Origin of the sequence: Dendronalium sp. ChiSLP03b (assembly GCF_034531165.2) — a bacterium.
GTDB lineage: Bacteria > Cyanobacteriota > Cyanobacteriia > Cyanobacteriales > Nostocaceae > Dendronalium > Dendronalium minutum.
Window position 1 is genome coordinate 1 of record NZ_JAVRBR020000061.1, and the last position, 115,343, is coordinate 115,343.

At 42.5% G+C, this 115,343-nt stretch carries 101 protein-coding genes and 2 pseudogenes (1 of these 103 running past the window's edge); 53 read left to right on the plus strand and 50 right to left on the minus strand.

Annotated features, from left to right (window positions below; all coding sequences use genetic code 11):
- Positions 1–173 precede the first annotated feature (173 nt).
- From aspS to RMY31_RS15340, 6 genes are all read right to left on the minus strand, one after another.
- Positions 174–1,961, minus strand: coding sequence for an aspartate--tRNA ligase (gene aspS, locus RMY31_RS15315; protein WP_322658982.1), 1,788 nt, complete (start codon positions 1,959–1,961; stop codon positions 174–176).
- Between the two features lie 442 nt (positions 1,962–2,403).
- On the minus strand, positions 2,404–2,715 hold the full coding sequence (locus tag RMY31_RS15320; protein WP_322658983.1) for a hypothetical protein: 312 nt from the start codon (positions 2,713–2,715) through the stop codon (positions 2,404–2,406).
- 428 nt (positions 2,716–3,143) lie between these two features.
- Positions 3,144–4,547, minus strand: coding sequence for a ferredoxin:protochlorophyllide reductase (ATP-dependent) subunit N (locus RMY31_RS15325; protein ID WP_322658984.1), 1,404 nt, complete (start codon positions 4,545–4,547; stop codon positions 3,144–3,146).
- Between the two features lie 132 nt (positions 4,548–4,679).
- A complete protein-coding gene (locus RMY31_RS15330) occupies positions 4,680–5,420 on the minus strand; it encodes a DUF5331 domain-containing protein (RefSeq protein ID WP_322658985.1) in 741 nt (246 codons plus the stop codon).
- Between the two features lie 30 nt (positions 5,421–5,450).
- Positions 5,451–6,317, minus strand: a complete 867-nt coding sequence (gene bchL / locus RMY31_RS15335) for a ferredoxin:protochlorophyllide reductase (ATP-dependent) iron-sulfur ATP-binding protein (protein WP_322658986.1) — start codon at positions 6,315–6,317, stop codon at positions 5,451–5,453.
- Positions 6,318–6,868: 551 nt separating this feature from the next.
- The gene (locus RMY31_RS15340; RefSeq protein ID WP_322658987.1) at positions 6,869–7,108 is read right to left on the minus strand and encodes a TIGR02450 family Trp-rich protein; all 240 of its coding nucleotides are present in this window, start codon (positions 7,106–7,108) and stop codon (positions 6,869–6,871) included.
- A gap of 218 nt (positions 7,109–7,326) precedes the next feature.
- Here RMY31_RS15340 and clpB point away from each other — a divergent pair, with 218 nt between their 5' ends.
- The 5 genes from clpB (at position 7,327) to RMY31_RS15365 (ending at position 14,557) form a co-directional block, all read left to right on the plus strand.
- On the plus strand, positions 7,327–9,945 hold the full coding sequence (gene clpB, locus RMY31_RS15345) for an ATP-dependent chaperone ClpB (protein ID WP_322658988.1): 2,619 nt from the start codon (positions 7,327–7,329) through the stop codon (positions 9,943–9,945).
- A 114-nt stretch (positions 9,946–10,059) separates the two neighbouring features.
- Complete coding sequence (locus RMY31_RS15350) at positions 10,060–10,545, plus strand: molybdenum cofactor biosynthesis protein MoaE (RefSeq protein ID WP_322658989.1); 486 nt, start codon at positions 10,060–10,062, stop codon at positions 10,543–10,545.
- Between the two features lie 404 nt (positions 10,546–10,949).
- Positions 10,950–11,117: a hypothetical protein gene (locus RMY31_RS15355; RefSeq protein ID WP_409877977.1), complete on the plus strand. Its 168-nt coding sequence runs from the start codon at positions 10,950–10,952 to the stop codon at positions 11,115–11,117.
- A 177-nt stretch (positions 11,118–11,294) separates the two neighbouring features.
- Positions 11,295–12,779 (plus strand): glycerol kinase GlpK, encoded by a 1,485-nt coding sequence (glpK, locus tag RMY31_RS15360; protein ID WP_322658991.1) that lies wholly within the window; start codon positions 11,295–11,297, stop codon positions 12,777–12,779.
- A 170-nt stretch (positions 12,780–12,949) separates the two neighbouring features.
- The gene (locus RMY31_RS15365) at positions 12,950–14,557 is read left to right on the plus strand and encodes a glycerol-3-phosphate dehydrogenase/oxidase (protein ID WP_322658992.1); all 1,608 of its coding nucleotides are present in this window, start codon (positions 12,950–12,952) and stop codon (positions 14,555–14,557) included.
- A gap of 92 nt (positions 14,558–14,649) precedes the next feature.
- On the opposite strand, the gene RMY31_RS15370 is transcribed toward RMY31_RS15365, so the two are convergent.
- From RMY31_RS15370 to RMY31_RS15380, 3 genes are all read right to left on the minus strand, one after another.
- Positions 14,650–15,564: a TauD/TfdA dioxygenase family protein gene (locus tag RMY31_RS15370; RefSeq protein ID WP_322658993.1), complete on the minus strand. Its 915-nt coding sequence runs from the start codon at positions 15,562–15,564 to the stop codon at positions 14,650–14,652.
- Positions 15,565–15,638: 74 nt separating this feature from the next.
- A complete protein-coding gene (locus RMY31_RS15375; RefSeq protein ID WP_322658994.1) occupies positions 15,639–16,505 on the minus strand; it encodes a CmcJ/NvfI family oxidoreductase in 867 nt (288 codons plus the stop codon).
- 94 nt (positions 16,506–16,599) lie between these two features.
- A complete protein-coding gene (locus tag RMY31_RS15380; protein WP_322658995.1) occupies positions 16,600–17,280 on the minus strand; it encodes a glutathione S-transferase family protein in 681 nt (226 codons plus the stop codon).
- 265 nt (positions 17,281–17,545) lie between these two features.
- On the opposite strand from RMY31_RS15380, the gene RMY31_RS15385 reads away from it, so the two are divergent.
- On the plus strand, positions 17,546–18,286 hold the full coding sequence (locus RMY31_RS15385; RefSeq protein ID WP_322658996.1) for an aspartate/glutamate racemase family protein: 741 nt from the start codon (positions 17,546–17,548) through the stop codon (positions 18,284–18,286).
- A gap of 44 nt (positions 18,287–18,330) precedes the next feature.
- A complete protein-coding gene (locus RMY31_RS15390; protein ID WP_322658997.1) occupies positions 18,331–18,591 on the plus strand; it encodes a hypothetical protein in 261 nt (86 codons plus the stop codon).
- 91 nt (positions 18,592–18,682) lie between these two features.
- On the opposite strand, the gene RMY31_RS15395 is transcribed toward RMY31_RS15390, so the two are convergent.
- The 5 genes from RMY31_RS15395 to RMY31_RS15415 all read right to left on the minus strand — a co-directional run bounded on the left by RMY31_RS15395 (position 18,683) and on the right by RMY31_RS15415 (position 24,875).
- On the minus strand, positions 18,683–19,951 hold the full coding sequence (locus tag RMY31_RS15395) for an MFS transporter (protein WP_322658998.1): 1,269 nt from the start codon (positions 19,949–19,951) through the stop codon (positions 18,683–18,685).
- Positions 19,952–20,053: 102 nt separating this feature from the next.
- Positions 20,054–21,670 carry an FAD-dependent oxidoreductase gene (locus tag RMY31_RS15400; RefSeq protein WP_409878011.1) on the minus strand — a complete coding sequence of 539 codons (1,617 nt, stop codon included), beginning with the start codon at positions 21,668–21,670 and terminating at the stop codon, positions 20,054–20,056.
- A gap of 79 nt (positions 21,671–21,749) precedes the next feature.
- Positions 21,750–22,796, minus strand: a complete 1,047-nt coding sequence (locus tag RMY31_RS15405; RefSeq protein ID WP_322659000.1) for an ABC transporter substrate-binding protein — start codon at positions 22,794–22,796, stop codon at positions 21,750–21,752.
- Between the two features lie 52 nt (positions 22,797–22,848).
- The gene (locus tag RMY31_RS15410; RefSeq protein ID WP_322659001.1) at positions 22,849–23,250 is read right to left on the minus strand and encodes a 4Fe-4S binding protein; all 402 of its coding nucleotides are present in this window, start codon (positions 23,248–23,250) and stop codon (positions 22,849–22,851) included.
- Positions 23,247–24,875 (minus strand): FAD-binding protein, encoded by a 1,629-nt coding sequence (locus RMY31_RS15415; protein WP_322659002.1) that lies wholly within the window; start codon positions 24,873–24,875, stop codon positions 23,247–23,249. The genes RMY31_RS15410 and RMY31_RS15415 overlap by 4 nt, the downstream gene beginning before the upstream one ends.
- A gap of 623 nt (positions 24,876–25,498) precedes the next feature.
- Here RMY31_RS15415 and RMY31_RS15420 point away from each other — a divergent pair.
- The gene (locus RMY31_RS15420; RefSeq protein WP_322659003.1) at positions 25,499–26,287 is read left to right on the plus strand and encodes an ABC transporter permease; all 789 of its coding nucleotides are present in this window, start codon (positions 25,499–25,501) and stop codon (positions 26,285–26,287) included.
- A gap of 437 nt (positions 26,288–26,724) precedes the next feature.
- On the opposite strand, the gene glgB is transcribed toward RMY31_RS15420, so the two are convergent.
- Positions 26,725–29,019 (minus strand): 1,4-alpha-glucan branching enzyme, encoded by a 2,295-nt coding sequence (gene glgB, locus RMY31_RS15425; protein WP_322659004.1) that lies wholly within the window; start codon positions 29,017–29,019, stop codon positions 26,725–26,727.
- A gap of 311 nt (positions 29,020–29,330) precedes the next feature.
- Between glgB and psb32 the strand changes: the two genes are divergently transcribed.
- On the plus strand, positions 29,331–30,068 hold the full coding sequence (psb32, locus tag RMY31_RS15430) for a photosystem II repair protein Psb32 (protein ID WP_322659005.1): 738 nt from the start codon (positions 29,331–29,333) through the stop codon (positions 30,066–30,068).
- Between the two features lie 113 nt (positions 30,069–30,181).
- On the opposite strand, the gene RMY31_RS15435 is transcribed toward psb32, so the two are convergent.
- From RMY31_RS15435 to RMY31_RS15450, 4 genes are all read right to left on the minus strand, one after another.
- The gene (locus RMY31_RS15435) at positions 30,182–30,565 is read right to left on the minus strand and encodes a DUF4346 domain-containing protein (protein ID WP_322659006.1); all 384 of its coding nucleotides are present in this window, start codon (positions 30,563–30,565) and stop codon (positions 30,182–30,184) included.
- Between the two features lie 77 nt (positions 30,566–30,642).
- Positions 30,643–30,831, minus strand: coding sequence for a hypothetical protein (locus tag RMY31_RS15440; RefSeq protein ID WP_322659007.1), 189 nt, complete (start codon positions 30,829–30,831; stop codon positions 30,643–30,645).
- 206 nt (positions 30,832–31,037) lie between these two features.
- Entirely contained in the window at positions 31,038–32,060 is a 1,023-nt protein-coding gene (locus tag RMY31_RS15445; RefSeq protein WP_322659008.1) for a tetratricopeptide repeat protein, read from the minus strand.
- Between the two features lie 289 nt (positions 32,061–32,349).
- On the minus strand, positions 32,350–32,475 hold the full coding sequence (locus RMY31_RS15450; RefSeq protein ID WP_409877978.1) for a hypothetical protein: 126 nt from the start codon (positions 32,473–32,475) through the stop codon (positions 32,350–32,352).
- Positions 32,476–32,875: 400 nt separating this feature from the next.
- Here RMY31_RS15450 and RMY31_RS15455 point away from each other — a divergent pair, with 400 nt between their 5' ends.
- Genes RMY31_RS15455 through RMY31_RS15465 form a run of 3 tightly spaced genes read left to right on the plus strand, consistent with a single transcriptional unit; the run spans position 32,876 to position 34,875 of the window.
- Complete coding sequence (locus tag RMY31_RS15455) at positions 32,876–33,844, plus strand: sodium-dependent bicarbonate transport family permease (protein ID WP_322659009.1); 969 nt, start codon at positions 32,876–32,878, stop codon at positions 33,842–33,844.
- A gap of 4 nt (positions 33,845–33,848) precedes the next feature.
- Positions 33,849–34,160: a P-II family nitrogen regulator gene (locus RMY31_RS15460; protein ID WP_214432737.1), complete on the plus strand. Its 312-nt coding sequence runs from the start codon at positions 33,849–33,851 to the stop codon at positions 34,158–34,160.
- A 25-nt stretch (positions 34,161–34,185) separates the two neighbouring features.
- Complete coding sequence (locus RMY31_RS15465; RefSeq protein WP_322659055.1) at positions 34,186–34,875, plus strand: carbonic anhydrase; 690 nt, start codon at positions 34,186–34,188, stop codon at positions 34,873–34,875.
- A 166-nt stretch (positions 34,876–35,041) separates the two neighbouring features.
- Here RMY31_RS15465 and RMY31_RS15470 read toward each other — a convergent pair whose 3' ends face one another.
- Positions 35,042–39,739, minus strand: a complete 4,698-nt coding sequence (locus tag RMY31_RS15470; protein WP_409877979.1) for a PAS domain S-box protein — start codon at positions 39,737–39,739, stop codon at positions 35,042–35,044.
- A gap of 999 nt (positions 39,740–40,738) precedes the next feature.
- Between RMY31_RS15470 and RMY31_RS15475 the strand changes: the two genes are divergently transcribed.
- Positions 40,739–41,062 (plus strand): antibiotic biosynthesis monooxygenase, encoded by a 324-nt coding sequence (locus tag RMY31_RS15475; protein WP_322659056.1) that lies wholly within the window; start codon positions 40,739–40,741, stop codon positions 41,060–41,062.
- Positions 41,063–41,438: 376 nt separating this feature from the next.
- Positions 41,439–41,681, plus strand: coding sequence for a DUF3134 family protein (locus RMY31_RS15480; protein ID WP_322659011.1), 243 nt, complete (start codon positions 41,439–41,441; stop codon positions 41,679–41,681).
- Between the two features lie 337 nt (positions 41,682–42,018).
- On the opposite strand, the gene RMY31_RS15485 is transcribed toward RMY31_RS15480, so the two are convergent.
- Complete coding sequence (locus tag RMY31_RS15485; protein WP_322659012.1) at positions 42,019–43,632, minus strand: NB-ARC domain-containing protein; 1,614 nt, start codon at positions 43,630–43,632, stop codon at positions 42,019–42,021.
- A 214-nt stretch (positions 43,633–43,846) separates the two neighbouring features.
- Here RMY31_RS15485 and RMY31_RS15490 point away from each other — a divergent pair, with 214 nt between their 5' ends.
- The 4 genes from RMY31_RS15490 (at position 43,847) to RMY31_RS15505 (ending at position 48,434) form a co-directional block, all read left to right on the plus strand.
- Complete coding sequence (locus RMY31_RS15490) at positions 43,847–44,527, plus strand: hypothetical protein (RefSeq protein WP_322659013.1); 681 nt, start codon at positions 43,847–43,849, stop codon at positions 44,525–44,527.
- Positions 44,528–44,905: 378 nt separating this feature from the next.
- A complete protein-coding gene (locus tag RMY31_RS15495) occupies positions 44,906–45,211 on the plus strand; it encodes a glutaredoxin family protein (RefSeq protein ID WP_322659014.1) in 306 nt (101 codons plus the stop codon).
- A gap of 32 nt (positions 45,212–45,243) precedes the next feature.
- Positions 45,244–46,746 carry a UDP-N-acetylmuramoyl-L-alanyl-D-glutamate--2,6-diaminopimelate ligase gene (locus RMY31_RS15500; RefSeq protein ID WP_322659015.1) on the plus strand — a complete coding sequence of 501 codons (1,503 nt, stop codon included), beginning with the start codon at positions 45,244–45,246 and terminating at the stop codon, positions 46,744–46,746.
- A 191-nt stretch (positions 46,747–46,937) separates the two neighbouring features.
- The gene (locus RMY31_RS15505) at positions 46,938–48,434 is read left to right on the plus strand and encodes a DICT sensory domain-containing protein (protein WP_322659016.1); all 1,497 of its coding nucleotides are present in this window, start codon (positions 46,938–46,940) and stop codon (positions 48,432–48,434) included.
- Between the two features lie 241 nt (positions 48,435–48,675).
- On the opposite strand, the gene RMY31_RS15510 is transcribed toward RMY31_RS15505, so the two are convergent.
- From RMY31_RS15510 to RMY31_RS15520, 3 genes are all read right to left on the minus strand, one after another.
- Positions 48,676–50,280 (minus strand): HAMP domain-containing sensor histidine kinase, encoded by a 1,605-nt coding sequence (locus tag RMY31_RS15510; protein WP_322659017.1) that lies wholly within the window; start codon positions 50,278–50,280, stop codon positions 48,676–48,678.
- A gap of 643 nt (positions 50,281–50,923) precedes the next feature.
- Complete coding sequence (locus RMY31_RS15515) at positions 50,924–53,179, minus strand: glycoside hydrolase family 65 protein (RefSeq protein ID WP_322659018.1); 2,256 nt, start codon at positions 53,177–53,179, stop codon at positions 50,924–50,926.
- A 673-nt stretch (positions 53,180–53,852) separates the two neighbouring features.
- Positions 53,853–54,098, minus strand: a complete 246-nt coding sequence (locus tag RMY31_RS15520) for a hypothetical protein (RefSeq protein ID WP_409877981.1) — start codon at positions 54,096–54,098, stop codon at positions 53,853–53,855.
- A gap of 46 nt (positions 54,099–54,144) precedes the next feature.
- Here RMY31_RS15520 and RMY31_RS15525 point away from each other — a divergent pair, with 46 nt between their 5' ends.
- The 3 genes from RMY31_RS15525 (at position 54,145) to RMY31_RS15535 (ending at position 57,616) form a co-directional block, all read left to right on the plus strand.
- Entirely contained in the window at positions 54,145–55,647 is a 1,503-nt protein-coding gene (locus RMY31_RS15525; protein ID WP_322659019.1) for a glycoside hydrolase family 10 protein, read from the plus strand.
- Positions 55,648–55,940: 293 nt separating this feature from the next.
- Positions 55,941–56,894 (plus strand): ABC transporter permease, encoded by a 954-nt coding sequence (locus tag RMY31_RS15530; RefSeq protein WP_322659020.1) that lies wholly within the window; start codon positions 55,941–55,943, stop codon positions 56,892–56,894.
- 326 nt (positions 56,895–57,220) lie between these two features.
- Positions 57,221–57,616, plus strand: a complete 396-nt coding sequence (locus RMY31_RS15535) for a PleD family two-component system response regulator (protein ID WP_322659021.1) — start codon at positions 57,221–57,223, stop codon at positions 57,614–57,616.
- On the opposite strand, the gene RMY31_RS15540 is transcribed toward RMY31_RS15535, so the two are convergent.
- The gene (locus tag RMY31_RS15540; RefSeq protein ID WP_322659022.1) at positions 57,585–57,989 is read right to left on the minus strand and encodes a DUF2294 domain-containing protein; all 405 of its coding nucleotides are present in this window, start codon (positions 57,987–57,989) and stop codon (positions 57,585–57,587) included. The genes RMY31_RS15535 and RMY31_RS15540 overlap by 32 nt on opposite strands.
- On the opposite strand from RMY31_RS15540, the gene RMY31_RS15545 reads away from it, so the two are divergent.
- The gene (locus tag RMY31_RS15545) at positions 57,990–58,118 is read left to right on the plus strand and encodes a hypothetical protein (RefSeq protein WP_409877982.1); all 129 of its coding nucleotides are present in this window, start codon (positions 57,990–57,992) and stop codon (positions 58,116–58,118) included.
- 44 nt (positions 58,119–58,162) lie between these two features.
- On the opposite strand, the gene upp is transcribed toward RMY31_RS15545, so the two are convergent.
- From upp to RMY31_RS15560, 3 genes are all read right to left on the minus strand, one after another.
- On the minus strand, positions 58,163–58,798 hold the full coding sequence (gene upp / locus RMY31_RS15550) for a uracil phosphoribosyltransferase (RefSeq protein WP_322659057.1): 636 nt from the start codon (positions 58,796–58,798) through the stop codon (positions 58,163–58,165).
- A gap of 98 nt (positions 58,799–58,896) precedes the next feature.
- On the minus strand, positions 58,897–60,162 hold the full coding sequence (locus tag RMY31_RS15555) for a URC4/urg3 family protein (protein WP_322659023.1): 1,266 nt from the start codon (positions 60,160–60,162) through the stop codon (positions 58,897–58,899).
- A 161-nt stretch (positions 60,163–60,323) separates the two neighbouring features.
- A complete protein-coding gene (locus RMY31_RS15560) occupies positions 60,324–61,583 on the minus strand; it encodes a GTP cyclohydrolase II (protein ID WP_322659024.1) in 1,260 nt (419 codons plus the stop codon).
- Between the two features lie 292 nt (positions 61,584–61,875).
- On the opposite strand from RMY31_RS15560, the gene RMY31_RS15565 reads away from it, so the two are divergent.
- From RMY31_RS15565 to RMY31_RS15590, 6 genes are all read left to right on the plus strand, one after another.
- On the plus strand, positions 61,876–62,346 hold the full coding sequence (locus RMY31_RS15565) for a tetratricopeptide repeat protein (protein ID WP_322659025.1): 471 nt from the start codon (positions 61,876–61,878) through the stop codon (positions 62,344–62,346).
- A 671-nt stretch (positions 62,347–63,017) separates the two neighbouring features.
- A complete protein-coding gene (locus RMY31_RS15570; protein ID WP_322659026.1) occupies positions 63,018–64,421 on the plus strand; it encodes a hypothetical protein in 1,404 nt (467 codons plus the stop codon).
- Positions 64,422–64,651: 230 nt separating this feature from the next.
- Positions 64,652–66,211 carry an ABC transporter substrate-binding protein gene (locus RMY31_RS15575; protein ID WP_322659027.1) on the plus strand — a complete coding sequence of 520 codons (1,560 nt, stop codon included), beginning with the start codon at positions 64,652–64,654 and terminating at the stop codon, positions 66,209–66,211.
- 10 nt (positions 66,212–66,221) lie between these two features.
- A complete protein-coding gene (locus RMY31_RS15580; protein WP_322659028.1) occupies positions 66,222–66,413 on the plus strand; it encodes a hypothetical protein in 192 nt (63 codons plus the stop codon).
- Positions 66,406–66,555: a type II toxin-antitoxin system PemK/MazF family toxin gene (locus tag RMY31_RS15585; RefSeq protein ID WP_322659029.1), complete on the plus strand. Its 150-nt coding sequence runs from the start codon at positions 66,406–66,408 to the stop codon at positions 66,553–66,555. Before RMY31_RS15580 ends, RMY31_RS15585 begins: the two co-directional genes overlap by 8 nt.
- Positions 66,556–66,564: 9 nt before the next feature.
- A complete protein-coding gene (locus RMY31_RS15590; protein ID WP_322659030.1) occupies positions 66,565–66,744 on the plus strand; it encodes a hypothetical protein in 180 nt (59 codons plus the stop codon).
- Between the two features lie 43 nt (positions 66,745–66,787).
- On the opposite strand, the gene RMY31_RS15595 is transcribed toward RMY31_RS15590, so the two are convergent.
- Positions 66,788–68,233: an MFS transporter gene (locus tag RMY31_RS15595; RefSeq protein ID WP_322659031.1), complete on the minus strand. Its 1,446-nt coding sequence runs from the start codon at positions 68,231–68,233 to the stop codon at positions 66,788–66,790.
- Positions 68,234–68,311: 78 nt separating this feature from the next.
- Between RMY31_RS15595 and RMY31_RS15600 the strand changes: the two genes are divergently transcribed.
- The 3 genes from RMY31_RS15600 to RMY31_RS15610 all read left to right on the plus strand — a co-directional run bounded on the left by RMY31_RS15600 (position 68,312) and on the right by RMY31_RS15610 (position 70,606).
- Positions 68,312–68,830 carry a phosphoribosyltransferase gene (locus tag RMY31_RS15600; protein WP_322659032.1) on the plus strand — a complete coding sequence of 173 codons (519 nt, stop codon included), beginning with the start codon at positions 68,312–68,314 and terminating at the stop codon, positions 68,828–68,830.
- Between the two features lie 198 nt (positions 68,831–69,028).
- Entirely contained in the window at positions 69,029–69,742 is a 714-nt protein-coding gene (locus tag RMY31_RS15605; protein ID WP_322659033.1) for a Crp/Fnr family transcriptional regulator, read from the plus strand.
- Positions 69,743–70,408: 666 nt separating this feature from the next.
- The gene (locus tag RMY31_RS15610; RefSeq protein ID WP_322659034.1) at positions 70,409–70,606 is read left to right on the plus strand and encodes a hypothetical protein; all 198 of its coding nucleotides are present in this window, start codon (positions 70,409–70,411) and stop codon (positions 70,604–70,606) included.
- A gap of 772 nt (positions 70,607–71,378) precedes the next feature.
- Here RMY31_RS15610 and RMY31_RS15615 read toward each other — a convergent pair.
- Both RMY31_RS15615 and RMY31_RS15620 read right to left on the minus strand, forming a co-directional pair.
- Positions 71,379–71,645: a type II toxin-antitoxin system ParD family antitoxin gene (locus RMY31_RS15615; protein WP_322659035.1), complete on the minus strand. Its 267-nt coding sequence runs from the start codon at positions 71,643–71,645 to the stop codon at positions 71,379–71,381.
- Between the two features lie 262 nt (positions 71,646–71,907).
- A complete protein-coding gene (locus RMY31_RS15620; RefSeq protein ID WP_322659036.1) occupies positions 71,908–72,825 on the minus strand; it encodes an AEC family transporter in 918 nt (305 codons plus the stop codon).
- Between the two features lie 102 nt (positions 72,826–72,927).
- On the opposite strand from RMY31_RS15620, the gene RMY31_RS15625 reads away from it, so the two are divergent.
- Together RMY31_RS15625 and RMY31_RS15630 are read left to right on the plus strand one after the other, a co-directional pair.
- Positions 72,928–73,749, plus strand: a complete 822-nt coding sequence (locus RMY31_RS15625) for a D-alanyl-D-alanine carboxypeptidase family protein (RefSeq protein ID WP_322659037.1) — start codon at positions 72,928–72,930, stop codon at positions 73,747–73,749.
- A gap of 156 nt (positions 73,750–73,905) precedes the next feature.
- Entirely contained in the window at positions 73,906–74,481 is a 576-nt protein-coding gene (locus RMY31_RS15630; RefSeq protein WP_322659038.1) for a TMEM175 family protein, read from the plus strand.
- Between the two features lie 260 nt (positions 74,482–74,741).
- Here the strand turns inward: RMY31_RS15630 and RMY31_RS15635 are convergent, their stop codons facing one another.
- Positions 74,742–75,656, minus strand: coding sequence for a hypothetical protein (locus tag RMY31_RS15635; protein ID WP_322659039.1), 915 nt, complete (start codon positions 75,654–75,656; stop codon positions 74,742–74,744).
- Positions 75,657–76,235: 579 nt separating this feature from the next.
- Between RMY31_RS15635 and RMY31_RS15640 the strand changes: the two genes are divergently transcribed.
- Genes RMY31_RS15640 through RMY31_RS15650 form a run of 3 tightly spaced genes read left to right on the plus strand, consistent with a single transcriptional unit; the run spans position 76,236 to position 78,175 of the window.
- Positions 76,236–77,351 (plus strand): glutamate--cysteine ligase, encoded by a 1,116-nt coding sequence (locus tag RMY31_RS15640; protein WP_322659040.1) that lies wholly within the window; start codon positions 76,236–76,238, stop codon positions 77,349–77,351.
- Between the two features lie 39 nt (positions 77,352–77,390).
- Positions 77,391–77,522, plus strand: a complete 132-nt coding sequence (locus RMY31_RS15645) for a hypothetical protein (RefSeq protein WP_409877983.1) — start codon at positions 77,391–77,393, stop codon at positions 77,520–77,522.
- A 35-nt stretch (positions 77,523–77,557) separates the two neighbouring features.
- Positions 77,558–78,175: a hypothetical protein gene (locus tag RMY31_RS15650; protein ID WP_322659041.1), complete on the plus strand. Its 618-nt coding sequence runs from the start codon at positions 77,558–77,560 to the stop codon at positions 78,173–78,175.
- A gap of 87 nt (positions 78,176–78,262) precedes the next feature.
- Here the strand turns inward: RMY31_RS15650 and RMY31_RS15655 are convergent, their stop codons facing one another.
- Positions 78,263–79,243, minus strand: a complete 981-nt coding sequence (locus tag RMY31_RS15655) for an SGNH/GDSL hydrolase family protein (RefSeq protein ID WP_322659042.1) — start codon at positions 79,241–79,243, stop codon at positions 78,263–78,265.
- A 428-nt stretch (positions 79,244–79,671) separates the two neighbouring features.
- Between RMY31_RS15655 and RMY31_RS15660 the strand changes: the two genes are divergently transcribed.
- The 3 genes from RMY31_RS15660 to RMY31_RS15670 all read left to right on the plus strand — a co-directional run bounded on the left by RMY31_RS15660 (position 79,672) and on the right by RMY31_RS15670 (position 83,307).
- Positions 79,672–79,812: a hypothetical protein gene (locus tag RMY31_RS15660; protein WP_017652995.1), complete on the plus strand. Its 141-nt coding sequence runs from the start codon at positions 79,672–79,674 to the stop codon at positions 79,810–79,812.
- Between the two features lie 221 nt (positions 79,813–80,033).
- On the plus strand, positions 80,034–82,931 hold the full coding sequence (locus RMY31_RS15665) for a glycerol-3-phosphate acyltransferase (RefSeq protein ID WP_322659058.1): 2,898 nt from the start codon (positions 80,034–80,036) through the stop codon (positions 82,929–82,931).
- Positions 82,932–82,965: 34 nt separating this feature from the next.
- Positions 82,966–83,307 (plus strand): cupin domain-containing protein, encoded by a 342-nt coding sequence (locus tag RMY31_RS15670; protein WP_322659043.1) that lies wholly within the window; start codon positions 82,966–82,968, stop codon positions 83,305–83,307.
- 76 nt (positions 83,308–83,383) lie between these two features.
- Here the strand turns inward: RMY31_RS15670 and rimJ are convergent, their stop codons facing one another.
- Positions 83,384–83,962 (minus strand): ribosomal protein S5-alanine N-acetyltransferase, encoded by a 579-nt coding sequence (rimJ, locus tag RMY31_RS15675; RefSeq protein WP_322659044.1) that lies wholly within the window; start codon positions 83,960–83,962, stop codon positions 83,384–83,386.
- Positions 83,963–83,991: 29 nt separating this feature from the next.
- Entirely contained in the window at positions 83,992–84,714 is a 723-nt protein-coding gene (locus RMY31_RS15680) for a pentapeptide repeat-containing protein (RefSeq protein WP_322659045.1), read from the minus strand.
- Between the two features lie 362 nt (positions 84,715–85,076).
- On the opposite strand from RMY31_RS15680, the gene bioB reads away from it, so the two are divergent.
- Both bioB and RMY31_RS15690 read left to right on the plus strand, forming a co-directional pair.
- Positions 85,077–86,087 (plus strand): biotin synthase BioB, encoded by a 1,011-nt coding sequence (bioB, locus tag RMY31_RS15685; RefSeq protein ID WP_409877984.1) that lies wholly within the window; start codon positions 85,077–85,079, stop codon positions 86,085–86,087.
- A 329-nt stretch (positions 86,088–86,416) separates the two neighbouring features.
- Positions 86,417–87,268, plus strand: coding sequence for a Uma2 family endonuclease (locus tag RMY31_RS15690; RefSeq protein WP_322659047.1), 852 nt, complete (start codon positions 86,417–86,419; stop codon positions 87,266–87,268).
- Positions 87,269–87,272: 4 nt separating this feature from the next.
- Here the strand turns inward: RMY31_RS15690 and RMY31_RS15695 are convergent, their stop codons facing one another.
- Positions 87,273–88,460: an MFS transporter gene (locus RMY31_RS15695; RefSeq protein WP_322659048.1), complete on the minus strand. Its 1,188-nt coding sequence runs from the start codon at positions 88,458–88,460 to the stop codon at positions 87,273–87,275.
- Positions 88,461–90,025: 1,565 nt separating this feature from the next.
- On the opposite strand from RMY31_RS15695, the gene RMY31_RS15700 reads away from it, so the two are divergent.
- A complete protein-coding gene (locus tag RMY31_RS15700) occupies positions 90,026–90,391 on the plus strand; it encodes a Mo-dependent nitrogenase C-terminal domain-containing protein (protein WP_322659049.1) in 366 nt (121 codons plus the stop codon).
- Between the two features lie 70 nt (positions 90,392–90,461).
- Positions 90,462–90,686: pseudogene (locus tag RMY31_RS15705) on the plus strand (cupin domain-containing protein).
- A 338-nt stretch (positions 90,687–91,024) separates the two neighbouring features.
- Here RMY31_RS15705 and RMY31_RS15710 read toward each other — a convergent pair.
- Positions 91,025–91,582: a hypothetical protein gene (locus tag RMY31_RS15710; RefSeq protein WP_322659050.1), complete on the minus strand. Its 558-nt coding sequence runs from the start codon at positions 91,580–91,582 to the stop codon at positions 91,025–91,027.
- A 125-nt stretch (positions 91,583–91,707) separates the two neighbouring features.
- Between RMY31_RS15710 and RMY31_RS15715 the strand changes: the two genes are divergently transcribed.
- Complete coding sequence (locus tag RMY31_RS15715; RefSeq protein ID WP_322659051.1) at positions 91,708–92,454, plus strand: creatininase family protein; 747 nt, start codon at positions 91,708–91,710, stop codon at positions 92,452–92,454.
- A gap of 73 nt (positions 92,455–92,527) precedes the next feature.
- Positions 92,528–93,208 carry a Uma2 family endonuclease gene (locus tag RMY31_RS15720; protein ID WP_322659052.1) on the plus strand — a complete coding sequence of 227 codons (681 nt, stop codon included), beginning with the start codon at positions 92,528–92,530 and terminating at the stop codon, positions 93,206–93,208.
- A 34-nt stretch (positions 93,209–93,242) separates the two neighbouring features.
- On the opposite strand, the gene RMY31_RS15725 is transcribed toward RMY31_RS15720, so the two are convergent.
- Positions 93,243–94,634: a malic enzyme-like NAD(P)-binding protein gene (locus tag RMY31_RS15725; protein ID WP_322659053.1), complete on the minus strand. Its 1,392-nt coding sequence runs from the start codon at positions 94,632–94,634 to the stop codon at positions 93,243–93,245.
- A gap of 342 nt (positions 94,635–94,976) precedes the next feature.
- Here RMY31_RS15725 and RMY31_RS15730 point away from each other — a divergent pair, with 342 nt between their 5' ends.
- Positions 94,977–96,398, plus strand: coding sequence for a protein kinase domain-containing protein (locus RMY31_RS15730; RefSeq protein WP_409877985.1), 1,422 nt, complete (start codon positions 94,977–94,979; stop codon positions 96,396–96,398).
- A gap of 76 nt (positions 96,399–96,474) precedes the next feature.
- Here RMY31_RS15730 and RMY31_RS15735 read toward each other — a convergent pair whose 3' ends face one another.
- The 4 genes from RMY31_RS15735 to psbA all read right to left on the minus strand — a co-directional run bounded on the left by RMY31_RS15735 (position 96,475) and on the right by psbA (position 101,895).
- On the minus strand, positions 96,475–99,135 hold the full coding sequence (locus tag RMY31_RS15735) for a tetratricopeptide repeat protein (RefSeq protein WP_409877986.1): 2,661 nt from the start codon (positions 99,133–99,135) through the stop codon (positions 96,475–96,477).
- Positions 99,132–99,959 (minus strand): serine protease, encoded by an 828-nt coding sequence (locus RMY31_RS15740; protein ID WP_409877987.1) that lies wholly within the window; start codon positions 99,957–99,959, stop codon positions 99,132–99,134. Before RMY31_RS15740 ends, RMY31_RS15735 begins: the two co-directional genes overlap by 4 nt.
- A 22-nt stretch (positions 99,960–99,981) precedes the next feature.
- Positions 99,982–100,569, minus strand: coding sequence for a COP23 domain-containing protein (locus RMY31_RS15745; protein WP_409877988.1), 588 nt, complete (start codon positions 100,567–100,569; stop codon positions 99,982–99,984).
- 243 nt (positions 100,570–100,812) lie between these two features.
- Positions 100,813–101,895, minus strand: coding sequence for a photosystem II q(b) protein (gene psbA / locus RMY31_RS15750; protein ID WP_322665220.1), 1,083 nt, complete (start codon positions 101,893–101,895; stop codon positions 100,813–100,815).
- A gap of 859 nt (positions 101,896–102,754) precedes the next feature.
- On the opposite strand from psbA, the gene RMY31_RS15755 reads away from it, so the two are divergent.
- A complete protein-coding gene (locus RMY31_RS15755) occupies positions 102,755–103,201 on the plus strand; it encodes an EamA family transporter (RefSeq protein WP_322665216.1) in 447 nt (148 codons plus the stop codon).
- Positions 103,202–103,443: 242 nt separating this feature from the next.
- Here the strand turns inward: RMY31_RS15755 and RMY31_RS15760 are convergent, their stop codons facing one another.
- From RMY31_RS15760 to RMY31_RS15770, 3 genes are all read right to left on the minus strand, one after another.
- The gene (locus RMY31_RS15760) at positions 103,444–103,794 is read right to left on the minus strand and encodes a hypothetical protein (RefSeq protein WP_322665210.1); all 351 of its coding nucleotides are present in this window, start codon (positions 103,792–103,794) and stop codon (positions 103,444–103,446) included.
- A gap of 250 nt (positions 103,795–104,044) precedes the next feature.
- Complete coding sequence (locus RMY31_RS15765; RefSeq protein WP_322665208.1) at positions 104,045–104,785, minus strand: dienelactone hydrolase family protein; 741 nt, start codon at positions 104,783–104,785, stop codon at positions 104,045–104,047.
- A 296-nt stretch (positions 104,786–105,081) separates the two neighbouring features.
- A complete protein-coding gene (locus tag RMY31_RS15770) occupies positions 105,082–105,240 on the minus strand; it encodes a hypothetical protein (protein WP_322665206.1) in 159 nt (52 codons plus the stop codon).
- Positions 105,241–105,474: 234 nt separating this feature from the next.
- On the opposite strand from RMY31_RS15770, the gene RMY31_RS15775 reads away from it, so the two are divergent.
- Positions 105,475–106,314 (plus strand): hypothetical protein, encoded by an 840-nt coding sequence (locus tag RMY31_RS15775; protein WP_322665205.1) that lies wholly within the window; start codon positions 105,475–105,477, stop codon positions 106,312–106,314.
- Positions 106,315–106,365: 51 nt separating this feature from the next.
- On the opposite strand, the gene RMY31_RS15780 is transcribed toward RMY31_RS15775, so the two are convergent.
- Positions 106,366–106,839, minus strand: a complete 474-nt coding sequence (locus tag RMY31_RS15780; protein ID WP_322665203.1) for a hypothetical protein — start codon at positions 106,837–106,839, stop codon at positions 106,366–106,368.
- 181 nt (positions 106,840–107,020) lie between these two features.
- On the opposite strand from RMY31_RS15780, the pseudogene RMY31_RS15785 reads away from it, so the two are divergent.
- A pseudogene (locus RMY31_RS15785) lies at positions 107,021–107,362 on the plus strand (ARMT1-like domain-containing protein); the annotation flags it as partial.
- Here RMY31_RS15785 and RMY31_RS15790 read toward each other — a convergent pair.
- Complete coding sequence (locus RMY31_RS15790; protein ID WP_322665202.1) at positions 107,351–107,548, minus strand: hypothetical protein; 198 nt, start codon at positions 107,546–107,548, stop codon at positions 107,351–107,353. The pseudogene RMY31_RS15785 and the gene RMY31_RS15790 overlap by 12 nt on opposite strands.
- Complete coding sequence (gene rpiA, locus RMY31_RS15795) at positions 107,545–108,255, minus strand: ribose-5-phosphate isomerase RpiA (protein WP_322665201.1); 711 nt, start codon at positions 108,253–108,255, stop codon at positions 107,545–107,547. Before rpiA ends, RMY31_RS15790 begins: the two co-directional genes overlap by 4 nt.
- A gap of 601 nt (positions 108,256–108,856) precedes the next feature.
- On the opposite strand from rpiA, the gene RMY31_RS15800 reads away from it, so the two are divergent.
- Positions 108,857–109,540 (plus strand): S-layer homology domain-containing protein, encoded by a 684-nt coding sequence (locus RMY31_RS15800; RefSeq protein ID WP_322665199.1) that lies wholly within the window; start codon positions 108,857–108,859, stop codon positions 109,538–109,540.
- A gap of 218 nt (positions 109,541–109,758) precedes the next feature.
- Complete coding sequence (gene dxs / locus RMY31_RS15805; RefSeq protein WP_322665198.1) at positions 109,759–111,666, plus strand: 1-deoxy-D-xylulose-5-phosphate synthase; 1,908 nt, start codon at positions 109,759–109,761, stop codon at positions 111,664–111,666.
- A 296-nt stretch (positions 111,667–111,962) separates the two neighbouring features.
- Here dxs and RMY31_RS15810 read toward each other — a convergent pair whose 3' ends face one another.
- Complete coding sequence (locus tag RMY31_RS15810; RefSeq protein ID WP_322665196.1) at positions 111,963–113,603, minus strand: hypothetical protein; 1,641 nt, start codon at positions 113,601–113,603, stop codon at positions 111,963–111,965.
- A 100-nt stretch (positions 113,604–113,703) separates the two neighbouring features.
- Here RMY31_RS15810 and RMY31_RS15815 point away from each other — a divergent pair, with 100 nt between their 5' ends.
- Both RMY31_RS15815 and RMY31_RS15820 read left to right on the plus strand, forming a co-directional pair.
- Positions 113,704–113,826 carry a hypothetical protein gene (locus tag RMY31_RS15815; RefSeq protein ID WP_322665194.1) on the plus strand — a complete coding sequence of 41 codons (123 nt, stop codon included), beginning with the start codon at positions 113,704–113,706 and terminating at the stop codon, positions 113,824–113,826.
- Positions 113,827–113,877: 51 nt separating this feature from the next.
- Positions 113,878–114,606, plus strand: coding sequence for an SIR2 family NAD-dependent protein deacylase (locus RMY31_RS15820; protein ID WP_322665192.1), 729 nt, complete (start codon positions 113,878–113,880; stop codon positions 114,604–114,606).
- 95 nt (positions 114,607–114,701) lie between these two features.
- On the opposite strand, the gene RMY31_RS15825 is transcribed toward RMY31_RS15820, so the two are convergent.
- Positions 114,702–115,343, minus strand: partial view of a hypothetical protein gene (locus RMY31_RS15825; RefSeq protein WP_322665190.1) — the 3' portion only. 117 nt of this gene lie beyond the right edge of the window; the window shows 642 of its 759 coding nt (coding positions 118–759); the start codon falls outside the window, past its right edge — the gene reads right to left on this strand; its stop codon occupies positions 114,702–114,704.

A 115,343-nucleotide genomic window follows, 5' to 3' on the forward strand; every position in this document is an offset into this window, starting at 1 on the left:
TATTGCACTATTTTAGCCTTGCCATGCCAGTAGTGGCATGGCAAGGCTAAAATGTTGCATTAAAAATCTCTGAAAAATTGAAGTTTAGACACATAATCGAATTTTTCTATTGCACTACTTTAGCCTTGACACGCCACTACGACTACCACTTTCTGTATTTTCCTTGATACTTACTAAGGCTTTGGCTTCTGAGTCGAAGTGACGTGCAACTCTTTGAGTTGTTTGGCATCTACTTCTGAAGGTGCATCCGTCAACAAACAACGCGCTTGTTGCGTCTTCGGAAAAGCAATGACATCCCGAATGGATTCTTCCCCAGCTAGCAACATCACCAAACGATCTAAACCGTAGGCAATGCCACCATGGGGTGGTGTACCATATTCAAACGCTTCTAAGAGAAAGCCAAATTTACTTTGTGCTTCTTCAGAAGACAAACCTATGGCTTCAAACACCTGCTGTTGAATTTCCCGTTGATAAATCCGCAGACTGCCACCGCCAACTTCTAAGCCGTTGAATACCAAATCGTAAGCTTGGGCACGTGCAGTTTTTAAGTCGCTCAAATCATCAGGGTGCGGTGCAGTAAAGGGATGGTGCAGTGCTTCTAAGCGCTTTTCGCCGGCATTCCACTCAAACATGGGGAATTCTGTAATCCAAAGCAAGTTGATTTTTTCTGGATCGATTAATCCAAACTCTCTAGCAATAACTTGCCGGAGTCTGTCTAAAGTTTTATTAACAGTCGCAGCCTCACCAGCCCCAAATAGTAACAAATGACCGGCTTTTGCACCTGTACGCCGTAAAATTTCTTGTTTTTGTTCTTCGCTGAGATTGTCTTTAATCGCGCCAATGGTGTCGATTTCACCATCATCCCTGACACGGATGTAAGCTAAACCTTTAGCACCAGCTTCACTAGCTTCTTTGAATAAGTCACCGCCTGGTTTAATCCGCACATTAGAAATGGCATCATTGCCGTTAGGAATGGGCAAAATTTTGACAATGCCACCATTGGCAACAGCATCTCGAAAGACTTTGAAACCAGAGTCTTTTAAGATATCTGAGACGTTGACTAGTTCCAAACCATAGCGAGTATCGGGTTTATCGCTACCGTAGCGTTCCATTGCCTCGGCATAAGTAAGACGAGGGAAGGGATGATATAACTCAATGCCTTTAACAGTTTTAAAGATATGAGATACTAATTTCTCGTTGAGTTCGATGATTTCTTCTTCAGACATGAAACTCATTTCCATGTCCAACTGAGTAAATTCCGGTTGTCTGTCGGCGCGTAAATCTTCATCCCGAAAGCAACGAGCAATCTGATAATATCTGTCCATACCTGATACCATCAGCAGCTGTTTGAAGAGCTGCGGTGATTGCGGCAAGGCAAACCACTCACCAGGATTGACACGACTGGGTAAGATATAATCCCTAGCACCTTCTGGGGTAGAACGGGTGAGAATTGGGGTTTCGACTTCGATAAAACCTTCGACATCTTCCAAGTAGCGACGCATGGCTTTGACGATTTGATGACGTAGTTGTAAGTTACGTGCCATCCGTTCTCGCCGCAAATCCAAATAACGATATTTCAGCCGCACGTCTTCTCTGACTGTCTCAGTATCAGCGGTAGAAACTTGGAAAGGTAATTGTTTGCGGACAGCGTTGAGCAATGCAATTTTATCGGCGTAAATTTCAACTTCCCCTGTGGGGATGCGGGAATTTAGGGATTCGTCAGGGCGTTGTGTAACTCTGCCAGTGATTTCGACAACGTATTCATTACGTAGGGCGTTTGCCTGCTCGTAGGAGTCTGGGGTGCGTTGCGGATCGCTGACAATTTGGACAATGCCAGAGCGATCGCGTAAATCTAAAAATATCACGCCCCCATGATCGCGGCGACGGTCTACCCATCCGTATAAGGTAACAGTTTCTCCAATATGTTCTTTTCGGAGTTCGCCGCAATAGTGAGTTCGCATAGGTATTAATCGTGTTCTTCCGAGCTAGATGGGCAAGAAAATGTCAAAGCTTTCCCATTATCTAGCATCAATAGTATCCAATTGCAGAGAACATAGCATAATCTCCAGCCAAGAAATCTCAAGTTTGCTCATGCTGGACAGAAGTTAAGGTACTGTCTTTTCATCCTCGGCGGTAACGGGCACGGGACGATCGCATTCGTGCCAATCTGGCTGTACGGTTAACTGAGAAAGCTATATCATCCTTGCTATGCGAGCGATCGCATTAGCAACTTTACCGATTTGTCTATACACAGCTATAAAACCTCATTTAAACAATGAGGTTCTTTTGTTGCAAGACTAAGTGTTCGCTAACGAAGAAGTTAGGTTATGTAGCGGGTTTGTAATTTGAGTATAAATACTTGCACAGTCTAGGACTGGGTACTTGAACTAGGGATTGGATGCCTTAGTTTGGGAAGCAATACTGACATTTATTGAGAGTAAAGCTTCCAATAGAATCGCCTGTATTTAGATCAAATATTGGAATCAGAGTTCCAGGCGGTACAGTATGAATTGCTAAGACTCCCCAGTTTACAATTCCGATAAAATTCTCTAGGTTGGAGTCTTTGAGAAGATGAGAACCTGAAAACCGCTCAGGGTTAACGCCATGTAATTCACCACTGACTGGGTTAATAATGTAGTCGAAGCCAATTTCTTGTGCTTCCTGGTAAAGTTGAAGATTCTTAAGTACTTTACCGTAAAGTTTCTGAGTAATCATGATTGAACATAAGCTAAAGAACACCAACTATATAATTTCCACTAAAATGAATTAATCGTAAAAATACGTAAAATTGCTTCTACTGATTCATAAATCTCAGTATTTCCCATCTAAGTAATTCTCAGTTGATGCTTGTTATTTAGACATAATTACACTTATTTATAGCTGTCGCTACTTAGAATAGTTTTTATCTCCAAGCTCCGCCACATATCCCAACAGGCAATAGAGCGTCTCTTCGAGACGCTTCGCCAACGCCAAGGGCAAACGCACCATCATTTGCGGTGGCGCGATCGCTTTTGAATTAGATGAGAATTTAGCATTATTTTCATCATATCCTTTGCGCCTCTGCGGTTTGTAAAAAAAGGCGAACTTTTGGGTTCGCCTCTACTCACATGATGTTATGGTGTTGCTCGACTTAAATCCAAATTCTAAATCTTCGCTTCTTCCTTCACCAACTTATCCCAACCTAAATCTTTCAAATTATTATTCCGACGTAGCGGACGTGTCACCAGCTCTAGAATGTCACGCGCATTAGTAAAACCGTGAATTTGAGCAAAAGTGAACTCTACAGACCACTTAGTATTAATACCGCGTGCTTCCAGAGGGTTGGCATGAGCCATACCAGTGATTACTAAGTCTGGTTTTAGCTCATAAATCCGCTGAAGTTGGTTGTAATTATCAGGTTTTTCGACAATCCTGGGTATAGGTGCGCCCATTTCCTGACAAGTCTTCTCCAGCAGTGCTAACTCAGCAGCTTGATAACGCTTATCCATGTATGGAATGCCGATTTCGTGAACGGTCATACCACAGCGTATCAAGAACCTGGCTTGGGAGATTTCTAGCAAGTTATCGCCCATGAAGAATACAGACTTGCCGCGAATCAGTTTAACGTAGTCTTCCAAACTTTCCCAGATTTGGGCTTCGCGCTCATCCAAACCTTTGGGAGTAATGCCGAATACCGAGCAGATTTTCTCAATCCAAGCACGTGTACCATCTGGCCCGATGGGGAAGGGTGCGCCAATCAGTTTGCATTTGCGACGACGCATCAAGGTCGTAGCAGTGCGGCTGAGGAAAGGGTTGACACCAGCAACATAATACCCCTCTTCAATAACTGGCAGTTCAGTGAAGCGCTTGGCAGGTAGCCAACCAGAAACTTTGATGCCTTGTTTCTTCAATTCCAAGGTTAACTGTGTCACAACGGGATCGGGAAGGGAACCGAAGAGAACCAGGGGAGGATGATCTACGTACTCAGATTCTTCTTGGACAACATCTTCTTTCTTCTTACCGAAGTTGAGCAGCTTTTGAATGGCGTTGCGTTCGTTCTTGTCTGTTTCCGTTACGGGAGATTTATCAGGACAACGATTAGCCATTGCTGCTAAAACGGTGTCTTCTCCTTGGGTAAAGGCGTAATCTAGACCGTTGGCACGAGCGACGACGATGGGAATGCCAATTTCGGATTCGAGTTTCGGTGCTAAGCCTTCTAAGTCAGTTTTGATGATTTCGGTAGTGCAAGTGCCAATCCACACAATAACACTAGGATTGCGATCGCGCTTAATTTGTAAACACAAGCGCTTTAACTCTTCGTAATCATTCAGTTGTGCCGAAATATCCCCTTCTTCCAACTCTGCCATTGCATAGCGGGGTTCAGCAAAAATCATTACCCCCATGGCGTTTTGTAGGAAGTAGCCACAAGTCTTAGTCCCAATCACCAAAAAGAAGCTATCTTCAATTTTTTGGTATAACCACGCCACACAGCTGATTGGGCAAAAGGTGTGGTAATTCCCAGTTTCACATTCAAAGCTTAAAGCTTCTGGTTGTTGAGCGACAGTCATTTTAACTTTTTCTCCCCTTGATTTTTCAAGTTAGGAGTGATGAGTCATAAGTTATGAGTTTTGATTACCAACTCCTAACTCTTGCACAGACGCGATTAATCGCGTCTCTACTCCTGACTCCTAACTTAGTAATTAAGCGTTGGGGAAGAGACGGGCAATCTCCGATTCATCAAAAACGCCAGCTGGTAGTTCTTCCCCTAAAAAATCGTTATTTTCTTCACCTTTTTGCAAAGATGTTTCATCACCCCAGACATCTGACAACACTTCACTAAAGGCATTCTCATCTGTTGTATTCAACTCGCCGAGAATTTGCTCATCTTGCTTTTCTTCCGGTGCATCAAAGGAAATATCGCCAAAATCATCTGCTGAGATATTGGATGCTTGCTGAGACTCATCTTCTAATTTGTGTCCGTTGGATGAGGAAATATCACTCAGCCCATTTTGGCTTTCCTTGGCTACAAACTCTTGAGCTATCGATCCTTCCCCAAAGCCATTTGTATGGGAAACTGCTAAAGTTTCATCTTCGGAGATATCATCCCCAGCAATGGCTGACTCATATTGCCCCATCTCCGGTTCTGCTTGAGGAATAAAACGGTTGCCAAGAGCGATGTCTGGGTCAAAATGCAAATCCAGCACCTCAATTAGGGTATCGGCATCAGGATTCAATCGAGAAAAAGGCAACATTAATTGCGCTAACTTCGGTTCCAGCGCGTTGACAACGCCCAGGATGAGGTAAGAAGATGGTCGCTTCCCGCCATCAGGGGTGTACACCGATTCCGCCTTCATGTGCAGGGTAATCCAGTCACGATTTACCTGGAAAAATTGCAACCACTTTTGTCTTATTGAGTCTGTAAAGCTATTAAAGAAAGCCATATGTCCCCTCATCCTGAGAACTAGATGATGTTATACAATCATCAAGTCTAGTTCCTCTTCTGAATTAGGAACCTGGGGTTTACCCGGATTTAGATAAAAATCGGACAACAAAGAGAACAATTCACGATCTGGGGAGTCGTTTGGCACAACTCCTTCGGGACGCGCCAAAATCTGGTCGGCGATATTGAGGTAGTAATCGCAAACGTAGTTCAAAGATGGGTCAGATTCTGCCATTTCAAACAAAGTTTTACCCTTGACGCGGGAAACACGGATGTCTTCAATTAAAGGCAGAACTTCTAAAACTGGCATGGGTACGGCTTCTACGTATTTCTCGATCAAGTCGCGTTTGGAGGTACGGTTGCCAATTAGACCAGCTAGACGTAGGGGGTGAGTCCGGGCTTTTTCTCTGACCGAAGCTGCAATTCGATTGGCAGCAAATAAAGCATCGAAACCATTATCAGTAACAATCAAGCAGTAATCTGCATAGTTGAGTGGCGCTGCAAAACCACCGCAAACAACGTCACCTAGTACGTCAAATAAAATAACATCATACTCATCAAAGGCATTGAGTTCTTTGAGTAATTTTACGGTTTCGCCAACTACATAGCCGCCACATCCAGCACCCGCAGGCGGGCCACCAGCTTCTACGCAATCAACACCACCATACCCTTTGTAGATCACATCTTCCGGCCAGACATCTTCGTAATGATAGTCCTTTTCTTGGAGGGTGTCGATAATGGTGGGAATCAAAAACCCAGTCAGGGTGAAGGTGCTGTCATGTTTGGGGTCGCAACCAATTTGCAGGACTTTCTTGCCGCGTTTGGCTAGGGCGACTGATATGTTACAGCTAGTTGTGGATTTACCGATACCACCTTTTCCGTAAACTGCTAGTTTCACTTTTGTTTGCCTCTTATAGTTTTTTGTCAAACTCGTGGCTTCAACATTTGCCTTCACCTAGCCGCAGACGGCGATGTGTGAGGTATGTGAGTGTCATTATTGTCGAGATTAGATTGAAAATAAAGGGGGCTGGAATCTCAAAAATAAAGCTATCAGTCTTTTAGAGGTTTAATTTGTTTTATTTTCAAATATTTACCTAAATTTAGAGCTTTGGTTCTTTAATAAACAATATTTTTATTTTTATATAATACTTTTATAAAAAAAAGTTACAAAAAACAAATAGCTAGATTGGCTTATTATATATGGTTTTCAGATATTTAGCCGATATCATCCCAACTCAAATCGGGAAAGATAGGCTAGGTTTCTAGTAGAGACGAGATATTGGCAATCCTGCGCTAGAAATACGCTTACAAGTTTGCACAACAGTCTGTTCTTGGTAGTTAAAGCACACTTGCCAAGAATATCTAATAGTGATTGTGGTGCGATCGCTTCTAACTCTGTAAAAAATTATTAATGTTTTAAATATCGGCAGGGGATCGGGATAAATCAGGTTAGAGGGCCTCGATTTCCTGTAATGTTTGCCAGCCCGCTTGCCACTGAGAGCCGTCTTGTAATAATTTGGCGTTGAGCCAAAAGCGAACTTTGGGGTCGCAAGCGGCAACCATTTCGGCATATACCCACTTACCCTGATTTTTCCGGTTGACCACTTGGAAGTGTCTCCAACCGTCTACTTTTTGCTGTGCTGTCCACTTGGAACCAACTAGGTAAGGAAATTTTTGCTTTTTAGTCATTGGTCAGTTGTCAGTTGTCATTTGTCAATGGTCAGTTGTAAAGCAGTGCATTGGGAAAACACTGTGTTACTTTAAACGGGCGATAATACTACTCTACAAAGACGTGAAGACCGATCTAGCTAGTTGTGCCCCAATCCTTACAATGACCATATAAGAACAAGGCTGACTCTTGTTCTCTCTGCACTTGTTGCGCCCTAGAGTAGTTCCCCAATCAGCCTATGCAACCTACTAATCCTAACCAATTTACAGAGAAAGCCTGGGAAGCGATCGCCCATACTCCGGAGATTGCCAAACAATATCAACAACAGCAAATAGAAAGCGAACACTTAATGAAAGCGCTGCTGGAACAAGAAGGTCTAGCTAGCAGCATTTTGACAAAGGCGAGTGTTAACTTACAAAAAATCCGCGAACGCACCGAACAATTTTTGCAACGTCAGCCGAAAGTATCAGGTAACAGTACTTCAGTATACTTAGGACGGAGCTTGGATACACTTTTAGACCGAGCAGACAAATATCGCCAAGATTTTAAAGACGAATATATTTCAATCGAACACTTATTGCTGGGTTACGCCAAAGATGACCGCTTTGGTAAAGGTTTATTCCAAGAATTTGGTTTAGACGAAGGCAAACTAAAAAATATCATTAAAGAAGTTCGTGGGAGCCAGAAAGTGACCGACCAAAATCCAGAAGGGAAATACCAATCACTGGAAAAATATGGACGTGACCTCACAGAAGCTGCCCGTAAAGGTCAACTAGATCCAGTGATTGGGCGAGATGATGAAATTCGCCGCACTGTCCAAATTTTGTCACGCCGCACCAAGAATAACCCCGTGCTAATTGGTGAACCGGGTGTTGGTAAAACTGCGATCGCAGAAGGACTAGCACAGCGCATCGTTGCTGGTGATGTACCCCAGTCCCTTAAAGACCGCAAGCTAATCGCTTTAGATATGGGTGCTTTGATCGCCGGGGCAAAATTCCGGGGCGAATTTGAAGAACGTCTGAAGGCAGTATTAAAAGAAGTTACTGAATCCGGCGGCAATATAGTTTTATTTATTGATGAAATTCATACTGTTGTCGGCGCTGGGGCGACTCAAGGCGCGATGGATGCTGGTAACTTATTAAAACCGATGTTGGCACGGGGCGAATTGCGCTGTATTGGGGCGACAACCTTAGATGAATACCGCAAGTATATAGAAAAAGATGCCGCCTTAGAAAGACGCTTCCAACAGGTTTATGTAGACCAGCCTAGTGTCGAAGATACTATTTCCATTTTGCGCGGCTTGAGAGAACGCTATGAAAACCACCACGGGGTGAAGATTTCTGATAGTGCTTTAGTTGCAGCCGCTACATTGTCTAGTCGTTATATTAGCGATCGCTTCCTGCCAGATAAAGCCATTGACTTGGTAGATGAAGCCGCAGCTCGATTAAAAATGGAGATTACCTCCAAACCAGAAGAACTCGACGAAATCGACCGCAAAATTTTGCAATTGCAAATGGAGAAGTTGTCTTTGCAAAAAGAAAGTGATGCAGCTTCTCGCGAACGCCTAGATAGACTGGAAAAAGAAATTGCCGATCTTCAAGAAGAACAAAGAACGTTAAATACTCAATGGCAGTCTGAAAAAGATATTATCGACAAAATTCAGTCTGTTAAAAAAGAGATTGAACGGGTTAACTTGGAAATTCAGCAAACGGAACGTAATTACGAACTCGAAAAAGCTGCGAAGTTGAAATATGGCACGTTAACCGATTTGCATCGCCAATTAGAAGCAGCAGAAAACGAATTGGCAAACGCCCAAAGAAGTGGCAAATCCCTATTGCGTGAGGAAGTTACCGAATCTGACATTGCTGAAGTAATTTCTAAGTGGACGGGAATTCCCATCAGTAAGTTGGTGGAATCAGAGAAAGAGAAATTGCTGCACTTAGAAGACGAATTGCACCGTCGGGTAGTTGGACAAGCTGAAGCAGTCACAGCAGTAGCAGATGCAATTCAGCGATCGCGTGCTGGACTTGCCGATCCCAATCGTCCTATTGCTAGTTTTATTTTCCTCGGGCCGACGGGTGTGGGTAAAACCGAGTTGGCAAAGGCACTGGCGGCATATATGTTCGACACCGAAGAAGCATTAGTGCGGATTGATATGTCCGAGTATATGGAGAAACACGCCGTTTCTCGGTTAATCGGCGCGCCTCCAGGATACGTGGGTTACGAAGAAGGCGGACAACTTACAGAAGCAATTCGCCGTCGTCCCTATGCAGTGATTCTCTTCGATGAAATTGAGAAAGCACACCCGGATGTATTTAATATCTTCCTGCAAATTCTCGATGATGGTCGCGTCACCGATGCCCAAGGTCATAAGGTGGACTTTAAGAATGCGATTATTATCATGACCAGCAATATTGGTTCGCAGTACATTCTTGATGTCGCCGGGGATAACGCACACTACGACGAAATGCGTCGTCGGGTGATGGAGGCAATGCGAAATAGCTTCCGTCCAGAATTCCTCAACCGGATTGACGAAATCATCATCTTCCACGGTTTGGATAAGAAAGAATTGCGGCAGATTGTGTTGTTGCAAGTCGAGAGACTGCGGCAAAGACTTAGCGATCGCAAGATGTCCCTCAGACTTTCAGATGCTGCTCTTGACTTTTTAGCAGAAGTAGGATACGACCCAGTATTTGGGGCGCGTCCACTAAAGCGGGCAATTCAGCGGGAGTTAGAAACGCAAATTGCGAAAGCTATCTTGCGAGGTGAATTCAACGATGGTGACACCATCTTTGTCGATGTGCAAAATGAGCGTCTTTCCTTTAGTCGCTTACCCGTTGAGATATTTAGCAGTTAATTCCAGATAATCTCACGCAAGACGCAAAGACGCAAAGTTAAGCAAGAGCGTCTTTGCGTTTTTTATTGGTATTAGTTGCTATAAATAGTGTTACCAATAATTATGAACTCGGTTATGACAACTACACTTACCTCTGCTATTAAACCAAGAGTTGAAGATAGCTTTGCCATTACCTTTGCGCCATTATCCCTTGAGGAAATTTATGTCAAAGCCGACGACCCAGCTAATGGTGCAGTGGTAGTGATGAGTGGAATGGTTCGCAATCAAACCGATGGACAACCTGTAGTTGCTTTAGAATATCAAGCCTACGAACCGATGGCGTTGCGAGTATTTTATCAAATTGCCGCTGATATTCGCTCTCTTTGGCCTGGTGTGAAACGAGTAGTCATTCATCATCGCGTTGGGCGTTTGCAGGTTGGAGAAATTAGCGTTTTAGTAGCAGTAGGTTGTCCGCATCGACGTGAGGCTTTTGAAGCTTGCCAGTATGCTATTGATACCCTCAAACATAATGCCCCCATTTGGAAAAAAGAACATTGGCAGGATGGTTCCAGTACTTGGGTGAGTATTGGTGCTTGCGAACAGTCAGGAGAAAGTTGTTAATATTCCACAGACGAATCGCATACACTCATGTTTCCTAGACCCTCAACATCACTTCCCTGATTCTTGAGTAAGTTGCTCTAATATCAAGTCCGGACTTGATATTAGCAATAGCTCGTTTTTTGCCCATTTATGCACGGTTTTGTAGCCTGCTCAGGAGGCTGACTTCTTGGCGAATGGCCCAAATACATTTGATAGTGTTTGCGCCTCTAAGTAGGTAGACATAATTAAATGTAAGATGTCATTGCGTTCGCGTAGCGTCTCGTAGAGAGGAGGAACGAAGCAATCGCAAAGACTGGGATTGCTTCGTTCCTCGCAATGACAGAACATATTATATTTATTTGCGCCGATCTACTTACAATTATGAGTCCAGTAGGGCCCGAGCGGTTGGTTCATACGATAAGTTCATGCATCAAATGTCCGAGCAGTGCAGCACTGTCTGGATTGTTCCGATTTTTGCACCCATCATTGGTGCCTTGATTGGTGCGCTCACCTATGACTTGCTTATTGGTCGGGTTTTGGAGCGCGAACACACTAAACAAGCTTATCGACAACAGTTAACGCAAATTGATTAAATTGCAGAAGTTAAGTATGAATTAGCTTCACCCAGAGAAACAGAGAATCAGAGTTTGAGATATTAAATTTTTGAATTTCATACTTAATATTTAGCAACGCCGATTAAGTTGGAGTTCTCTAATATTCAATTAAGATTTTACCTCGTTCTAATTACAAATAAATTCGAGATATATCCCATGACTAAATATATTCTGGCATTCGACCAAGGCACCACCAGTTCGCGCTCTATTATATTTGACCGCAATGGCGATATCCTAACCATTGCTCGGAAAGAGTTTCCACAAATCTTTCCGCAGTCTGGTTGGGTGGAACATGATGCTGATGAAATTTGGTCTTCGCAAATTGGTGTTGCTAATGAAGCCCTAGCTCGCATTGGTATCAAAGCTGGCGATATTGCTGCTATTGGCATCACCAATCAACGAGAAACTACGATCGTCTGGGATCGAAAAACAGGCAAGCCGATTCATAATGCGATCGTCTGGCAAGACCGCCGCACTGCTGCTTACTGCGATGAACTTAAGGCTGCTGGACATGAGACAACATTCCAGACGAAAACAGGACTAGTGATCGATGCTTACTTTAGTGGCACTAAACTTAAGTGGTTGCTTGATAATGTACCTTGCGCTCGTGAAAAAGCCGAGCGAGGAGAACTGGCATTTGGAACCGTCGATAGCTGGTTGATTTGGAAACTAACTCAAGGGGAACTCCACATCACAGATGTGACTAATGCTAGCAGGACATTGTTGTTCAATATTCACAATCAGCAGTGGGACGATGAATTACTGTCCATTCTCGATATTCCCCCTTCTCTTCTTCCCCAAGTGCAGAGTTCGTCAGAAGTATATGGGTATACATCTGAAGGTCTTCTAGGTAGCCGCATTCCCATTGCTGGAATTGCCGGAGACCAGCAGGCTGCAACCTTTGGACAAGCATCCTTGCAATGTGGCATGGCAAAAAATACTTACGGTACAGGCTGCTTTATGCTGCTGAATACAGGTAATAAGCCCATGCAATCTAACCACAAGCTGCTGACCACGATCGCCTGGAGCATCAATGGACGAACAAATTATGCCTTAGAAGGCAGTGTATTCATTGCTGGGGCAGTTGTGCAATGGCTACGCGACGGACTCGGCATTATTAAGCACAGCGCAGATGTTGAACCGTTAGCTTGCAGTGTTCCTGATAATGGTGGTGTATATTTTGTGCCTGCATTTGTCGGTTTAGGCGCACCTTATTGGGATAGCTACGCTCGTGGCACGATTGTTGGTTTAAGTCGCGGCTCAACCAGTGCCCATATCGCCCGTGCAGCGCTAGAAAGCATTGCCTATCAAACGGCTGACGTGATTGATGCTATGCGTCAGGATTCTCAACTTTATCTTTCAGAACTGCGGGTAGATGGCGGTGCATCCCGCAACGATCTATTAATGCAGTTCCAGGCAGATATTCTAGGTGTGCCCGTTGTCCGTCCCAAAATCACCGAAACTACTGCCTTGGGGGCTGCTTATCTGGCAGGTTTAGCTGTTGGTTACTGGGAAAGCGAAGCGGAAATTGTCCAACAGTGGCAGGTTGAGAAACGCTTTGAGCCAAAAATTAGCGCCGATCGTCGAGGAACACTATTAGACTCGTGGCGACAAGCGATCGCTCAGACACGGCATAGGTAGAGGAGCAGGGGTGCGGAGGGGCGGAGGGGCAGAGGAGCGAGGGGAAAAACTATACACAAATTGCTCTTTGTTCTCCCTATCTCTTCCGTTCCCTATCCTCCATTCTCCTATTTTCTCATCATCTTCTTTGTGCTTTCTTTTGATATCTAAATAACTTTAAGAGAATAATTGTGAATACATCGATCGCTCGTGAAAATCTCGTTGCTCAGCTGGGCCAATCCGATGAGTGGGATTTTATTGTCATTGGCGGTGGCGCAACGGGTTTGGGTACAGCAGTGGAAGCAGCTACGCGGGGCTACCGAACACTGCTTTTAGAAAAATATGACTTTGCCAAAGGAACCTCTAGCCGCTCGACTAAGCTGGTGCATGGGGGAGTGCGGTATCTCGCGCAAGGAAACATCGCTCTGGTAAGGGAAGCACTGCACGAACGAGGACTGCTGCGCCGGAATGCTCCTCATTTGGTACACGATTTGAAGTTTGTAGTGCCAGGATATACTTGGTGGTCTCAGCTTTTCTACGGCGCTGGTTTAAAACTTTATGATTTGCTGTCGGGCGATCTAAGCCTTGGTCGCAGTCAGTTTCTCAGCGAGCAAGATACGCGATCGCGCATACCAACTCTGAAGACTGACGGACTTAGGGGAGGAGTTGTTTACCATGATGGGCAATTTGATGATGCTCGCCTCGCCATTACCCTGCTGCAAACGTTGTTGGATTACAACGGCGTAGCTTTGAATTATCTGCCAGTTATTGGTTTGCTCAAGCAAGGGGAACAACTGACGGGCGTTCTTGCTCGTGATGCAGAAACGGGAGAAACTTTTGCACTCAAGGGAAAGATTGTAGTGAATGCCACAGGCGTATTTGTAGATGATGTGCGGCGTATGGATAACCCCAAGGCATCAGCTATGCTGTCTCCCAGTCAGGGGGCACATATTGTTGTGGACAAGCGGTTTTTACCTAACGATAGTGCCATGATGATTCCAAAAACCGAGGATGGACGGGTGCTATTTGCAGTCCCTTGGCATGACAAAGTGGTGATTGGTACTACTGACACCCCTGTTGAACATACTGCCTATGAACCCCGTCCCCTTGAGGAGGAAATTGACTTTATTTTGCACACTGCCGCTCAATATCTCACACCTGCTCCCATTCGTGAGGATGTGTTGAGTGTGTTTGTAGGACAGCGCCCATTGGTAAAAGTAGAAGAAACGGAGTCAACCGCAGCCCTATCCCGCGAACATGTAATTAGCGTTTCTACTTCTGGATTGTTAACCATTACTGGCGGCAAGTGGACAACTTATCGCAAGATGGGTGAGGATGTGGTGGAACGAGCTATCCAACTTGTAAATCTCTCTCCTCATCCCTCAATCACTTCCAACTTGCATTTACACGGCTGGACTCAACAGCCCACACCAGCACCCCTCGATGTGTATGGCAGTGATGCAGCCAGTATCCAAGACTTGCCAGGTGCTAACATACTGCTACATCCTCAATTGCCCTATTTAGAGGCAGAGGTGCGCTGGGCAGCCCGCTACGAACTGGCACGCACAGTGGAGGATGTCCTAGCGCGGCGGACGCGATCGCTTTTACTCGATGCGATCGCCAGTATGCAAGCAGCTCCTCGTGTAGCAGCAATTTTGGCTGAAGAACTAGGGCGAGATACAACTTGGCAGCAACAGCAAATTGAAGACTATCATTCCCTGGCTGCCGGATACTTGCTTAATCATGAATCAACAGTCGATTCAAGCGATCGCTCAAAGAAGATTCTGTCCAATGCCTGAGGTAATTCTCTGGGTCTATTTCTACATCAAATTATTCAATCGGAGAATAGGAATTAGGAAATAGTTTCCCAATCCCCAGTATCCAATCCCTCCTAAACTAAAGCAGGTTCGCGTCGATTATACGCAGAAGAGTCTCCCTTAATGGCCTCACTTTGTTTTCCATCGATACCAACAGGGATGTCGCCGACAATTGTGACTCGTTGAACGTGACGAGGTTGGTTGCCGTAGTCAGCAATAGCATAGTGTTGAGTAGCACGATTGTCCCAGAAAGCTACGTCGCCAACTTTCCAACGCCATCGGATTGTGTTTTCTGGGCGTGTTACATAAGCCTGCAACAATTTGATAATTTCATCGGATTCATTCTGTGACAAACCCCGAATGCGGCGCACGAAACCACCTATGAATAGCCCACGTTCGCCAGATTCAGGATGTATGCGAACAACTGGATGCAGGGTTTCGTATAAAGTCGAGGTGAAGACAGCGCGATGTGCTAAAACTTCTTCTGGCAAGTCAATTGCAGCAGCTGCATAATCGTAGGCATTGCTATGTACTGCCCAGAGTTGGTCAGCGATGTTACGCAAAGGGATTGGTAAATCTTCGTATGCAGTCACGGAGTTTCCCCAAATAGTATCACCTCCTGATGGCGGGATGACGAGCGCCCGTAAAATAGAACCAAGGGGAGGACGGTCTACAAATGTGACATCGGTATGCCAGGTATTGGCGCGGCTCACAGTCCGGCCGTAATTGAGGTCAAGAACTTCCGGATTTTCTGGAAGTGATGGGACGGTGGGATGAGCTGTAGTTACTTCTCCGAAGCGACGGGCGAAGGCTACTTGTCCCTGAGCATCAAGATTCTGTTCTCGGAAGAAAATGACTTTGTATTTTACTAAAGCTTTACGGATATCGCTGATGATTTCGTCGCTGAGGTTATGACTCAGGTCAACACCGATGATTTTTGCACCAATACGGCCAGCAATCGGTTTGATGTCAAAGTATTGCGAACTCATGATATTTATTTCTCCAAGTATTATTACAGGGTTTTTCAAGTAATTGAACTACACTACTCCCCACTCCTCTGCATTTATGTGGGGTAAAAAGCGAACGTCCGTAGTTCGATACTTTCTCGTGGAGGAGCGTCGGCTGGGCTGGTGGGATCTTCAAAGGCTGTGTGAGCTGCAAAACGAGCGCGTCCGTCTTCTGCGGAGTCGAAGCACTTGATAAATAGTGCTTCGTTTCTGTGCATTTGTGGGAAGTAGAACCATTTATGTTCGGGGTTATACGTAACACCGTATGTCTCACCGACGCGATCGCGGTACACGAGATCGCCAGCTATAAGGTCTGTTGCTGCAATGCTTTGCGCGTCACACACTGCCAATGGCGACTCTTGGATGGGTTGTGCGATCGCCCGCCAAACATTGATTATGGCAAATCGTTGTTTTAGTAGCGCATCAATGTCATCTATGCCTCGCACTGCTAATTCCAAACGAGCGCGAGTATAGCCAGATTTAGCAGTGAAGTCGTTGTGTACGCGCTTGGCAGGTTCTTTAATGTTGTTCTCACTAGGCTTAGACTTACCAGCATTACGGAGGGTGTGGTCGAATATCACTACCTGAGTTGCACCTGTCACCTCTTTTAATAATAGCTCGGCTTCTGGGTAGTAGACGCAGCGTACTTCGTCTTCATCGTAAAAATCGCGGACACTGCTGTGATGTTCAGTAAAGGCGAAACCTTCTCGATCTAACGAGATGTTCTCTGAGATAGAACGAGCATTGTAGATTGGCAACTTGTACGTCTGATAAGTTCCATTGGTGCGGGGAATCCCTGGTGGGGGTTCATAAGTATAGTTGACAGGTTTTTCTGCCATCGGGGTTAGGTAAGTGAGATTAGCCTCTACATATGGCAGTTCTTGGGAAGTCGGTCTGTCTAGAACTTGGTTATTTAAGCTCATAGGTCATCCCATTTTGGATTTTGGTTAATTGTTAATGGTCAATGTTCAAGAATTAGTGATTATTCCCTCACTCTCATCACCACAACTCTGTGTGCTATTTTTGAACTACACCAACGGGAACAGGTTCACCAAGAACTTTGGCGAATCTTTGCAAATAAAAGTCCACAGGATTTGCCACTGCTTGAATAGACTTGCGATCGCGTACCAGATTCCACCATGTCTGCAAACGAGGTGTTTCCGCTGGGAGTGTGAATTTGCGGAAATGTTCTAGGAGTGGTAAACGTTCAAACCAAGGATAGAAGCTGATATCAACAAGGCTAAATCGATCTCCTAACCAGTAATGACCGTTGGATAGTTTACCTAATCCTTCCTGCTCAAGATATAAGAGTGCTTCTGTGAACTCTTTTCGTCCTTGTTCCTGTTCTTGGCTATCTTTACCGCGAAGAAATTTGTTAAAAGCAGGTACAAAGCGAGTATTGGCGTAGTCTATCCAGATGCGAGCGATCGCTTTGGTTGCAGGATCGCGGGGTAATAGAGGTGGTTCTGGAAAAACTTCATCTAAATATTCATTGATGATGGCAGACTCGTAAATTTCAACATCCCCATGTTTGATGGCCGGGACTTTGCCATAACGCGAAATCTGCGTGTACCCATCTGGTTTATTTTGTAAGTCAATTTCGATGGGGGTGAAGTCAATGCCTTTTTCCAGTAAGACTACACGGGTACGTTGAGAGAAGGTAGAGGCTTTAGCAAAGTAAAGTTGTATGTTGCTCATGAAATCCTTTCCTAGTAACGATTGTGAACGCAGACTATATAAGATTGCACAACTCAAACCAGAGCAATAATACAGAAGCGAAATGTGTCTATCCGTGCGATTAAATAATTTGACTGCTAAATGATATATTACACTTTGTCGGTCGATTTATCGTAGTATAATTATTATACAGCCTTTCCGAAATATGTATACCTAATTATTAGACTATCTAAATAAATATTGTAGACATAATCAGGTTTGTAAAAAAAGGTGTCATATGTGTTCAATGGCTGACTCTAATAGGTGGTTCCGCCTTGGCTTGTTAGTACCAGCAGGCAACACCACGTTTGAGCCTGACTTTCATTGTGCTTTTTCCAGTCAAGTCAGTATTCATGCCCATCGCGTGATTGCCAAACACTCGCACGCCTATGAAAGCTATGAATCAATGGATGACATCAATGAAGAGGCCGTTAAAGAAGTAGAAAAATTAGCCAAAGCCAAGGTGCATTTTGGAGCATACGGCTTCACTACGGCAACATTTTATCGAGGGCGAGTTTTCGCCGAACAGTTAGAGCAACGTTTGGCGCAGGTGCAAGGAGTACCATTTGTTGTGCCAGCTCTGGCTCTATTAGAAGCGTTGGCACATCTAAAGGTCAAGAAAATTTCTGTAGTCACCCCTTATCCAGAATGGAACAACCAAACACTAAAAACATTTTTGAGTGAAGCGCCTTTTGAATTAGTGGGGTTTAAAGGTGATGAACGTCCCAAAGAAGTAGCAAAAAAGAATTACCTTTGGCATCAGTCGCCCGATCAAGCCGCAGCTTTTATCAAGAAAGTTTCTCATAAAGGTGCAGATGCTATTGTGTTGCCCTGTACGGCATGGAGAACATTTGAGGCGATCGAAGAATTAGAGGCAGATTTAAATATTCCTGTAGTTACTGCAAACCAAGCCACAATATGGAGTTTAGCAAGGCGCGCTTCTATTGAATCTGCACTTCGTTTGAGAGGGAAATTGTTTGCTATTTAGTCACAGAGGTTTTCATAGATTAAATCTTAAAAAGAGGAAATTTCATGTCAGACAAGTCTAATTTACAAAACCTGCTTTTGGATGAGGTACTAGCTTATTATGAGCGTGGTCTGGAAGTTGAACGCTTATCAAAGCGTACAAATCCGATTGAACTAGTTCGCACTCAAGAGCTTCTTAGCCGCTACTTGCCTCAGAAGGACCAGGCAAATTCCTACAAAATTTTGAGGAACATTGGAGTGAACCAAGTCGCCGCCAAAGACTCCTACAAGCCATTCGCTGGCTGGAGACTGAACCTTCTACACTAGGTGTGAGCGCTCACATTATGGCTATTGCTAAAAAGGTGGCAGTCTCAAGGCAAGATAAAGAGCGATCGCTTGGGTAAATATAAAATCTCAGTTAATTACTTGCCACTTGATTCGTCCCCAAGTGAATTAACTTCGCCATTTGGGGCAATTGTTGCGCGAACAGCACCGAACCCACGACGCAAACTACACCACCCAAAATGAGAGTGTTCGGAGCCTTGAAATAATGTGCTAGAGTTCCTGCTACTAAGTTACCAAAAGGAGCCATACCCATAAAGCACATAGCATAAAAGCTCATCACTCTACCCCGTTTGCTATCTTCCACAATAAATTGCAGCACTGTGTTGCTGGCAGCTACTTGAAGCGTAGAACTCCAGCCAACTAAAACCAAAGCTAACTGAGAAATCCAGAAGACTTGAGATAGAGAGAAAAAGATGAAGCCAATCCCCATGATGGCTGGACAGAAGGCTATTAGTCTCTCTAAACCCATAACACTATGACGAAAGCTGAGGTAAACACAAGCAAATACCGATCCCATCGCTGCTGCGGCTGTTAGAAAGCCTAACGTTTCCGATCCTCCGCGCAGAACTTCTACTGCAAAGATGGGTAGAAGTGTCGTGTATGACATACCTACTAAACTAGCTACTGCCAGTAACAGTAGGATGGAACGCACAGGCAGGAAGTAATAGGCATATTGAAACCCTTCTCTCAATTTCTGCCAAGTATTACTCGTCTGTATTTCCACTTTTCGGGGTGTAATCTGCATTGCTGAGATTGCCCAAATAGCAATAAGATAGCTGAGACTATCGTAAAGAAAGCAGAATCCCGCGTCAAACTGAGCAATCAAAATGCCACCCAGTGCCGGGCCAAATAAACGCGCACCATTAAGGAAGGCTGCATTCAGGGCGATCGCATTTCCCATCAGTTCGCGGCTAACCATATCACTAACAAATGCGTTACGTACAGGCACATCTAAACCCTTCAAAAACCCCAAAAATGCACTCAGAATCAGCAATGTCCAAAAATTTGCCCAACCTAGAAATGTGATAATCGTCAGAGTTATAGATATTAAAAAGCCTACGACCTGAAATAGCAGCAACAGGTGATAGCGGTTATAGCGATCGGCTAAAATTCCTGATATTGGGGCTAGTGCAAACACTGGCAATTGTCCAAAAAACCCTGCCAACCCCAGTAGCAAAGCAGAATCGGTCAATCGATAAATCAGCCAGAGAATCGCTACTTGTGTCATGAAGTTGCCTGTCATAGACAAAGCTTGTCCAGCAAAGTAAAGGCGATAATTACGCGATCTAAAGGCAGGTAGATCGAGATTCAATTTGAATCTAAATTTAGGTAATAATTTCATGAACTAAGTGCAAATAAAAAGGGAACAGGAACAAATGAGATAACTTCCCTATTTCCTCCTATCCCAAAAGCGTTTGTTGAGAAATTCCCTAGTTCTCAAAAATCACACTGTGACTAATTCCCGATTTGCAACTACTGACTCAGGTTTGACCCAAATTTTGTCTAACCCACCACTCAGCAGGCGATATTGTTGATTAGGGTCTTGTTGCGGGTAATCCACGCGCTTGTGCATTCCTCTAGTTTCCTGACGTTGCAAACCACTGTTGTACATCCAACGGGCAGTAGCAACCATTGCCGCAGTTTCCCGCGATCGCACAATTTGGCTATCGTCTAGTGTTTTGCTATTGCGAATTTCTTGCCAGAGGTCATCTAGTCTATCTAGGGATGCACTTAAACCTGTAGCAGTGCGGAAGAGGTTGCGATCGTAGGGGAAAACTTCAGCTTGAGTTGCGGCGATCGCTTCATCTGGGGAGAATCTATTATTACCTTCACCATGCAATCCCGCTTCACCAACTGGGCGTATACTGCGCTGGGTTGCTTGTTCTCCTAAACTCAGCGCATAGCTAGCAGCAGATTGTCCAGACCAATAGCCAGAGGACATTGCCCAGGCTGCATTATGGCTACCACCGCCGGTGAATCCACCACAGATTAATTCTCTAGTGGCTGCATCTCCTGCTGCATAGAGTCCATTAACTGAGGTAGCGCAGGTGTAGTCTTTTATCCGAATGCCACCAGTACCGCGTACAGTTCCTTCCAAGCGTAAGGTTACAGGAAATCTTTGAGTAAAGGGGTCAATCCCAGCGCGATCGAAGACGACAAAGAAGTTAGGCTGAGATGCCCGCATCCAGGCTTTTGTCGCTTCATCCATATTTTGATCCAGACGCGCATAAACTGGCTGAGTCAGCAATGTTTTGGCAATTACCGAACGACCGCGCTTAGAACCTGCACCCTCAATTACCGTGCCATCCTCATAAGTAAAAGATGCCCAATCGTAATAACGAGTCTTGGTGACGGAGGAAAAACTAGGAGAAATGGCATAGGCGTTGGAAAATTCCATGCCAGAAAAATCAGCGCCTGCCTCGGCTGCCATCAATAGACCATCCCCTGTGAGAACATTGCAACCAAGAGCCTTACTCAAGAAAGCACAGCCACCTGTAGCAATGACAACTGCCTTTGCTCGGACTGTCCAACGCTCTCCAGATTGACGATTTATCCCTTTAGCTCCAGCTACAGCGCCTTCTGCATCCACAAGCAACTCTAAAGCCGGACTGTGGTCTAAAATTTTGACTCCTGCTTGCTTAACCTTTTTCCGCATGAACCGCATATAATCCGGCCCCTGCAAAGAGCGGCGGATGACTTGTCCATTGGCATCAACGCTGAAAGGATAGCCCCAATCTGCGAGAGAATGAATGTTGTCGTAGGTGCGATCTAATACTCTAGTCATCCAATGGCGGTCTGCAAGAAACCCTCCCATAGCTTCTCGACTTGCCATTGCTGCTTCCCGTTGTTCTGGGTCTGGTGGAATGTACCATACGCCATTTCCAGAAGCTGCGGCTGCACCACTTGTACCGCAGTAACCTTTGTCTACTAAAACGACTTTTGCCCCACCGCTTGCTGCATTCCAAGCAGCCCAAGTTCCAGATGGGCCACCTCCAATAATTAATACATCTGTGACTAAATCTAGGTTAGAGGAATTTTGACGAATAGGACTATTCACGATATTTACTCCTTAATAGAATTAAGAAAAGGGGAAGGGCGGAACTTCCCCAAAAATGCGAGAGTAACCTTTGCTAAAACTTTTAGGGATTCGGGATTTGCCAATCTTTGATATCAAAATCTGACTTCAACAATTTCTGGTCGGCTAGAAACTGCTTTGTTGAATTCAAGAGTTTCAATCCTTCCGGCGTAAAAGGTTCAGGGGGATAAAGGTCTAGTGGATAGGATTGTTTAGCGATCGCCAATGGCACATCACCACTTGCCTGAGCAGCAAACTTGTAAAATGCCTGTGGATTTGCTTTGATATCCTGCAATGCTTGTTGTCTAATTTGGTTCCACTTTTGCGGCAATTCTGGGTGGCGAGATACGAGACTTTCTGTCACGACACTTACCCCTGTCCCAACTAGTCCCTGATGATCTTTGGCTTCATCAATTGCTGGAAATCCTTGAGAAACTAATGTTGGTCCAGCTCCCATAGCAAATGGATAGGCGGCAATATCTCCTCTCTCTATAGCAGCCTTAGCGTCAGCAGAAGGGATCTGCAACACCTTTACATCCTTGGTCAGTCCCTCTTGTTCCAACAAACCCATCAGATATCGATGAAGATAAGTGCCTTTAGCAACTCCTATCTTTGTACCTTTAAGTTGTGCAACTGAGCGCGGGCCATTTTTCTTGGTAACTAACCAAGCATTCTGACCCACCCGTGTTTGATTAATCAATTTAGTTGGCAAACCTGCTGCTCTACCAACTAAAGCTGGCGTATCTCCATACAAACCTATGTCTAACTGACCACTAACTAAGGCTTCGTTTAGGGATGGGCCTCCCACAAAGGGAATAAATTTCACTTCCGTCACACCCAGGCTTTTGAGCGCAGGAGTCAATGTCCCCTTTTTAAAAGCCCAACCCTCCGGCCCGATTGGCAACTTGCTTTCAGAACTGATGAAACCGACTCGTAAAACTAGTGTTTTCGCCTCTGCCAGATTTGCTCCAGTATTTGAGGAAGCTACTGCTGAGTTATGAGACTGGCTTTGTTGGGAAGTACAACTGGTAAGACTTAATAAAAGCGCAAAAGTTGTTACTGAAGCCAAAAGACGATTCAGAAAACTGCGCTCAAGTGCGTGGGAACTCATAGACTGAAATGGAGAGTAGGGAATTTCTCAATTACGAATTACGAATTACGAGTTACGAATTAGTAGACTGCTGCGCTCCCCAAGGAAGAATCCTGCCCTGAGCATCTGTAGCAAGATTGCTGCTACTTTGCATAGCTGGATAGTAGTAGGCAGACTTCTCCTTTTTAGCGGCAGGTGTGCGTCCCTTTCCCCAGCCTATGTCTTCCCGATAGCTGCCAAGCAACCCAGATGCTACCAAAGTATCTTCATCCACTGGAACTGATTCCTCAGCGTTGGGATCGACATACAGTGCATCAACGGGACAGTATAGTTCGCACATATAACAGGTTTGACAATCGCTCTGGCGAGCAATTTTAGGCGCACGTCCCGGTACTGCATCGAAAACATTGGTAGGACAGGCGGTGACGCAAAGATTACATTTAATACAACGAGATTCACTTACTAATTCAATCACAGTGCAACTAACTCCCTATTGACTACTTCCTGTTCGGGCTTTGCCCAGACTGTATCCAATCCACCACTAATTAATCGATATTGCTGGTTAGAATCTTGCTGGGGATAATCCTGGTGCTTGTGCATTCCACGAGTTTCTGTTCTTGCTTGTGCTGAAGTATACATCCAACGTGCAGTAGCGACCATTGCCGCAGCTTCTCGTGCTGGTAATACTTGGTTATCTGCTGGGGCCGCACTATGGCGGATTTCTCGCCACAAACCATGCAAGCATTCCAGAGAATCGCTCAAGCCGCGTTCAGTCCGGAAGAGGTTGCGATCGTAGGGTAATACTTCTGCTTGAACAGCGCGGATAACTTCCTGGGGGTTAAAAGTGTGGCTACTCTCAGAACTAACTGCTGCCTGTCCAATTGAATGCACTTGTCTTTGGTTTGCTTTTGCTCCCAATTGACGAGCATATTCAGCCGCCGCTTGTCCTGACCAATAGCCGGAAGACATTGCCCAAGCAGCATTGTAACTACCACCCCCTGTAAAGCCACCACAAATTAATTCCCTTGTAGCTGCATCTCCAGCTGCATAGAGTCCAGGTACTGAGGTAACACAAGAATTATCTACAATCCGAATGCCGCCAGTACCTCTTACTGTGCCTTCCAAACGCAGTGTAACTGGGAAGCGTTGAGTGAAAGGATCAATTCCACTCCTGTCAAAAGGTAGGAAGAAATTATGCTGGATGGTTCGCATCCAAGTTTGTACTTCTTTTGGAGTTTTGTGGAGGCTACAGTATACAGGCTGGGTTAGCAATGTCTTGGCAATCACAGAGCGTCCCCGTTGAGAGCCAGCACCCTCAATTAGCGTGCCATCTTCGTAAGTGAATGTTGCCCAGCGATAAAAAGCTCCTTTAGTAACAGAAGCAAAGGCAGGAGTGAGGGCATAGGCATTAGAAAATTCCATCCCTGACATTTGCGCTCCAGCTTCTGCTGCCATTAAATAACCATCTCCAGTTAGAACGTTGCAACCGAGGGCTTTACTTAAAAAAGCACAACCACCAGTGGCAATTACTACTGCTCCGGCTCGCACTGTCCAGCGTCCACCCACTTGGCGACGAATTCCTTTCGCCCCAGCTACTGCTCCTTCGCTATCTACCAGCAATTCCAAAGCAGGACTATGGTCAAGAATTTGCACTCCGGCTTTCTTGACTTGCTTACGCATCAGGCGCATGTATTCTGCCCCTTGCTGGAGCGAACGATAGTAAGGTTGTCCTTGTTGGTCAGAGGGAAAAGGATAACCCCAGTTACCTAACTGATGCAGATTTGCATGAGTCCGATCCAAAACTCGCTCCATCCACGATCGCTCTGATAAAAATCCTCCTAGAGCTTCCCTACTAGCCATAGCGGTTTCCCGTTGGTCGGGGTTTGCTACATACCAAACACTGGTGCCACCTGACGCAGTTGCTCCACTAGAGCCACAGTAGCCTTTGTCTACCAAAACAACCCGTACTCCCTGAGCAGCTGCATTGTAAGCCGCCCAAGCACCAGCCGGGCCACCTCCAATAACTAAAACATCTGCCTCTAAATCTAGATTGGATCCACTGGCAGATGATTGCTCAGACGCTAATTGATGGGCGCTCACTAGCTCTCACTCCTTAATTCAAAATAGCAATATCTTTTAAAACCACAGAAATGACTAGCAGAAGTCATCTAACGATTAGTAGACCTAAATGACTTATATCTACGGTACTAGCAACATAATCTGACAAAATACTAATCATCTACCGATTTAGCGGTGATTAATTTAGCAGTATTACACGGCACTCAATAAAATTCAAGCCTTTCGTCAATAAAATATATGTATATCTAAATTTATTAATTACGAATAGTTAGAATTGCTAAATTTGATAACGTTTCGGTTTATACTGAACTCATGTTGACAAAAGTTAAAAAGACTAAACCCAAATAAGTAGTCTTGTAAAATAAATTACTTGGTTTGGAGAGATAACAGTCAACAGTGATGGGATACAGCGATTTCAGTTGTGTTAAAAAATGGCTCAATAAGGTAAAAATAGGTGTGGCATGGGTCATTGGCGGGTAATGCTACTTAGCTCACACCGAAGCATCCTGTCGATATTGCCTCTAATTTGACAGTCCTCTAGGAGAGGGCTAGCCGTTCTTGAAGAGTAGAGCGAGTCAAAAGACATCGCATCTTCAACTCTTTGTTACCCTACATTTAATTAGCTCCAAGCGTGAAAGAAATAAATGAAGCGGATTATTAGAAAAGCTGTGACTTTGCTTTCTGTGTACTACGCCTATATGGTTGAGTATCGCGCAGAACTGATTTTATGGGTTTTGTCTGGGTCTTTACCAATTATCCTTATGGGTGTCTGGATACAAGCAGCGCAAGGTGGAAAGTTCGGTTTGACACCTGTAGATTTTGCCCGTTACTTTCTGACAGTTTTTGTTGTTAGGCAAATTACAGTTGTCTGGGTAATTTGGGAATTTGAAAAGGAAGTAGTGGAAGGCAAGCTATCGCCTAGATTGCTACAGCCGCTCGATCCAGTATGGCATCATGTTGCCTCTCATCTTTCTGAAAGAGTTGCTCGCATACCGTTTGCGCTGATGTTAATAGCATTATTTTTTCTACTATATCCCCAAGCTTTTTGGTTGCCGAATTTGGGTCAAGTGTTGCTGTTTACATTAGCGGTAGTGTTGGCTTTTATTTTACGGTTTGTGATTCAGTACACCTTTGCCTTATTTGCCTTCTGGACAGAACGGGCTAGCGCTTTAGAAAATTTCTGGTTTTTATTTTTTTTGTTTTTTTCTGGGATGATCGCCCCTTTAGATGTGTTTCCTGAACCTGTGCGGGCTATAGTTTTATTTACACCTTTTCCTTACTTGATTGATTTCCCCGCAAGTCTTTTAGTAGGGATACCCGTAGATGTAGGGCGGGGATTTTTATCAATGGTGGGCTGGATATTAATATTTTTGGGTGCAAATCGCTTACTGTGGCGTGCGGGATTGAAGCGTTATTCTGGTATGGGAGCTTAAATAAAAAGTTTTTGATTTTTGATTTTTGGACTATTTTTTTTACATAAATAAACCCAGATATTAACTAAGAATATTTTAAAGTTGTTTTAATGGGGTTACCTCTAGTCCAGCATTATTAACTCTATCAAAAGCTATTTTAATAACTCCCTCCCAGGATTCTAATTGCTTAATAAATTTTGGAGGCAAACTGTTGTAAATAAAAGTAAAACTAGGATTAGCTGCGGTTTAAAATCCTAAGTTTCTTATCCTTTAAGTAACTGAGTTAACGATAGTTTACTTTTTTTGACTTCTCAATTGAGCTATCTTTTTATGGCAAATCTGCAACTCTTACAGGATTTATTGTAGGGTCGGTAAGAAGACCAGTGAAAAAACAAGGGACGGGCGAAATGCCCATCCCCAAAACCAATTAAATCATCCTGCAAAGATGTAATGTCCGATTAACCTTCCAACGCCTCAGCAGTCTTCTTCTTATCTAACTTGAGAATCAACACACCCAAAGGTGGCAGACACAAATCGAGTGAATAGGGACGACTATGCAATGACCAATGATCTGTCCACTTACCGCCTAAGTTACCCATGTTGCTACCGCCATACTGACGCGCATCACTATTGAACAACTCGGTGTAAAATCCATGTTCCGGTACACCAATGCGATAGTGAGAATGAGGTTGGGGTGTAAAGTTGCAAACTACAACAACAAAATCATTAGAATCTTTATCGCGACGGATAAAGGAAACTACACTATGGCGGTTGTCGCTACAGTCAATCCACTCAAACCCCGGTTCAGCAAAATCCTGAGTGTACAAAGTTGGTTCGGAACGGTAAAGATGGTTCAACTCCTGGAAAAACTGTTTTAACTGTTGGTGTGGTTCATGCTGGAGTAGATGCCACTCCAAATCTGCCCAGACATTCCACTCACTCCACTGTGCAAACTCCATGCTCATAAACATGGTTTTTTTACCAGGGTGAGCGAACATATAGGTAAATAAACAACGCACATTAGCCAACTTCTGCCATGTATCTCCCGGCATTTTGCCGATAATATTGCTCTTGCCATGTACTACTTCATCATGGGACAGAGCCAGCATGAAGTTTTCACTGTGGTTGTACCACATACTAAAAGTGATATTGTTCTGGTGAAACTGGCGGAACCAAGGATCCATGCTGAAATAGTCCAGCATATCGTGCATCCAGCCCATATTCCACTTTAAGTTAAAGCCCAGTCCACCTGTGTAGGTAGGCCAAGAGACCATCGGCCAAGAAGTAGATTCTTCAGCAATTGAGAGAACGCCTGGGAAATAGCTGAAAATAATGTGATTTACCTGACGCAAAAAATCTGCTGCTTCCAGGTTTTCTCTACCACCGTACTGGTTAGGTAGCCATTCTCCTGGTTCGCGACAATAGTCATTGTAGAGCATTGAAGCAACAGCATCAACGCGAATGCCATCAATGTGGTACTTGTCAAACCAAAATAGAGCATTTGCTACCAGAAAATTCCTCACTTCGTGGCGACTGTAGTTGAACACCAAAGTGCCCCATTCTTTGTGTTCGCCTTTGCGAGAGTCTGCGTGTTCGTATAGATGGCTACCATCAAAGAAAGCTAAACCATGACCATCTTTCGGGAAATGACCGGGAACCCAGTCCACTATGACACCGATGTCGTTTTGGTGACATTGGTCTACGAAATACATAAAATCTTCGGCACTGCCAAAACGCGAAGTGGGAGCATAGTACCCAGTTACTTGATAACCCCAAGACCCATCAAAGGGATGCTCCGCAATTGGCAACAGTTCCACATGGGTGTATCCTAAGTCTTTAACGTAGGGGATGAGCCGGTCTGCTAGTTCCCGGTAGGTAAGGAAACGTGCCCCCGGTTTCAGTTCAGAAACAACCACTACAGGCTCAGTTTCACCATTAGGTAGCTTAGCTGGTTCCGCACTAGCAGCATGTAACCAAGAGCCTAAATGTACTTCGTAAACTGAAACAGGTTGGGTTAGAGGGTCAGTGTGTCGCCGCTTTTCTAGCCATTCTTCGTCACTCCAAGCATAAGCACTTAAATCAGTGACAATGGATGCCGTTTTTGGGCGGGGTTCTTGCTGAAAACCGTAGGGATCGGACTTTTCGTAAATGTGTCCTTCAAAATTTTTGATTTCGTATTTGTAATGTGCTCCCACTTCTAATTCGGGGATGAACAATTCCCAAACACCAGTGGATCCTTTACGCATTTGGTGTTTGCGCCCATCCCAAAGATTGAAATCTCCCAGGAGCGATACATTACGAGCGTTGGGTGCCCAAACGGCAAAATAAACGCCTTTAACTCCGTCTACTTCTGCGAGGTGCGACCCCAATTTCTCGTAAATCCGGTGGTGATTACCTTCAGTGAACAAATGCAAGTCAAAATCTGTCAGGCGGGGAGAACGGAAAGCATAGGGGTCATAAGTGACACGCTCATGCTCTCCTTCTTTAATCCGTAACTGGTAGTTTGCCAGTTCTGCTGTTTCAATGGTGCATTCAAAAAAGTGCGGATGATGTACGGTGTGCATTGGGTATTCCTGCCGTTCCTCAGGAAGAACTACCCATGCCTCACTTGCATTTGGTAGGTAGGCTCGCACAGCCCAGACATTTTGGCCATTTTGCTCTATGGGATGAGAACCAAGTATTTCAAAGGGATCGGAATGCTGATTCCAAACGATGCTGTTAACTTGTTCGGGGGCGATCGTAGTCATGGACATGAAGCTACCTAAGTCAGAATAAAGTGAGTAACTAAATCTACTTGTGAAATATATATATATTCTTTACATTTATTTGCAAATTTGTCTTCTTGCCTCCGTTATCCTACATCAGAATGAGTCACCAGTCTCTTAGAGGTCAGGGGGGGTAGAGAACAGGGGGGCGGAGGCGATGAGGGAACTTTTGCTTGTGACTCCTAACAACTGATGACTGTCATCTGTCATCTATTCCTTATTTTTGATCCGTGAATAAGGTGATTTTGACATTGGTTGTGTAGTATTTTTGGTGCTAGTCTGTCTTAAGGGATCATCCGATGCAACAGCTCCTCAACAAATTATTTAGCATTAAAAAACACGTTATCCGGTTTATTCTACCGCTGCTAATCAGTATTGTAGGTTCTTCGCTGTTTGCTTCACCTGCATTCGCTACAGGTGTGTATCAAATGCCAAGTCTCGTAGCTGGCGATACTACTTGGGTATTGGATAAAGGTGACGTTATCAGCCGCCTGAATGAAGGTAAAATTAGCGGTGCCTTGGAAGACTTGGCAAAGCAAACTGGCAACGAAGTCAGATTTGTGACTGTTCGCCGCCTCGACTATGGAGAAACGCCGGAAAGTTTTACTAAAGCACTATTTGAAAAATGGTTTCCGACAAAACAAGCGCAAGCCAATCAAACCTTATTAGTACTGGTCACAGTGACTAACGGTACTGACATCATCACCGGAGATAAAGTCAAGTCTTTGTTAACAGACTCTATAGCCGAGAGTGTAGCTTCTGAAACATTGGGCGTACCTTTACGGGACGGTAACAAATACAATCAAGCATTTCTAGATGCGAGCGATCGCTTGGTTGCTGTCCTCTCTGGAAAACCCGATCCCGGGCCACCCGAAATTGTTGACAAAGTGCAAGTAGAAGGCACATTCAAGAAAGCAGAAGAAACCGACCAAGGTAACGCCACTGCTTGGGTAATAGGACTTTTAATTGCCGCCACCATTATTCCGATGGCGACTTACTACATCTACCAAATCAATCAACCATCCTCTGATGGATAAAAACAGAGTTAGCAGTCAGTAGGGGCGTTCGCTCAAGCGCGTTCCCGGATGGTACGGCCATTCACCCGTACAGGAATTAGGAGTTTTTAACTTCTCACTTCTCGCTTCTAACTTTAATCTTGAACATACTCTTGCCCTGTTACTAAAGCTACCTCAGCGCGGACAAATTCTCGACCTAAATAAGCTGCATGATCCAACTGAGTCACTACACAGGGCTGAGTTTCTTCAAAGATTTTTACGCAAAGTTCCTTTGCTGTTCTTCCACTAAAAACAGTCGTGTGAGTGCGTTCCACTTTTCCCTTGGCAGGAATTACTTTTCCCGTCTCTGGATCTACAGCCAAACCACGTTCATCAATCACATTTGTAAAATGCTTGGCATAAATTAAACCTACTTCTCGATCCAGGTAGATAATGAAATATCCACTCGGATCGAGGTCAATATGGCGCTGAGAAAGTTTGCGATCGATTTGCGCCAAATCTTTAACCATCAAATCCATAAGCATTATCAAAAGTAAATTTCTTTCTTCAGGATTTTTACACTCTATATCAAGTGTAATTCCTATATTCCTTCGCTTTATTTATATCTTGAAGATTTTTCGGATTCACCTAAAGTATTGGGCAGAACACCGTAATGCGATCGCGCTTCATATCGCGTCCGTTTAATTAGCGATTGCAAGTCATTGCGAGTGCAACGAATTCGAGCGAAGCAATCGCAAGTTTTGGGGATTGCTTCACTACGCTGAAGCTCCGTTAGCAATGACAACTGTTCAACCGACTTAATATCACACCCTACCAAACCGAGCAAAATACATGTATAGAAAAAAGGGTAAGGATAATTTTTCAGTATTTATCCTTACCCACAGATATTAATATTGTTATACTTATACCAATCTTTTGGCACAATAAACTTCATGAAAAGATTCCAGATCGCTGCATCACAGGAGTAGGAATCAAACCAATTAGCTCAACCTACAGAGAATTCATGAACAGCTGTACCTTTTCTAGGAGTGGCTCATATTCGATTTGTCCAGCTAATTCTTGGGCATTTTGATAGCACGATCGCGCTAATTTTTTGCGTTTTGTTGTAGCGTAAAGGCTTCCCATATTCAGCAAAGTTGAAATTTTTCCGAGACGATCGCCAAGTTCGCGATGAATGGTAATGGCTTTTTTGTAGAACTTGAGTGCTTGTCTGTGTTGTCCTAGGTTACTGTAAGTGTAACCGATGTTATTAAGGGTTGTTGCTTCACCAGAGCGATCGCCTAATGCCTGACGTGTCAACAAAACTTGATGATAAAGCAACAGCGCTTGTTGAGGTTGTCCTATATCACTATAGATAGAGGCGATATTATTCAAGGTGGTTGCCTCACCAATCAAATTCTTGACAGCTCGTTGAATAGGCAGCGCATCTTGAAGAAATTGTAGAGCTTTCTCAAACTGGCCTAGGGTGCTGTATGCAAACCCAATACCGTTTAGCGTTGTGGCCTCACCAGAAAAGTCTCCTAGCGATCGCCGCATTGCCAAAATTTGATGATGTAGCAACAAAGCTCGTTTTGGTTCTCCCAATTTGGTATAAATTAGTGCCACATCGTTGAGAGTAGAAACTTCACCTTGAGTGTCCTCTAATTGCCTGAAGATTTCAGCGGCTTGGTCAAAATAATCTAAGGCTTGGGAAAATTGTCCCAGTCGGCTGTAGGTAGAACCCAGATTGCTGAATGCTGTAGCCTTTGCAGTTGCATTGTCAAGTTCAACAGCAACCAAAAGCGCCTGATGAAAACACTCTAGTGCTGTTTGAAGTTCCCAGCAACCGAGGTGAGCTAAACCAATGTCGTTTAATGTATGCCCTTCTCTGGCTCGATCTGGAATTGCTCTAGCTAAATGTAAGTTTTCTGCTGCTAGCTCTAAAGATTCTTGAAATTTTCCCTGCTGGTAGTAGCGGTTGGCTTCATAACGACGTTGTTCCCACTCTTTGACCTGATTTGAAGGTTGCGTCATTTGACCTCGGTTGCACTAGAGATAAATAGGCATCGTCTTGGGAATGAACCTTTTTATGGTTTCCCAACTTGGAGTTAAACATTATTTTGTACCTTTAGATAGAAGATGTAAATAGATAAGTCTACCTTGAGATATAAGACGCAAATCAAAAAATGTGATTATATAGTATATTTCTTTACAGTATAAATTCCCTAATTAAGTTGCTGACTAGTGGCTGATGGATGATTGACATCAATTAACAAGCAGCAGCAACCTCATTTAAATTAACTTGATAACCAAGTTTGTCTAACTATTTAACCAAGCACTTTTTCTTGAGTTGTGGTTTTTCGTGACGCTCAAAGTAATTAGCGCCCCATCGCGATTGCAGTTCGACCGCTTGCTCAAAAGGGCGGCAGTATTCTTTTGTACTGTCCATTGCTACATGAGTGCAACCATGAGCGAACGAGCATCATTCCTTTGGGGTGTACGAAGTTCATAGGGACTGCGTTCTGCCTTGAAAGTGCTGAGTTAGGAGGGATGCAAGACCTTGCACCCATACAGGAGTTGGAAGTGAGCAGTAGAGACACGATTATACTCTTACGAGAAGCCGCTCTTACGAGCGTCTACGCGTCTGTACAAGAGTTAAAAGTTTTATCTCCCGCTGCCCCTCCGCCCCTCTGCCTGACTTCATTTGTGATTACTTTTGCCTAACTACTTACTTCCTCACCAATTGACATGGGGTAGCAATACACGATACATCATGATCCATCAGTTAAATTTTTTGAGATGAAAAATTTCTTGAATTGCAGAATTCACCAGTATGAGGAGGGGTGGAAATGGATGTCAGCTTGATTGTATCCAACATCCTGAATCCGCCAGTTCTATTTTTCTTTCTGGGGATGACTGCTGTTTTTGTCAAGTCCGATCTGGAAATTCCTGCCCCTATACCTAAACTCTTCTCGCTTTATCTACTGTTTGCGATTGGTTTTAAAGGGGGAGTAGAACTAATCAAAAGCGGGATCACTCAGGAAGTGATTCTGACGCTCGCAGCAGCCATGTTTATGGCTTGTTTAGTGCCAATTTACACCTTTTTTATTCTGAAAGTGAAGTTGGATACTTATGATGCTGCTGCGATCGCTGCAACTTACGGTTCTATCAGTGCTGTTACTTTCATCACCGCTAGTGCCTTTTTGACTGAGCTTGGCATTCACTTTGATGGTTATATGGTGGCAGCTCTTGCCCTGATGGAATCTCCTGCCATCATTGTTGGTCTGATCTTAGTGAATCTATTCACAGTTGATGAGAAGCGGGACTTTTCTTGGCCGGAAGTGTTGCAAGAAGCATTTTTGAATAGTTCGGTCTTTCTGTTAGTTGGTAGCCTCATAATTGGCTTCTTAACAGGAGAACACGGTTGGAAAGTCTTAGAACCCTTTACACAAGGGTTATTTTATGGCGTTCTCACTTTCTTTTTACTAGACATGGGACTAGTCGCCGCTAGAAGAATTAAAGACTTGCAAAAAACAGGAGTTTTTCTTGTTTTATTTGCCATACTAATTCCAATACTTAATGCAGGCGTTGGGTTAGCGATCGCCAAATTCATCAGTCTGCCTCCAGGAGATTCACTCTTGTTTGCTGTGTTATGTGCCAGCGCTTCTTATATCGCTGTGCCAGCAGCTATGCGATTGACTGTTCCGGAAGCGAACCCTAGCCTGTACGTTTCTACCGCTTTGGCAGTGACATTCCCGTTCAATATTATCGTGGGAATTCCGTTATATCTATACGGAATTAACCTGTTTTGGAGGTAATAATATGCACCTAGTTAAAAAGATAGAAATTATCGCCAACTCGTTTGAACTTAGCAGAATTTTAGATGGTTTAGACAAGTCAGGCGTACATGGTCATGCTGTCATCCGCAATGTTGCTGGCAAAGGATTACGAGGAACAGCCGAAGATTTAGATATGACGATGCTCGATAATGTGTATATCCTCGCCTTTTGTATGCCAGAGCATGTCAAGCCTGTGGTGGAAAACATTAGACCGCTACTAAACAAGTTTGGCGGTACTTGTTACATCTCAGATGTGATGGAAATTCGCTCTACAAAATGCATAGCGTCGTTGTAAAATCATGAATCAAAATAAGCATTCTATGGAACGTCGTGACTTCTTGAAGTTAGGAGTCACAGGAGCATTTGGGGTAATGGTCACTGCTAGCGATTTACTCTGGCGAGTTCAACCTGCAAAAGCTGCCGAAAGTCCTCAATCTCTCAGTCCCGATGCAGCACTACAGAAGCTGCTAGAAGGAAATCAGCGCTTTATTCAGCATCAAGCCCAATACCCGGATCAAACTGCCGAACGGTTGAAGGAAGTTGCTCAAGCTCAACATCCATTTGCAACTATCCTTACTTGTGCAGATTCCCGAGTGCCTGTAGAAATTGTTTTCGATCAAGGTGTTGGGGATATCTTTGATGTGCGAATTGCTGGAAATATTGCCACACCTGAAGCCAGAGGCAGTATTGAATATGCTGTCACCCTGTTAGGCACGCCGGTGCTAATGGTACTGGGTCATGAGCGATGTGGAGCAGTAACCGCAGCCGTGCAAAAACAAAAACTGCCTGGTGACATTGGTACTTTTGTCAAAGCAATTAAGCCCGCTGTCGCCAGGGTCAAGGATCGGCCAGGTGACCCAGTTGAAAACGCTGTAGTTGCAAATGTGCAATATCAAATTGAACAGTTACAGCGATCGCAGCTTTTAAGCGAGCAGCTAAAGTCCGGCAAACTCAAAATCGTTGGAGGTCGTTACGACCTAGATACGGGGAAAGTGACGATTGTTGCTTAATTTCATAGAGGGGATTATACCACGTCTTGTTAATTCATGACATATAATCACAATTCTCTAAAATAACGTTACATACGCAAGTTTGGAAAGTCAGATTAAATCTGGCTTTCTTAATATCACTTTGGTTTTTGCTGGCATCGCTTCTGCTGGTATTTGTTTCAGTATCTCAGTACTCTGGATTTTTGAGTACATGATGTAAGCCATGCAATAATTCCTGGGCGGTGAAGGGCTTCAATAACATGAGTTCGACATTAGTACAATCATCTTCTACAAACGCTTCATTGGAATTAAGACCACTGCAAGCAATGATTTGCACTTTTGGGTTCATTTTTTGTAAGGTGCGGATGGCAGTTGTGCCATCCATCTCTGGCATCATCATATCCATCAAGACTGCACTGATATGATGCTTGTGCTGGGCATAAAGTGCGATCGCTTCGATACCATTACTGGCAGTGAGAGTTTTGTAGTTGTAGTTTTCTAAGATGATGGTGGTAATCTCGAGAATTTGAGCTTCATCATCGACAACTAAAATTAACTCCCCATCACCTGTAGGCGATTCCATCTCTTCTATATTCATGGCTTGAGTTGCCTGCACTGCTGGCAAGAAAAGCTTAAATTGGCTTCCTTTTCCAACCTGGCTAGACACATTCACAAAACCATCGTGACTTTTGACAATCCCAAGCATGGTAGAAAGACCTAATCCTGTACCTGTACCAACTTCTTTTGTGGTGAAAAATGGCTCAAAAATTCTATCCAAGATTTCTGGCGGCATTCCAATTCCAGTATCGGCAACAGTCATCACAACGTAATGTCCGACTTTGGCATCTAGATTCATCCTGGCATAGGCTTCATCAATAAACATGTTTTCTGTAGAAATTTTAATAGTGCCACCGTCTGGCATGGCATCACGAGCATTGACTACTAGGTTCATCAATACCTGATGCAGTTGTGTGACATCTCCAAATATCGCCCACAAATCTTCCGGAACAGCGATCGCAAATTCAATAGATTTGGGAAATGTCTGCTTGGCAATCAAGGTAATTTCCGAAATCAGATGTTTGATTTGGACTATGGTACGCTCTCCTTTAAATCCGCGTGCGAAAGATAAAACTTGTTTAACTAAAGCAGCGCCGCGTCTGGCATTGTTCTCTACAATTGCCAGTAGGTGCTGATAGCGCTCTTGGTCTTGCGTGTATCTTACTTGTAGTAGTTGAGCTGATGCCAAAATTGGTGTCAAAATGTTATTCAAGTCGTGAGCAATGCCACCTGCCAAAGTGCCGAGACTTTCTAATCGCTGGGCACGGAAAAATTGCTCTTCGAGTTGTTTCTTTTGTGTAATGTCAGTATCAACACTCAGGATAGACTTGGGTTGTCCCGCAGCGTCACGCATCAGTGTCCAGCGGCTCTCTACGATAATTTCTCTGCCAGATTTCTTAACTTTACGTAACTCACCTTGCCACGAGCCAGATTCAGTTACAGTTCTCACAGCCGTTTCTACTTTCGGCAAAGTTTCTTTGTACAAAATCTCTTTAGCATCTTTACCCAAAACCTCTTCTGCCTGCCAACCGTAGAGACGTTCTGCACCTTTATTCCAAAATAAGATTTGGGATTGGAAATCTCGTACGAGAATCGCGTCAGTGGCGATATCTAGTAGTGCTGCTTGTTCTTTGATTTTCTGTTGTGCCTGTTTGCGTTCGCGCTTCGCGGCTTGCCGTTCGCTAATATCAGAAAACGAAGCGACTACAGCATAGGGAGTGGGGTCGTTGTCTCGAAATAAGGGTTGGGAATTAATTTCAATCCAGGTGAGTTGTCCGTTGGGCTTGTGGACTCCCATCACCACATGCGAACAAGGTTTGCCTGTATTTAAAGTGATTGTTGTGGGATGAGTTTCACCAGGGAAGGGAGAGCCGTCTTCATGAATAGTCTGCCAACAGGAATCGTTAGCGGTTCTGCCGATAATCTCGTTGGCTGCAAGTCCCAGAATGTTTTCAGCACTGGCATTACAAGCTACTATGCTGCCATCAACCTCCATCAGGAGAATACCCTCTTGCATGGCTGTGACAACCGAACGATAGCGTTCTTCGCTTTCTTTAAGTGCTTCCTCTGCCTGCTTGCGATCGGTAATGTCTCTGGTTGTACCAATCATCCTTGTGGGCTGGCCGATTTCGTTATGGTAAACTTTACCAGTGCCGCATAACCAGTGTATGCTGCCGTCAGGCCAGATAACTCGGTAATTTAATGGAGGTCTGGTTCCTTGTTTAATCGTGTCAGCCACAACTTGACTCACAGATTCGCGGTCTTCTGGATGGACTAAATCGAGATATTCTTCATAGGTTGGAGGTTCTGGGGCACTTGGCAGACCATACATTGGTCTTAAATTGGCAGACCAAACGGCGGTGTTGCTAACAAGGTTCCAATCCCACACACCTACCCGGCCGGCTTCCAGAGCTAAACTCAGTCGCTCCTCGCTCTGTCGCAGTGATTCTTCTGCTTGCTTGCGTTCGGTGATATCTTCGGCAATGCCACCACAGGAGTAAACTTTTCCTTGTTCATCCTGCATGACGAAGCCCCGATCCCAGATCCAGCGAATTGAGCCATCTGGACGCAAAATGCGATATTCTATATCGCTGGACTCTCCACGCTGATGTTGCGCTAGTTTTGCTATAACGCGATCGCGATCCTCTGGGTGAACTGTATCTATCCAAGAGCTAGGTCGATCGCGCAGACTTTGAACAGAACGACCCCAAATTTTTTCATAAGCAGGATTAGCATACAAATTGTCTCCTGTCTCTGGGTTGGCAATCCAGAGCAGAGCGTGGGTGTTGGCGGCAAAATGGCGAAATTTCTCTTCGCTCTCGCGCAATGACTCTTCTACTTGCTTGCGTTCGGTGAAATCTTCGGCAATGCCACCGTAGCAGCAAACTTTTCCTTGTTCATCGCGAATAGGAAAGCTGCGATCCCAGATCCAGCGAATTGAGCCATCAGGACGCAAAATCCGATATTCCAATGTAGCAGATTCACCATTGAGAAGTTGTTGGGCTACTGTTGTTCTGACGCGATCGCGATCTTCTGGATGAACGTTGTCTATCCAAGTTTCCGGCTGTTCGCATAAACTTTGACAAGAGCGTCCCCAAATCTGCTCATAAGCAGGACTAACGTACAAGGTTTGGTAGGGATCTGGGCTAATAATCCAGATAACTGCATTGATATTTGCTGCAAAATGGCGAAATTTCTCCTCGCTGGTTCGCAGTGCTATCTCCATCTGCTTGCGATCGGTGATGTCTCTGCCTACTCCCTGAATTTCAACTACCTTTCCTGTTTCATCTTCGATCGCTGTGACGTTCCATTGATACCAGCGAAAACCGTTAACTGTGAATATGCGTTGCTCGCTAATGGTTAAGTGATGGGGTGGTGAGGCGATCGCCCTCAGATGTTGCTTCGCTTGCCGCAGTTCATCTGGATGGCAAAATTGAGTCAATGATTGACCGCGTAACTCATCCAATTGCCAGCCCAATGTTTGGCAAGCTGCTGTATTGGCAAAGGTAATCTGCTGCTGTAAATCTATGCGGATCACAAGGTCAGTTTGGCTCTCAATCAGTTGACGATAGAGTTGCTCGCTTTGCCGCAATGCCTCCTCGGCATGTTGGCGCTCAATGATTTCCTGTTGTAAGAGTTCGTTAGCAACCACAAGTTCTGCTGTGCGTTCTGCTACTCGTTGTTCTAATTCATCAGTAGCCTGGCGCAATGCTGCTTCTGCTTGTTTGTGTTCGCTAATGTTAGATACCAACCAACGCCAGCCAACTCGCTGCCGCTGTGAATTGTACACAGTAGCAATCCTGATGCTAGCTGGGAAAGGTTTGCGATCCTGTGGCTGAAGATAAATTTCCCAGTCTTGGACATCTTGCAAACTTTGTAGTTGGGTAATGAACCGATGGCGGTCTTGCTCAGCAATAAATAAAATTAATGGTTTACCCACCAAATAGTTTTGGCGCACAGAGAGTAAAGTCCCTGCTGCATTATTAGCCTCTTGGATAAAACCATAAACATCGGTCACCAAGTAACCGTCTGGAGCAAACTCAAATAAATCCTGGTAACGCTGGCGTTCAAATTCTGCTGTTTCACGGGCAAAAGCTAGTTCTACATTTTGTTGGCGCAGTTCTTCTTCCGCTACTTGTAGTTCTTCAAGGGTTAGCTGAAGTTCTTGGTTAACTTGCATGACTTCAGCAGATTGTGCATCAATCCATTGTTTTAAATAATTATAAGTTTGACAGCGTACTGCCTCTATGTGCCGATTCTCCTGCTCTAAATCATTTGTTGGGTCTTGTAAATGTTGCTGTAAGGCGGCGACGACACCAACCATTTTCACTAAGTCAAAGGCTTGCAGCAGGCAAGTTTCAGTGACGATTCCTACTAATTGTCCTTGCTCATCCAAAATCGGTAGATGGCGAATCTGATATTGATGCAATAATGACAAGGCTGTGAAGATATCCTGAGAATGTGATGGCGATTGGATCGAGGTAATAACTGGCTGTGTCATCACCTCAGCCATTTTTACCTGAGATAAATCTATCCCAGATGCTGTTACTCTAATTACATCTGTGTCTGTAAATATTCCTAAGAGATGTCCTGCTTCTACAACTAAAATACAACTAGTTTGTCGCTGATTGCATCTATTTGAGTCTAACGACGAACTAAAGCTGCTCAGTGGTAAATTATCACTTCGTTGCTGACTCATCAAGATAACAGCATCGACTACATAACTATCAGGGCTAATCGTTAAGGGAGAATAATCTATAACATGATATAAATTTGGTAAATCAATCAACCGATCGTTGAATCGCATAGTTAATTCGTCAATTCTCATTATCTTATCGAATTAGAACGATATAGCGAAAGTTAAAGTGAGTAAACCGTTGGCAATCAGCAGTTATTGAGATTTAATAAGAAACTAAGCAAATTTATTGATGAATCTAGCAATGCCAAAAGCGCGATTTATAATATGCACGGTTTATCAGCCAAATGAGCATACAAGTTGGGACATTGATAAAATTTTGTAGTGGTCAAACTCATTTTATTGTCAAATGAGGGATAGAAGAACTGCTATCTAAAAAGATTACCTTATTTGATGGGCTTGATAGTCCTGTTGTCGTGAAATAAATAAAATTAAGTTGTTTGCAGGATAGCGATCGCTCCACTCTTTGATGTAATATTTGATTTCTGTGACTAACTACTGCCAATCTAGTCAAACATTGCAGAAACAATGCTTATCGCCCAATCAGCTTAAATACTTAAGTGACAATAAATACTAATCCTCCAGGCGGGAAGTTGCACACCAGTTGTTACCCTATAAGAAGCCTACCTTAGCCTGAGAGAGCGCGGAGCATTGTCTACAAGTTCCAATTCCCCAGCTACACCAGACGCGCAGGCGGGTTTTGCTTGTGTAGATCCGATAGATACGATTTTTAACCGCCGATTTAACTTTCCCTAACGAGGGGCAAGTTTTTCGCATTTTGAAACTGGCGATAGCATTAGCGAGAGAGTCGTCAAGGCTCAAAATATACCAGCAGGTAATTCCATGAATTTGATAAGTTTTTGTAATTTTTCTACTGGAGTGGCAATTAATAGGCAAGATTCCTGAATTAACTGAGCGGAAATACGATTAATTGGTAAATAATATTAAGTTTTAAGTTTTTACTTAAGATATTTAAAACTAAGTTGTATTCATAATTCTTAAATATTAAATTTTGCTTTCTTTTTAGCGGTTGTTTGTTTTTATTTGTAAAAATTACGACTAGAAACAATTAAGACATTGATACTAATTAGTGTTGTAACTGTTAACATACTTGAATACGGAGTCAAAAAAATAATGGATTTTCAAGATTTTCTCAGACATAAATTTGCTCACGTTGCTATTGGAGAATTCAAGCCAGGGAAATTTGAAGCGGCAAAAAAACTTTATGAAGAAGCTGTATTAACTTACACTACTGGCTTCAAAGGAGCATATCTGCTACAAGAACCAGGAACAGATAAAGGTATCTCCGTAATTTTTTGGGAAAGTGTAGAAGATATGACAGCTAATCAAAGTGAGGCTTACCAAAGTATCTTGAAAAAGATGATGCCCTTGTTTGCTGAGCCGCCAGAAACTGTTGTATATGAACTCGTTTGTGAAATAAAGCCCATAGAATAAAACAGAAAAAACCAGTATCTGGAGTAAATAATAAATCTAGGCACTCGCAATATTATTGAGAAATTATTGATTTATCGCACGATGCCGATCGAGAAAAATTAGCGGACGAATAGATATATCAGGTGCTAAAAAGTGTGCTGTTGACTTGACTAACTATTTAGCACCTGAACACGAACAAGTATATTTTGCACAGTCTATAATTAATACTCGATTATAAAAAAATATCTGCCATAAGGAAGAAGCTTTTAAAGAAACAACGAGCAAACTTATTAATCATATAAAGTTGCCATCAAACATAGTAACTTAGTCACAGGGAAGATATAGATACTATTGCTGAACGCAACTTAGTATATAGATTCTTCGGGGGTAAACAAAAATGGTTAAACTGTCTAACCCTGCTCTCTACGAAGAACCTCGTCACCAGCTAACAGCTATCATTCCTCTTAAGCAAGAGGAATCTTTGCTCGATTGGTTGCAAAGTACTGGTCGATTAGTGCGACATGTATCTGTTGAATACTATTACCAAGATGAGGAAGAAGACGAGGAAGAAGATGTGGCAGAGTTCGTAGATCCTATGGATGCCTATAATTTGGAAGCCGAGGGAATAGAGGATTTATAGGAATAGTGTTCCTTATCAAAGGCCAGGAAAGCAGGAGGGAGTGCTGTTAGCGCAGCGTTAGCGCAAGTCTTTTCCCAAGGGGAGAGTGACTCACCTCCTGACTTCTGCCTTTTGCCTGAATTTACTAGTTGACACCTATAAATTTCGTTACAAACCAAAGCCAATAATAAACTGGCTACGGTGGCATCGAATTTTATTATTAAATTTGGAAATAACAATTATTACTTGAGTTGCATTTTATTCGCCAGTAAAGTCTTTTAGTTGAAGCTATTGCTCTTTTTTAACTAATCGCAGGATATGAACAGAAAGACAGCGATCGCATGTTTTTGAGCTTCTATTATGCCAAAACATGTTTTTGCTTATTAGTGAGATGCTTATTCCTAGTCTGAGATTTATTGATGTTTCGATTCAGGTTCTTGGCAAGATTTTGCTTATACGTAGCTTTTATATGTATTCCATCTGTAATCTGCTTTAAAAGCTGGCGAATTTGAATTTCTCTTGATGGGTCTTTTGTTGTCGTCTCTAATAGTTTATAGCTACTCAAAATTTTTGCTTGTTCTAGTGTAATTTCTTGATGATAAAGTTTCAGAAATCTTTCTGTCACATACTGTATGATAAATGGTTGTTGTGTAAAGCAATTATCATTTATCTCGATCAGCGATCGCTCTAGTAGTGACACTAAAATTTCTAGTAATTCGCTTTGTGATTTTTGGTTTACAAAATATTCTTGTAATTTCTCAACAACAACTGATTCTCGATTAATTGCTAGCCAATACATCAAGGTCTGCTCTTCATTTGTCAAACGATTAAATTGCCTTTGTAAAATACTCTGAATATCATCAAAGATTAATGTTTCTAGTTGCCGATATTTCAAAAATTTAGAAATATTCCCCTGAAAAACTTCCAGAATACCTGTGGCTACTATTTTTAAAGCTAAGGGATTACCAGCATAATGCTTAATCACGGATTCCCATTCCGATTTTGACCCACTAAAGGTACCTTTTAGTTGAAAAATTTTTCTTCCTTCTGCCAACTGCAAACCTGTTAGTCGTATTGAGCGAACTGGTAAGTGTTCACCCTCCTTGTTTGCTAAACCTTTGGGTTTTTCAGAAGAAGTTAATAATAAGCAACTTTGATGGGGTATTTCTGCGATGCAACGGAGTAGATGACCATATTCTTCATAACCTTCTCGATAATTACCTTTAGAATCGCCACTTTGTAATATCGATTCACCATTATCCAGAATAATCAGGCAACGATGCGATCGCAAAGTTTCCATCAGCCTTAAAATTTCCTCGTCTACCGTTTTTGGTAAATCATTTTGGCGTTGCCCAAGGAATTGCAGCAGTTGGGTTAACATTTCATCTATAGATGGTGCATTCCGTAGCGATCGCCAAATGACATACTCAAATTGAGACTGAATTTGTATTGCTAATTTGGCTGCGTTGGCTGTTTTGCCTATGCCACCCATACCTAATATAGTTATTAAGCGACAGCGATCGTTCAAAATCCATTGTTCTAATTTCGCAAGTTCATCTATGCGTCCGTAGAACGCAGATACATCTATTGCTTCTCCCCAATCAGCTTGATTTTTAATTGGGAATCGCTTTAGTCCGCTGGAAGTGCAACTTGGGTTTTGGATTAGAGATTCTTCTGTCACCTTCTGATTAACCCATCTGCTTGTATGCTTTCGCCACTTGCGTTCCAGAGACGATTTGAAGTTCGTTTTGCTGACTTCTTCGCACAACGCTTCTGTCAAAATCCTCCACAACTTTGGCCCGACACTTCGCTTTAAATAACTCACCGAGTAACTTGTTTCTTTAGCAATCTCCTGGTATGTCTTATTCTCCCAGGAACCTCGTAGAATAGAAATTTCCACGGTATTCAGCCGTCTTCCGACTGTGGTAAAGACCACTTCATCTGCTACTTCCAGTCCTTCCTCAAAGTTCATAGCCTACTCTTCGCTGCCGTATTTATACTTACAACTATTTATCGGCACTTTTACAGAACTTTATGCGAACTTTTAAGAACTTATATGTATCGACAAGCATCAGTGGTTATGAAAAACTGTTATTTATTCATGATGCAAATTGTTAGTTCCTAAATGCCAATAGTAAACGACTTGCAAAGGCTGCCGGGAAACCATGCTTTGAAGGAGTAGGAATATGAGTATCAAGGCTTGGCCCTTTCTTGTAAGTCGCAATCGCGATCTTGACTATAGAACTGTAGTGGCTCCTGATTTCATTTATCAGGCTGGTATTTCCAACCTGTTGGCTAAAGTTGCTGATGGTGATTTAACTAAATCAGAATATGTTTTTGTTCGTAAAGTTCAAGATTCCAAAGTCGGAGACTTTACAATTATCTTTCGAGTACTCGAAGCTACAGAAAAAGATATCAATCTTCAAGGTAGTAATCAGGTACTTAAAGACTCTTTTGGTAGAAAAATCTATCTATTAGAGGGTTTTGTTATTCAGGAAATTGGGTCAAGCAATTTTTTCCAAAAAGATATCGATCGAGTTCACAATCTAATAGTAGAAAACTACAGCCAATTTTGGAAATGGACTACACCTAGTTCTGCTATCTCTTCTACAGCTTTCTCTTTGGCAAACAATGAGTCTGATATTCCTTTAAAACTTGAAGAATTAGAGCCGTTTCAGGTAAGAAATAAAGCTTCAATACCACAATATAATCAGTTTATTTCAGTTGGTTTAATAGCTGCTATAATCACAATTTTGCTAATTACTATGGGATTATTTCTCAAATTTAGTTTTGGAAATAAAGAATTACAAAAAAATAATCGTAATAATGCAAGTTTTCTGAATAGTTCTCTAAAATTAGAATTTTGAAGTAGGTAGACATAATTAAATGTAAAATGTCATTGCGTTCGCGTAGCGTCTCGTAGAGAGGAGGTACGACGTAGGCAGAGCCTTCTTGCAGAGTAGCAATCGCAAAGACCTGTTCTTAGTGCGAGATTTTGTGATTGCTTCACCGCACTTCGTTTCGCTCGCAATGACGTTGCAAAAAGTGGGATGCTCCCGAAAAAAATTACACCAAAACTCAAGTTTTAGCTTTATTTATGGTTATAAATTTTTTAACATGTTTAGAAGCGATCGCCCCTACTACGAGAAAATATATTCCAGCGATCGCTATCCAGTTACGCCTATCATGACATGTAGAGACGCGATATATTGCATCTTTTGGCTATAGGCAATTGATTTAGGCAAATGCGATTAATTTTATACAGTAAACCTGGATGTCATTTATGTGAAGGCTTACAGGAAAAACTAGAAAAAATTCAAAATCTCAGTTTCGAGTTGGAAATTCGGGATATTACAACTCGTGAAGATTGGTTCAGTGCTTATCAGTATGAAGTGCCTGTACTTTATCTATCGAACCGTAAAAACGCAAACGAAGAGGTAAATGTCATCGAACAACCCTTGCCGCGTCCTTCTCCCCGTGCTAGTGTGCAGCAGTTGGAGCAAATGCTATCTAAGTATTTATCCAACAATCAAAAAAATAATGCAGAATAGGCGCAAGGAAAGCGTGTGACGAGGTTCACAAGATGAAATTGCGGGAATTACTAGCAGTAGTAGACAGTGTTGAGCAATTGCCTAACCATCCGACTTTTGAGGATGCAGAAGTTAGGGGTTTGAAGACGAATTCCCATGCTTGCAGTGCTGGAGATTTGTTTATTGGGATGCCGGGAACGCGGGTAGATGGGGGAGAGTTTTGGCCAAGTGCGATCGCATCGGGTGCTGTGGCGGCGATTGTCTCGGCTGAAGCTGTCCAGAAAAATCCTCCCAACTCCGAGGCTGTTGTCATTAGTGCCAACAACATGACTCAAGCCTGTGCCCAAATAGCAGCAGCTTTTTACAATTATCCCAGCCAAAAACTCAAAATGGTGGGTGTGACGGGTACCAATGGTAAAACTACAACTACTCACCTAATTGAATTTCTGTTGGGAAAAGCCCAGCTATCTACCGCTTTGATGGGAACTCTCTACACTCGGTGGGCTGGTTTTGAGCAAACCGCCGTCCACACTACGCCGTTTGCTGTGGAACTGCAACAGCAGCTAGCAGAAGCGGTGAATGCTGGTTGTGAATTCGGGGTGATGGAAGTGAGTTCCCACGCTTTAGCCCAAGGTCGAGTTTTAGGTTGTGAGTTTGAGGTGGGGGTGTTCAGCAATCTCACCCAAGACCACTTGGACTACCACATCGATATGGAAGATTATTTTGCTGCCAAAGCATTGTTATTTAGCCCTGATTATCTCAAAGGACGAGCAATAATTAATGCTGATGATGCCTACGGTAAGCGATTAATCGCCGCATTGAATCCCGAACAAGTTTGGAGTTACAGTGTTAACGACAACAGTACTGATTTGTGGATGAGTGACCTGAGTTACCAGCCTAATGGTGTCAGTGGCAAGTTACATACACCAAAAGGTGATGTAACTTTTCGCTCGCCCTTAGTTGGTCAATACAACCTAGAAAATCTCTTAGCAGCAGTGGGAGCAGTTTTACACTTAGGGCTAGATTTGCAATTAGTTGCCTCTGCAATCCCTGAATTTCCAGGAGTTCCCGGACGGATGGAACGGGTGCAGATTAGTCATGAGCAAGACATTAGCGTGATTGTTGATTATGCTCATACCCCAGATAGTTTGGAGAATTTGCTGAAAGCGGCACGTCCGTTTATACCCGGTAAGATGATTTGCGTATTTGGCTGTGGAGGCGATCGCGATCGTACCAAGCGTCCTAAAATGGGAAAAATCGCTGCTGATTTAGCTGATGTAGCGGTGGTGACATCCGATAATCCCCGCACCGAAGACCCAGAACGAATTTTACAAGATGTTTTAGCAGGAATTCCCCCAACTGCAAAGCCGACAGTAATCAGCGATCGCGCTACTGCCATCCGTACCGCTATCTTACAAGCACAACCCGGCGATGGGGTATTGCTTGCTGGTAAAGGTCATGAAGACTACCAAATTCTCGGTACAGAAAAAATCCACTTTGACGACCGAGAACACGCACGTGATGCTTTACAAGAAAGATTAAAGATTGAGAATTAGGTATTGGGAAAAGGGTAAGGGGTAAGGAGAAAGAACTATCCCTTTGCCCTTTAACCTTTGACTTTTTCCCCTCTTATCCAGTCCCCTCCCCTTAAATAATTCATGGCTTTTTGTAAAAAAATTACACGTAAGCCTGAAAATCAGTGACACGGTGATTTTTTCCCCAAACTTTTTGTTGTTGTGCTTAACTCATGAATGATTCTCCGCGTAAGGATCTGTCTTTTTATCGGTTAGCTTTGGGAGTGGAAGCGCCTCCCCAGCCATTGCCCCTCAATCCTGCTACTCTGCTATCACTGGTGCGATCGCAAATAGACTTACTGATTGAGCAGCAGATCGCCGCAACAGTCTGGGTTAAGCTACCACCTGGAAAAATTTGGCACGCAGAATTAGTGCGTTATCAATCTTCGGTGAGTGATGCTAGCATCTATACTTGCCAGATTGGGGAGAGAGAGAAAGGAACAGGAGAGCAGAAAGAGAAGTTGCTTGGAGGGAAACCCTCCAAGCAAACTTCGGGGAGCAGAGGAGAACTTGTTACAAATCTTTCTTCTCATCCCTCCATCCCCTCATCTGCCAATCACCTAAGCGTGCAGTTATTACCATATAGGCATCTACAACGGGAATACTTTCTGATAGTTTTGTCGCCGCAGTTTTGCAGTTTAATTTTGGTATATCGACCGCTCAAAAGAGGTAAAACGCGTGTCTTAGCCAAGGAAAACGCTGTGCAGGCTCCACCTTTGCTGGCTATGACTACTATGGAGAGCAGAGTCATTCAGCGAGTATTAGACGGCATGAAAGTGGCGATCGCACCAGCATCTTCTTCCATTGCAGTTGCGGATATTACTTATCCTATTGCATCCGAACCAGCACTCGTAAGTCAATTGTTGACCAAACAACTCCAGCGACAGGATGAGATGAATCGTCAAAACCGGAGTGAGCGCATTGCCAAGATACAACAGCAAAATCAAAAGCTGCACAATAAGGAGCAACTTAAAGATAAATACTTAAGAAATATGTGTCAGGAACTACGTACACCCTTGACGCAGATGAAGACAGCACTCTCGCTCTTAAATTCCCCTACTCTCAAACCACCACAGCGACAGCGTTACTTACAGATGCTGAATACGCAGTGCGATCGCCAAAGTACTTTGATTACGGGTTTATTGGATCTGGTGGATCTAGAGCAGAATTTAGAGAAGACGACTTTAGAATTGGTACGCCTGTCAGATATTGTGCCTGGGGTAGTCAGTACATACCAGCCTGTAGCGCAAGAAAAAGGTATTATGTTAGCCTACACTGTACCAACTGAACTTCCAGCTGTTTGGTGTGTGACTGGTGGGCTAAAACAGATAGTCATTAATCTACTGCATAACAGCATTAAGTTTACCGCCAATGGTGGTCGAGTATGGGTAAGAGCGCGTGTTCACGGTGATTATGTCCAATTAGAATTCCGCGACACAGGCATCGGTATTGCTGAAAGCGAGATTCCCAAAATCTTTGACTGCTTTTATCGTGTGCGTTCAGGATTAACAGAAGATTTGGGTGGCGCTGGCTTGGGGTTAACAATTGTGAAGCGGTTATTGTGGCGTTGTGGTGGTTCTATTTCTGTCAAGAGCAGGCCTGATGAAGGTTCTACCTTTACATTGCAATTGGCGAGTAGACACGACACACCATACCCAAACCTGACTTGAGAGGTCTGAATCACGGTTCGCCCTTGGCGTTTCACGCCACTTGCTCCACTTGGGGAAACCCCAAGACCGCAGTGACTACCCTTGGCAGAAGTTTGCCCAAAGGGAAACCACGTCAGTTTCTTCAATGGGGGGAACCCCCACAACGGACTGGCTGCTGCTTGCAACTTCTCGCTGAGTGAGCAGTTATAAGTTAGAAATTCTCCTTATATCCACGTCCTCTTGCTACCCTGCCTCCTAACTCCTAAACTCCTAATTTTTGCTTACCGCTAACTTCCAATGGTAAGAAAATAGTCATAACTTCCCCGTAGTGTGGACGCTGGCGGACAATCAGTTTGCCACCAATCGCTTGAAACAAATGCTTGGTTGCAGCAATATTCAAGCTAATTGTGCCTGTTTCTGGTTGGAACATCAGCAATTGACCAAGGGCTTTGCGGATTGGTGGTGTTGCAGGTGTGGCAGCTTGATTTGTATCTTGACACTGCGACTGAGGCAATAATTGTAACTTTAGTTGATCGCCAGCTGGAATAACTTTTACTTGAATACAACTGCCAGCAGGTAAGCTGCGGGTAAAATTCTCCATCAAACCAGTCAGTACCCGATCCAGCATATTGGGATTGCTGACTACTGTTGGCAATTGCTGGGGTAACACAACATCTAAAGTTAAGTTCCGTCGATTGGCAGCTTGTTGCCAGCGGGGAATACTCTGCTGCAACACTTGATCCAAAGACATTGGTGTCAGTTGAGTGTTAGCAGATTTTACCGATGCACTAGTTTCTAGTTCTGCTGCCTTAAATAGCAACTCCATGCGGTCAATTTGCTCGGTACACTCATGGTCGATAACCTCTAAACGATGAATCACGTTGGCAGGCAAGTCTTGTCGCTTTAGTAACAAGCGAGTCATGGTGCGAATAGTTGTCAAAGGCGTGCGAACTTCATGGGCAAAGGCTTGGAGCAATTCTACATCGGGACGGGGAGGAGTTTCGGAAGACGAGGAGAAAGAAGACGTGGTGACGTGGTGACGCAGTGAACCAGCACCTTGGACTGAGCCGCTTTGCGGCATTCGCGTAGCGTCGACCACAGGAGAAGACTTGGGGCGACTGGTGTTCCCCGCAGGGGTTCTGGCAGAGTACCCTAAGGGTGAAGCGGATAAAGAACTTTCCGTATCCCCATGTCCGCGTATCCCCGTGTCCTCTTTCACCATGTCATCATCTGGTGTTAATTCCTGAAGCAACAACTGGCTAAACTGAATTACAGTGCGGTAATCTGGTGCTATTGGGGAGTATTGTTCTACTAATGCATCCAATTCGGCGAATAAATCTGGATTAGTCAGCATAACGCGCGCTCCTAGCGATCGCCAGGCCTGCTGGACTACCTCTGGCTCAAAGGAAAATAAAAATGCTTTGTTACCGCTTTTTTGTTCTGCTAAAACCAGCACTAATCTAAATTTATCTGTGAAAACCAAGCAAAACTGCTCCGCAGCCAGCGGATCGGCAGGTAGTAAAGGTAGTACCGACTCATGGGGAGTAATTTCTTCATCTGGCATAGCGATCGCATCTGGCATCTGAAATGGCATCAGTGCCAAAGGATTAAACGGTCTTGCTGTAAAAGTTACTGTCTGTAAATTTTGAGTCAATATTGGCTGACTAAATAGGGGTGCTGGAGCAGCTAACACTAATCCTTGACTTGCGTCACATCCAGCATTTGCTAAAGTGTTAATTAGCAAATGTTCTGTCGCTGCTAAACTGATGCGCCACTGTTGCTCTGCTTTAGTTGGCGAACATTCAGCCACAGTTGATTGACTGTCGGCTAAAATTTCACTCAGACTTGGCAATATCCATTCGTACACAAGTTTTCACCCCTTGATTTTAGAGCCACTGGAGAGCGTTGAGATTAAGCATTTCCCTACTTACTATGAGGTTATAGTCATTTATTTACTGATGACAGTCGTAGAACCGAACAAGATAGGCGCAATTTCCCCTGATTGGGGATAAGAGGAGCAAGGAGAGTAGAGAGGCAGAGGGGCAGAGGTGCAGAGGGGCAGAGGGAGGTGAGGAAGAAATATAACTAACTATTTTTGCCTGTTCCCCTTCGGGTGACGCTCCTTCGTCGCTAACGCCAGTCCCCCAGACGCTCGAAGACTCGCTAACGCTACGCTATCGTGACGGAGACCGCCAAGACGGGGGCTGGTCTCACCTGTTCTTTTTTATCCTGACCACTGATTATTGACTATTAACTAGTTTCTCAGAAAATATACCTTTTGGTGGATACATAGCTTACAACTGTGGAGAATTGAAAGCTTTTAATCCGAAGAGATGAAAGTTAATCTGATTTTTCACGGTATATGAAAAACCTCTCTCCTTGCAGGAAAGAGGCTTTGAATTCTCTCCATTTCCTAGTAGGCAAAGGGGCTGGAGGTTAGGTTTCTGATTACTGAATTGATGCTCTAGAGTTGCTGAGTACAAAGTAATTAAATTGTTGTTCGGTAGTCATCAGTTATCAGTCAACTTGACAGCTGAGACTTCCTTTCCTATAACCATTTCTGTTTCTTGTCGCAAGTCAAACTCGTACCACTCGTTATGCCATTGCAACCGAAATTGGAGGCGCTGCCAATTATGAGGTAGATTGGGACAAGCAATCGGGCCAAATTGAGTCATGCGGACACCGCCAAACCCAAAAACCACAGCCTGCCACACTCCGCCAGCACTCGCGGCGTGAATTCCTTCGGCTGCGTTACTTCTGACATCTTCCAAGTCTACCAACGCGGCCCGCAGAAAGTGGTTGTAGGCTTGGTTTGGTTGATTGAGGTCGCAAGCTAAGATAGCGTGAATTGCTGGGCCTAGTGAGGAACCATAAGTGTGGTCAGTGCGTTGGGTGTAATAGTCCCAGTTGCTAGCCAGGGTTTGATGGTCGTAACGCTGACGCAGCAAATATAGGAGCATTAACACGTCTGGCTGTTTGAGAATCTGCTTTTGGCTTGTGGCTTCAATTCCTAGCAAGCCTTGTAAGGATTTAGTGCGGGGTTCGTAATCAGCCAAGTTGACATGTTCTAGCTCAAAAAAGCCTTCAAATTGCTCAATTAAGCCAGTTTCTGCATCTTGGTTGACAAATAATCGCTCTTGAATTTCTGTCCAACGATGCAAACGTTCTGGAGTTAAGTTGAGTTTTTGTACTAGTTGTGCCCATGTTTCAGGATAAGCCTGCTGCAACCAGTCCCCCAGTGCTAAAGCAGATTGTAAATGCCACTGCACCATCAAATTGGTGAAGGCATTATTATTGACGCGATCGTGATTTTCATCAGGCCCAATGACATCTAAAATGTCGTAGCTGTGGCGTTCTTGATTCCACTGGACTCGACTTTCCCAGAACACAGCCGTATCAAGGATAATTTCCGCGCCATAATCTCGCATCCACTCATCATCGTCGGTGGTCTGCCAGTAGTGCCAAACTGCATAAGCGACATCAGCAGTAATATGCACTTCAATATCACCGCACCAGATTCTCACTAACCCGCCCTTGGCATCTGGTACCCAACGGGGAGTCACTTCATCGCCAGTGGTGGCACTTTCCCAAGCAAACATAGCTCCTTGATATCCTGCTTCTTGGGCTTTGCGTCTTGCTGCTGGTAATGAGTGGTAGCGGTAGGTGAGTAAGTTTCGTGCTAAGTCTGGTTGGGTGAAGGTGAGCAAGGGAAGGATAAAAATTTCCGTATCCCAAAAAATATGTCCGCGATAGGCAAAACCGGAGAGAGTTTTGGGAGGAATGCTGACTCGGTTGTCGTGACGCGGTGCTACAGCCAGTAATTGGAATAGATTGTAGCGAACGCTTAACTGAGCTTGGCGATCGCCTTCTATAATAATGTCACTGTCTTGCCACACTCGATCCCATGCTGCAATGTGAGCTGCTAGTAGGGTAGTGTATCTCGGTTCGTCCGCTAACCTCTGGATAGCTGCTGCAATGGGAATTTCTACATCTCGTGATGTAAACAGGGTGACAATTTTTTCTACAGTTATCGTTTTTCCGGGAAAGGATTGAAAATTAGTTGCCAAGGTAGGAGAAACAGTTGCATTCTCTATGCAAATGGTTGCAGTATCATCGCCTTCTACTACCAACTTAGCTGCCATTCCCAGTTGAATGCCTGAGCGCAGAGTTTGGTTTTGCAGCCAGATAATCCGGTCTATGCCACCTTGGTTTATGGTTCGCCAATGTCCCATGCCTTGGGTGTCTGGTTTGGCATCAAATCCAGCTTCGACTACAATATCACCCTCAAAATCTATAGATGTAATTTGACAGCGGATTGCTAAGACATGCCGATCTGCCAAACTGGTGAAACGCTCAAAGTGGAAATCTAGGGTATGACCTTTGGGTGAACGCCACCGGACATCACGGCTAACTATACCTAAGCGTAGGTCAAGCCGACGTTCGTAATTGATAATTTCTCCACTATTCATGCTAAAGCGATCGCCTGCCACTATCACCACTAACGGCAGCCAGTTGGGACAGTTTACAAGTTCGGTATAGGCAATCTCTACATCGTCGTAAATACCATGAATCAATGTTGCCGCAGAATTATTGGGGTATCCTTCTTCAAAAGTCCCCCGTGTTCCTAAATAACCATTGCTCAGGGTGAAGACAGTTTCTTGATGATGTAGTTTTGTGGGATTAAATTCTGTTTCAACGACGTTCCAGTCGATAGTATTAAGCAGTTGCTGATTTAGTGGAGAATTTTCAATAGATACATCGAGCATGAGCAAAAAAACCTATATTTGTGGGCAAGATAAAATTCAATTCTTTAGGGATTAAATAAATGTTTTCCACTTTTTGTAGTCGTTGAGACATCAAAGCAGTTTAGACAGCAAATATTGACGCTACTATTAACAGCACGTTCCCCATTTCATCCCTCTATAGTTAGGTTCCATCAATAACCTAAGTTAGAGCTAAGACACTAAAAAACTATACTAGACGATACATGTGCTTGTGGGAAGGAAGAACTCAACATTTCTTGAGAAATTTTTTTTATTTAATATTGTATAAGCGCGTATTACCATGTTTTAAAACATCTATATTGCTTTGGCAATATTGGCTTAAATCATTTTTTATTTTTTAGTTTTAATTTAAAATTTCAGAGCAACAATAAATTTTGCCTTATGGCAAAAATATAAAGCTACTAAATATTCATTTGCTGGTTAAAACTGCACTAGTAATGAACCAACCTTATTGGTAGTTGAGATACATATACAGCAATCGGCTTTGATTTCTGAACTGATTTGCGTAAGACAGGCAATAGGGGACTTCCAAATAAAAAAATAATCAATCGCTTGGGTGAGCAGGGGGAGTAGGGGGAGTAGGGGAGGCAGGGGGAGAAGAAATTGGATACTGGTATTGGATGCAGGAATTGAGTAATTTAATTATTGGATGTCCCTAGGCAGAAGTAGTTATTATTTCTCCCTTGTCTCCCTTGTCACCCTGCCTCTCTGCTCCCCTTCCCCCTTCCCAAAGATTTCGGAACTTAACAACCAGCTTGTCGTCTTCAGAAATCGCACTTGCTCCCACAACGCTAACTATCAGAATTTTTGTGAACATCAAAGCCATTTTTTTCAGCGGACTCTTACTTCTGGCAAATTCCTCTGTCCAAGCTAACTCTCCACGCAACCCAGAAAATGTCATATCAAGCCCGAGTAATAACTTATTATTAAAATCTCTCCGCATTCCCGTGTCCTCGCGTCCCCGCGTCAGCCAAAACGTTAAGTCTTTAGACAAAAACCACATCATCCCTCCATCGCCCACCAGAGAATTCCGAGGTGCTTGGATTGCTACAGTAGCAAACATTGATTGGCCTTCAAAACCCGGTTTACCCACCGCCCAGCAAAAGACGGAATTAATTGCAATGCTTGACCGAGCAGTACAATTAAAACTCAACGCTGTCATTTTGCAGGTACGTACTGGTTGTGATGCATTTTACTCATCTCCCTACGAGCCTTGGTCAGAGTATTTAACTGGCAAGATGGGCAAAGCACCAGAACCTAATTATGACCCTTTAGCTTTTGCAGTGGAAGAGGCGCATAAACGAGGCTTAGAGTTACACGCTTGGTTCAACCCCTTTCGCGCCCATCATCCCCAAGCTAAATCTGCAATTTCTCCTAACCATATCAGCAAAACCCATCCAGAATTAGTCAAGCGGTACGGTAAGTATCTCTGGTTAGATCCAGGAGAAAAGGCTGTTCAGGAATACTCACTCAAAGTGATTCTGGATGTTGTCAACCGATATGATATTGATGGCGTTCACATTGACGACTATTTTTATCCTTATCCAGAACGAGATAAGCAACATCGTACTATTGATTTCCCGGATGAACCGAGTTGGCAAGCATATCTGCGTTCCGGAGGCCAAAATAGCCGTAGTGACTGGCGGCGAGAAAATATCAACACATTTGTACAGCATTTGTATGAGGATATTAAAATCGCCAAACCTTGGGTAAAAGTTGGCATTAGTCCCTTTGGTGTTTGGCAACCGGGTTATCCAAAACAGCTTGCAAATAAGGAAGATGCACGCGGCTTTAACGCTTACGAACAGCTATATGCTGATTCGCGCAAATGGCTAGAGAATGGCTGGTTAGATTATCTTTCACCGCAACTATATTGGAAGATTGAACAGGTTCAACAAAGTTATCCAGTGTTACTGAACTGGTGGTTAGAACAAAATACCAAAGGTAGAAATATTTGGCCGGGAATGTTTACCAGCCGCGTGGCTAATAACAGTTCTACAGCTTGGCCTGCTAAAGAAATACTCTCTCAAATTCAAATTACACGGGGTTATTCTGGGGCAGGTGGCAACGTTCATTACAGTATGAAACCACTGATGCAAAATCGTGGTGGCATTTCTGACTTATTAACCAAAGATGTTTACGCCACTCCTGCTTTAGTGCCAGCATCGCCCTGGTTGGATAATACACTACCCGGTAAACCCAGTTTAGATATTCAAAAAGATGCTACTGGGAAAAGAATTCAACTCAACTGGAAACCCACTGGCGAACAAAAAGTTTGGTTATGGGTTATGCAGACTAAAAAGGCAGATAAGTGGACAACAAATATCTTACCTGTGAAGCAAACGTCTTACGTGCTGAATGATACTCAGATTGAGAGTGCAACTGTCTCCGCAGTGACTCGCTACGGAACTCAAGGTACAAGCGCTATTGTGGAGGTTAAAAACGATTAGCTAAAAATTTAAACACTCGCACTTGCCTGAGAGTATTAAAGACTTATCCACGAGAATCAAAGACTCATTCACAGAGTTCTCAGATTCATCAATGAGTGAAAATTATAAGCGATCGCTCCCTTTTTCGGCGTTGCATAACAGTGGGATGAATTGGGGTAAGCAGGGGAGGCAGGGGATGCAGGGGGAGAATTTTAGAAGTTGCTAAATCATCCCGCAACTATGCAACGCCGGATATTTAATCCAAAATCCAAAATTGGTATGGGCGATCGCCGCTAAGCTGATAATCTTAAATCATGGTATTAGGCAGTCAAAATCATCTCAGTTTCTTCTCTGATTACCTGGTTGCTAGTCTGCGTCTAGCCATACCTTTAGCATTTGCCGCCCTAGGAGGATTGTACTCGGAACGGTCAGGAGTGCTAAATATTGCTCTCGAAGGCATATTGCTTACTGGTGCTTTTTCCAGCGCTGCTGCCACCTTTTACACCGGAAATGTCTGGGTTGGTGTCCTCGCTGCTTTGATTGCTGGCTCCTTAGTCGGTCTACTCCATGCATTTCTATGCGTGAGTTTGCGCGTAGACCAACTAGTATCAGGATTAGCAATTAATCTCGTAGCTGCTGGCTTAACATCATTTTTGGCGCGGTTGGTATTTAGTGGTGGTAACGCCCAACGATTACCAGGAATTGAGGCTATTGTCATTCCTGGTCTAGCTAATATTCCTTTAATTGGAGTATTGTTGTTCCAGCAAGATATTCTCGTATATTTACTGTTATTTTTAATCGCATTAACTACATACATTTTGTTTCGTACCAGCTTCGGTCTGACTTTGCGCGCTGTGGGGGAATATCCTCAAGCTGCGGTTACGGCTGGGGTATCTGTGCAAAGAGTGAGATATTGGGCTGTAGTGATGAGTGGCTGTCTTGCCAGTTTGGGAGGGGCTTATCTTACCTTAGTGCAAATAAAATTCTTTACAGAAGGCATGAGTGCTGGGAAAGGATTTATTGCGATCGCAGCATTAATTTTTGGCAGGTGGCATCCTATAGGTAGTACTTCAGCTTGTTTACTATTTGGTGCTACCGAAGCTTTGCAATTACGAATTCAAGCATTAGGTGCAAATATTCCCTATCAGTTTTTGACGATGCTACCATATGCGATCGCGATATTGGCATTGGTAGGATTAGCTGGCAAATCTACGCCCCCAAAAGCATTAGGTGTTCCTTATTTTCCAGAAAATCGCGAGTCTAACTAAGTATTTAGGGAACTCCAACAAAATGACAGTTCACAGTCATCCGTCATCAATTCCCGCTTGACTAAATGTACATTTATGAGGAAGATGTCAGTATTTGCTTGATTTTTAAGCTTGTTACTGTCTACCTTCAATATCAGCGTAGACAATCAACCTAGTAATTCATATACGAGCTAGTCCATTTCAAGCCGCACTCTGCCGCTTGAAGGAAGCCTCGTACATACGCAAAAACGCTTATCAAAGAACATAACCTTGTTAAAGCGAGGTTATTCGTAACTATACAGTAAAGTCTGGGTGTATAACCTCTCATTAGAGGTGATTAGTTGTTTATGGATGGACGACCGTTAGTTTTAGTTGTAGAGCAAAATTTACGTAATTTGGAATTACTAGATTCTCACCTAAAAACATTAAATTTATCGTGTATTTGTGCCAAACAGGGGGTGAGGGCAGTAATATTGGCACAAACTCATAAACCTGACCTAATCTTATTAGATATGATGCTGTCTGATTTAAGTAGCAGCCAAGTAATTGCTTATCTCAAGCAAGACCCACAAACGGGAACTATCCCTATCATTGCAGTAATACCTTTAACATTGGTACAAAACAATAATTTTTCTGTCCTTACAGGTGCTGATGATTACATTACCAAACCCTACGATTTTAATAAATTAGAAGTCGTAATTGGATGCTATCTCAGTCAGCTAAATTTTTCAAATTCCCTTTAGGAATAGATTCAGGATTGCGAACTTCAGGCAATTGATTTAAAACAACAATTATCCCAGTACGACCTGTTACTAAATTTGTATTGCTTATCAGGTCAATAACAGGTTTGCCAATAAGTTCTTCAATTAAGTTTTGGAGTTGCGGTTTAATTATTTTTTCTAAAGACGATCGCACTTGTTCTGCCAATATTTCATTACCTTCATCTAGCAAAATTCGCTCAGTCTGTGTAACGGAGTTTTCTAGAGAAATAACTATTTCTTTATTAAAAAAATGACAAATAATTTGGCTAGGGCGCTGTCCCAGTTTTTCATGATAGAGAGAACTGATACGCTGTGAAATTTCTCTTTCTAGTTGTCCAATAGTTGGATATGACATATGGAAAAACCAGATAATACAAAAATGTTAGTGATAGAAGCTGAGCTTCTATCTTCCCCTATGGATATATTAGAATTAAGCAATAGCCAGGAGGAAAATAACTCAGAAAAATCTACTTTTTCCTGCTAATCAACCTCTTACTTTGACTTTTTTTCCCTATCTTAACTATCAGCTTATTTTGTACCAAACAAGCGATCGCCGGCATCTCCTAGTCCAGGAATAATATAGCCATGCTCATCCAAATAATCGTCAATAGCAGCAGCATAAATAGGCACGTCAGAGTGTGTCTCACAGAAATGCTTAATACCTTCCGGTGCTGCCAATAAACAGACGAATCTAATCGATAAGGGATTAGTTGATTTTAAACGTTCGACTGCTGCAATAGCAGAATTACCAGTCGCTAGCATCGGATCTACTACAATCATATCTCGTTGCTCAACGTCATGAGGAACCTTGAAATAATACTCAACAGGAATCAAGGTTTTCGGATCGCGGTATAAACCTATATGTCCAACCCGTGCTGATGGTATTAACTCCAGCATTCCATCCAAAATTCCCTGGCCTGCCCGCATTATCGAAACTAACACTAACTTTTTATCAGGGGCAAGTACTGGTGCATTCATGGGGGCCAGTGGTGTTTTAATCTGTTCAGATTTCAGCGGTAAATCTCGCGTTACTTCATAAGCTAACAACAAGCTAATTTCCTTAAGCAGGTTGCGAAATTTTGTTGTACTGGTTTCAGCTTTACGCATTAGTGTCAGTTTATGCTGAATCAATGGATGTTCGATAATTGTTACTTGATTTTGCATATTAATCATTAGTTGTTAGTCAGTGGTCAATTGCAATTAACAACTGATAACAGACGCGATTAATCGCGTCTCTACAACTGACAACTGACAACTGATACCTAAAAGACTGTGCCATCACTTTCAATTTGTATGGGAGGTTTACCACCCGTTCTGAGTTCAGCGGCAATTTTGCGTCCTGCTGTCCAGGTTCCCCCTTGCAAGATTTTTACTAGTGGTAGTTCCTCAGCAGTCATGCATAACTTTTCGCGTACTGCGATCGCAATTCGCTCCAAAAGGATTACAGTCAAAGCCCGCCACTCAACTATAACCTCTGATGCTACAGAGTGAGATGAGTGCAAAATATCTGGATTTTTGACTTTAATAAGCCCTAAATCGAGACATAATCCCCCATTGCGATATTCTGGTAATCCAGTGAGGGCATCTAAACCAGTAATTTCTAAACCGAGTTCCTGTAGTGGTTCCAATAATGAATATGTTAGCCACTGGGAAAGTTTGTGAAATGGCACTAATGAAGGATAAAGTAATTCTGCTTTTTCTAGGGATGGGTGTTGCCAAACATCGCCAAGGTTAACTCCAGCAATTTCTAATCTTCCCGGCCAGATGTCACTGAGTCCTTCTAAAACGGCTCTGAATACGGTAAAAGCTGTTAACTGCCCATTTTGAGATTTGCTCAATAGGTAATTTACTAAATTTCCTGGACGAGGATTTTCCTCGCCAAATAAATGGGGGAAAAAAGCTAGCACTTGACCTAGTTTTTGTAATAATTTCCATCGCCCAGAAATACCCACTAGTGGATTGTTTGCATTTACCTGAAACCCAGTAGCAAGTTCTGTTTCTGTTAATGTTTGTAATCGCAAAGCATCGACTTGCAAAAAGTTATTGCTAGAAAAAGTCCCTTCATAAAACATCTGGAAACTAGCAATAGCCAACCCTTCGGAACGCCCTAAAGTCAGCTGAGTTTCCTGCTCATAATAACGCCAACTATCTCCTGCACCAGCATCCAACAATACACTGATAATTGCTAAATCAAATTTAGCGGCAGCTTTTTCCAAAGGCGATAGTCCAGCTAGCAGAGTATCCAACTGAGTTAATCGCGATACATTCCCAACTTCAAAATGCCGCCAACGACTATGAAACGGAATTTGCAAATCTGGATACTCACAGCGTATTACCTCAATCACATAATCTGCTACCCGTCCCAACTGCGTCAAATCACAAGCAAAATAACGTGAATGTCCCTCATTTACCCATGCAAATATTTGCTCACAACGCTCCCTAATAGCAGCCGGAGAACGAAAATATGCGATCGCCTCCCTTTCCTCTTCTCTCTGCGTCCTCTGCGTCTTGGCGGTTCGTATTTCCATTTTTCCACTCTCCCATCATCTGAGTGCTGAGTTCTGAGTGCTGTTAGCGGTAGCGAGGCGTTTAGCCCGTGCTGAGTTCTGAGTAAGGTGTTCTCCTGTGCCCCTCTGCTCCCCTGCCCTCTGCCCCTCCGCCTCTTTGCCCTTCGCTCCCTAATTTATACTCAATCTACTAAGCCTCGTCCTTTGACCTCAGCCAAACCATCTGCATCTAACACATCTCCTGTAGTGTAATAACCAGCAGCTTTCTTCGCCTCAATTTCTACCCTTGCATCTTGGGGAATCAAACCCTCTGGGATTGGTATGCGTTCTCCTATTTCAATACCTGACTCAGTAATAGCGTTGTATTTCATATTACTCATTGACACCATACGGTCAATGCGGGTAATCCCCAACCAATGCAACACATCCGGCATCAGTTCTTGAAAGCGCATATCTTGCACTCCTGCTACGCATTCTGTGCGGGCAAAGTAGGCATCAGCGCGATCGCCTCCTTCTTGGCGTTTGCGCGCATTGTAAACTAAAAATTTTGTTACCTCTCCCAAGGCGCGGCCTTCTTTACGACAATAGACAATTACCCCAACACCGCCTTCTTGTGCTGTTTGTACGCACACCTCGATACCGTGTACGAGATAAGGGCGACAGGTACAAATATCTGAGCCAAACACATCAGAACCATTGCATTCATCATGTACGCGCACGGCTACTGGTTTATTGGGGTCGGCGATCGCTGCCATATCGCCAACAATATACACCGTCAAACCGCCAATTGGTGGCAAAAACACTTCCAAATCCGAACGCGTGACTAGTTCTGGGAACATCCCCCCAGTTTGTTCAAATAAAGCGCGGCGCAAATCTCCTTCGGAAATGCCAAAGCGCTTGGCAACTCCCGGTAAATACCAAACAGGCTCAATAGCAGCTTTTGTTACCACCAAATCCCCGTTTGGTTTCATAATCTCGCCATCTACCTGCAACCGCCCTTTTTCTACGGCGTATTGCAGTTCTGGCATATTAATATGTGCTTTAGTAATGGCGATCGTCGGGCGGATGTCGTAGCCCTGTTGATAATAAGGTGCGAATACCTCAGATGCGATCGCGCCAAAAGGGTCGAGAGAAACAATCTTCTCAGGATCTGCCCAACTAGGGTGCGGTCCAATATGTTCTACTGGGGATGTATTAGTCAGATCGGCACGATGATCGGACTGCAAAGCGCCACTAGCCACCGCTAAAGCGCGATAAATGGCATAACTACCCGAATGGGTACCAATTACATTGCGATGTGTCTGCTTAGTTAGCGTCGCAATTACCGGGCCGCGTTGCATTGGATCGGCTGCTCCCCAGTGAATGGGGATTGGCTTGGGGCCAAAGCTACTGGGATGGGACGTGAGGACTATATGCCTAGAAACGCGATTTGGCTTTGGCATAATCATGGATCTTTTTGTAATGTTTTTATGAACTATTAATTACTACGTATTCGTCAACTACCAATAGTTAGTCTTTGTTTTCAACAGTTTGGTATCTTAGTAATCAATCACTTATGACTTGATATGTCGAGTATTGTATTAATAGTATTGGTTAATACAACAAATAACACACGAATTGCCTAACTCGCAAATGTTATGGGAGAATTTTAAAGAGGACTTTAAAAAAGACTTAGTAGATTTTGTACGAAAATTGATACCTTGATACAAGGAGACAATCACTAACCTCAAATTCATGGATTCTTTATCGATTAATTCCTTACTTGAAGACTTGAAAAACCCCGATGCCACAGTCCGAGACCAAGCAACTAAAAAACTCTGGCGTATCTGGTTTCAGCAAAAGGGAATTTACGGGCTAGAAAGAATCGACCAGAGTCAAAAGTTACTTGATGCTGGGGAAATGGCTGAAGCCGAAGAGATGTTGACAGAACTGATCAAAGAACAGCCAGATTTTGCTGAAGCCTGGAATCGGCGAGCTTTTCTCTACTACAGCATGGGTGATTATAAACAATCTCTGGCAGACTGTAAGATGGTCATTCAGATTAATCCAGTACATTTCGGGGCACTTCACGGCATGGGCTTGTGTTATGCCGCACTAGGAGATTACAGTCAAGCTATTAAAGCTTTTAAACGCGCTTTAGAGATTCAACCCTATTCCTTAGTAAATCAAAAATTAATTTTAGAATGTACGCTCAGACTTAGCTGAAGTGTGAAGTATTGGGTCACTCTACCTCAAAAATGCGAGTCAAACATTGGTGGTTCCCAAGGGAATATCCCAAATGTGAAAATTCATCTCCTTCTATGTTCTTCCGAAGTTTGCTCAACGCGGAGAACCCGCGCACGCAACTTCTCTGTGCGTCTGTTTGCATTTAAAAAGAGCATCAAAGTTACCATGGCGGCAATCTTTTAAAAAGACCCGCAATGTCTCATCGCCCATCCCAACACAGCAATTAAAACTTTTGCCGACCTCCAAGGTAAATCCATTTATATCTTTACTTTTGCTAATGTCAATCTATTAGCTTGTCCTTAAAACTAAATATGGTTTTACTGACATTTAGAAACGTTTGATAACATAATTTAATATCATTAACTTTCTAGCTGAGAAAAATTTAGTGCAGCAAGGTTATATTGCATTTGAACCTTTAACTATTTAAAAGTAAGATGGGTTTGAGCCATAGTACTTTTATTGACAGATTAGCGATTCCTAGCTTTTGAGAGGATGAAAAGATAGTGAAACGGGTATTCGTACTGAAATGGTTCTCGCCTCCCTGTGGTCTCTTTCTCTAACTCCTGGCTTACCTTTATACATGTTTACAGAAACTTTTGCGAGATTTTACCTGTCTGATTCTCCAAATTCTGTAATAAACAAAACAACCAATGTCTTCTTCTACTCAGGGTGTTCCAGGATTACCCGATCTGACACATCCAACAGAGCTAATTCAGTTTGGAACCGAGGTACTCAAAGCTTCTCTGCTATTAGTATTTTTAATCGTAGCTTTAGGAGTGGCGATCGCTCTGATGAGTTTTGCCTTCCGTCGCCATCAGCCAGAACCAGCCATGTTCATTGGTGAGTGGGCTGTTCGTTACTCCCAACTATTGCGAGGATTACAACATTTAACACTGGTATTAGTTCTGTTGGTGGTGGGATTTTTTCTTTGTTCAACTTTGAGCAATCGCTATCACCACTGGGAACAGACAAAGGTGGCTCAAGTAGTGCAAAGTGTCGCAGGCGACAAGCTAGAACAAATTGCCCCCCAAGTGCGCTATGTGACTCAAGAGCCGACTACGTATACTACGCAAGTTAACGGCAAGATAGTCAAAGTAAATGATACGCAACAAGTCAATCGCTTTCTGCCGCTGGCTGGTTCGCAAATTCAAGTCAAGCTTGACCAAAATACAGATGTTCGAGGTCGCAGTGCAGTTTATCGCGTAGACTATGGTGCTGACTACAAATTTGTCAACCGACTAAAAAATATTAATAACTTTTTCTTTGAAGCGCCACCACCCAACGGCTACTCGCTACTTTCTAACTATAAAATAGAGCGCGATCGCACTCGATTAGAACCAACCAATCCAGGAGATTATGGCTTTCCCTTCCGCCTGCAACCAGGGGAAGAAACTACATTTCGCGTCACCTATCAAGCTCAAGGAGGGCCGCGCTGGGTTTACAGTACAGCAGACCAGTTGCTTTCTAACTTCCGTCTCACAGCAATTGCCAACTTTGCTCCTGTTGATTTTGCCAGTGGCATTGTACCTAATGAAATTAAAACTGACAGGCGTAGCACCCAATTTACTTGGGTATTTAATGACAATGTTTCGGTTAAAAATCCATTTGGCGTGTTTACTAACACCAATCCCATTCAGAACACTGGTATTATTCCTCGTCTTTTATTGCTAGCGCCAGCAATCTTTTTGTGGTGGATATTATTGTTATATTTATCGCTACCAATGAGTCTGAAAAATGTCGCGATCGCTGGTAGTATTTTCTTTGCTTGTCTGTTGACTTTGACCTATCTAGCTCGCTTTATGAATGCAGAGTTGGCTTGGACGATCATTTCCCTAGTCTTACTAATCTTGACGTGGGGGTTGGGGTCAACTCGGAGTGCTTCTCTTGCTGCCATTATTTGCACCATTGCTGGGGCAATATTGCCAATTTTGGGACTATTAGTACCGTTCAGCGGTCTGACTCTTAGTGGTGCAGGCTTGCTTTCTGCTGTCTGGCTAGCGGTGCGTCATTGGTATGGTTGGTACGGTTTGCAACCAGAGGACTTTAAAAAATAAAAAGTTAAAAGATTAATCCTTCCAGTTTTTGATTTTAGATTTTGGATTAAAAATCTTTAATAAAAGGATATTCTAGGAGCTTTAAATAATACTACTTATATCGTTTCTCTTTAAGATTAAGAGTACATAAATAAGTAGCTTTTTTATATTTTGTAAAAATCATGCTTGATGATATTTACACATATGGCTTTTATTCTAAGCTTATATAAAGGCACTATCAGGAAATAAAGATGCTAGGGGAATTAGTTGAAGTTGTAACTAAATTGTCTGAAGTCAGCGATCGCTTAAAACAAGCTGGTAAAGGAAGACATCAAGAAATTGCAGAATATTTTACAAAAATTGAGGTGTGTCTACAAGATAGTGCAGAGCAATTAAAGAGTGGTACAGTACCTAACAACAAGTGGGGAGAACTTGAAATCTATGCTTATGATTTGAGAGACACTATTGGAAAAGAGATAGGTGACGCAAAAGCAAAGGAGCTAGGTCGCCTACTGATGAAAACTGCTTGCAATATACCAACAGATAAGGATATTCAATCTATAGAAAATGCTGCGGGTAAATTTAGGGGACTTGCAAATACAATTACCATAAAAAAAGATAGTAATAGTACCACGCGTCGCCAAATTTTTACCTATCCAGCTATTGGTTTAGTAGGGCTAGCTGGTGGTTTTTCACTCCATTGGTATCTTTCTCAAGCTGGGAAATCTGCTAACGGAGAACCATCCAAAGCAACCGATCAATTTCCAGATATCAAACATTGGAGAATGCCTACTTTTTTAAGTGATAGTGTTCGACATACTATCCTTTGGAATGCTCCAGATAGAGTTTGTAACCGCATTAAGGACATGACGGGAGGTCACTTCGATATCACACCTGATAGAAATAGGGAAACATTAGAGATACTGACAAAAGTTAATAATGGCGAGAAAGGATACGAGTGTGGCTACAGTGGAATCTATTATGGTCGTTCATACAAAGCACTTTATTTTGGTTCTGCTATCCCTTTTGGTTTAAATCCACAAGAGCAGAATGCTTGGCTCTACTATAAGAAAAATCCCGATGATGAAGAAACTTATGTGCAGTCAATTTATAAAACAGTCGGCTTAGAGAATATCATTTCCTTTCCCGCAGGAGCCACAGGCGCACAAATGGGAGGATGGTTTAACAAGAAAATCACATCGGTAAACGACTTTAAGAACCTAACTATCCGTATTCCTGGATTAGGGGGAGATGTTTTAAAGGGTTTTGGTCTTAATGTTACAACTCATTTAGATCTTGAAGAGGCAGGTAAGGGGAAATACCCTATAGATGAATGTATAAAACTGCTCAAACAGAACAAATCTGGTACTGTTAAGAATAGATTTGATGCTTTTGATGCTGTTGAATGGACTGGGCCGCATGATGATATTGAATTAGGACTACATCAAGCAGCAAATTTTTATTACTATCCAGGTTGGTGGGAACCAGGTACGACATTTGATGTACAGGTCAATAGAAAGGCTTGGGACGAATTACCACGTCACTATCAAGAAATCTTCAAAGTTGCTTGTTTTGAAACTCATATGGAAATGCTAGCTGAATATAATCAAAAAAATATCAAAGCTTTAAAAAATTTTCCTCCAAATATTGAAAGGATTGAATTTAGCAATGAAATCATGGAAGCAGCCGAAGACAAAACGAAGGAAGTGCTAAATCAACTTGCTAAGAACCCAATTTTTAACAAAGTTTATCAGGACTGGCAAGACTTTAAAGAGGAGATAGCATGGATAAATAAAGTTAGTTCAATTTGAGGACAGAGATGTGACTGCTGTAGTACAGGAACTCTTGAAGACTTTTGATCGGTTGACAGACTCAGAAAGATTAGAGTTTACATCAGAGATTTTGAAGCGGGTAATTCATTTAGACTTTCCGCCTTTATCTAATGAAGATTTAGTTCTGAATGCTGAAGGACTTTTTCTAGAGTTAGGTCAACGAGAATCTGCTCATGAATAGTCCTGTTCGTGGAGAAGTTTGGCTCGTCGATCTAGGCTATGTCGCCAAAGTTAGACCATGTTTAGTAATTAGTCTTCCTGTTATAGATCGAGACCGTGCATTATCGACTTTAATTCCACATACTACAAGCCCACGCAGTTGAAGATTTGAGGTGCAAGTCAAAGCTATCTTTCTACGAGAAGGAGTATTTGACGTACAAAACGTCATTACAATTCCTCACGCAAAGCTTCTACGCAAATTGGGAACTCTGACACCTGAGCAAATGGCAGAAGTTGAGGAAGTACTACTCTTTTGGTTGGGATTTGAACAGAAAGAGGAAGATGAAGAGTAATCTGTGCATTGATAACAGCAGGATAACAATTTCTTGCTAAGTTTTAGGTTTTCTCTTGGCGTTGTTGGAGTTTCAACAGTATTTCTGCGTGCATCTCGCGGGTAATCGGATAAAAATAAGTTAAAACTAAGCCACAAATCAAACAAATTGTTGGTAAGGGGCCGACTGCAACGCGAATAGCTAGTAGTGCCGAATCTGGTTGTATTGGTAATGTACTTTGTCCCGCCACAGCTTCTTTAAAACCAGATGCTTGTAAGGCATTACCTACTAGAAATAACCCAAAAGCTAAACCAAACTTTTGCAGTAAAACCATGAAACCGTAAAAAATTCCTTCTCGGCGTTGTCCAGTTTGAAGTTCATCTAATTCAATCACATCTGGAATCATTGACCAAGGAACTAGATAAGCTGTAGATACGCCAACACCTGCCATGACAGCCATAATATACATCAAAACGATTTGATCTGGCTGTAAGAAAAACAGTCCGGCGGCTGCTATTATCCATAAACTCATTCCGAGAAAATAAACCAGTTTTTTCCCAATTCTTTTACTCAAAGCAGTCCAGACAAATAACATGAGTAAGGCGGTTCCTTGGACTGCAATCATCACTGTGGGTACATCTGATTCTTTGAGTTTCATACAGTTGATTGCAAAGTAAGGAATAATGCTAGCTGTCACTTGCACGCCTAACCAAGAAAAAAGATAGATACCAATAACAAATAGAAAAGGTCGATTGGTAAAGACAATTTTTAATTGCTCGAAGAAAGGGATAGATGCTGCTTCCTCAACTTGGATACGTTTCGCCTCAAAAGCTAAGACGCGATCGCGGACTCCAAAAACGCACCAATATAGCGATAAAGTTGAAATTACGGTACAAACTGCTGCTAAAACTAGATATTGCTGTTGGCGATCGCTAATCAGAGAAAAAACTACTTTTGATAAAATTAACGAAAGTATGCTGCCACCAATAGAAAACGTAAAGCGAAAACTATTGAGGCTGGTGCGTTCGTCATAATCTTGAGTTAATTCCGGAGTCATTGCCGTGTAAGGCAAATTCACAACGGTGTAAAACACCTGAGATATCAACCCAATCGCTACGTAATACCAAAACAACGGCCAGATATTACCACTTTGTTCTGTACTAAATTGCGGTACAATCCACTGTAAGAAAAAGAAAATTCCAAAGGGAATTGCCCCATAAAGTATCCACGGAAGACGACGACCCCACCGACGAGATTTAGTTTTATCCGTCATGACCCCCACAATCGGATCGTTTACTGCATCCCAGATTTTGCCAATCATCAAAACGCTGCCAGCCAAACCAGCCGGGATACCAGCGACATTAGTAAAGAAAACTAGCAGGAAAAATATAGAAATATTGGCAGTAATTGCCGGGCCTAAATCTCCTGCACCATAAGCCAATTTTGTTTTCAAGTCCAATTTTTGACTTACAGGAGTCCTTTTGGCTTCACCATCAGCAGAATCGTTCATAAATTTCTTGCACTCATACTAAAATATAGAGTTTGTGTTTGCCTTCAGTACTTGCTAAAAATTACTTCCCTTAACCATATGCCAGACCTTTACGTTTCTTGGTCAGATTATCACCAAAAAATTGAACAACTGGCTGCTCAGATTTATCAATCCGGTTGGGAATTCAATCAGATTATCTGCCTTGCCAGAGGGGGACTGCGAGTAGGAGACATTATCTCGCGTATATACCAGCAGCCGCTGGCAATTTTAGCAACATCTTCTTACAGTGGCCCTGGCAAGCAAGAAAGAGGTAGTTTAACATTCTCCCGCCACTTGACTATGACCGCCGAAAAGTTAGGTTCGCGTATTCTCCTGGTGGATGATTTGGTAGACTCTGGGGTGACACTCCAGCAGACTATTCCTTGGCTAAAGCAAAATAGCGATCGCCCAATTGAGGAAATTCGCACTGCTGTACTTTGGTATAAAGCTTGTTCGGTTATAGCACCCAATTACTATGTCGATTACTTGCCGGACAATCCTTGGATTCATCAACCCTTTGAACACTACGAACATATGAACCCCGCTGAACTGGCGGCGAAGGTGAGTCAACTGTGCTGATAAATAAGCTATTGCTTGAAAGCCCTATTTATCAAGATTTCAGCAGCCAGTACTGCGTACGTTTCTTGCGCGGTCGAGAATTAAAAAAATTCTTAGCGTATAGAGTTTTTCTTTTATGGCACAGTCCTCCCGTATTGCTATGCTTGATTGAAGTTAACTTAGCACTATTGAACTTATCGATGTCAGGAAGCATCTGTGATGTCTACCGATCGAGATGCACCAATACTTACGCAAAATCGACTGCTCGCCAAATTACCAAATGATGAGCTAGAACGCTTACATCCTCATCTGGAGATAGTCTCGCTCTCACTGGGACAGACGATCATCTTGCCTAATGAACCAATCTCTTTTATCTATTTTCCTGTTAACTCATTGCTCTCTCTGGTAACGGTGATGGAGGACGGCTCAACAGTCGAATCCGGATGTATTGGGCGTGAGGGAATGGCAGGTTTGCCAATCCTTTTGGATGCAACCACAACGCCAATGCAGACCTTGGTACAAATTCCAGGACAAGCCGTGCGTATCAAAGCTTCTATCCTCAAAGAGGTGTTCGACACAGGCGGTACGCTACAAAAGCTTCTTTTCCGTTACATACATACAATTATTGTTTTAGGTTCACAAAGCACAGCCTGCAACCGTCTTCATCATATAGAAGCAAGGCTGTGCCGCTGGTTGTTAATGAGCAGTGATGGTGTAGGCTCACAGTCACTTTCCCTCACGCAAGAATTTTTGTCCACGATGCTTGGTGTTAGGCGTTCTGGAGTTAGCGAAACTGCTAGTAAACTTCAGAGCAGGGGCTTAATCTCTTACCAGCGCGGACACATACAGATTGTTGACAGAAAAAGGTTAGAAATAACCGCCTGCGAATGTTATGGCATAGTCAAGGCAGAATACAAGCGCTTGTTTGACTAAAGCCATAACATCATTTGAATTAACGAGCGGAGTCTGGGGGCAATACGGATGCTTAAGTTAAGTAGGAATCATCCACTACAGTTCTGGCAGAATTACTATACTTAATCAAACGAGTTTACAAGCAACCGACTGCCCGTGTTATCAGGTCATATCAGATGAATTTGCTCGATTACTAAGCAAGTTCCCAGGACAAAAGGGTCGATAAATTATTTTATTTTTATCTGTACGGAACCGGATAGACCCAGGCTGATATGTGTGTGTAAGCTTGAGAAATCTGTGCATTGTAATACATTTGCTATACAAAATGCTAGAAATACACGAAGGCAAGATTAATCTGTAGTTAATCCATGTGACTTAAGAGTTACTGCTTGTTGGTTATCGATGATAACGCTGTTGGTAGCTGAGGTTTAATAAGTTGCAAACAAGTCGATTTTGAAACCACCTTATCTAGCAATACAAAGGATATCAAAATCATAGATATTGCCTGATAAGTACTATTTTAAATTGGCTAAAATACTATAATTAAAATTAAATTATTTCCAGTAAATCCAAATATATCTTGAGAAGTAAACCCAATATACTGAAAGAATGAAGTAATTATTTAAGAGAGTATCAATAATATATAAAGTACTATTTATCAACTGTCTAAGTGAGACAGTTACTGTTATGTTTACTATTGATGAATGTGTAATAAATCAAGAAACTGGACAACTGGGTAAAGTCATTGGTTACGGACATCAGATAATCAATAATGTGTATACCGTAACGCTGAAAGTTTTAGTATCTGAAACGGCTAATTCTCGAAAGAGAGTATTTGTTGTTGAAGATAAAATTTCAGCCTGGAGTCATTGGTCGATAGCTTAAGGGATTGAGCCAATAAGGTGTTTGTAAAAAAGTATCACTTCACTAGAAAGGCTGACTCTGTTTACATTTTTGGATGCAATACTGATGTCTGCCTAGGCTGGATTTATTCCATAAAAATATACTAAAAAACCTAAACCTTTTACCAATGAAAGGTTTCAATTGTTAGCTTAAAAATAATAACCCATGTCTAAGCAATAGCTTTTATAGTGATATCGCAGAACATTGTAGATACAATATGATTTGCGATCGCTTACAAGCATAAAGAAGCTACATGGCTACACAATTTTGACTCAACAATTGTAACCCAAAGTAATATTAGACTTTTGAGTCTATTGAGATATATTTGCAGGGAAAATTTCAGCTTAGGCGGCACTTTTTTTAGCTATCTCTCTCCTCCCTTAAAATTACAATTTATTTAAGTACGGTAGATGTAAATAAATATAAGATAGTTCATCATTGCGAGCGGAACGAAGTGTAGACACAAAGCTGCTTCCCGTTTGCGTAGCGTCTCCGAAGGAGAAGGTTAGCGTGACAATTTCAATCTTTGGGATTGCTTCACTTCGTTCGCAATGACATCTTGCATTTAATTGTGTCTACTTACTTAGAAGCAATAAATTTGTAATTTTCAAGAAGGTGTTGAAAAGATTCAAGAGAATGACACTTTTTATTAAAATCCAAATAAATCTTGACCCGGCATTAATATTGCGACATAGAAAATAATCCCAAATCTCATCTAAATCTTGGCTGGCTTCTAAAGTGATAACGTATTGCATTACTCTTGACTTCCAAGTGCTTGACGCAATTTCTCTTCAAGTCGCGCTATTACCACTTTACGATCGCTCACCTCTCCACCTTCGATTTGAGCAAGCCCAACAGCTATTTTTTTACGGGTTTTTTCTTCCCATTCCTGATAACCCTTTTCCCATTCCTCCAGCAGTTTGAATGCTAATGCAATAACATCATCAGCATTCTCATATCTACCGCTAGCAATTCGGCTTTGGATAAATTGCTTGTATTCGGGTTTAAGTTCAATGTTCATATTTTTACCTCAAGTTAAGAAAGCAGTAGTAATAGACAAACAGGGTGCGATCTCATTGGGTATTGCAACGATTTGTGAAAAAGTATGGTCAGGAATCTGGTGAGCCATTACTGCGTAAGGAAGTTACTCAGCATTGGCTACCTGAAAGCTCTATTTGTAGAGCTTTTGCGCCAAATAAGAACATGAAAATCTACTTTCGTAAACCATAGATTGAGCTTAAAAGGGGTTATAAGCGATCGCACCATAGGGCATAAATCTAAAATCAAAACAGCCATAGCCAAACTGGCAAAGTAACCAGCAATACCATTGCCCCCATTGCCAAGGCTGTAACTGCGAGGTCGCGATCGAGATTGAAAGTTTCGGCAATTACCAGTGTGGCAAATGCTGGCGGCATTGCCATTTGTAATACAATCACCTGTGCTGGGTCACCAGTCACACCAAAAAGTGGTAAGGTAATGCCGATAACTAAAGGAACTAGCAGCATTTTAATTGCCAAACTCATGGCTGCTTGGGGTAACCTATGCCAAGAATTGAGCTGTGAGAGTCGCATTCCAATCAACATTAAAGATAAAGCAACGACACTCCAAGCAAATTTCTCTAGGCAGAATTCCACCACATTGGGTATGTTCACCTGTCGCAGTAGCAAGCCAAAGCCGAAACTCCACAGGGCAGGATTGATCGAGATTGCTTTAGTAATTTGCCAATAATTCCCGACACTACCACCAAAATGAGATGCCAGCACCACACCCAAGCCATAAGCTCCGAATAACGAACCGAGTAAATCGTAGAATAAAGCCCAGGCAAAGTATTCCTTTCCTACCATTGCTAGGATGATGGGAAAGCCCATATAACCTGTGTTACCCACCATTGCTGCCAAAATTAAACTACCTTGAGTTGATTCTTGGGGAATAGTGTTAGTTAAATAGGCTTGCCCTTTGATTCCTAACCAAGCCAAAAATGCCCCTAAGAAAATAGCTAAGTAAGCGATCGCAGGTGCAATCCAAATCTGACCCGACAAATCAGCTTCTCGTAAAAAAGCTACTATACTTATAGGTACTCCCACAGAGAAAAGCCACTTACCTAAACGGTTGGGAACTGTGGTAGGTAATTTGCGTCCCAGAAAAAATCCTACTAAGACTAATCCCACCAGCTTGACGTATAGTTCTAAGAGATTTGTCAAGATTGCGCCTAATAATTACAGATGTAGAATGTTACCCAACATGTTGATTTTTCTCAAGTTTACAATCTCTAATGAATGTTGAACAAAATCAGGAGTTGACCTTTGAATAGAGCTAGCTTTTCTGGACAACCGCAAAATTTATCGGGTGAACCTGGTGATGATATTCCAGTGGCTGTACGTGATACTCCTGATGTAGCACCCAAGATCCGCTTACGACTTCCAGTTTTGCTGATGGGGGGAGCAGCAGGATTTGTTCTACTAGCTGTAATCAGTGGTTTTTTGTTTTTCGTCACTGCACCGGAAAAAACCGCTGATACCCAGTCTTCACCAACTAGTTCTGCTTCTGCACCTACCAGCACAGACGGTAATTCTGTCAATCTCCAAGGTAATAGTGGCGATACTGTATTAGGACATCTGACATATCCCCAAGCACCTGAGTCAGAACTAGTAGCGATTAGCGCAGATGGGCGGATTAAAATGCGAAAAACTGCTGCGGCCAAGTTTCGGGAGATGGCACAAGCAGCGCGGAGTGCAGGTGTAATTTTAGCCCCAATTTCTGGTTTCCGGTCAGTAAAAGAGCAAGAACAGTTGTTTTTTAGTGTTGGCGCTCAACGAAATCAAACCCCAGCACAAAGAGCCGCCCTCAGCGCTCCTCCCGGTCATAGCGAACATCACACAGGTTACGCTCTAGATATTGGAGACGGAGCAGTACCAGCAACTAATCTTCAAGCCAACTTTGACAACACCAAAGCTTATAAGTGGCTACAAGCGAATGCAGCTCGTTTTGGCTTTGAAATCTCCTTTCCCAAAAACAACGTTCAAGGTGTGAGTTATGAGCCTTGGCACTGGCGTTATGTAGGCGATCGCGATAGCTTGGAAATGTTTTACAAAGCTAGAAATTTGAAACCTATCCCGACACCATAATCAAGGCACAACCAGGAATATTGACAATACTTATTTGACAATTAAACTTAATCTTGTTGCCAATTTAGCCAAGCGATCGCTCCCATCGTAAAATTCTTAGTAACCGATAGGTACATAATTTACTCTGAAGAAAGCTAAAAAGGAGCGCATACATAGATGGGGAAAGGGAGGTTAGAAGCATTCAGCGATGGAGTGCTGGCCATTATTATTACCATCATGGTGCTTGAACTAAAAGTGCCACACGGAACTGATTTGGCTGTGCTACGTCCCCTGATTCCAGTATTTCTGAGCTATGTGCTGAGTTTTATTTTTCTCGGCATCTATTGGAACAATCACCATCACTTGCTACAGGCGATCCGCCACGTTAATGGTCGTATCCTTTGGGCTAACTTGCATCTGCTGTTCTGGTTGTCGCTAATCCCCTTCGTCACTGCTTGGATGGGCGAAAACCACTTTGCTGCCTTGCCAGTTGCACTTTATGGCACAGTATTGTTGTTAGCTGCATTCGCTTACTTCATCCTTACCCGTGCCCTGATTTCTCACCACGGTAAAGATTCCGCTATAGCGATCGCAGTAGGTGGAGATTTTAAGGGAAAAGTATCGGTAGTGTTGTATGCTTTAGCAATTCCACTTGCCTTTGTCAACTCGTGGTTGGCTTGTGCGTTATACATTCTAGTTGCGATCGTGTGGCTCATCCCTGACCGCCGCATTGAAAAGACTCTGACTCAGTAGCGTTTTCTGCGATTACGATATTCTTGTTTGAGGATCTGAAAAATCTTCAATTGCAATTAAAAAGCCGAAAAATCATCATCCCGCATCGACATCTACCCATTACCAAAAACCCGATCACGAAGACCGGGTTTTGATGAGGCTATATTCCCCACAGGTTAGTTATAGAAGTTAAATATAAATCGTGTTCTGTTAATGACTACCACACCTAGCTTGCCAATTTCGGAAAACATCGCCCTTAATTTAGAAAATTCTCCAATCCCTTACTTACTTCCACCCATAATGTACACGTAGGAACCCAAATTCTCGTCATCCGTACCAACAATCACACCACCTTCTGCACCTGGAATGAGTTCTATACCTTCAATCTTGTGGTAATCAGTACGGTAGATGGAAACAAGGTGAGGATTCTGTCGCCATGCTATTTTGTTACCACGAAATCCCAAGTAACCAGCAATGTATACAGCCGACTGAAACGGGCCATCATCACCAGGATCGTTTGCTGCGGTAATGTACACAATGCCAACTGGGTCTACCTTCAGATCCGAAATATGACGAACATTGCCAGATGGAAATGGTACTTTGAGATTGGCAAAACCTGTGGGAGTAATTTGATATCTGGTTAAGTCAAGTACTCCCCAGTAAATGATTGCTGGCTGTTCTCCTTCACCGCGTTGTGCCCAAATAGCAACTAATTTACCATCTATATCTTGTAAACCAAATGCTTCAAAATTACTTCCTTGAGGAATTCCTGGTAGATTAAATTCCTTGAGAACCGAGATAGTCTTATTGGCTCGGTCTAATCTAAAGTAATAAGCTTTTCCAGAACTACTTAAAGCGATAAAAGTGGAGTTTGTTTGCCCTGGAACAGATGATATAGCTTCTAAGTCAATTGGCAATTTTATGTTAATTGACCAGTTCAAAGGTAAATATTCAAGTTGGTTTTTACCCTTGATGCTAATGATTGCTAGACGAGCTTCATTTTTTTTGTTGTCATGGGCAATCAGCAAATCTAGAGAATTGCTTTGCTGCTCTAGCAAAGCCATACCACTGATACCGGAAGCGATCCCACCGCGCACAGGATGCCAATCTTGTGCCCAAACTTGCTGGGATATGAGTAATAATACTCCTAAAACTACTATATTTAAGATTATAAGAAATTGAGGCTTATTGGGCATATTGGCTGAATCCAAATGCAGTAGTAGATTACAAAGTTTTTCCCAAAGAGTGTCACCCAAAGGGCTTGTCGTCAGACATCACTAGATTCCATAATCCACACTCAAAATGCCATTTACGCAAATTAATATCTGATTTTAACTCACATCTCGTAGTAGGAAGGCATATCAAGCTCCATTGATTAGTTTTCAAACCCCAGTTCCCGTTGCAGGCTTGGTAAGTCTGAAATTAATCTTGAGAATTTTTCTGCTTAAACTGACAACTATAAGTTAATCTGTGTAGTAGAGGCATTCATGAATAAAACCAAAGTTAACCTCAGTACCATTCAATAAACGCCACTAATCTAACTCTGGAATGGAGTTTGCAAGCTTCAGGTAGCAGACCTCATTCTAGGAAATCTGAAATCGTGAGAGATTATTGATGCAATTGATGATAAATTTGATAAATTTATTATTGCAAACTTATCTCATATAGGATGTTGTTTAGGAGAAACGATCCTTTACTATTGGGTATGTACTTAGCTTATCTAGTATCCTCAAAAGATTATCTTTGCATGATTGATATTGGCAATTAAGGTATATATGAAATTCTTTTTTGGCATTGAGCATGAAGTAGCTTTTCTTAACAAGGAAGGAAAATTTGCAGATTTTACTCATACAAAATTTGCAGATTTCGAGCAAATTATTGAAAGGCTACCTACATATCCCAATGATTATCCTCAACTGCGAGTTGGTGATGCTGGTATCAAGAAGAAGAGGTGGTACATTGAGGGATTTGAACGGTTTGCTAATTCTGAAAAACCGATTGACTGTCTACCTAAAGGCATTGAAATCAGAACAACCATACATTCTAATATTGAAGACACTATTACCGAATTATCAGCAAGTTTTTGCTTGCTATGCGAGATTGCTGCTGATTTCGACTTCTCACCAGTTTTAACTAGTTTTAATCCCTATAAAACTCTTTTTGAGCCACAACTTCCATTAAACGATTATGAAATAAGACGCAGACAAGCTTCTCCTGAAAAACAAACTGCCCATATTCCCATGCTTACCTATGGACCAGATTTGAATATTTCTGTATCAGATTTATCTATTGAACGTTTAATTGATATTGGCAGAAAGTTAACTTATTACAGTCCTTATATTGTTCCTTTTAGTTATAGTTCTCCTTTTTATAACGGAGGTTTATGGGATGGTCTGTCAGTACGAACGTTTGTCAGAACAGGAAAAAGACCAGCAGCCCTAATTTTTGTTGAGAAACAAGAACAACTGATTAAGAGCATACCTTCATTGACAAAAATTGCTCGCATTCCGGCTGAAGTGGGTCGTATAGAATTTAAGGCTTGCGATAGTTGTGATGATTTTTCGATTTATGCAGCGTTGCTGGCATTGTTAAAAGGTCTGATTTTAGATGAAACCTTGCTTGGAAGATCAACTACACCTGACGCAGCTTTGCACCAACTATCAGCAAAAGAAGGGTTCGACAATGAAGTTATTCTTACAAATACTACTAAAGTTTTGGAAGCATCTGAGGTTGCCCTAGGTGACGATCCAGACGTTAATTTATTGACACCATTGAAGGTATTACTAGCAAAACGAAAAACAAAATCTCACGAGCTAATAGAAGGATTTCAGCGAGTAGGCTCTATAGAAGAGGCTCTCAGGCAGACTTACTATTTGAAGCATGAAGCATGAAGGAAAAGATATTACTTCGGTTAAAGGTTGATTAACTATTTGAATTTGGTTAAGTCTCGGCGGCTAGTGGTAGATTTTCCAGCAGGAGTCTTTACTCTAGGATATGAGCGATCGCTCTTTAAAATCGCTACACCTCAGGTTACTGGTAAATTCAAAGTAAAAAGAGATTAACGCTACAATTTATCACAAAAGCAAAGAGTGCATTCATGACAGCAGATTTGACTACGGCTACACCTGATTTTGTAAGTGTGCTATCCCAAGCTGCGGCTGCATTTCAAGGACAGGGGATTAAACGCCCGACTGCTGAGATAGTGGTAAATGCCTTGCTACAAGCAGAAAAAGCTAGCAAGCAGCAGCGGCTGACTTATAGCTTTGATTCTCTTTTGGGCAAATGGCGACTGTGCTTTGCCACTGGCACTAAAAAAGCCAGAGAACGAGGCGGAATTGTCTTGGGCAAAGGTTTGTATGTGCCCAAATTTGCAGCAATTTACATTTCTTTTAGTGCTGCTTTAGAACAAGGTTTGGGCAGAGGTGAAGTTGGTAATCAAGTTCAATTGGGCACGGTGTCGTTGAAGTTGACGGGACCAGCACAATATTTAGGTAAGAAAAATCTATTGGCGTTTGACTTTAACCACATGCTAATCGGTCTGTTTGGTCGTGTTGTCTACAACAGACCGATTCGTTCTGGTAAAGTTCAGTCCGAGGATTTTTACAACCAGCCCATAGCTAAACTACCCTTCTTTGCCTTTTTTGTAGTGACAGAAGATTTCATTGCAGCTCGCGGACGTGGGGGAGGGCTGGCACTCTGGATTCGAGAAACTTGAAAAATAGACAAAAAATTCTTCTTTGCCGCGATGGTGGTTGCGGATTCGGTTGCTGACTTACACTAACTTTACCAAGTATTCCGTTTATCAACTATTGACCACAGTGCTATTTTGCGGTGAAACATCCAATATTTCCAAAAGCGATCGCTTCATAACTCGACTCACCAGCTGATTGCCTTGCAAGTTGAGATGGATATGGTCTTGGTACAAGTCTTTAACGTTAGCGGTTGCATTAAATATCGGCAGAAAATCTATATAAGTAATTTGCTGGGCTTGGGTAAAGTCGCCCAGCCGCTGCCGTGCTTTGATTTCGTAATCGCGGGGGCCTGGTTCGCCAATTTCTCGTAGTAAGGGAGTCATAACCAATAAAAATTTACTGTTGCTGTCACGAGTCAGCACCTGAATTTTACCTATTGCCTCAAGATTAATCCCCACGCGATCGCCTGCTTCTTGTTGTACTGCTTTCATTTCGGGGATTGGCTTTTGCTTGGTGATATAACGCTGCCACACTTCCACTAAGGCTAAGGGAGGTTTACTATTTGGGTAGTTGCGATCGCGTCCCACTGGTAAAGCAGTGGGAGCAGTAGCAAATAAATCGTCGGTATTAATTAATAAAACTATTGCCTGAGCGTTAAAATTACCAAACCTTTGTAAATAAGCTAGTTCGTTTCTTGGCCCCCAAGAGTTAGCTGAAGCATTTAGCACTTCTAATTCCTGATAATTACCAGTGGTAGCTGATGTCAGAGAACCCATCATCAGACTAGAGATTGTATTCGCTTGATCTGTCCACCAACCACCATTAGCGATAGAATCCCCAATCAGTAGAACTCGCAGTGTTGAGGGCGCAAGCGTCTTTGAAATCGATGCACCCCGCATAGAATACTCATTAATTTCAATGCGATTACCAAAGCGACGGGTGCGCTGATTAGGGGCTAATAAATAACCAATCTGCTCATCGCCAATATAAATGAGGGGGTTTCCAAAGCCAAACAGCGATCGCAGTCCTACCTCTATCGCCAATAAAAATCCTGCAACTACCGCTAGAATCACTATCGTCAGCACTTTCACTTAGAAACACCCTCCAAAAAAATCAACCAAAAATAAAATTGTGAACTATACTATATTCTTTAACTTCAACTGACTGGGGATAAGAGAGCAGGGGAGGCAAGGGGAGAAAAGTTTTAAATGACAACGGACTCATCCCCAATCCCCAGCCCGCAGCAATCTTACTAGCAAATAGATATTCGCAATTCCGTGAATATACGGTAATATATCAAGCCTTAGCTAGCCGATTAACTATTAATGAACATAACTGAGGATAGGTTGCACACTTGTATAAAGATAGCTACTATATCTGGGGTAATAAGTAAATTTAGCCTTGGACTGGTTGCAAAGCTTAAACAAAATATTATGAGCAACTTTGCTCGATATGCAAATAGAAGGACTACAATCAAAACGGACAAATTAGCCCTGAAGCAAAGGAGGATTACAAAATTATGTCCGACTTAAATCGAGGCATTATGAAATTCAAGGGTGCAGATTCCCCAAAAGCAGTCACAATCTCTACTGTATTACTGTTGGGGTCGATTGCTGCCCTGATTATTTGGGCGCTGCAAGCTGCCTATGCGCTAAACTAAAACCATTAGTAGTCCCAGAAGGACACTGGCAAAAACGGTTTCCGTCTTTTGCAATTGTCCTTCTAGCAACTAATAAAAGAAAGCGCCCAAACAACCATCAAAAAATTTCAGAAAACTTTTACAATTAGAGATTTGAGATTTTAGGTGGAAGATGAATCTAAAATCACGCCACTTGCTATAACTCTCTTAAGCAGAGCAACGCAGTGGATCTTAAATCTACAATGATTGAACTTTGGGGTGCCTTAGTTATTTTAATTGCCTGCCCCCTCTTGGGTGCGTTACCAGCGATCGCTTGGATTACCTACGCCCTAAAAGGGAAGCAGTTGGCAAAAGTTGGGACTAAAAATATCAGTGTCTCAGCCGCTTTTTACCACGGTGGAATACTGGTAGGAATATTGGCAGTTTTGTCCGAAGCTTTGAAAGGAATTGCGGTAGTCTTACTGACCCGTATCTTTTTCAAAGAGGGATCGCCTTGGGAAATAGTTGCCCTTATTGCCCTGGTATTAGGTAGATACTGGATAGGCAGAGGGGCAGGCACGACAAACGTCGCTTGGGGATTTCTCGTACACGATCCACTAGTGGCAGGATTTGTCAGTTTTTTTGCACTAATCGGCTTTACAGTTCTGCAATCCAGACGACTGGTAAAGTATGGAGTATTATTCTTATTTCCTTTATGTGTGATTATCCTGCACGCTGACGATTTTCCTAGAATTATTGCTGCTGTTATCCTCGCTGGCTTGCTGGGGTGGATTTATACGCGCATTCCTGATGACCTGAATCTATCAGCCCAAGAAGTAGAACCAGAATCCCAAACCGCGTTTGAATATTTGCGCGGCAATGGCGAGATTCTGACTCTCGATGAAGAGTTGGATGCTGCTGTCGTCGGACAAAAAGCAGCTACCTTATCTCAAATTAAGCGATGGGGTTATTCAGTACCCAAGGGGTGGGTACTTAGCCCAATTGACGATCCCCAAGACTTAATCGACATTCTCCAGCCCTCAGATTTATCGCCTCTAGTGGTGCGTTCCTCCGCCATTGGGGAAGATTCAGAACAGGCTTCCGCTGCTGGGCAGTATGAAACAGTTATTAACGTCATTAGCAAACAGCAATTGCAAGAAGCGATCGCTTCTGTTCGCGCTTCTTACAATCGTCCCACTGCTGTGCAATATCGACGCGATCGCAGTTTACCAGATGCCGCAATGGCAGTGTTGGTACAACAACAAGTCCAGAGTGTTTATTCGGGAGTAGTTTTCAGCCGCGATCCCATCACTCAACAAGGCGATGCCATCGTCATTGAAGCCCTTCCAGGTAGCCCAACGCAAGTTGTTTCTGGAAAAGTTACACCCGAACAATATCGCGCTTTTGTCGTCGAATCAGAAAATATCTCGTCCGTCCACTTAGAAGGCACAGGGCAAGTACCACAAGCATTAATCAAACAGGTAGCATACTTAACCCGCCGCCTAGAAAAACGTTATCATGGCATTCCCCAAGATATTGAATGGAGTTACGACGGTCAAACTCTTTGGGTATTGCAATCTAGACCGATTACGACCCTGTTACCCATCTGGACGCGTAAAATTGCTGCGGAAGTGATTCCTGGCGTGGTTCACCCATTAACTTGGTCGATTAATCGTCCCTTAACTTGTGGAGTTTGGGGAGATATTTTTAGTGTAGTTTTGGGCGATCGCGCTTTTGGATTAGATTTTACAGAAACTGCCACACTGCATTATTCCAGAGCATATTTTAGTGCATCTCTGCTAGGAGAAATTTTCCTCCGTATGGGATTACCGCCGGAAAGTCTGGAGTTTTTAACCAGAGGCGCTAAAATGAGCAAACCACCTCTGCGGACGACTTTAGAGAATCTACCGGGACTAATAAAGCTGCTAAAGCAGGAATTAAATCTAGAAAAGGACTTTAAGCAGGATTACAGCAAACTATTTATTCCTGGGTTGTCGCAATTAGCTCATGAAGCGATAAACGAACAAGAACCAGCCCAACTATTAGAAAAAATAGACTTTACTCTAGAATTGCTGCATCGTGGGACTTACTACAGTATTTTAGCTCCCTTGAGTGCAGCATTAAGACAAGCAATTTTTCGTACAAAAGATAGTAAAATTGATAACAGTGTTACCCCAGAGGTAGCAGCATTGCGATCGCTGAGTGCTTTAGCCGCAGATGCCAAGCAGGTATTACCTGATTATCAACCGGATAAAGTATTTGAGCAGTTGGCGCAAACAAAAGAAGGAGAGAAGATTTTATACGAGTTTCACGAACTGCTTGAGGACTACGGTTATTTAAGTGATGTCGGCACTAATATTGCCGTTCCCACCTGGAAGGAAGACCCCCAACCGATTAAACAGTTGTTTGTAGAGTTGATTCAGGGACAACAACAGACAGAGGGTATAGATCCGGTGAATCGCGCCTTATCGGGAAGGCGCAAACGCGGCTTTGTGCAACGACGTGTAGACATTAAAGGACGAGTCACCGAAGTTTATTCTCGGCTATTAGCGGAACTACGTTGGAGATTTGTCGCTTTAGAAAAGATTTGGTTAAAAGCCGGCTTACTTAAGGAAGTAGGAGATATCTTTTTTCTAGAGTTGGATGAAGTACGGCGTTTAGTTGCAGATCCTGAGTCCGAGTTCAGCCAGCAATTGAATCAGATAGTACAATCGAGGCGATCGCAATTCGTCCAAGATAGTCAATTTACTCAAATTCCTGTTTTAGTCTACGGCAATACACCACCTCACCCCCTAGCCCCCTCTAAGATCTACTCTGACCAAATATTACAGGGTATTCCTGCCAGTCACGGACAAGCCGAAGGACGGGTAAAGGTGGTACGAAATTTACAAGACTTGCCAGAAATAGACAAAGAAACAATTTTGGTAGTACCTTACACCGATTCTGGCTGGGCACCTTTACTAGTAAGGGCTGGAGGATTTATTGCTGAGGCTGGAGGAAGGCTTTCTCATGGTGCGATCGTTGCTCGTGAATATGGAATTCCCGCAGTCATGGATGTAAAAGGTGCTACATGGATCCTGCAAGATGGTCAACGAGTACGGATTGATGGGTCTAGGGGTATTGTGGAACTATCTTATGACTTGAGACCAGAATTATACTAATTCGTAATTCGTAATTTGCCCGGTTCCCAGTCATATGATTACCACTTCTTTGAACGACTTGCCAGAAGATTCAGTTTCCCACAATCCTGAAATTAAGAAAAAGGTAATGTTACGCTTCGGTGATTTACCTCACCTGACTAACTTTTCCCAAGCACGTTTTGCGCCTGGACAAACCGCGTCAGCCCATGCACATCACGATATGTGTGAGGTATTCTTCGTGCAAGCTGGTGAAGGATTAATTCGCATTGACAGCCAAGAATATCCTCTGCTTCCAGGGAATTGTGTGGCCATAGAACCGGGAGAAGTTCATGAAGTAATTAATAGTGGCTCGACTGAACTTGTTCTGATTTACTTTGGTTTACAAATAAATAGATAAATCAGCATAAAGTACTTCCAAATAAAAAATATTCCATTGTAATTGTTGACTTTTGAGTATTGACTGGTAACTATCATCAGCCATCAGTCATTTGGTGCCAATGTGGATTGATGAGACTCGTAAGAATATGATCTTGCCATTGTCCATCAATCATTAAGTAGTCTCTAGCATATCCTTCAACAACAAAACCGAGTCTTTTAAGTACATTACCACTGCGCTGATTGTGTGGCATGTAATTTGCCATGATGCGATGAAAGTTTAATTCTTGAAATGCATATTCAGTAGCCGCTTTCAGCGCTTCTGTCATATACCCTTTACCTTGCTTGGCTTCCGCGAGGCTATATCCTACATAGCAAAAGTGAGCAGATCCTCTGATAAAATTATTAAAGTTGATCGTCCCAATAATTTCTTTAGGATTTCTTTTAAAGAAAATAAACAGTTTTAAAGATTGGTCATGGATAAATTCTAAAAAACTATTTTCGAGATTATATTGCCAGTACTCTTCTGTAAAGAAATTCTCAACCCAACGCGGGTAGAATGGTGTAAGATATGCTTTGTTATCATTAAAATATTTGAGTATTTGGGGTATATCCTCTTGAATCCCGATTCTTAATAACAGGCGATCGCTTGTAATTAATGGCAATTCTGATTTCATAAAATCGTTGGTTCAATTAATTAGTTGTATTAACATTTTTTCGAGCTTTTCACTTTTCGCATACCTGCTGCCTGGGGCTGAAAATTTTTGTCAAAAATAGTAAAGTTGTTATAGCAGGAATTATTAAAAATAGCATCTGTGAAATTTGCACCAAGTAAGTCTGAACTTCGTAAATCTACACGACTGAGATTTGTACCTTGCAAATTAGCAAATCTTAAATTCATACCTTGTAAGTTAGCACCTGTGAGATTTGCTCCTAAAAGCAGCGATGGCTGCTTGTTCGATGTCATCCGGAGTAAATTTGCGTCTTGCAAAAACATGATGATGTAACGTTTGCATTCTGGATCTAGTTCTTGTAAAACCGCCTGAGTCATTGCTCGAAAAATAGCTGATTTATTTTGGACTTTTTTCGGATTATCTTCTAAAATTACCTTTGTCATTGTCTTGAGGTAATCAGAGAGGATAGCTTGACGATAATAATCAGCTGTGATTTCGATATTGCCTGAAAATTGTGATAATTGATATATTGGCTGTTTGAATCCGTTGGGAATATTTCCCAATACCAATAGAAAAAAGATGATTGCAGCAGCAATTAGAACCCCGATTATCGAGGCGATCGCGTCCTGAGAAATTTGGTGTGAAATAATTGACTTGAAGATTTCTATAGTTCTAATGAAGTAGCTACTCAGAGTAGTAAATTTTGTGGCAGAAACAGTAGGCAACTTAACAACTTCGTGACGCTGTGTATCCATTGTTTTAGCAAAATTTCGGTTAAAATGTGACGCAGTTTACAGAAATTTGATGAGTATCGCCCACATTTTATAAATTTTACAGCAGTTATTCTTGTTGGATCGGCATACTGCAATTAAAAGGTTCAGCTTTATTAATATGGTTATCGTGCCAGAATTAGATGAGTATTTTTACAGTCAATCTGCCACACAACCAAAATCTTGATAAGCTGATTTCTAACTACAGTGCTGGGATTTAGAGTCAATCAGTAGTAAAACGCTATGTGCGGTACAACTTCTACGAGATGCTTTATCCAAACGCTGTATTTCAGCAGGTACAACAAGAAAACAGCTCTTGATAAATCTAGTCTACAAGAAGGATAGTGATGGTGGGAATACGCTACGATTGGCAAAAAGCAGAGATCCGGGCGATATACGATACGCCATTACTAGAGCTTATTTATCAAGCTGCTAGTATTCATCGCCAGTATCAAGACTCAACCAAAATACAAGTCTGTAAACTCATCTCTATTAAAACAGGAGGATGTCCAGAAGATTGTAGCTACTGTGCCCAATCTTCCCGCTATAAAACAGAGGTGAAACCCCAAGCACTTCTAGAAAAGGAAACAGTAGTCAGTATCGCCCAAACAGCTAAACAGCAGGGTGTGAGTCGCGTCTGTATGGGTGCTGCTTGGCGTGAAGTGCGCGATAATTCCCAATTCGAGACAGTCTTGGAAATGGTCAGAGAAGTGACCGACATGGGTTTAGAAGTATGCTGCACTTTGGGGATGCTCACAACAGACCAGGCAAAGCGATTAGAAGACGCTGGACTGTACGCTTATAACCATAACTTGGATACTTCCCAAGAATATTACAGCACAATTATTACCACTAGGACTTACAGCGATCGCCTGCACACAATTGATAATGTGCGGCAGACAAATGTCACTGTATGTTCCGGCGGTATCCTTGGTTTAGGTGAAACTGTTGATGACCGCGTAGGAATGTTACACACTCTAGCCAACCTACATCCGCATCCAGAATCTGTCCCCATCAATATTCTCTCGCAAGTACCAGGTACACCTTTGGAAAATCAGCCCGATGTCCCCATTTGGAATGTGGTGAGGATGATTGCCACAGCACGTATTTTAATGCCCACTTCCGACGTGCGTCTTAGTGCCGGCAGAGCTAGACTTTCGCAAGTTGAACAAGCTTTGTGCTTTATGGCAGGGGCAAATTCCATCTTTTCTAGCGACGACAAGAAGATGTTAACAGTCACCACTCCTTGTCCAGATTACGATGCTGACCGAGAAATGCTGAATTTGCTTGGCTTAGAAATGCGTCCCCCTTCCCAAAGACCTCAAAAGGTGGCAAGTCCCACTGGTACAACAAGGTAAAAGTAAAAAGAAAGAACTCTTATACTGCAAGCTTTTTACTTATTTCAAATGGTAGCTTTATTTCCACCGTGATGTACTAGTGGCGTGTCAAGGCTAAAGTAGTGCAATAGAAAAATTCGATTATGTGTCTAAACTTCAATTTTTCAGAGATTTTTAATGCAACATTTTAGCCTTGCCATGCCACTAGTGTGGGATAAGAAGGATGGGGAGTTGGGGGAGCCTGACAGGTATAGGTTTTTTACAATTACGAGGAGTTAAAGTCTCGCGATTACCAGAACTACATCGGCTAATCTAAAAGCATAGAAGCTCAAATGAGGGAGAACCATGCCATGTCATCTGATGCAATAAAAGAGACAATCTCCCAGAATGTAGAACAGTGGGATTGGGAAAATCCCCCCATGCCTCCCACTGACTTGATTTTTGATGATGGAGAACCTTTGGAGAGTAATCGCCATCGCATTGCCATGAATGTTTTGATTCGGTCGTTGCAACAAGCTTGGGGCGATTCGCCTAACAGCGATAGCTTTGCTTCACGCAACGATTTTTTTACAGGTGGTAACATGTTCGTTTACTACAATAGCGCCCAAGCTCGTAATCGGGATTTTCGCGGCCCAGATTTCTTTGTGGTACTAGATGTTGACGGTACTATTCCTAGACAAGGTTGGGTGGTGTGGGATGAAGGTGGTCGTTATCCAGATGTCATTGTAGAACTGATGTCGCCTTCGACTGCTGAAGTGGACACGACAACTAAAAAAGATATTTACGAGCGTGTTTTTAAAACACGGAATTACTTTGTGTTCGATCCCTTTAATCCCGCTTCTCTGCAAGGATGGCGATTAGATGATAACCTACGTTATCAACTCATAGCACCAGATGAGCGTGGTTGGCTTTGGTGTCAGACTTTGGGCTTTTGGTTGGGAACTTGGGAAGGAACGATAGACCGAGAAACAGCAGTGTGGCTGCGATTTTACGATGATTCAGGAAATTTGATTTTGTTACCAGAGGAAGCAGCCCAAGCTAAAGCTGAGGAAGAGCGCCAGCAGGCTGAACAAGAAAAGCAAAGGGCTGAACAAGAAAGGCAAAGGGCTGAACAAGAAAGGCAAAAGGCTGAACAAGAAAAGCAAAGAGCCGATCGCTTGGCTGAACAATTACGTACACTGGGTATTAATCCAGAAGTTTGACAGATTAAGCAACTGTAATTTTCTTAGTCATAAAAATACACACAGCCACTACTAAAAAAGCGACTTCAGCTAACAAAAATGCCCATACTGGTGCGATCCCGATTAATTTCATTAGTAGAGAAACGATCGCAGTTCCGCCAGCGCTTCCACCAAAATATAATCCAGTACCTAAGCCTGCTCGATTGGCAGGAATTTTACCCAATACTAAAGAAATCATACTGATAAAAACTAAGCTAAAACTGACACCGAAAGCAAGTATTAATCCTATTGCGATCGCGTTGTTGTCATTCAACAATGTTAGCCCCATTAAGCCTGTCATTGCGCCCAAACCAAGCAACATAGATTTATTAGCGCCTAATTCTGTCGTCCATTCTCCCAAAGGAACTGAAGCGATCGCTGACACTATAAGTATCTCAGAAGCAATAAATTCTACTTTGAGTCCGGGTAGTTGAGTTTGTAATTCTTGCGGAAATATTGATAGTAATAAATTAATTTCCAAGCCTGTAGCTAAACCAATTACAAAAATCAGAATTAGTAACACTCTAGGAATGGTGATAGCACTTTGATTTAGAGTAGCGGGATAGATGAAGTGTTTGGGAGTAAATAAGCGCAAAATATATACTCCGAGAACTAAGACGATCGCTCCCACAAGAAAAGTAATTGATGCACCCATACTGTAGAGTCGGGCATTCCACATTAACCCAATAGCCCCTACTAATCCAAATACTAATACAAGGATGGCATTGGCTTGAGGCAATTCAGTTATAGGTGCGAACTGTGCTAAAAGTGCGATCGCCGGGCCGCGAAACATAATTATTGCGATCGTCCAAGCAGTCATCAGCACTGGTAAAATCCAACGTATACCTAATGGCGGACTGTGTTCTATTAACAGCGAAACAGTGACAAAAATTAAACCCGCTAGCACCACCCCAACACTAATCATTGGCAAGCGACTGCCTAAGCGCTGCTGAATGCGATCGCTAAGTCCACCAATTAAAGGTTCTATAACTGCTGCAAGTAAGCCCTGCACTATTCCTAGCCAACTTGCCAGTTGAACAAATTCTAGTTCTCGTAAAATTTTGGGTTGATAAAACCCGTATGCCATCCAACTGAAAACGATTGCTGCCAGTAAAGCGGCTAATCCCCAAACTTGTCGCCATAAAATCTCAGGGCGGGTATTGAAATTAACCATGATCCTGCCTTACTCTCCTTGATAGGTCGTGCGATTGTATAACAAATCCTCTTAGAAAAATGGCATTAAAAATTGCATAATTTTGAGCTTGTTATCAAGGTATTTTGTACCAAATAAAACAAATCAATACAGATAACATTATTAGAGCAGTATTGAAATTATCATTAATAGGTTTGCAAAATACGTATTGTTAAACAGACAATAGAGATATTGATGATTTCAATAATACCTGTAGCTTTTACTAGTTTATACTATAGTAAAATTCACGTTGTTTCAATAACAACAAAATATCAAGTATACTCAATACCTAAAGCACTAAAATTTTTGAAGTCTTAATTGAATTAATCACTTTAATTTGTAGCGAATTTATAATCTGGTCAAATTAATATTGCAACATTAGGCATCGATTATACTATTTTCATAGTTAGTAATACACCATCCAGAAGAGCGAAATTTCCTACAATCAATGTTAATTTCAAAAACAGTAGGCTATGTGCAAAGCCTTCAGAAAAATACATAAGTAATAATTATCAATTATTTAATATATCTATCTGATTGCTAATATTTCTCGATTAATCTTTATGAAAGATTAATGTTGAGCAGAGCATAGCATCCTCAGAAATTTTTATGCATAGACTTCTGTACCTTGCGGAGAAGATATGTCTACAGGATGATTTTGAAAGTTTTTCTACTTATGTCAATAGTTGACTTTAGTTCATTTTGAACCATATGGAAAGGCTGTAGCCATATATTATTTATGTCTAATTACTTAGCTGTCTAAACAACTGCTGTGTGAGCTATTCCTGTTGTGATATTTCATTACTAATACTTGTGATTAACTTCTAATTTTAGTTTGAGCTTTTCTCATGGTTATTCGGTATTTGTTGCATTTATAAGACTATTTGCTCCATCTTAGAGTAAAATGCCATTTCCTAGTTTTGAAGGGTTATCAGTATCACTATATTAGTTTGTACTTATCAAACAGTTATGTACTAATTATTAAATAATATTCACTATAAAAAATGTAATATATAACATATATTTTATAATCAATGCCCTAAGATTGATTGCTTCTAGGAGCTAATCTCATGGAGGTCTATATGGAATAATACCAAATTGGAATAAGTATTATTTTTTAAAAATCCTCTAATTGCCTGTTAGTAAAGGCTTTTAATCCAAAATCTAAATCTAAACTCACAAATTGCGATAAGAGCAACACGTGCTTTCGCCAGAAAATACACAATTTGAAGTACTGGGTAGTTTTGCAACCAAATATTTATATGTCATATAGGGGATCGCTATCGCGAATATTAGTAATTAATAAGTTAAAGAAATACCACTTTTATATTTTCTTTGTTATTTTGTATTTAACGGGACAGTTCTTCAGCATCTGCCGAGTTTAAATAACAATTAGTTCAACTACATTACCCGCAAATTCTATGCCAGTTATTCACGGTGTGCCTGCCCTAATTCTATTCACTGCAAGCAGACAAATTGTTGGGCTAGATTGCTCGGTAATCTTCCAAATTGACGAGTAGTTTATCAAGACAAGGAAAACTTCACTTATGACTAAGCTCAAGACAAATAATCAGAAGATTATTATGCCTGCTTTTATTAAGTTGATGGACGTAACCCATCAAGCAGGTAGTCAACACCAATTAAGTCAACCTAAATTGGATTTACTACAACCATTGCGTAAATGGCTTGACGAACTAGAAGTTCAGAATCGTAAATTAGCTTACTTTCTTGCCAAACTGATTCCTGCTCAATGTCCCTTTGAGCGTGATTTGATGTTGTTTGGTCGCAAAATTGCTCATATTCCTCCCATGTGTAAGCTCAATCCACTTTACGATCAATTAGTGGGCTTGCGTTTTCGTGCATTGTGTTATTTGGTAGATCAATGCGGAGAAGATATTCAGTCTTACTGCTAAGCGCAAATAGAGAAAGCACAGCATGGAAATTAAAATTGAGCATAAAGCCAGTCAACAACGTCTCAACTAACTGGGTGTGTTCAAATGGGCAATTTGGCAAAAATAAGTCTCCAAATTTTCCTGAAATAATGTTACTCAAGAAATTAGTTACTTTTTGGCAGGTGATGTAATCGTTACGCCCAATAGCGGACAACCAGTGCAAATGGGTAAAGGAGATTTAGTAACTTTTCCTGCTGGCATGTCTTGTATATGGGAAATTACAAGTGACGTGAAAAAGTATTATCATTTTGATTAGTCAAGAGTTAAGAATCAAGAATTACTCTTCTTACAGCAGAATTCAGAGGAAGTAGTGCCGTGAGGCAGTAACGGGTACGCAGGGGTTTCCCCAAGTGGAGTAACTGCCGTTAGCGCAGCGTTAGCGACGCAGGAGCATAACCCGTTCGCTCTTGGCGTTCCCGCAGGGTAGGATTTTGGGGTTTCCCCAAGCGGAATAACTGCGGTTCAAAAGTCAGAAGTCAGAATTAAAACAGACTTTCTACCTGGCTAGCAGACCTAGTTTGTATACTTTACTAAATTGAAATCAGCTGTAAACCCTTATATTCTTGGTTCTCTAAAACATAAACTTATTAGACCTTAATTGGAATCTCGATTATAGGGGGGGTCGCAGCGAGCATCATAGGATAAAGTGGCAGAATCGGTAAATTGCTTATATCCATATCTGTCAAAACTTGTTGCGACACCATCTCCAAGACAATATTCATAAAAATAGACAGTCTCATTGCCTCCAAATTTGGCAGAAAGTTCTTGCCAGATTAGGGGCTGGTATCCAAAAATATAGTTATAGAATTTTGTAGCTTCAACTTGACCGTAATTTTGATCCCCAGAATATCGCTCGAAATCTGCGTTGAAATTTAGGCTAATGTGTTTGGCTTGATTGTTTACAAAGGTAATGGAAAAATTGCTTTTAGGAAACTGGGGAAATAGTCGCCGGAAGCTTTTGGGATTATACGTATAGATAAAGCGATCGCTCTTGGTTTTCGTAACATAACGACCAAAATAGCGTTCGATTGTTTGTGGGGTTTGATTCAAAACATAGCGTCCCGCCCAAGCAGCAGGAACGAAAATAGTACTAACGAGCAAAAATCCTATAGTTAACCCGCTAAAATTTTGGCAGAGATGACGGGATTTCATAGAGATTACCTCCTCTTGAAAGAAAGGCAGTTCATAATCGTGTTAGTGGGGATTAATTACAAAAGATGCTGCCCAGCAAAAAAAGTTGCTTCCCACCGCAATTATGTTGAGGAAATCGATCAAAAATGTTACTGCATTTGAGTACTTGGCAGGAAGTCGAAGCTTATCTACAGCAGTCTAGAGGTATTATTCTCCCGATTGGTTCCACAGAGCAACACGGGCCAACGGGATTAATTGGCACTGATGCTATTTGTGCAGAAGCGATCGCTCGTGGTGTAGGCGAAGCAACTGGGGCGATCGTCGGCCCTACAATCAATGTGGGCATGGCACTGCACCATACCGCCTTTCCTGGCACAATTAGTTTGCGTCCCAGCACTATGATTCAACTGGTGCGAGATTATGTAACTTGTTTAGCCAAAGCTGGTTTTAGCAAGTTCTACTTTATTAACGGACACGGCGGTAACATCGCCACCCTCAAAGCTGCTTTCTCTGAAACTTACGCCCATTTAGAAGATTTGCAGATTGCCAATGCCCAACGAGTGCAATGTCAAGTTGCTAACTGGTTTATGTGCAGTTCTGTATATCAGCTTGCTAAAGAATTATATGGGGATCGAGAAGGCTCTCACGCAACCCCAAGTGAAGTAGCTGTCACCCAGTACGTTTATCCCGAAGCAATTAAGCAAGCACCCCTCTCACCAGAAGTTGCATCTGGACACAAGATTTATAGTGCTGCTGACTTTCGAGTACGTTACCCAGATGGACGTATGGGATCGAATCCCGCTTTAGCAACTCCAGAACACGGTAAGCAGTTTTATGATTTGGCAGTGAAAGAACTCAGTAATGGCTATTTAGAATTTTTAAACGCAGAATAACGATCGCGCCAAGATGCAAAAGTATTTAGTGTCTTGGCGTGAGATATAAAAATATAAATCAAAGCGGTTATATATGGTTATCCACAACGAAGAATCAGTTAAATTACCACCTTTAGAAAATGGCGATCGCTTAACCCGCGATGAATTTGAGAAGCGTTATCATGCAATGTTAAATGTCAAAAAAGCTGAATTAATTGAGGGAGTCGTCTACGTGGCATCACCGTTACGCTTTGAAAGTCATGCTGAACCACATAGCTTTGTTATTACTTGGTTGGGTGTCTACTGTGCCGCAACATCAGGAGTTAGGTTAGGTGATAATGCCACTGTTCGCTTGGATTTGGATAACGAACCTCAGCCAGACGCTCTTTTGCGAATAGACTTCGGTCAATCAAGAATCAGCAATGATGATTATATAGAAGGTGCCCCAGAATTAGTCGTAGAAATAGCAGCTAGTAGCGCTGCATACGATTTGCACAACAAACTCAAAGTATATCGTCGCAATGGTGTGCAGGAATATCTTATTTGGACAACTTACGAAAACCAATTTACTTGGTTTCGATTGAGGGGACAAGAGTATCTCTGCTTAGAACCGGATGCAGATGGTGTAATTAAAAGCGAAGTTTTTCCCGGTTTATGGTTAGCAACAAACGCCTTATTAGAAGGAAATTTAGCAAAAGTTTTAGCTGTATTACAAGAAGGACTCAATACGTCAGAACATACTGATTTTATTCATCAACTATCACAGCCAAGATAATTAGGACGGGCAAGATGCCCATCCCACAAATTGATTAACTCTGAGCGATACCTTCCTCACGGGCTGCGCGTTGCACAGCAGCAGCAACGGCAGTCACAACCCGCTCATCAAAGACTGAAGGAATAATATGCTCGCGATCTAAATCTGAAGGCTTAACTAAAGATGCGATCGCACTAGCAGCTTCCAAATACATTGTGGTGGTAATCGTCTGTGCCCGACAATCTAAAGCACCACGGAATACCCCAGGAAAAGCTAAGACGTTATTAATTTGATTTGGGTAATCGCTGCGACCAGTAGCGATTACGGCTACATTTTTATCAACTAATTCTGGCTGAATTTCTGGAATGGGATTTGCCATGGCAAACACTATTGGGTCTTTGGCCATTGCTTGCACCATTTCTGGTGTTAAAACCCCAGGTGCGCTGACACCGATAAACACATCTGCTCCTTGCATCGCACCCGCCAGAGTACCTTGAGCTTTCACCGCAAACTCCCGCTTTTCTTCTGTCAGGTCGGTGCGACTGTTAGAGAGAATGCCTTTAGAGTCGCACATCCAAATTTTTTCTGCTCCAGCTTTGCGGAGTAAGCGCGCGATCGCCACCCCAGCCGCCCCAGCACCATTAATCACGATGTGGATTTCCGCGATTGGCTTATGCACCAGTTTCAGGGCATTAAATAACGCTGCTAAGGTGACAATGGCGGTACCATGCTGATCGTCGTGAAAAACGGGGATATCTAATTCCTGCCGTAATCTCCGTTCAATTTCAAAGCAGCGGGGAGCAGCAATATCTTCTAAATTTACACCTCCAAACACTGGAGCTAAATTCTTGACTGTGCGAACAATCTCGTCTGTATCTTGGGTGGCTAGACAAATGGGAAAAGCATCCAGCCCAGCAAATTCCTTGAATAGCATTGCTTTGCCTTCCATTACAGGTAAAGCAGCAGCCGGGCCGAGATTTCCCAACCCTAAAACAGCGCTGCCATCTGTAACAATCGCAACAGTATTTTGTTTAATGGTTAAATTGTAAACTTCGTCTGGGTCTTGAGCGATCGCCGTACAAATCCGTCCGACCCCTGGCGTGTAAGCCATTGCTAAATCGGCAACACTTCTTAAAGGAATTCTACTGGCAATACTGATTTTACCGCCGCGATGTAAATTAAAAGTGCGATCGTAGACACTCAGTAACTTAATGTGTGGTAATGCTTTGATGGCTTGCACAATGGTTTCAGCATGTTCAGTGCTAGCAGCATCAACAGTAATATCGCGGGTAGACTCTTTGCGGGTTTGCTCGATTAAATCAATTTGACCGAGATTACCACCAGTAGTTGCGATCGCCTGCGTAACTGAAGCCAACATACCTACACGATTGGGAATCTGCAAGCGTAGTGTCAAACTAAAACTAGAATTAGGAGTTAGGTCTGCCATGTTGATTGAGGATTTTAAGTTTTAGATTTTATATTGAATTGCTTGGTAAAAATCTAGACGAAAGCTAAAATCTACATTTTACTAATATAAAGAAGTAACAATTTAGTAACTGTACTGAGAAGCACAAGACAAGATATTTCTGATACCATTTTGGATTTTGGATTTTGGCTCTTTTCCATGTCCCCCCGTCTCCGTGTCCCCGTGTCCCCGCATCTCTACCTCCCCAAACTGCACCCCTAAAATGACTGAAGCTTCTGGTTTTAGTTTCTATGTTAAATTCTGTGAGAAAATCAGTATCAATCATGCAATGAGTGATACGCGATCAGAGCCTAGGTGAATTGAATGCTAGGAACAACGCTCCGAGGGCGCTACAAAATCGTCAGAAAATTGGGACAAGGAGGCTTTGGAGAGACTTATCTAGCTGAAGATATGGATCTACCTCGCAATCCTCATTGCGTTGTGAAGCGGTTCAAGCCACTATTGACCGAACCGCAAGCTTTGCAACAAGCAATGCGGTTATTCGACACAGAAGCGGATGTTCTTTACAGATTAGGTACCCACGAGCAAATACCGCGACTCTTAGCTCACTTTGAAGAAAATCAAGAATTTTATTTAGTTCAAGAATATGTACAGGGTGACGACCTAAGCACAGAACTCAAACTTAATCAACAATGGAGTCAAGAAAAAGTAATTGCTTTTTTGCAGGACGTATTAAAAATATTAGAGTTTGTCCATCAGCAAAATGTTATTCACCGCGATATCAAACCTGCCAATTTAATTAGACGTGCTGCTGATGGCAAACTTTTTTTAATTGACTTTGGGGCAGTAAAAGAAATCAGCACCTTAATGGCTAATAATCAGGGAATAACAGTGGCCGTTGGCACTCCTGGTTATATGCCTAGCGAACAATATAACGGACAGCCACAACTGTGCAGCGATATTTACGCTGTGGGAGTCATTGGAATTCAAGCATTGACTGGTATTTCCCCTCTCAAACTACCAAAAGATCCGAAAACATTAGAATTTATTTGGCGTAACCAAGTCCAAGTCAGTCCTCAACTGGCAGACATTTTAGATCGGATGGTAAGATACCATTTCGCTCAACGTTACCAGTCAGCACTTGCAGTTTTACAAACACTGACAAATTTAACTATAAATAATAGCCAGCGGTCAATAACTAAAAAAACCGCTTTAACTTTGACGGTGTTAGCTATCATCTTTTCTTTAACAATGCTGGTAATTCCAAAATTACAACAAATATTTAGTTTTACTTCACAAGAGCCATCAGGTGTCACAAATTTCTTGATTTACGAAAATCTTACTTATGGGATTAAAATCAAATATCCTCAAACTTGGTCAATCAAAGAAATAGGACAATATAACACAACTACAACAGATGTAGCTAAATTTTTGTCCCCTCAAAAAAATGCAGATAAGCCTTATCAAAGCGACCTGACTGTAGAAATTGAAGATTTGAAACAACCTATTTCATTGGATGAATATACTAGTTCAAGAGTTAATGAAATAACGCAATTTCTGGCGGACGCGAAAATTGATAGATCGCGTTTGACTCAACTAGCAAATCGCCCAGCACATGAAGTAGTTTATTCGGGAAAAGAAGACAAATATACTATAAAACGGAAAGCAGTTTGGACTTTAAGCAACAATAAAGCCTACATAATTACTTATACAGCGGAAGAAACTCAATTTAATGATTTATTAAAAACTGCTGAACAAATGATTGATTCATTAGAAATTCACTAATTTGCCCAAAGGGCACAGAAAGTAGGGGGAGAATTCCTAACTCTTGTAGAGACGCGATTAATCGCGTCTCTACTATTTAACGACGAGATGGTAAGGCTCGAATTTGGGGATTCTGTAGGAGCTTTTGCGCGTCTGCTATTATACGATCGCCCCAAAGATTTTTCTTGAGAAACTCTATATTCGCAAATCTGTTGTCCAAACGCAGAGCTGCTTGTGCCAATTCTAGAGCTTGTTTGCGATCGCCTTTAGCATATAATGCTGTTGCCAAAGCTAATTGAGGTTCTGCGGATTTGCTGTCAATTTCAATAGCAGCCTGAAACTGACGGATGGCTCCTTCAATATCTTGGAGTTCGTATTTAATTAACCCAAGGTTGTTAACAGCTGCTAATAATTTAGCATCCTGGACAGTTGCTTTTTCATAAGCAGCAAGTGCCCCCTGATAGTCTCCCTGGAGTTGGTAGCTCAAACCCCGTGCAAAATAAGCAACAGCATTATTCTGATCGATCCGTGCTGCTTGGTTGAAGTCCGAGAGCGCGGCCTTACTTTTTCCCTGACGCTGGTAGACTAGACCCCGTAAGGCATAGGCTACAGCACTTTTGGGATTCAGGCGCAGTACTCGATCGTAATCCGCGATCGCTCGCCGATAGTCTCCGCGATCGGAGTAAATATTTGCTCGGTTTAAATAGACATCAGCAACGCTGGCGCTACCCCATTCACTATTAGCTTCAATTGCTCGACTATAGGAAGTAATCGCCTCTTCATTCCGTCCTAACTCGCGTAAAACGTCACCTCGAAAAGCCAAAGCTAGGGAATGTTTGGAATTAAAGCGAGTGGCTTGGTTTAAATCGTCCAATGCTCTTTGTTTGTCTCCTTGCTGATAGCGCCCAGCCGCCCTCCTAGTGTAGGCACTAGCATCTTGAGGATTTCGTGCAATTGCCTCGTTGGCAGCAACGATAATTGTCTGAGGATCTGCTTGGTTTGATGTGGTAGCTGGTTGTGAAGTCGATGGAATATCTTGGAGTTGTCTGAGAGCTTTCAGGATAGTTTGGGACTCTGCTGTTTGTCCTTGCTTCTGGTACAAATCTGCGGCTTTTTGCAAATCTGCGATCGCTCCTTGCTTGTCTTCCAATCCAGCGCGGGCAATAGCACGGTTTTTATAGATTTCAGCAGCTTTGGGATCGCTAATCAATATCCGGTTTAGCTTCAGGTCAAAGTCACTTCTACCTTGGCGTTTAATTCGCAAGGTGATTGTAGTACCCTCCTCACCGCGAATCAGCTTAGAGGCATCTGCCACTTTCATCTTGAGAGTGGGTTTACCATCAATTGCTAAAAGGCGATCGCCAACTTTCACCCCGCCTTGCGAGGCCGGAGAGTTGTCGTTAACCTGTGTAATTGTTAGCCCTTGATTTTGTTCGTCATTGAGCCGAATTCCAATGCCGGAGAACTCTAAAAAACTCAGTGCCTGATTATAATCAGCGAACGCTTGTTTATAGTCTTTCAGTGCCCTATGGGCATCACCCCGTAAACCGTAGGGTTCATGTCGGTTGGGAAATCGCTGTATTAATTGGTCGAAGTCGGCGATCGCTTGTTTATAATCTTCTAAAGCAAAGTTGGCGCTACCCCGGACAGCGTAACCAAGGGCAGAGTTAGGAGAGTTGGTATCGTTAAGACTAATGGCTTTGTTGCCATCGGCAAGCGCACCTTGGTAGTCTTTGAGTTGAGCGCGGACAAAACCTCGGTAGGCATATGCAATTGCATTTTTCGGACTAAGGCGAATTACCTGTTCAAAATTTTTCAGAGCTGCTGGGTAATCTTTGAGTTCATTGTAGGCTGCACCCCGTCGGAAGTGAGCATCAGGATTGTTGGGACTAATTTGTAGGGCTTGGTTGTAATCTGCGATCGCTCCTTTATAATCTCCTTTATCAGCTTTAGCTCCTCCCAAGCTGATGAAGTCTTCAGCAGTTCGTTGTCGTGTAGCCGTTACTTTTTCTCTAGGATTGGATTGTCCGGCTGTAGCTATATTGGGTCTAACACCTGGTTGTAGTGGGGTAGTTGGGGAACTCGCGGTTACTGGTTGTAAATTATTTCTGGCTGCCAAAAAGGTGTTAATTGGAATTCCCAACCTTAAAACAGTTCCTGTTTTCTCTTCTGGTTGTGTAGCTCGTCCATTAATTCCTACCAAACGCCCATTCTCATCTAACACCGGGCCGCCACTCATCCCAGGAATTGCCTCGTTATTATAGACCAAGGCATAGCCTTCATCTGGATTTTTCAGCCGACTGCGAATGCTGCCATCAGTAAATTGATAGCTGCGTTCATCAATGCCTGGTAAACGGTCAGCCCAACCCACCACATAAACCGTCATACCTTCTCTAATTTGATCGGAGTTGCCTAAATTAGCGATCGGGTAACTTTTATTACTGTTGAATTGCAACACCGCCAAATCTAATCCCGGCAATTCTTTGCTGTAGTAAACCGGATACTTACCGCCATCTTGGGTGTGAATCTCATATCTTCCGTCTTTGGACACTACATGTCGATTGGTGAGGACGAAGTAAGTTTCACCTTTGCGTTCAAAAATTACTCCAGAACCAATACCGTCTCCATCAATACGAACGGTAACTGTTTGAGCAATGTTGTTGACCTCTACCGGAGTTAAGGATAAGGCAACTTGAGGTTTCAGCAACACTACAGCTGCACCAACAAGTATTACCGGAAGACTACGAGCAAAATTCATTGCCTCACCTCTGCCTGAATATTTGTATCAGAATAATTATTGGTAAATGATGGCGATGCCATCTGCATAAATTCTTCAATGGGAATACCCCAGCTATACTGGCTCATCTGTTTCCGCAAGCGTGGTTCGGGCTGTGTTCCATCTTGATATACATATGGTTCACCCCAAAGAGGTTCAGCGTGCCTGCCGTTGATAGCCACGACCTGACCAGCACGGTTCAGCAATGGCCCTCCACTCATGCCTTTGACAATATCATTGGTATAGCCAATCCGATAGCCCCCCTCTAAGGCTTTGTTTAGCACGAGAGAAACCTGACCTCTGCGGAAAACAAACCCCGTATCTTGGATGCCTTGGCTGTCAAAGGGAAACCCAGCAGCAAAAACTTCATTCCCCACACTCAAAGTTGATGCATGACCAACAGATGCGACTGTATAGTTAATCTTGGGACTGCGAAACTGTAATACAGCTAGATCGTTACCCTTGAAATAGGAAGAAATAGAGCGATCGCTCTTTTTGGACAAATTAGCTGCATAGATTAGGCCATCAGGAGTTTGAATCTGATAAGGTGGGTTACCCGACCTGAGTACGTGGGCATTGGTCAGCACCTGATAAACTGACCCTTTTCTGTGAATCAGAATCCCCGATCCCAAAAAGTCTTTTGATAGTACTTTGACTGCGATCGACTCAGCTAGCTGTTGCACTTGCTTGGCGGAGTGTTGGGTTAAACTTTGTGCATCTAAAACCCTAACATTTGGTTTTGAGCCTAGCGGTGAAATAGATAAACTGCCAATACAGGCAATCAGCATCATTAAACGCCAATCCATGTTCGTTCAGATTGCGATTTACTCAACATTCCCAAGCTGGTTTTCCTGCTGGACAGGATTCGCCTGTCCCTGAATTTTCTACCTGAGAGATGAACTTGGCTACATCCAGGTAAGCTGAGTCTTTGTAGTAGGAGAACAATTCTTTACTATCGCCACCGCTCAGGTTAATTGGTCTGCCGCCACCCGAACCTTGGCGATCTAGTAACCTTTGTAGTGTCAGTGGGGCATTAGTACCGACTTTCAAGGTGACTAGGACTCCGTTGGGCAGACAAGAACCACCCTTGTAACTGGCAACACACAATACAGGTTGATTGCTGAGTTTTCCTGCTCTGAGGAAATTTAGCGTCCCATTGTCGTAGAAACGTTGAAATCTGGCAGATATTTCTTCACAGCGCTGTTGGGGAGTCCAAGGTGGAGGAAAAGCATTATCAACCCAGCGAATTACTGGGATGTTTCCTCTAGAAGTCCGAACTAGTGTTGCTGGAACACCGCTACTCATCCCACAGTAAAACTTACTACTCTGCGTATAGCCAGGTTGAACTAGAGTGGCCGTCGAGCCAAGTGCGATCGCAATAGTACTCAGTATGCGAGTAAAGGAACCGAGTTTCATAGTAATCTTTACGCTTCCTGAAGTTTTTAAGATATATGGCGTAATTAAAAATATTCTTGAGTATAGAGGATATCTCATGCCAAAAGAGCATAAATTTAAGTAAATATAACATCAGTAATTCTTGAGTACCTGTTAACTAAAACCCTGCTCATCATGACAAACAAAGGCAATTTAGTATTTAGACATACTAAAAAACGCCCCCTGTTTCCAGAGAGCGGTTTTGATTTTGCTAATATTTCAGTATTAGCCATGAATTGCAGGTACGCTCATTGCTACAGGGATTGCCTTACCAGCAGCCAAATCTAGGGGGAAGTTGTGAGCATTGCGCTCGTGCATCACTTCTATACCCAAGTTGGCGCGGTTCAGTACATCTGCCCAGGTATTAATTACACGACCTTCAGAGTCAAGTATTGATTGGTTGAAGTTGAACCCGTTGAGGTTGAACGCCATTGTACTGATGCCCAATGCTGTCAACCAGATACCCACCACAGGCCAAGCTGCTAAGAAAAAGTGTAAAGAACGCGAGTTGTTAAAGCTAGCATATTGCCAGATTAACCGCCCAAAGTAACCGTGAGCCGCGACGATGCTATAGGTCTCTTGTTCTTGACCAAACTTGTATCCATAGTTTTGAGATTCGCTTTCAGTCGTCTCTCTTACTAGAGAAGAAGTCACCAAAGAACCATGCATAGCACAGAACAACGCACCACCGAACACCGCAGCCACACCGAATTGATGGAATGGGTGCATGAGGATATTATGCTCGGCTTGGAATACGAACATGAAGTTAAAAGTGCCACTAATGCCTAAAGGCATTCCGTCAGAAAAGCTACCTTGACCAATTGGGTAAATTAAGAAAACCGAGGTTGCTGCAGCTACAGGAGCAGAGTAAGCAACACAAATCCAGGGACGCATCCCCAGACGATAGCTTAACTCCCATTGCCGACCCAGCCAGCAGAAAATACCAATCAGAAAGTGCAAGATAATGAGCTGATAAGGACCGCCGTTGTAGAGCCATTCATCCATTGATGCAGCTTCCCAAAGCGGGTAGAAGTGCAAACCAATAGCGTTGGATGTCGGTACAACAGCACCAGTAATGATGTTGTTCCCATATAATAAAGAACCCGAAACTGGCTCCCGAATGCCGTCAATATCGACGGGAGGCGCAGCAATAAAGGCAATAATGAAACAGATGGTAGCGGTCAACAGGGTAGGAATCATGATTACACCGAACCAGCCGACATAAAGTCGATTTTCAGTGCTGGTAATCCATTGACAGAACCGATCCCACAGGTTGCCGCTTTCGCTTCTTCCTAAAGTTGTGGTCATGGCTTTGTTGGTTATAAAGTGTGGACAACAAAGTTTCTCAAATCTTAGGACTTGAGATTTTGCTACTTGCAAATAGTTTTGAAAAATACCTTCTCCCTAATTGCCGGAAATCTGCTGAATTACCTCACACCGAAAACGTTATTAACCAAATTCCCCAGAGAGAATGTGTGAAAAAAGGGGGAAACTTTTTCCGGCTCTTAATATCACGTTCTACATTAACTATTTGTATTTTTCAATATATTTATTTTAAGTTTTGCTAAGTTAAATGTTGAGTAAACTCAGCGCGTTATTTTGAATTCAACCTTTGTTGCAAGACTGCTAAAACTTTCGTCATCTCCCCTGTAATTAGTGAGATTATAGCTAACCATAAACCGGGATATAATTTACTCTTAATCACACCATTTGCATCTGCCATTAGTGGTAAATATTTCCTGTTTTGCCCATAAATCTAGTCGAGTTTGTTTTTCAAAACCTGCCAGACGATATACTCTTGTACCCTATTGCGACAGCGGGTGCGTTTCTTGCTCTGGGTAAATTGAAAACGTAGACAAATATCACATTAGTGTTTAGGAAAGCGGACAACACTCTCTTCGGTAAATGGTAAACTGACCCATACCGACACACTCAAAAGTCTAAAATTACTGAGTAGCTTACCATTTCTCTCAATAAAAGAAGCTATGTTTAAGAATAAAACTGTTAGCCTTAAGTCTATCATTAAGAAGTTTTGAAGATATTAATAAAATAAAACACCTCAAGTATTTTTAACTATTAATAAAAGTTAGTATTTGAGCTAGTAAATATTTAATACTTATATTTTTTGTAAAATCAACATAGAACTATAATGAAGTATTGATGTGATATGTTCAATGAAAAAATGCAAACTAACATAGAAGTTTGGTGGATATATGCATTACTGTCATCGATTTTTGCAGCTTTGACAACTATCTTTGCTAAAATTGGTGTTGAAAATGTTAACTCCAATTTAGCAACAGCTATACGGACTATTGTAATTTTAGTAATTGCTTGGGGAATTGTATTTTTTCAAGGTAATGCAGTCAATATTTTAACAATTCCTAGTAAAACTATGATTTTCCTATTATTGTCTGGTGTAGCTACTGGCTTATCGTGGATTTTTTATTTCAAAGCTTTGCAAGCAGGCAAAGCCTTACTTGTTGCACCTATTGATAAATCCAGTTTGGTATTAGTTCTATTATTTTCGGTCATTTTTCTCGGAGAATCCTTAAACTGGAAAATTATTTTAGGAACTTGCTTAGTAATTATCGGTACTTTAGTGTTAATAATTTGATAAATAATCAAGTCAACGTTGCTTACAAGCAAATAAGTAGATCGGCGCAAATAAATATAATATGTTCTGTCATTGCGAGGAACGAAGCAATCCCCAGTCTTTGCGATTGCTACTCTGCGAGAAGGCTCTGCCTACGTCGTTCCTCATCTCTACGAGACGCTACGCGAACGCAATCACATCTTACATTTAATTATGTCTACCTACTTACTTGCTGCTCTTCAAAGTCCCTCGCTTATCCATCTTTAATATAGGTACAGCCTTAATTGACCTAAATCAATAAATGATTCTCGTGTTTGAGAATTTGGAAAGGGTGTGACTTCAAACTGCACTACTCCGATTGCTTCAACGATTTGATGATTGTATTTTTCTACCTCATCTGGCGATCGCAACGATTGTTTGTTCCAAGATGGGAAAATGTTTACCTTGGTGTCATCCTCAAGCACAATTTGCGACCTTGTATAAAGTCCTTGAAAACCTGGAATTCCAGTAAGTTGTGGGTCGGGTTTCCAGGTTGTTGATGTGTAACGTCCAATGAGTTTGACCCGTTGATCGTTGAGGCGAATTAAATCAGCGCGTTTTTTGACTATTTCCAATTTGTTTGCGGGAGTTTCTGGATTACTGAATTAGGGTACTTTGCTTTGGGTAGGTTTAACTTCTGCAAATACACTAAACTTGAAGCAACAGCAATCCAGTGCAATGTCATTTTTTCCTCCATTTTTGACACAAGTATATTTGACAATCCTCATCAATTGGCATTTTACTGTTAGCCTCTTGTACTGAAAGCTACCATATTCAGGAGGATCGATAGTCTTGAGGGAATCGATTGTTGGAAGCCAAACTTCTTCAATTTGCAAACATGTGTTCTAAGAAACCTACTATTTCAACCCAGGCAGAGGTAGTGGCAGCAGAATCGTAGCGATAACCGTCATCGCGCATGAAGGTATGCTCTGCTTCATACAACAGAACTTTGTGAGGTACGCTAGCATCCTCCAGAGCTTGAATTATGGTTTGTCGGTCATACTCTGGAATGTGAGGGTCGAGTGTACCAAACACCATTAACATCTCGCCTTTGATTTCACTAACCCGATGGATTGTATTGGCTATCCCTTGCCCAAGTTTGCCACTGGGAATGCCTGTCGGATAGCAGCAAACGGAAGCCTTAATTTCGCTGTTGAATGCTGCACGAAAAGCTAGATGTCCACCAATACAAAAGCCCAGAGTGCCTATTTTACCCGGACAGACGCCACTTTCTGCTTTGAGAAATTCAATTACAGCACGGCAATCAGCATCATAATCTGCGATCGCTGTTCGACGAGCATCATCATTACCTCGCATCCGACCGAGATCGTCTGGTTCAATAGCTAGACCAATTGGCTCAAGGCGATGAAAAATTTCTGGCGCTGCTACTACATAGCCATGTCCTGCTAGGTAGTTAGCTAAACGAATTATGGGATCGCCTAACTGATAAATATCACTATAGAACACAATACCTGGGTAAAGTACTGCGGTTTTAGGAGATGCTACATAAACGCGCATCAAACTGTCATCTACTCTCAACTCGACATTGCGCTTGGTGACTTGCACTGTTTTATCTCCGTGTCATGCCTGCTATTATCAGCTTCTAAACAAGTGAGCTAGAGCCTTTGAACATTTGATAGCCCTGGCTAAAAGGACGTATCTTTTTATTATTTCCCTTTCTTACAGAACTCAAGAGTAACCTGAGAACAATTCAATGAGTTCATACAGCAAAAAAGTGAAATTTTTGAGGCTGCTAGATGTTAGGTTTTTCAAACCACCATTTCAAGGAATTAGCTGATGGTATACGCCTATCTCCTGTCAGGTGTGAGGATACAGTCTTAACTCCATTGACTGAGATAATGTTATTTGCTAACTCTTCTGCCATCATACCAGTAGTCAATATGTTCTTCTAATTCGTACTTGTAAAGAGTAAGTTCCATCTTGCCATCTTGTAACAATGCTTTACGTAGTAAATTTGCTATTTCTATTGCTTTAACAGTTTTTTCCTTGCTATTACTCACTTATTTGCCTCGCCTATCTTTATCGAATTGTAGAACGTATCAACGTCATGCGATACCTACAGCAACCCTAAGAAAGAACGCAGTGATGATTTTGCTACTTTTTAAGATTGTTACATCCCACTGGAGCAATATTGCGCTACAGTCCGTAAAAACGCATATTCAAGATGTATCTAGTAAAGTTACTAATTAAGAATTTCTATTTAATCGCCTCAAAACCCGAAATCTGCAAAGCTCATGTACAACTACAACCAGTCTTCTTTTTCTCCTCAGGCTTCTGGCTCTGGCTCGCTATCAATCCAGCGCGGACAGTACTTCAATTATGTAGTACCAAGTGGCTGGCGCGTGGTCGAAGATGGGCAATTTGCCGTTGTCCTTTTTTCCCCAGACAATGCTGCTCTTACTATCATGGTAGGAAATTCCGGACTGCCAGCAAACTACAATCCTTGGCAGTTTGTCTACGAGAAGCTCCTGGCAATGCAACCTTATGAACTTCGGATTAGTCAGCCCCGCCAAGCTCAACCGATTGCTGGATGCACAGTTGCTTATGAATTTGACTACACATACATGTTCAATGGTATCCCTTGCCGAGGGATGGCCAAGTGCAGTGTGGCATATAGCTACAACATATGTACGATGGTGATGACTTGTGCAGCATCGCATGAATCACAGTGGGTTAATTATGCTTCATGGTTACCGCAGGTAGCGGGTCAGGTTATGGCAACAAATGGAGCTGCATTCGGAATACAAGGGATTATGGCCCAGAACATAGAAATCTCGCTTGCCGAAGGGCAGCGGCTCAGAGAATATCGTGAATGGTCTGCGCGCACCTGGGAAGAGGTGAACCGCCAACGAGGTGAATCTGTAGATCGTCAAAACTTTCAATTCCGCGAGAACCTTGGCAATGTGACAACTTGGACGAATCCATATGGATATGCGAACGTCGAACTGCCGACAAGCTACAACTACTTTTGGATTAACCGTCAAGGACAAATCTATGGTACGAACGATCCAACTGAAAATCCGAACGTTGGCTCAACTCAAGATTGGGCAAGAATGAATCGATATCAGCCCTAAGTCTTAGCGTCCCTTGAAGAGTATCATCTGTAATTGCGATCGCATTCCTAACTATACTTGTCCCTGAATAATTTGAGCCAATTCACTGTGGCTGCGATTTGCTTCTGTCCAAAAAGCTATCCAGAAGACAATCAACATCACTATAGGCATCCCTAAAAATACCGCAGCCATATTACTAGGCATCGCATTTGCCAATGTTACAGGAACAACTGCACCATACCAGCATAAAAACCAGAATCCTAAAAATGCCATAACAAAAGGGTGTAGGCTCATTTGGATATGAACTGCTGTTTGATGAGGTTGTACTTCAAAGTCTCCCCGAATTACTGGTAAAAATGAGTTACGATAGTGAATTATGCGACTGATTTGAAAGCCTTGTTCAGAAATGGTTCCTTGATAGGGTGCATGTTTTGTTGAAAATCTGAATATTTTCGTAGGCTCAACTTTTGCACCCAGTCGTTGCAGAACTATAGGCAGTGGGTCAGTTGTCAAAATCGTAAAGGTATTATAGGGTAGTACTTTCATATTGATTGAAATTGCTAACAGAGAATCAAACCTCGATAATTTGTAATATGAATCATCTCAAGTTATTCAACATAGGGGCTTGTTTTAAGTTTTCCCGTAGCAGCAGCTTCTCTAACAGCTAGTTGGTAATGGGTTAGTGTAAAGTTCAGTATGCGGCTATATTACTCCAGTAGCCTAAAATATTGGATCGGGGCGTTTAGTGTTGTCTGAAGATTACTTTTGGACTTCACCTTTAGCATTTTGGGAAATACCCAACTCGCTCAAAAATGAGTTAGCTAATGCGAGTTTGATTGTAGTCAAAGGAGATGCGAATTATCGGCGATTATTAGACGATCGCCATTGGGATTTTACCACCAACATTGCAGATATAGTCTGCTACTTACCTGCACCAATGGTAGCCTTACGCACTCTCAAGTCAGAGGTAGTGGTCGGTTTAAAATCTCAAGTTATCGAGGAAGTAGCAAAATCTGACCCTGCTTGGTTGACAAATGGACAGTGGGGCGTAGTTCAGTTAGTGGTTTAGCAAGAAAGGCAGAAGGCAGAGAGCAGAAGGTGAAGCAGTCGCAGTCTTGGATGCCACTTCCTCTACTTGGGGAGCCACTCCGTTGTGGTGAATCAGCGCTGCAAAGAGAAGTTGCCATAGCGTAGCGTTAGCGAGTCCCCCATCAATGGGAACTGCCAAGACGGCCTCACCTTCTGCCTTCTTCAAAGTTGTCGCACCAATGGCTGACCGTCTTTAACCTCACCAATTAATACTAAATCTACACAATTGACGAAGATACCATTTTCTAGAACACCGGGAATATTATTCAGGGTTTTTTCTAGATTAACTGGGTCGTCAATAGAGTCAAATCTGACATCTAAGACGAAATTTCCTTGGTCGGTAATCACTGGGCCAGCTTTTTTTACACCCATACGGAGTTCGGGTTTACCGCCAAGTTTTTTTATGGTATTGGTGACAGGCGCGATCGCCATTGGTATGACTTCCACTGGTACGGCGAAACTAGAACCCAAACGGTCTACTAACTTACCACTATCTACCACAACGATGAATTGCTCTGCTAGGTAATCAACTACTTTTTCACGGGTATGGGCTGCACCGCCGCCTTTAATGAGATTTTTCTGGGGATCGACTTCATCTGCCCCATCAATGGCGATATCAATGCGGTCAGCAGCGTCTAAGGTGGTCAGAGGAACGCCGTATTGCTTGGCTAGCACTTCTGATTGAAATGAGGTAGGGATGCCAACAATATCTTTAATTTCGCCAGACTTGAGGCGATCGCCCAAAAACTGAATTGTATAGGCTGTGGTTGACCCCGTACCTAATCCAACAATCGAACCTGATTTTACCAGGGCAGCGGCAGCTTTACCAACTTCTTGCTTCATCAACGTCACGGGATCTGCTGTTGCGGTCATTCCCAAACTCCTGAAATAGATAGCACTATCACGGTCGAATATACTACATCCTCAGCATTTCAAAATTCACTCAAGCAAAATTCTCGATCGTTTCAGCCAATAGGTATGAATTTTTAAATACACAAAAACTTATTAATATTTTATTTATAATGTTGCTCGGCTGGTATTGTAAACTACGTAAGGTTATACATATAAAGTCAAAAATATTACTTTTTTATGCTTAACTTTTATCTGTTTCGCTATCTTGGTTGAGAATGCAATACCTCAAAGATATAACTTGGCATATCCAATTGCTAAAATATTTTACTAAATATTTAAGTAAAAGTAGTTAATATAGACTAGAAAGAGTAAATCTAAAATATTTTACCAAATTCAATCTGAATTTACTAAAAATGTTAACTAAAATATTATTTTAATATGCCTAAGTTATGTGTAATTTACTCGTTATAATTTGCCAATGTCTTTTTTTAAGAATGGCTGGCAACTTTACTAAGCGAAAAACGTCACTATAGTCAACAGTCAATATACTGGGCATTGCCAATTCAGGTTGTTAGCACAGTTGTTATAGATGCAGAATAGCAGATTGAAAATTGTGAGAAACATGCGAAAGTTGCTAGGTACTCTATCCTTAGTATTACTACTTCAGAACTTTCCAGCAATTGTTCAAGCTCAAGTGCCAGAACAAAATGCAGGAGTGTCATCAGAAGCAATTAAACAGGTAGTTGCAGCCAAGTTGATGACCAACTCACCTGATGGAAATTTTTACCCTCAAAGAGAGATCAGTCGTGCAGAATTAGCTGCTATTTTGGTGAAAGCATTTCGCCTAGATAAACGAGAAGCAGCTCAACAAGAAAAATCTATATCTGTGCCAGATGTACCACCCTCCTATTGGGCATTTAATGATATCCAGATAGTTTTAAAAACTGACATCATGAAAGGCTATCGGGGTAATTTATTTTTTCCCAATCAAAAGGTGACAAGGGCAGAAGGTTTGGCAATTTTTGCCCAAGCTTATGGTGTATTTCAGTTTTCTGATGATAGCGTCAATGAAACTCTTGCCTCATATCCAGATGCAGCTTCCATTCCCACTTGGGCCAGAAAAGCGATCGCCACAGTAGTTTCTGAAGGATTTATCAACACAGATGCCCAAAATAATATTTCCCCATTACGACCAATGACCCGGGGGGATATGGTATACCTGTTAAGTAAATATTTACAGAGACAGCAGCAACTACCGGAAACCCCGGAAGTTCCCCGTGTTCCCGATAGCCCAGAATCACCCTAGGTTTCCGTGTTGCTTTAATTAGACTGAATGTACTTAATTGCAGTCTCCAAGGTAATTATCATAACTGTTTAATAAGTAACAGTTCTGCCTCTGTGTGATAACTGTTACCCTAATTACGCTGCGGATTGCAACTTGGTTTTGGCATGATTCTGGGGATAACCCGACCGTGGGAGAATCAGAATACCAGAAGTAGAGATTAGAGAGGAACACCCTATAATATGCATCTGAGTGAAATCACCCATCCCAATCAGTTGCACGGTTTATCGATCCGGCAGCTACAACAGATTGCCCGTCAGATTCGAGATAAGCACTTACAAACGGTAGCCGCAAGTGGAGGGCATCTGGGGCCTGGTTTGGGTGTTGTAGAATTAACGCTAGGGCTTTACCAGACACTAGACTTAGATCGGGATAAAGTTATTTGGGATGTCGGACACCAAGCCTATCCCCATAAATTACTCACCGGACGCTACAGTAACTTCCACACCTTAAGGCAAAAAGACGGAGTTGCTGGTTATCTCAAGCGGTGTGAAAGCAAGTTCGATCACTTTGGCGCGGGACATGCGTCTACCAGTATCTCAGCAGCGCTGGGCATGGCTTTAGCAAGAGACATGAAAGGGGAAAAATTTAAAGCAGTCGCCGTCATTGGCGATGGTGCCCTGACTGGAGGTATGGCATTAGAAGCCATCAATCATGCTGGACACATGCCCAAAACTAACCTGCTGGTTGTTCTCAACGACAACGAGATGTCCATATCTCCAAATGTGGGTGCGATTCCTCGTTACCTCAACAAAATGCGCCTTAGTCCACCGGTGCAGTTCATCAAAGATAATTTTCAGGAACAATTCAAGCAAATTCCTTTCGTTGGCGAATCCCTGTCTCCCGAACTCGGACGCATCAAAGAAGGGATGAAGCGTCTAGCGGTTCCCAAGGTAGGTGCAGTTTTTGAAGAACTGGGCTTTACCTACATGGGGCCAGTAGATGGACATAATTTAGAAGAATTGATTGCGACCTTTCAGCAAGCGCATCAGATATCAGGGCCAGTTTTGGTACATGTGGCAACGGTGAAGGGCAAAGGTTATGAAATTGCCGAACAAGACCAAGTCGGCTACCACGCCCAAAGCCCATTTAACCTGACTACAGGTAAAGCTATTCCTTCCAGCAAGCCAAAACCACCCGCTTATGCTAAAGTCTTTTCCCATACCCTCGTAAAACTTGCCGAACAAAACCCGAAAATCATTGGAATCACTGCGGCAATGGCAACGGGAACAGGCTTAGACAAACTTCAGGCAAAACTGCCTAATCAATATATTGATGTAGGCATCGCCGAACAACATGCTGTCACCTTAGCTGCGGGATTGGCATCTGAAGGTATGCGCCCCGTTGCTGCTATTTACTCTACCTTCCTGCAACGAGCCTACGACCAAATAATTCACGATGTTTGTATCCAAAACCTGCCAGTGTTCTTCTGCTTAGACAGGGCGGGAATTGTCGGTGCTGATGGGCCTACTCACCAAGGTATGTATGACATCGCCTATCTGCGTTGCATCCCCAACATGGTAATGATGGCACCCAAAGACGAAGCAGAACTGCAACGGATGATAGTAACTGGGATTAACCATACTAGTGGCCCAATAGCTATGCGCTTCCCCCGTGGTAATGGTCATGGCGTTCCTCTGATGGAAGAAGGTTGGGAACCTTTGGAAATCGGCAAAGGAGAAATCCTGCGTACAGGCGATGATGTGTTGATCGTTGGCTATGGCACAATGGTCTATCCAAGTATGCAAGTCGCTGAAATTCTTAGCGAACACGGCATTGAAGCAACTGTAATTAATGCCCGTTTCGTCAAGCCTTTGGATACAGAATTGATTTTGCCTTTGGCTAACAAAATTGGGCGCGTCGTCACCTTGGAAGAAGGCTGTGTCATGGGTGGCTTTGGTTCTGCGGTGGCAGAAGCCCTCTTGGATGCCGATATTGTGGTTCCCGTCAAGCGCATTGGTGTGCCAGATGTGTTAGTAGATCATGCTGAACCGAATCAATCTAAGGCAGAGTTGGGTTTAAGTAGTCCGCAAATAGCAGAAAGAGTGATGCAAGCTTTCTTTGAGCAGCAAGTATCTGCTGTTGTTTAGTTAGTTGGGAGTGAATAGCTTACACTTATAGCAGTTTTCAGGTATTTAGACCGCAACTCAGAAGGGAGTTGGCAGTGGTATGGTTCAATGACTTGAAAAGTGCAGTAAGAAAAATAGTCTTATAAAAATAACCCCTGTTGTAGGGGTTATTTTTGTAAATATTAGCGATCGCCCCCACTAATACCGTTGTACTTTAAGGTTGATACATTTAGGCAAGCCGGGGGAGCGAACTTTATCAGAAATTTTGTGAAATGGTATAAGCACTACGCACAAAAAAAATCTTGAGTAGAATCCTCTCAATTGAAGCTTTCTGATGTTTGGAGTTCTGTTGCTGAGTTTGATTCTACAGCTGGCGGAGGTGTTTCCCGTTCGGGTGCAATAATAGAACCATCCCAGACAGCCCGCTGCCCATCCGCATTAATAATGGTGATTTTGACTTCTCTACTATCAAAATGAGCGGTAAATTTTGCTAACCAATCCTCTGTAGGAAGCCCTCTAAGATTTTTCAAAGGAATTTTTAACCTTCTACAAAATTCCATAGGAGCATCGGGATCGGTCTTCATGGTGATGATATCGTCTTTTTTGACTTCAACCAGCGTATTTGGAATTTCCTCCCGAGTTTTACTATCTAAGTAGACTAATTGAATGATTACCCCAGCATCCCTAATCTGCGTATTAATTACCTCTTGTCCCTCAGAATTTAATATCTTCCCTCCTAGGGAAAAATTAGCGCCAGCGATGCTGATGTAATCGGGAGAGTCGTTAGAAGGGGCATAAAGCACTACTTGATTGATATTCGCTCCCGCCTTACGGACAGCTTTGCCACCGATATAGCCACCGGCACTGATTCCCATTAGTGCCAAAAGTTCAGTGGGGATGGTTGGTAAAGAAGACGCAGTCGTATAAGTAACTAAGAGGATGACTATAAAAGCAATGCCAATAATTATATTCCAAACCACCTGCTGAACGCGCTCTAGGGCTAATACTCCACCATGTACCACTAGGTCTGACCATGCAGGATGAACTTCTCCAGCTCCCTTGCTGCCACGAATTTCAGAGGTTGCTTGCGCCGTCACCAGTGTTGCCAAACTAATGAGGAAGGTATAACCGAATCCTGATAGCGGAACGAATTCCCATACGCCTTGAATCGCCCCACGTCCTATGAAAAGAAACAAATAGCCAAAAACAATAATAGTGAGCCACCACACAAACTGAGCATGGGCTAGACTCAAGGTGTTTGTCTTGCGATCTAAGATTAGCCACTGAAACGTATTTAAGTTATTTCTATTTTTCTGTAAAAAAATGTTGGGCAAGTTTGCTTTTTTTGCCTGCATCGCTAGCAAATAGATGATTAGCACAAGTAGCACCACACAAATTGTTGCTAAACCCAACACAATTAAGGTTGTCAACCCGCTCACAGGACGTATTACCTTGACTTGAAGTTCGTCATCAATTACTTGACGGTCAATGTTAGTTGCCTTGCCTCCTACTTCAATATTTACGGGGTGCGTTCCTCTGCTCAATTGCTTTAACTGCTTATTACTAAAGCTTGCAAAAATCGCTTTTCCATCTTCTGTGACTTCTGTTGCAGTCGTAGTGACGATGTTAGGGGTCTTACCAATTTTTATATCGATTTTATTTGTTGGTGAATTGTCTTGCTGAGGAAAATTTTCTCCCACGACTATTACATCAACCTTTTCATCTTTGTAGCGACTGACATCTTCCTGAATAAGCCACGATTGAGGAATGCTGATGTAAAAATTCTTAGGATTGATGCTTTTGACAGAAGGAATCTTAGAGATAGTCGGGGCTTCACTGTCAGTTTGCTGACTAGATGGTGTAGTACTTGTCCGATCAAAGTTGGTGTTGCTTGGCTGGATAGGGCTAGGGCTAGCAGTTTCCTGTGCTTTACCCAACCCTGCTGAAGAAAACAGCAAAACACATGCCAGACTAAGGGATAGCAAAGGGTAATAATACCTCTTGCTCGTTCGTTTCCAGGATATTTTAAATAAGTGCATAAAAGGGATTTGGGATAATATGTTTGCAACTCATACTATCTATTCAGTATTTATATTAGAACTTATGCACTGTACAAACGTAGCGATCGCACCCATCAGCCACACTATTCATATTCACTTAACTCTATCTGGCTATGACTAATTTAGGTTGATGTGGGTAACCTGAATTACACAAGTCTAAGTTTGTGAATATATGATGCCAAAAATTGTTGTTTTTAGTGGAGCAGGACTTTCCGCAGAAAGTGGTATTCCCACTTTTAGAGGTTCGGGCGGCTTGTGGGAAGGACATCGTATAGAAGATGTTGCTACACCTGTGGGTTGGATGCAAAATCAACAGCTAGTGCTAGACTTTTATGCTCAAAGATTTGTCCAAATGCAACAATGCCAGCCTAATGCTGCTCACTTGGCGATCGCTCAACTTGCTGGTAAATTTGATGTTGTCTGCATTACCCAAAATATTGATACTCTATTGGAAAAAGCAGGCGTTAAAGATGTTTGGCATCTCCACGGTCGCATAGATTACCACAAATGTGAATGGCACTTTGGCATTCCGCCAATGGATGCTGAATGGCAATGTGATTATCGTGGTGCTATGGAGAAACCTGTTCAGTTCAGCGATTTATGTCCAAAGTGTGGTAAACAATTACGTCCTGATGTTGTCTGGTTTGGCGAAGCCGTGGATATGATAGTAGATGATTTATATCAAATGGTATCTTTGGTAGATGTATTTATTGTTATTGGCACATCTGCTACAGTATATCCTGCTGCTAATTTATTAAAATTTTTTCAAAACGTGCCTGAGAAATACTTTGTTGACCTAAATCTCAATTATCAGGCACTAAATGATTTTACTATCTTTCAAGGTTCAGCCACTGAACATCTGCCCAGCCTTGTTGATTCACTAAAGGCGAAATTTTATTAAAGAATACTCTGATGAAAATCAACTTTGAAATCAGGGTTACTTCCATCAGAATATTAGCGATCGCATCTTACCAAGTACAATGCAAAATCAAAGCTCTAATTGATGGTTACTGGTTTACCTTCGGGTACTTCATAACCATTTTTCTGTTGTTTGACTGTATCATGGATTTCTGACATCACAAAAGTACTATCAGATTGTTTACCAAATGTAGCTGAGCCAGCTGCACACAATCCTTTCAGTTCATCGGCAAGTGATTTTGCCTTTTTCACATCTTCTTTTGCTAGAGCTTCTATCAAGTGTCCTATCTTATCTGACTGTTGTTTCAGTTGGATTTGTATTTGCTCTTTCAGCCTATCTTCTCTTCTGACATATTCCAACATGCGCTCTTGTAGGGCGCGAAAAAAGGCAGAACCAATATAGCCTACAACCAATGACATTGTAATTAGTGTAAAAGCATTGTCTGGTTTGAGAAGCATTAATACAGGTGGTGATGCTGCTCCACCAATTATAGATTGCGATATGCAACTTCTAAAAATAGCAGAGCGCTTTTGCTTTTCTAATCTTGCTCTATCCTCTTTATTTAAATTCTTATTCTGTTTGGCTAGTTCTTGTTCTAGTCGAACTAATTTTTGCTCAATTGGTCTAGATATTTCTTCTTCTGTTACCTTGAAGTTCATTAAGAAGGAAATAAAGCCACCAAAAGCACCTGCTATAAAAATTAAAAGCAGAATTTGTCC

What these genes read in the sequence shown, in the direction of transcription:
- RMY31_RS15545 (WP_409877982.1), top strand. Translation starts at nt 57,990, where the DNA reads ATGGAAAAACCAGATAATACAAAAATGTTAGTGATAGAAGCTGAGCTT.
- RMY31_RS15730 (WP_409877985.1), top strand. Translation starts at nt 94,977, where the DNA reads ATGCTAGGAACAACGCTCCGAGGGCGCTACAAAATCGTCAGAAAATTG.
- RMY31_RS15405 (WP_322659000.1), bottom strand. Translation starts at nt 22,796, where the DNA reads ATGAGTTCCCACGCACTTGAGCGCAGTTTTCTGAATCGTCTTTTGGCT.
- RMY31_RS15635 (WP_322659039.1), bottom strand. Translation starts at nt 75,656, where the DNA reads ATGCCCAATAAGCCTCAATTTCTTATAATCTTAAATATAGTAGTTTTA.
- RMY31_RS15710 (WP_322659050.1), bottom strand. Translation starts at nt 91,582, where the DNA reads ATGAAATCCCGTCATCTCTGCCAAAATTTTAGCGGGTTAACTATAGGA.
- bioB (WP_409877984.1), top strand. Translation starts at nt 85,077, where the DNA reads ATGGTGGGAATACGCTACGATTGGCAAAAAGCAGAGATCCGGGCGATA.
- RMY31_RS15355 (WP_409877977.1), top strand. Translation starts at nt 10,950, where the DNA reads ATGCATCAAATGTCCGAGCAGTGCAGCACTGTCTGGATTGTTCCGATT.
- RMY31_RS15720 (WP_322659052.1), top strand. Translation starts at nt 92,528, where the DNA reads ATGGTTATCCACAACGAAGAATCAGTTAAATTACCACCTTTAGAAAAT.
- RMY31_RS15610 (WP_322659034.1), top strand. Translation starts at nt 70,409, where the DNA reads ATGTTTACTATTGATGAATGTGTAATAAATCAAGAAACTGGACAACTG.
- RMY31_RS15455 (WP_322659009.1), top strand. Translation starts at nt 32,876, where the DNA reads ATGGATGTCAGCTTGATTGTATCCAACATCCTGAATCCGCCAGTTCTA.
- RMY31_RS15505 (WP_322659016.1), top strand. Translation starts at nt 46,938, where the DNA reads ATGAATGATTCTCCGCGTAAGGATCTGTCTTTTTATCGGTTAGCTTTG.
- RMY31_RS15605 (WP_322659033.1), top strand. Translation starts at nt 69,029, where the DNA reads ATGTCTACCGATCGAGATGCACCAATACTTACGCAAAATCGACTGCTC.
- RMY31_RS15380 (WP_322658995.1), bottom strand. Translation starts at nt 17,280, where the DNA reads ATGAGCAACATACAACTTTACTTTGCTAAAGCCTCTACCTTCTCTCAA.
- RMY31_RS15690 (WP_322659047.1), top strand. Translation starts at nt 86,417, where the DNA reads ATGTCATCTGATGCAATAAAAGAGACAATCTCCCAGAATGTAGAACAG.
- RMY31_RS15820 (WP_322665192.1), top strand. Translation starts at nt 113,878, where the DNA reads ATGATGCCAAAAATTGTTGTTTTTAGTGGAGCAGGACTTTCCGCAGAA.
- RMY31_RS15420 (WP_322659003.1), top strand. Translation starts at nt 25,499, where the DNA reads ATGAAGCGGATTATTAGAAAAGCTGTGACTTTGCTTTCTGTGTACTAC.
- glpK (WP_322658991.1), top strand. Translation starts at nt 11,295, where the DNA reads ATGACTAAATATATTCTGGCATTCGACCAAGGCACCACCAGTTCGCGC.
- glgB (WP_322659004.1), bottom strand. Translation starts at nt 29,019, where the DNA reads ATGTCCATGACTACGATCGCCCCCGAACAAGTTAACAGCATCGTTTGG.
- RMY31_RS15385 (WP_322658996.1), top strand. Translation starts at nt 17,546, where the DNA reads ATGGCTGACTCTAATAGGTGGTTCCGCCTTGGCTTGTTAGTACCAGCA.
- RMY31_RS15520 (WP_409877981.1), bottom strand. Translation starts at nt 54,098, where the DNA reads ATGACATTTTCTGGGTTGCGTGGAGAGTTAGCTTGGACAGAGGAATTT.
- RMY31_RS15480 (WP_322659011.1), top strand. Translation starts at nt 41,439, where the DNA reads ATGGTTAAACTGTCTAACCCTGCTCTCTACGAAGAACCTCGTCACCAG.
- RMY31_RS15500 (WP_322659015.1), top strand. Translation starts at nt 45,244, where the DNA reads ATGAAATTGCGGGAATTACTAGCAGTAGTAGACAGTGTTGAGCAATTG.
- RMY31_RS15460 (WP_214432737.1), top strand. Translation starts at nt 33,849, where the DNA reads ATGCACCTAGTTAAAAAGATAGAAATTATCGCCAACTCGTTTGAACTT.
- RMY31_RS15575 (WP_322659027.1), top strand. Translation starts at nt 64,652, where the DNA reads ATGCTAGGGGAATTAGTTGAAGTTGTAACTAAATTGTCTGAAGTCAGC.
- RMY31_RS15375 (WP_322658994.1), bottom strand. Translation starts at nt 16,505, where the DNA reads ATGAGCTTAAATAACCAAGTTCTAGACAGACCGACTTCCCAAGAACTG.
- RMY31_RS15535 (WP_322659021.1), top strand. Translation starts at nt 57,221, where the DNA reads ATGGATGGACGACCGTTAGTTTTAGTTGTAGAGCAAAATTTACGTAAT.
- dxs (WP_322665198.1), top strand. Translation starts at nt 109,759, where the DNA reads ATGCATCTGAGTGAAATCACCCATCCCAATCAGTTGCACGGTTTATCG.
- RMY31_RS15680 (WP_322659045.1), bottom strand. Translation starts at nt 84,714, where the DNA reads ATGGATACACAGCGTCACGAAGTTGTTAAGTTGCCTACTGTTTCTGCC.
- RMY31_RS15650 (WP_322659041.1), top strand. Translation starts at nt 77,558, where the DNA reads ATGACAGCAGATTTGACTACGGCTACACCTGATTTTGTAAGTGTGCTA.
- RMY31_RS15565 (WP_322659025.1), top strand. Translation starts at nt 61,876, where the DNA reads ATGGATTCTTTATCGATTAATTCCTTACTTGAAGACTTGAAAAACCCC.
- RMY31_RS15585 (WP_322659029.1), top strand. Translation starts at nt 66,406, where the DNA reads ATGAATAGTCCTGTTCGTGGAGAAGTTTGGCTCGTCGATCTAGGCTAT.
- RMY31_RS15695 (WP_322659048.1), bottom strand. Translation starts at nt 88,460, where the DNA reads ATGGTTAATTTCAATACCCGCCCTGAGATTTTATGGCGACAAGTTTGG.
- RMY31_RS15735 (WP_409877986.1), bottom strand. Translation starts at nt 99,135, where the DNA reads ATGAATTTTGCTCGTAGTCTTCCGGTAATACTTGTTGGTGCAGCTGTA.
- RMY31_RS15615 (WP_322659035.1), bottom strand. Translation starts at nt 71,645, where the DNA reads ATGAACATTGAACTTAAACCCGAATACAAGCAATTTATCCAAAGCCGA.
- RMY31_RS15325 (WP_322658984.1), bottom strand. Translation starts at nt 4,547, where the DNA reads ATGACTGTCGCTCAACAACCAGAAGCTTTAAGCTTTGAATGTGAAACT.
- RMY31_RS15670 (WP_322659043.1), top strand. Translation starts at nt 82,966, where the DNA reads ATGATTACCACTTCTTTGAACGACTTGCCAGAAGATTCAGTTTCCCAC.
- RMY31_RS15470 (WP_409877979.1), bottom strand. Translation starts at nt 39,739, where the DNA reads ATGAGAATTGACGAATTAACTATGCGATTCAACGATCGGTTGATTGAT.
- RMY31_RS15490 (WP_322659013.1), top strand. Translation starts at nt 43,847, where the DNA reads ATGAGTATCAAGGCTTGGCCCTTTCTTGTAAGTCGCAATCGCGATCTT.
- RMY31_RS15740 (WP_409877987.1), bottom strand. Translation starts at nt 99,959, where the DNA reads ATGGATTGGCGTTTAATGATGCTGATTGCCTGTATTGGCAGTTTATCT.
- RMY31_RS15595 (WP_322659031.1), bottom strand. Translation starts at nt 68,233, where the DNA reads ATGAACGATTCTGCTGATGGTGAAGCCAAAAGGACTCCTGTAAGTCAA.
- RMY31_RS15800 (WP_322665199.1), top strand. Translation starts at nt 108,857, where the DNA reads ATGCGAAAGTTGCTAGGTACTCTATCCTTAGTATTACTACTTCAGAAC.
- RMY31_RS15395 (WP_322658998.1), bottom strand. Translation starts at nt 19,951, where the DNA reads ATGAAATTATTACCTAAATTTAGATTCAAATTGAATCTCGATCTACCT.
- RMY31_RS15390 (WP_322658997.1), top strand. Translation starts at nt 18,331, where the DNA reads ATGTCAGACAAGTCTAATTTACAAAACCTGCTTTTGGATGAGGTACTA.
- RMY31_RS15465 (WP_322659055.1), top strand. Translation starts at nt 34,186, where the DNA reads ATGGAACGTCGTGACTTCTTGAAGTTAGGAGTCACAGGAGCATTTGGG.
- rimJ (WP_322659044.1), bottom strand. Translation starts at nt 83,962, where the DNA reads ATGAAATCAGAATTGCCATTAATTACAAGCGATCGCCTGTTATTAAGA.
- RMY31_RS15495 (WP_322659014.1), top strand. Translation starts at nt 44,906, where the DNA reads ATGCGATTAATTTTATACAGTAAACCTGGATGTCATTTATGTGAAGGC.
- RMY31_RS15775 (WP_322665205.1), top strand. Translation starts at nt 105,475, where the DNA reads ATGTACAACTACAACCAGTCTTCTTTTTCTCCTCAGGCTTCTGGCTCT.
- RMY31_RS15515 (WP_322659018.1), bottom strand. Translation starts at nt 53,179, where the DNA reads ATGCTCGATGTATCTATTGAAAATTCTCCACTAAATCAGCAACTGCTT.
- RMY31_RS15320 (WP_322658983.1), bottom strand. Translation starts at nt 2,715, where the DNA reads ATGATTACTCAGAAACTTTACGGTAAAGTACTTAAGAATCTTCAACTT.
- RMY31_RS15350 (WP_322658989.1), top strand. Translation starts at nt 10,060, where the DNA reads ATGACAACTACACTTACCTCTGCTATTAAACCAAGAGTTGAAGATAGC.
- psbA (WP_322665220.1), bottom strand. Translation starts at nt 101,895, where the DNA reads ATGACCACAACTTTAGGAAGAAGCGAAAGCGGCAACCTGTGGGATCGG.
- RMY31_RS15445 (WP_322659008.1), bottom strand. Translation starts at nt 32,060, where the DNA reads ATGACGCAACCTTCAAATCAGGTCAAAGAGTGGGAACAACGTCGTTAT.
- RMY31_RS15700 (WP_322659049.1), top strand. Translation starts at nt 90,026, where the DNA reads ATGACTAAGCTCAAGACAAATAATCAGAAGATTATTATGCCTGCTTTT.
- RMY31_RS15570 (WP_322659026.1), top strand. Translation starts at nt 63,018, where the DNA reads ATGTCTTCTTCTACTCAGGGTGTTCCAGGATTACCCGATCTGACACAT.
- RMY31_RS15340 (WP_322658987.1), bottom strand. Translation starts at nt 7,108, where the DNA reads ATGACTAAAAAGCAAAAATTTCCTTACCTAGTTGGTTCCAAGTGGACA.
- RMY31_RS15450 (WP_409877978.1), bottom strand. Translation starts at nt 32,475, where the DNA reads ATGGACAGTACAAAAGAATACTGCCGCCCTTTTGAGCAAGCGGTCGAA.
- RMY31_RS15370 (WP_322658993.1), bottom strand. Translation starts at nt 15,564, where the DNA reads ATGAGTTCGCAATACTTTGACATCAAACCGATTGCTGGCCGTATTGGT.
- RMY31_RS15665 (WP_322659058.1), top strand. Translation starts at nt 80,034, where the DNA reads ATGATTGAACTTTGGGGTGCCTTAGTTATTTTAATTGCCTGCCCCCTC.
- RMY31_RS15745 (WP_409877988.1), bottom strand. Translation starts at nt 100,569, where the DNA reads ATGAAACTCGGTTCCTTTACTCGCATACTGAGTACTATTGCGATCGCA.
- RMY31_RS15540 (WP_322659022.1), bottom strand. Translation starts at nt 57,989, where the DNA reads ATGTCATATCCAACTATTGGACAACTAGAAAGAGAAATTTCACAGCGT.
- rpiA (WP_322665201.1), bottom strand. Translation starts at nt 108,255, where the DNA reads ATGACCGCAACAGCAGATCCCGTGACGTTGATGAAGCAAGAAGTTGGT.
- RMY31_RS15560 (WP_322659024.1), bottom strand. Translation starts at nt 61,583, where the DNA reads ATGCCAAAGCCAAATCGCGTTTCTAGGCATATAGTCCTCACGTCCCAT.
- RMY31_RS15755 (WP_322665216.1), top strand. Translation starts at nt 102,755, where the DNA reads ATGTTCAATGAAAAAATGCAAACTAACATAGAAGTTTGGTGGATATAT.
- RMY31_RS15630 (WP_322659038.1), top strand. Translation starts at nt 73,906, where the DNA reads ATGGGGAAAGGGAGGTTAGAAGCATTCAGCGATGGAGTGCTGGCCATT.
- RMY31_RS15660 (WP_017652995.1), top strand. Translation starts at nt 79,672, where the DNA reads ATGTCCGACTTAAATCGAGGCATTATGAAATTCAAGGGTGCAGATTCC.
- psb32 (WP_322659005.1), top strand. Translation starts at nt 29,331, where the DNA reads ATGCAACAGCTCCTCAACAAATTATTTAGCATTAAAAAACACGTTATC.
- aspS (WP_322658982.1), bottom strand. Translation starts at nt 1,961, where the DNA reads ATGCGAACTCACTATTGCGGCGAACTCCGAAAAGAACATATTGGAGAA.
- RMY31_RS15815 (WP_322665194.1), top strand. Translation starts at nt 113,704, where the DNA reads ATGTTTGCAACTCATACTATCTATTCAGTATTTATATTAGAACTTATG.
- RMY31_RS15530 (WP_322659020.1), top strand. Translation starts at nt 55,941, where the DNA reads ATGGTATTAGGCAGTCAAAATCATCTCAGTTTCTTCTCTGATTACCTG.
- clpB (WP_322658988.1), top strand. Translation starts at nt 7,327, where the DNA reads ATGCAACCTACTAATCCTAACCAATTTACAGAGAAAGCCTGGGAAGCG.
- RMY31_RS15640 (WP_322659040.1), top strand. Translation starts at nt 76,236, where the DNA reads ATGAAATTCTTTTTTGGCATTGAGCATGAAGTAGCTTTTCTTAACAAG.
- RMY31_RS15485 (WP_322659012.1), bottom strand. Translation starts at nt 43,632, where the DNA reads ATGAACTTTGAGGAAGGACTGGAAGTAGCAGATGAAGTGGTCTTTACC.
- RMY31_RS15555 (WP_322659023.1), bottom strand. Translation starts at nt 60,162, where the DNA reads ATGGAAATACGAACCGCCAAGACGCAGAGGACGCAGAGAGAAGAGGAA.
- upp (WP_322659057.1), bottom strand. Translation starts at nt 58,798, where the DNA reads ATGCAAAATCAAGTAACAATTATCGAACATCCATTGATTCAGCATAAA.
- RMY31_RS15780 (WP_322665203.1), bottom strand. Translation starts at nt 106,839, where the DNA reads ATGAAAGTACTACCCTATAATACCTTTACGATTTTGACAACTGACCCA.
- RMY31_RS15435 (WP_322659006.1), bottom strand. Translation starts at nt 30,565, where the DNA reads ATGGATTTGATGGTTAAAGATTTGGCGCAAATCGATCGCAAACTTTCT.
- RMY31_RS15715 (WP_322659051.1), top strand. Translation starts at nt 91,708, where the DNA reads ATGTTACTGCATTTGAGTACTTGGCAGGAAGTCGAAGCTTATCTACAG.
- RMY31_RS15330 (WP_322658985.1), bottom strand. Translation starts at nt 5,420, where the DNA reads ATGGCTTTCTTTAATAGCTTTACAGACTCAATAAGACAAAAGTGGTTG.
- RMY31_RS15600 (WP_322659032.1), top strand. Translation starts at nt 68,312, where the DNA reads ATGCCAGACCTTTACGTTTCTTGGTCAGATTATCACCAAAAAATTGAA.
- RMY31_RS15725 (WP_322659053.1), bottom strand. Translation starts at nt 94,634, where the DNA reads ATGGCAGACCTAACTCCTAATTCTAGTTTTAGTTTGACACTACGCTTG.